Origin of the sequence: Candidimonas humi (assembly GCF_019166065.1) — a bacterium.
In the GTDB taxonomy this organism is placed as follows: Bacteria; Pseudomonadota; Gammaproteobacteria; order Burkholderiales; family Burkholderiaceae_B; genus Candidimonas; species Candidimonas humi.
The window spans coordinates 564,081-677,529 of sequence record NZ_JAHTBN010000003.1; the positions used below are offsets into that span (position 1 = coordinate 564,081).

The window sequence follows — 113,449 nt, forward strand, 5'->3', positions numbered from 1 at the left end:
CGCGCCGAACCACAGCGGGAAATGGCTCAGCACCTCGAAGGTAGTGTGCGATGAGGCCACCAGTGCTGCATATACCGGGAAGATGAGCACCACGATCCCGGCCATCAGGACCAGATGGCGGCGTATCGGGGCGGTGCCGGTTTTTTCTATCATTGGTAGTTCACCCGCCTTTCGATATAGCGGAACTGGATGATGGTCAGGATGATGACCAGGCCCATGAGTATGACCGACTGCGCGGCGGAATTGCCCAGGTTCAGCCCGACGAAGCCGGTGCGGTAGACCTGGTAGACGAGGATGTTCGTGGAGTTGCCGGGCCCGCCCTGGGTGATGGCGTCGATCAGCCCGAAGGTGTCGAACAGGCTGTACACAATGTCGATGACCAGCAGGAAGAAGGTCGTGGGTGCGAGCAGCGGGAAGATCACCGTCCAGAAGCGCCGCACCGGCCCGGCCCCGTCTATGGCCGCCGCCTCGAGCAGCGAAGCCGGAATGGCGTGCAGGCCGGCCAGGAAGAACAGGAAGTTATAGGCGATCTGGCGCCATACCGCGGCGATGATCATGAGCGTCATGGCCTGGGGGCCGTGGACGTTGAAGTTCCAGTTGACGCCGAGGGCTTCCAGCCAGTTCGAGACCAGGCCGACATTGGGGTTGAAGATGAACACCCAGAGAATGCCGGCGGCCGCGGGCGCCACGGCATAGGGCCAGGTGAGTATGGCCTGGTACAGGCGCGAGCCGCGCAATACCTTGTGCGCCTTGATGGCCAGGTACAGCGACACCGCCAGTGTGAGGAAGGTCGTGGCGATCGTGAATACCGCCGTGACCTTGAAGGAGTTGAGGTAGGTGTCGCTGCCCAGCAGCGACTTGAAGTTGGCAAGGCCCACGAAGCGCTGGGCGCCGGTAAAGGCGTCCTGTACGAAGAACGACGAGGACAGCGCCTCGTAGGCAGGCCAGATGAAGAACACGAGAGTGACCGCCAGTTGCGGCGCCAGCAGCAGATAGGGCAGCCACTTGTTGCGGAAGTAAACGCGTTTTTCCATCCGGCGCTTGCCTTGGTCGAGGTTTCAACAGGGTTTCAGATCGAGTGGCCGAAGTTCATTGCCCGATGGTCACTTGGCATGCGCCGCGGCGAACATCTGCAGTTGCTCGTCGCCGCGCTTGACCGCGTCATCGAGCGCCTGCTGGGCGGTCTTGCTGCCCGACCAGACGTTTTCCAGCTCCTGGTTGATGATGTCGCGGAACTGCACGTAGTTGCCCATGCGAATGCCCTTGGAATTCTTGGTGGGCGGATTCAGGGACAGTTCCTTGATCGGGGTGGTGGCGCCCGGGTACTTCTGGTAGTAGCCCTCTTTCTGGTTGAGTTCGTAGGCGGCCTTGGTCACCGGGATATAACCGGTGGCCTGGCTCCATTGCGCTTGTTGCTTGGGCTCGGCCAGGAAGGCCAGGAACTTGGCAATGCCTTCATAGTGGTTCTTGGGGTTGCCGCTCAGTACCCACAGCGTGGCGCCGCCCAGGATGGAGTTCTGGGGATGTTTCACGAGGTCGGAGTTGTAGGGCATCATGGTGACGCCGACCTTGAACTTCGCGCCCTTGACGATGGGGACCAGAGCGCCCGAGGACTGCGTCATCATGGCGCAGACGCCGCCTACGAATTGCGGCATGGGCTTGTCGGCGCGGCCGCCGTAGGTGAACAGGCCTTTCTTGGCCATTTCGCCCAGGCGCGCGATGTGTTCCACGAACGGCTTGGTGTTGAACAGCAGCTTGGTATTGATGCCGCCGAACCCGTTGTCATTGCTGGCAAACGGTATGTTGTGCCAGGCCCCGTAGTTTTCGATGTTGATCCAGGACTGCCATGCGGTGGTGTAGCCGCACTTGGCGCCGCTGTCCTTGAGTTTCTGGGCGTCGGCTTCGAGTTCTTGCCAGGTCTTGGGCGGTTCTTTGATCCCGGCCTTCGCGAACATGTCTTTGTTGTAGTAGAGCACCGGCGAAGAGGTGTTGAAAGGCATGGAAAGCAGACGCCCCTGGCTGTCGCTGTAGTAGGCGCTGACTGCCGGGACGAACTGGTCGGCGGAGAATTTCACGCCCACTTGTTCCATGAGCTTGTACACCGGGACGACGGCGGCCTTGGCCGCGAGCATGGTACCGGTCCCGACTTCGTAGACCTGCAGGATGTCGGGCTGGCGATGCGTACGGAAGGCGGCGATGGCCTCGGTCATGGATTGGTCGTACTGGCCCTTGTAGACCGGCTTGACCTGGTACTTGGACTGCGATGCATTGAATTCGTTGGCGAGCTTGTTGACCTCTTCGCCGAGAGGGCCGCCCATGGAATGCCACCACGTGAGCTGGATGGGGCCGGAGTCGGCCGCATGAGCGCTCGGCGCCATGGCCAGCGCCAGCGCGGAAACGATTGGAATTATTGGTAGTGCCAGCTTGTCGATCGTGCGCATCCGATACTCCTTGTCGATTTGAATATTGTGGGCTGTCTACGGTTTGTTCGATGTGATGCCGTGGCTTGTCTTCCCCTGGTCGGGCTTTCCGTTGCCGTATCGATGGAACGAAAAGGGCAAGACTTTCATATTGCGCAGCGCCGTGGCGGCTGTCAATCAGGCTCAACCCGAAATCGGCCCTGCATGACACATAGCTCGGAACACCGCGCGGCCGCACGTGGCCAGTAGCGCGCAAGCGTCGCGGGGGCCAGTCGCGCCGCGGCCATGTGTTGGCGGTGCGGCCGTGCCGCCGAATTCAGCGACGCGTCAGCGGCCATGGCAGCTTCCGCCTGTTCCTGTTCAGGACTATGCTTGTACGTCGATAACGTCGATACATTATTTATCTTTCCCGCTGCACTGGTTTTTCCATTGCCGGGTTTTTTCCATCGAGGTTGCCATGTCCCGTACCGTTGCCGAGCGGCGCGCCGCTTTCAGGGCCTTGCATGCGCAAGGCTGTTTCGTCCTGCCCAACCCCTGGGACGTGGGCAGCGCCCGCATGCTGCAGCATCTGGGTTTTGCGGCGCTGGCCTCGACCAGTTCCGGCTATGCCTGGAGCACCGGGCGCCCAGACTACGCGGTGACGCGCGACGATGTGCTGCGGCACCTGGGCGATTTGTGCGCGTCCGTGGATCTGCCGATCAATGCCGATTTCGAATCGGGCTTTGCCGAGTCGCCCGAAGCGGTGGCGGCCAATGTCGGCCTGGCGGTGCAAACCGGAGTGGCCGGCTTGTCCATCGAAGACAGGGACGCCGATACCGAAGCCGGCCTGTACGCAAAGCCCTTGGCCGTGGAACGCATCCGGGCCGCGCGCGCGGCGATCGACGCCACGGGTTCCGATGTCCTGCTGGTGGCTCGCACCGAAGGCCTGCTGACGGACCCCGAGGCCATCGGCACGGCCATCGACAAGCTGGCCGCTTTCGCGGAGGCGGGCGCCGATTGCCTGTATGCGCCGGGCGTGCGTAAGAAAGAGGATATCGCGGCCATGGTGCGCGCCGTGGCGCCCAAGCCCGTCAATGTGCTGATCATGGGGCCCGGCATGAACGCGGCCGAGCTGGCGGACTTGGGCGTGCGGCGCGTCAGTGTCGGGGGCGCCCTGGCCCGGGTGGCCTGGGGCGCCTTGCTGCCAGTGATGCAACAGATGAAAACCGGCTCGTTCGACGGCCTGTCCGGCGCCATGCCGGGCGGCGAACTCAACCATGTTTTCGGCGCCGGACACTGAGGCCCGCCGTCTTTTCTTTATTTCTTATACATATTTACTTACTACCACCAGTAGTAATATAAATCGGATATGGAATGGCCCGGTCGGCAGGCCGGACCCGACATGCGGGCCACGTGCCGCCGGCGATTAGCCTTGCAGGCTTACATTTATCGTATGTTTTTCCAAATTTCGGTACGTTTTGTATCGATTATTATGTTAGTATTGTGCGGTCTGTACGACAAACGCGTATGACGCGTATCTGTCCGGCGCAGAATCCGGAACAGGCGGCTTTGCCATCGAGACCGGAGACAAGCGCATGGAGCATCGGCACCGCACGCAGCAGGAATCCCTCGAAGTCAAGACCACCACATGCTATATGTGCGCGTGCCGTTGCGGCATACGGGTGCATTTGCGTGATGGTGAGGTGCGCTATATCGACGGCAATCCGAACCATCCCCTGAACCAGGGGGTGATCTGCGCCAAGGGTTCGTCGGGCATCATGAAGCAATACTCGCCGGCGCGCCTGACCCGGCCGCTGATGCGCAAGCCCGGCACCGAACGCGGCGCCGCCCAGTTCGAGCCGGTGTCCTGGGAACACGCCATGTCGGTGCTGTCCGAGCGCCTGGCGCACTTGCGTGCGACCGATCCGCGCCAGTTCGCGCTGTTCACCGGGCGCGACCAGATGCAGGCGCTTACAGGGCTCTTCGCCAAGCAGTACGGCACGCCGAACTATGCGGCGCACGGCGGCTTCTGTTCGGCCAATATGGCCGCCGGCATGATCTACACCATGGGCGGCTCGTTCTGGGAATTCGGCGGCCCCGATCTCGACCAGGCCCGGCTGTTCCTGATGATAGGCACCGCCGAAGACCACCACTCGAATCCCCTGAAGATTGCGCTTTCGAAATTCAAGCGGGCCGGCGGCCGCTTCATCGCCATCAACCCGGTGCGCACTGGCTATGCGGCGATCGCCGACGAATGGATAGCTATCCGCCCGGGCACCGACGGGGCGCTGTTCATGGCCTTGATCCGCGAGCTGATCGAGCAGGACGCCTACGACCACGAATTCGTGGCGCGCTACACCAATGCCGGCGAACTGATCGACCAGCGCGCCGACGGCGACACCTATGGCTTGTTCGTGCAGGATGCGGCCAGTCCCGAGCAGAACGCCCTGTTTCCGCAGAACCGCCGCTGGTGGGACAAACATACCGGCCGCGCGGTGCTGCATCACGCGCCCGGCGCCGAGCCGGCGCTCGACGGCCGCTACACCCTGGAAGACGGCACGCCCGTGACGCCTGCATTCGCGCTGCTGCGCGAGCGGGTGGCGCCCTGTACGCCGGAATGGGCGGCGCAGATCACGGGCATCGGGGCCGACACCATACGCCGCCTGGCGGGCGAACTGGTCGCCGCCGTGCGCGAGCAGCAGGTCGAGCTGCCGATCCGCTGGACGGATTGCTGGGGCGTGGAACATGACAAGGTGCGCGGCGCGCCCATCGCCTTTCATGCCATGCGCGGCCTGGCGGCGCATTCCAACGGCTTTCACACGATACGCGCGCTATCCATATTGATGACGCTGCTGGGCACCATCGACACTCCGGGCGGCTTCCGGCACAAGTCGCCGTATCCGCGCGCGGTGCCACCCTCGGCCAAGCCGCCCAACGACCCCGCAGCCATCAAGCCCGACACGCCGCTATCGGTCGGCCCGCTGGGCTGGCCGGCTGCCCCCGAAGACCTGTTCGTCGACGAGCAGGGACGGCCGGGGCGCATAGACAAGGCCTTTTCCTGGGAATTCCCGCTGGCGGTGCACGGCATTATGCACAGCGTCATCACCAATGCCTGGCGCGGCGACCCGTACCCCATCGACACGCTGATGATCTTCATGGCCAATATGGCCTGGAACTCGTCCATGAATACGGTCGAGGTGCGCAAGATGCTGGCCGACAAGCGCGAGGATGGCGAGTACCGCATTCCGTTCCTGGTGGTATGCGATGCCTTCGAGTCGGAGACAACGGCCTTTGCCGACCTGATCCTGCCCGATACCACCTACCTCGAACGCCACGACGCCATGTCCATGCTGGACCGGCCGATTTCCGAATTCGACGGGCCGGTGGATTCGGTGCGTATCCCGGTAGTGCCCCCCACGGGCGAGTGCCGGCCGTTCCAGGACGTGCTGATCGAGCTGGGCGCGCGCATAGGCCTGCCGGCCTTCACCGCCCCGGACGGCACCCCGCGCTACAGCGGCTATACGGATTTCGTCGTCAATTTCCAGACGGCGCCCGATTCGGGCACGGGTTTCCTGATCGGCTGGCGCGGCAAGGACGGCGACAAGGCGCTGGTCGGCGAACCCAATCCGCGGCAGTGGGAAGAATACGCCAAGCACGATTGCTACTACCACCACGTGCTGCCCGAATCGTGGCAATACATGCGCAACTGCAACGGCCCGTACCTGAAATGGGCCAAGGAAAACGGCTTGCGCAAGTTCGACACGCCTATCGTGATCCAGTTGTATTCCGACGTCATGCAGAAGTTCCGTCTCGCCGCCCAGGGCCGCAGGGCGGGGCGGCAGCCGCCCGAGCACCTGCGTGCGCGTGTCGAGCATTATTTCGATCCGCTGCCGTTCTGGCACGAGCCCGTGGAACACCAGGCCATAGATGCGCAGCGCTTTCCGCTGGCGGCGGTCACGCAGCGGCCCATGGCCATGTATCACTCCTGGGATTCCCAAAACGCCTGGCTGCGCCAGATTCACGGCGAAAACTACCTGTTCGTCAATCCCAAGGTGGCGGCCGAGCAGGGCATCGCCGACGGCGGCTGGATGTATATAGAGTCGCAATGGGGCAAGGTGCGCTGCATGGCGCGCTACAGCGAGGCGGTGGAGCCCGGCACGGTCTGGACCTGGAACGCCATCGGCAAGGCCGCCGGGGCCTGGAACCTGGGGCCGCAGGCCAACGAGTCGCAGCGTGGCTTTTTGCTGAACCACCTGATCACCGACGAACTGCCTGCCGCGGACGGCAGCGCTCCGCTGTCGAATTCCGACCCCATCACCGGACAGGCCGGCTGGTATGACCTGAGAGTGCGCATTTATCCGGCGCAGGCCGAAGAGCAGACCACGCTGCCGCAGTTCGTTCCCATGCAGCCCATGCCGGGCTCGGCGAGCGTCGTAACGCGGCTGGCCCAGGCCTATTTCGCCGGACGAGGCGAGTTCGCCGCCAGGCTGCGCAGGGCGGCAGGGCGGGGCAAATGAGTGCCGTGCAGCGATATTGGCATGCTGCCGCTATGCGCCTCGTCGTAGGGTTGGCGGTGGCATTGCAGCGGGCCGGCGTGGTGGCAATACCCGGGGCGGCGCCGCGGCCGGCGGGAGCGGCAGCTTCAGGCAGGTATCCGGGGCGTGGCCGGGCGGATGGCAGGGGCCGGGGTGCAAAAGGACACATCATGCAGGGGCATGCAATATGACTCAGATGGCGCTGGTGATAGATTTGAACGTCTGCGTAGGCTGCCATGCCTGCGTGACGAGCTGCAAAGAATGGAATACCTCGGGCGAGGCGGGCAGCCTGGCCGATATGCAGGCCTACGACGCCGACCCTTGCGGCACCTTCTTCAACCGGGTGCAGACCTACGAGGCCGGCGAATTTCCCTTCAGCGAGACGGTGCACTTCCCGAAGTCGTGCCTGCATTGCGAGGATCCCCCGTGCGTGCCGGTGTGCCCCACGGGGGCCAGCTACAAGCGCGAATCCGATGGCCTGGTGCTGGTCGACTACGATCGCTGCATAGGCTGCAACTATTGCACTTGGGCCTGTCCGTACGGGGCGCGCGAGCTGGACCCGCAGCGCAAGGAAATGACCAAGTGCACCTTGTGCGCGGACCGCATCGACAACCAGGCCCTGCCCGAGCGCGACCGCAAGCCCGCCTGTGTGCTGGCCTGTCCGACCTCGGCGCGGCTGTTCGGCGATATCCACGACCCGGATTCCGAGGTGTCCAGGGCGATCCGCGAGCGCGGCGGCTACCAGTTGATGCCGGAATGGGGCACGAATCCCGCCAATCATTACCTGCCGCGCCAAAAGACGCAGGCCTCGGGCTGTTCGTCGCAGTCCTGCGGCTGCGGGTCGGAGAGCGCGGCGGCTGGCGGCGCGGCCTTGCACGCCGCTGGCCTTCAAGGGCAGCTCGACAGCGGCCGCATCGACCTGGCCGCCGTGGCTGCCAGGGCTTAGCGCCGGGCGTGCAGCCAAGTGCGCAGGTGATTTATCACGGCCAAGTACACAGGTAATTTATTCATGATATCGGCAAGGTTGCGGCGGCGCGCGAGTGCGCCGCGCACCGAGCGGCAAGGAGGATAGCCCCATGCGGCCCGCGTTTTCGGTCGTGTTCCTGACTACATTGTGCGGCGCAGCCCAGGGGCTGCTGCTGGCCCTGGTGGCTGTGCAATGCCTGGCTGCTGCCGACAGCGTACCGGCGCCCGCGGCGGCGTTCTATACAGCCGGTAGCGCGGCATCCGTGGTGCTCGGCGCCCTGGGGCTGCTCGCCTCGTTCTTTCACTTGGGGCATCCCGAACGCGCCTGGCGGGCGGTGGCCATGTGGCGCACATCCTGGCTGTCGCGCGAATGCCTGGCGCTGCCGGCTTTCCTGGCACTGACTTTCTTCTATGGCTGCGCCCACATGCTGGCATGGCCGCCCGCCGCGGCCCTGGCGCTCGGCCTGCTGGCCGTATTGGCCGCTGCGGCGTTGTTCGTCTGTACGTCCATGATCTACGCCTGCCTGCGCTTCCTGCAGGAATGGGCCAGCCCGCTGACCATGGTGAATTTCGTGCTGCTGGGCTGCGCCTCGGGTTTCACGCTGGCCACCCTGGCCGCGGCGTGCTTCGCCCCCGGCCTGGTCGGCTTGCTGGCCGCCTGCGCCTGCGTGCTGACCGCGGCCGGGCTGCTGTCGCGCCTGGCTTCGCTGGGGCGCAATGCCCGGCTGCACCCCAAATCCACGCTGCAAAGCGCCACCGGCATACGTTCGGACAATATCCGGCAGGTATCGCGCGGTTTCACCGCCAGCGCGTTCAATACCCGCGAATTCTTCCATGGCCAGACTCCGGCCGCCCTGAAAACCGCCAAGTACGGCTTTCTGTTGGCCGCGTTCGTAGTGCCCTTCGTGCTGCTGGCCCTGGGCTGGTCCTGGTCGCAGGCACACGCCGCCGGGGCAATGCCCGGGCTCGTCGGCCTGCTGGTCGTGGCATTCCTGATCCAGTATGCCGGCCTGGTGGCCGAGCGCTGGTTCTTCTTCACCGAGGCGCGCCACCCCCAGAACCTGTATTACCAGCGTGCCGCCTGACACCGGCGCCGCCTGAGTCGCTCTCGGCCGTCAACGGCGAAATGCCCGATCCGTCGCATCATCTAGGCCTGTACGCGGCTTGGAGCGCCATGGGCTGGGCGAGGCGCGCTAATATTTAATATGTCTGGAATCTTCCAGATATCGGGGGCGCCTGAGGCGCCCCGGGTATTTGGGGGCTTTGAGGCCTGCAAGGCCTATGAAGGCTCAGAAGGCTCAGAAGGCTCAGAAGGCTCAGAGGCGCGCTGCCGCCGTGCGGAATGCGTTTGTCTCGCCCGGAATGAAGCGCCGCGCACAGGCCGAGCGCTTCGCTCCGTGAGGCCGGGGTAGCGGCAGAGGCTCTCTGCATCGCTCTGGCCACCCCAGGGTCGCGATTGCGGTAAGATGGGCCCGGCCTTGCCGGGATGGCGTCCGGCCGGGCCAGGCTCGAAAGGGCATGGTTTTAGCCCTGAAAGGCAGGGAAAGCCTCGTTGGAGAGCTCTCCGGGCCGCTCGAAGAAGGCTGTTTTCCAGCCCAAAAAGCCGCAGTAAAAACAGGTATTTATTCGCATAAGCTCGAATTTTTCTGAATATTTTTCGAGGCCTGGACGGTAATGCGAAGTGTGGCGCGGACGCCACACAAAAACCAGGGTAAACCCTGCCGTTTTCGGGGTAAAAAAAGAGCTTTGTTGTGTCCAGCCAACAATTCTCAGGAAAAGTTAAGCTTTTGTCCGCTGGACAATAGCCAGGGGCCGCGAATTTTGATGCAATAGCACCAACTTCCCATCGCGGAGTTAGAAAGACCGGCAGGACGTAAAGGTTGATCGCCGTTCTCAGTTACTCAAATCTACGGAGATTTCTTACATGAAAAAGACTCTGCTCGCTGCTGCTCTAGTTGCCGGCTTCGCTGGCGCTGCTCAAGCAGAAACGTCGGTGACCCTGTACGGGATCATCGATACTGGTATCGGCTATCAACAGCTCAAAGGTAGCGATGGCTACAAGGCTACCCGCTTCGGCGTCATCAACGGCGTGCAATCCGGCAGCCGTTGGGGCATGAAGGGTTCCGAAGATCTGGGCAATGGCCTGCACGCTGTGTTCCAGTTGGAAAGCGGCTTCGACAGCTCCACTGGTAACTCGGCTCAAGGCGGCCGTCTCTTCGGTCGTCAAGCCACCGTTGGTCTGGCCGGCGACAGCTGGGGTGAATTGGATCTGGGTCGTCAAACCAACATCGCCTCCAAGTACTTGGGCGGTGTGATTGACCCGTTCGGCAACGGTTTTGCTCAAGCCAACTTGGGTGAGTCGTTCACGTCGGCCAACACGCTGCGTTACGACAACATGATCCTGTACCAAACCCCGAACTTCTCGGGCTTCCAGTTTGGTTTGGGCTATGCTTTCAACGCCAGCGGCAACCAGGCTTGGAAGATCAGCGGCCAAAACGACAAGAACAATCGTGCGATCACGACTGGTCTGCGTTACGCCAACGGCCCGATCTCGGCTGCTTTGACGTATGACCGCTTCGACAACGATTCGATCGACGGCGGTGCTGTCAACGAATGGAACATCGGCGCGGCCTACGACTTCGAAGTCGTGAAGGTCTCCCTGGGCTTCGGTCAAACCCGCAACGGTCTGTTCCAAACCCAAGGCGCTGGCTTCAACAACGCCGACAGCGGCAGCGCTGACTACGGTGTTGGCAGCGACGCCATGGTCAAGCTGGACGGCCTGAAGGTCAACAGCTACCTGGTCGGTCTGTCGGCCCCCATCGGCAACGGCAAGATCCTGGCTTCCTGGCAAATGGCCGATCCCGGCAGCAGCTACACCGGCGATCTGAAGAAGCAACAAGCCTACAGCCTGGGCTACACCTACAACCTGTCCAAGCGCACCAACCTGTACGCTATCGGTTCGTATGCTACGCACCAGTACTTCTCGGACAACCTGAAGTCGACCGCGATCGGCGTCGGTGTTCGCCACATGTTCTAATCGGTACGCATGGCTTGTCCATGCGCCGAGCCGGCCCGAGTTTCGGGGTCGGACACAGAACAGGCCCGAGCTTCGGCTCGGGTATGAAAGCCGCTCTTCGGAGCGGCTTTTTTCTTGGGTGTCCGCTTTATGCGTGTGGCATCGCGCGCGCCGGTATTGCATACGACGGCATTGCATACGCCGACAATGCGGCCATTATCTGCCGGGCTATGAACGGGAACGGTCTTGTGCCATCTGGCTGTGACGCCGGACCAAGCCTGGCGCAAATGTAGGCTGAATTGTCGCGGTGCTTGCCAGGCGCAGCGTCCCGAAGGCTGTAAATATCCGGGCTGGAAGCGCCATGCTTCGGCTTGATGCCGACATGAGGCGGCGTATCCGCAAAGCATGGCCGCTATTCAGCCGGATGACACACTCGAAATGCTACAATCTATAAGTTTAGATAGACCCATCCGGATGCACTGCATGAATCTGCAAGAGTACTTTCCCGTACTGCTTTTCATCATCGTTGCGACGCTCATCGGTGCGGCGTTGCTGTCGGTAGGACGGCTGATCGGGCCTCATCGGCCCGACGAACAAAAGCTCTCGCCCTACGAGTGCGGTTTCGAGGCCTTCGGCGACTCGCGCATGAAGTACGACGTGCGCTACTACCTGGTGGCCATTCTCTTCATACTGTTCGACCTCGAAATCGCCTTCCTGTTTCCCTGGGCGATAGCCAGCGGCCCGCTGGGGCTGGTCGGTTTCTGGACAGTCATTGTCTTTCTTGCGGTGCTCACCGTGGGCTTCATCTACGAATGGAAGAAGGGCGCGCTCGATTGGGAGTGACCCCGCTTCCGGCCGGATTGCGCCTGGCGGCGCCGCAGCCTCAGGGCGGGCGCATGGCAGGGCTGTGGCACAAGGGCTGTGGCAAAGAATATATGGCGGCGGCTCGACTTTCGACAGGCTGGGCCCGCCAGTGTGGGGCGGCAGGATACGCCGGCGATAGTCGCCGGCAGAATGTGGCAGCAACGGCATGCCGGCACGGCATGGCGGCAACGCAGATCGCTAAGATCGGTAATTAGAGGTTAGGTGGCAAATCATGGCTATCGACGGCATACTCAAAGAAGGTTTCATTACTACCAGTGCGGACAAGTTCCTGAACTGGGCCAAGACGGGCTCGCTGTGGCCCATGACCTTCGGCCTGGCCTGTTGCGCGGTCGAAATGATGCACGCCGGCGCGGCGCGCTACGACCTGGATCAATTCGGCATCATCTTCCGGCCCAGCCCGCGCCAGTCCGACCTGATGATCGTGGCCGGCACGCTGTGCAACAAGATGGCCCCGGCGTTGCGCAAGGTCTACGACCAGATGCCCGAGCCGCGCTGGGTCGTGTCCATGGGTTCCTGTGCCAACGGCGGCGGCTACTACCATTATTCGTATTCGGTGGTGCGTGGCTGCGACCGTATCGTGCCGGTGGACGTCTACGTTCCGGGCTGTCCGCCCACGGCCGAGGCGCTGGTCTACGGCCTGCTGCAAATGCAGAACAAGATCCGCCTCACCAACACGATCGCCCGCTAGCGGGCGCGCTGCGGCCGGGCTTCCGGCCGCATCTGTCCGATCGCTGTCATCTACGAACAAGTGCACCATGACCCGGCTTGAAACGCTCAAAACGCAACTACTGAAACAGTTCGGCGAAGACGCCGCGCTGACCCTGGCCCTGGACGAACTGACGCTGGAAATCCCGGCCGAGCAATGGGTCGATGCCTGCAAGACGCTGCGCGATACGCCGGAACTGGGCTTCGAGGAATGCCTCGACCTGTGCGGCGTGGATTATTCCGCCTGGCGCGCGCCCACGTTCACCGACGCGGCGCAGCGCTATCCGCAGCGCTTCGCCGTGGTGGCGCAACTGTTGTCGATCAAGCACAACTGGCGGCTGCGGGTGCGCACCTGGGCCCAGGACGAAGAATTCCCGATCGTGGACACCTTGTGCGAGGTCTGGCCCAGCGTCAACTGGTACGAGCGCGAGGCCTTCGACCTGTTCGGCATCGTGTTCGAAGGCCACCCGGATTTGCGCCGCATCCTGACCGACTACGGTTTCATCGGGCATCCGTTCCGCAAGGACTTCCCGCTGTCGGGCAATGTCGAAATGCGCTACGACCCCGAGCAGCAGCGCGTGGTTTACCAACCCGTCACCATCGAGCCGCGGCAGATCAACCCGCGCGTGGTGCGTGAAGACGGCTACGGAATAGGGCGTTAAGGCGTACTGGAAGAACATGGCTGAAATCAAGAACTACACCCTGAATTTCGGACCGCAGCATCCGGCCGCGCACGGCGTGCTGCGCCTGGTGCTGGAGCTGGACGGCGAAGTGATACAACGCGCCGACCCGCACATCGGGCTGCTGCACCGGGCCACCGAAAAGCTGGCCGAGCACAAGACTTTCCTGCAGGCGCTGCCCTACATGGACCGCCTGGACTACGTGTCCATGATGTGCAACGAACACGCCTACGTCATGGCCATCGAGAAGCTCATGGGCATCAAGGTGCCGCTGCGCGCGCAGTACATACGCGTCATGTTCGACGAGATCACGCGCCTGCTCAACCACTTGATGTCGTTGGGTTCGCACGCGCTGGACGTGGGCGCCATGGCGGTGTTCCTGTATGCCTTCCGCGAGCGCGAAGACCTGATGGACTGCTACGAGGCGGTGTCGGGCGCGCGCATGCACGCGGCCTACTACCGTCCGGGCGGCGTATACCGCGACCTGCCCGATTCCATGCCCATGTACGGGGCCTCCAGCAAGTACCGCGGCGAGAAAGAGCTGCGCGCCATGAACGAAGCGCGCTCCGGCTCGCTGCTGGATTTCATCGAAGACTTCACCAATCGCTTTCCGACTTGCGTCGACGAATACGAAACCCTGCTCACCGACAACCGCATCTGGAAGCAGCGCCTGGTGGGCATAGGTGTGGTCAGCCCCGAGCGCGCCAAGGCCCTGGGCTTCACCGGCCCGATGCTGCGCGGTTCGGGCGTGGAATGGGACCTGCGCCGCATGCAGCCCTACGAGGTCTATGACAGGCTCGATTTCGACATCCCCGTGGGCGTGAACGGCGATTGCTACGACCGCTACCTGGTGCGCATTGCCGAAATGCGCGAAAGCAACCGCATCATCCGCCAGTGCGTGGAATGGCTGCGCAACAATCCGGGCCCGGTCATCGTCGACGACCACAAGGTCGCCCCGCCCAGGCGCGAGCGCATGAAGACGGGCATGGAAGACCTGATCCACCACTTCAAGCTCTTCACCGAAGGCTTCCACGTGCCGGAGGGCGAAACCTATACCGCCGTCGAGCACCCGAAAGGGGAGTTCGGCATCTACCTGATCTCCGACGGGGCGAACAAGCCCTATCGCCTGAAGATACGCGCGCCGGGTTTTGCGCACCTGGAATCCATGGATGAAATGTCGCGCGGCCACATGATCGCCGATGCGGTCACCATCATCGGGACCCAGGACATCGTGTTCGGCGAGATCGATCGCTAGGCACCGCGCCCGCAAGCCAAGGAATAAACCGGATTCGAACCATGCTGCTTTCCGAACAAGCCTACAGGAAAATCGACAAGGAACTGACCAAGTTCCCGAGCGACCAGAAACAATCGGCCATCATGGCGGCGTTGACCATCGCCCAGGACGAAAAGGCCTGGGTCTCGACCGAAGTGATCGAGGACGTGGCCGCCTACCTGGGCGTGCCGCCCATCGCGGTCCAGGAAGTCGCCACTTTCTACAATATGTTCAACACCAAGCCCGCCGGCCGCTACAAGCTGACGATCTGCACCAATTTGCCCTGTGCGTTGCGCGACAGCGTCAAGGTGGCCGATCACATCAAGCAGAAGCTGGGCATCGATTTCCAGGACACCACGGAAGACGGCATGTTCACGCTGGTCGAAGGCGAGTGCATGGGCGCTTGCGGCGACTCGCCCGTAATGCTGGTGAACGACAAGCACATGTGCGTGCGCATGTCGGAGGACAAGCTCGACGGCCTGATCCAGGAACTCAGACAGCAGGGGGAATCGGCATGAGCGCGGCCGACGTATTGCAACGCTATTCGGACGCCCTGACGGCCGATCCGGGCAATGATCTTGCGCGCAGCATGCTGTTCCACGGCCGCCACCTCAGCCCGCAGATCGTGGCGGGGCTGGACGGCAGCAACTGGCGCCTGGCCGACTACGTCAAGCGCGGCGGCTACGAAGGCCTGCGCAAGATCCTCACCACCGGCATGAAGCCCGAGGACGTCATCGCCGAGGTCAAGGCCTCGGGGCTGCGCGGGCGCGGCGGCGCGGGCTTCCCCACCGGCCTGAAATGGAGCTTCATGCCGCGCGCCTTTCCCGGCCAGAAGTACCTGGTGTGCAATTCCGACGAAGGCGAGCCCGGCACATTCAAGGACCGCGACATCCTGCGCTTCAACCCGCACATCGTGATCGAAGGCATGGCGATCGCCGCCTATGCCATGGGCATCAGCGTGGGCTACAACTACATCCACGGCGAGATCTTCGAGGTCTATGAACGCTTCGAAGAAGCGCTCGAAGAAGCGCGCGCCGCGGGCTTCCTGGGCGACAAGATCCTGGGCTCGGAATTCAACTTCCAGTTGCATGCCTTCCATGGCTTCGGCGCGTATATCTGCGGCGAAGAAACCGCCTTGCTCGAGTCGCTCGAAGGCAAGAAGGGCCAGCCGCGCTTCAAGCCGCCGTTCCCGGCGAGTTTCGGCCTGTACGGCAAGCCCACCACCATCAACAACACCGAGACCTTCGCCGCGGTGCCCTGGATCTTCCGCAACAGCGGCAAGGAATACCTCGAGATCGGCAAGCCCAACAACGGCGGCACCAAGCTGTTCTCGATATCGGGCGACGTGGAACGGCCCGGCAATTACGAAATCCCCCTGGGCACGCCTTTTTCCAAGCTGCTCGAACTGGCCGGCGGGGTGCGCGCGGGCCGCACGCTCAAGGCCGTGATCCCAGGCGGATCCAGCGCCCCGGTGCTGCCGGCCTCCATCATGATGGACACCACCATGGACTACGACTCGATCGCCAAGGCGGGTTCCATGCTGGGATCGGGGGCGGTGATCGTCATGGACGACAGCCGCTGCATGGTCAAGTCTCTGATGCGCCTGTCCTATTTCTATTTCGAAGAAAGCTGCGGCCAGTGCACGCCGTGCCGCGAAGGCACGGGCTGGCTGTTCCGCATGGTCGATCGCATCGAGCATGGCAAGGGCCGTCCCGAAGACATGGACGTGCTCGATTCCGTAGCCGCCAACATCATGGGGCGCACCATTTGCGCCCTGGGCGACGCGGCGGCCATGCCGGTACGCAGCTTCATCAAGCATTTCCGCGACGAGTTCGCACACCACATAGAGCACAAGAGCTGTGTGGTGCCCAAATATCTGTAGGGTCAGGACGCAATGGTTGAACTCACCATCGACGGCAACAAGGTAGAAGTTCCCGAGGGCAGCATGGTCATGCATGCTGCGCACAAGCTCGGGCTGTACGTGCCGCATTTCTGCTATCACAAGAAGCTCTCGATCGCGGCCAATTGCCGCATGTGCCTGGTCGAAGTCGAGAAGGCGCCCAAGGCGCTGCCGGCCTGTGCCACGCCGGTCACCAACGGCATGATCGTGCACACCGCGTCGGCCAAGGCGGTGGCGGCGCAGAAAAGCGTCATGGAATTCCTGCTCATCAACCACCCGCTGGACTGCCCGGTGTGCGACCAGGGCGGTGAATGCCAGTTGCAGGACCTGGCAGTGGGCTACGGCGCCTCGGCCTCGCGCTACAAAGAAGAAAAGCGCGTGGTGGTGCACAAGGAAATGGGCCCGCTCGTCTCGGCCGAGGAAATGCAGCGCTGCATCCATTGCACCCGCTGCATCCGCTTCGGCCAGGAAATCGGCGGCCTGATGGAACTGGGCATGGTCAACCGCGGCGAGCATTCCGAAATCACCTCTTTCGTGGGGCGCGCTGTCGAGTCCGAGCTGTCGGGCAATATGATAGATATCTGCCCGGTCGGCGCCCTGACGTCCAAGCCGTTCCGCTATACCGCCCGCACCTGGGAACTGGCGCGGCGCCGTTCGGTCAGCCCGCACGACAGCCTGGGCGCCAACGTGATCCTGCAGGTCAAGTCCGACCGCGTCATGCGCGTGGTGCCCTTCGAGAACGAAGACGTCAACGAATGCTGGATCAGCGACCGCGATCGCTGGGCCTACGAAGGCCTGTACACCGAAGACCGCGTGCGCCATCCTCTGATCAAGACCGCCGATGGCCAATGGCGCGAAGCGTCCTGGAGCGACGCCTTGCAGACCGTCGTCAGGGGCCTGGGCCAAGTGCGCGAGCAGCATGGCGCGGGCCAGATCGGCGCGCTGGGCAGCCAGCATGCCACCACTGAAGAACTGGCGCTGCTGGCGCGGCTGGCGCGCGCCCTGGGCACCGAGAACATCGATTTCCGGCTGCGCAACATCGATCCGGACCTGGATCACGCGCTGACGGGCGTGCCCTGGCTGGGCATGCCCGTGGCCGAGCTCGGCGAGCTCGATCGCGTGCTGGTGGTGGGCTCGTTCCTGCGCAAGGATCATCCCTTGATGGCGCAGCGTCTGCGCCAGGCCGTCAAGCGCGGCACCCAGGTCAGCTTCATCGACGGTGCGGCCGACGATCCGCTGTTCCCCGTGACCGCGCGCATGACGGTAGCGCCGAGCCAGATGGCCAATGCCCTGGCCGAAGTGCTGGCGGCGCTGGCGCAGGCGGGCGGCCAGCCGGCGCCGGCGGAATTTGCCTCGCTGCAGCCCGGCGAAGACGCGCGCCGCATTGCCGCGAGCCTGGCGTCGGGAGAAAAGGTCGCCGTGTTCCTGGGCAATATGGCCGTGGCTTCCGATCGCGCCTCGTTGATCGCCGCCAATGCCGCGGCGCTGGCGCGCGCGGCCAAGGGCCGCTTCGGCTTCCTGATCCCGGGCGGCAATACGGTGGGCGGCTACCTGGCCGGCGCTACGCCCGGCCCCGGCGGCATGAATGCCACGCAGATGCTGAGCCGCGGCCTGAAGGGCTACCTGGTGGTGCACGCGGAACCGGCGCTGGACGCCGACAATGGCGCGCGCGCCCTGGAAGTCTTGAAGGCGGCCGATTTCGCCGTGGCGCTGACGCCGTATCTCAGCGGCGCGCAAGACTGGGCCGACGTGATCCTGCCCATCTCGCCCTACACCGAGACGTCCGGCAGCTTCGTCAACGCCGAGGGCAGGGTGCAGAGCTTCAAGGGCGCCACGGCGCCTTACGGCGACACCCGTCCGGGCTGGAAGGTGCTGCGTGTGCTGGGCAATCTGTTTCAGTTGCAGGGCTTCGACGACGAAACTTCGGAATCGGTGCGCGATACCGTCATGGTCGGCGGCGTGGACAGCCGCCTGGGCAACGAAGTGCGCGGCGAGCCGGCGCTGGCGCCCAAGGCGCAAGGGCTGGAACGCCTGGCCGAGATCCCCATCTACCGCAGCGATGCCATGGTGCGCCGTTCCGAACCCTTGCAGGCTGCGGCCGCCTCGCGCGCGCCCACGGCGCGCATGAATGCGGCCACCCTGGCCGGGTTGGGGCTGGAAGACGGCACACCGGTGCGGGTGCGCTCGGCGCAAGGCGAGGCCCTGCTGGCTGCCGAGCTCGACGACACGGTCGCCGACGGCGCTGTGAGAGTGGCGGCGGCTTATGCCGAGACGGTGGCGCTGGGCAGCGCCTTTGGCCAACTTTCGGTGGAGCGCGCATAAATGGAATGGCTCAAGATCGTTGAAGGCTACGGCACCGACCTGCTCGGGCCGCAGTGGTGGCTGCTAATCTGGTCGCTGATCAAGATCGTAGTGATCGCGGTGCCCATCATCCTGTGCGTGGCCTACCTGACTTACTGGGAACGCAAGCTGATCGGCGCCATGCACGTGCGCCTGGGGCCCACCCGCGTGGGCTACCGCGGCCTGCTGCAGCCTTTTGCCGATGTGTTCAAGCTGCTGACCAAGGAACTGATCGTCCCCAGCAAGGCGAACAAGGTGCTGTACATCCTGGCGCCGGTGGTGACGCTGATGCCGGCGCTGGCCGCCTGGGCCGTGGTGCCGTTCCAGCCCGGGGTAGTGCTGGCCAACGTCAATGCCGGCCTGCTGTACGTGATGGCGATCACGTCCGTGGGTGTCTACGGGGTGATCGTGGCCGGCTGGGCCTCGAACTCGAAGTACGCGCTGATCTCGGCGCTGCGGGCTTCGGCGCAGATGGTGTCCTACGAACTGGCCATAGGTTTCGTCATGATCACGGTGCTGCTGGTCTCGGGCACGCTGAACATGAGCGGCATCGTGGTGGGGCAGACCCACGGGTTTTTTGCCTCCAAGGGCCTGAACTTCCTGTCGTGGAACTGGCTGCCTCTGCTGCCGCTGTTCGTGATCTACGTGATTTCGTCGGTGGCGGAAACCAACCGCCACCCCTTCGATGTGGTCGAAGGCGAATCGGAAATCGTGGCCGGGCACATGGTGGAATATTCCGGCATGGGCTTCGCCCTGTTCTTCCTCGGCGAATACGCCAACATGATCCTGCTGTCATGCATGGCCTCGATCATGTTCCTGGGCGGCTGGGCGCCGCCGCTGGAAATTGCGCCCTTTACCTGGGTGCCGGGCTGGCTGTGGCTGGGCATCAAGGCTTTCTTCGTGGTTTCGTGTTTCATATGGTTCCGCGCCACGTTCCCGCGCTACCGCTATGACCAGATCATGCGCCTGGGCTGGAAGGTCTTCATTCCTTTCACGGGCGTATGGCTGCTGGTCGTCATGATATGGATGCAAACGCCGTGGAATATATGGCACTGACACGGCCGGAGGCGAGATAGAAATGGAAGCAATCAAGGATTTCTTCGGCAGTTTGATGCTGTCCGAAATGTTCAAGGGCATGGTCCTGACGGGCAAGTACCTGTTCAAGCGCAAGATCACTCTGCGCTACCCCGCGGAAAAGACGCCGTCCTCGCCGCGCTTCCGCGGCCTGCACGCGCTGCGCCGCTACCCCAACGGGGAAGAGCGCTGCATCGCCTGCAAGCTGTGCGAGGCGGTGTGCCCGGCGCTGGCCATCACCATCGAGTCGGCGGTGCGCGACGACGGCACCCGGCGCACCACGCGCTACGACATCGATCTCACCAAGTGCATATTCTGCGGCTTCTGTGAAGAAAGCTGTCCGGTGGATTCCATCGTCGAGACCCATATCCTCGAATATCACGGCGAGAAGCGGGGCGACCTGTATTTCACCAAGGATATGCTGCTGGCGGTCGGTGACCGTTACGAACCCGAAATCGCGCGTCGTCGGGCCGAAGACGCTCCTTATCGCTGAACGCCGGAACCTGCTCAACAATGTTTACTACTGTCCTGTTCTATGTGCTGTCGCTGATTCTGGTGGTTGCGGCGTTTCGCGTCATCCTCGCCACCAGCCCCGTCACCGCGGTGCTGCACCTGATCCTGGTGTTCTTCACCGCCGCCATGCTGTGGATGCTGCTGCAGGCCGAGTTCCTGGCCCTGCTGCTGGTGCTGGTCTATGTGGGCGCGGTCATGGTGCTGTTCCTGTTCGTGGTGATGATGCTGGATATCCGCATGGATACCTTGCGCCACGGCGTCAAGACCTACCTGCCGGTGGGCCTGGTCATAGGCCTGATCATGGTCCTGGAAATGGCCTTCGTGCTGGGCCGCACCTGGTTCGGCGCAGGCCCTGCCGCGGCGCTGCCGGCCAACTACAACAATACGCATGCGCTGGGCATGGCCATGTACAACCAGTACATATACGCGGTGGAAGTCGGGGCCGTGATCCTGCTGGTGGGCATGATCGCCGCCATCGCGCTGACGCTGCGCCATCGCCGTGACGTCAAGTACCAAAAGCCGGGCGACCAGGTGCGCGTGCGCGCCCGGGACCGCGTGCGCCTGGTGAGCATCGCTTCGCAGACCGAGGCGCCGCAGCCGCAGGCCGCCGAGGCTCAAGGGGAAACGAAATGACCATCACACTCGCCCACTACCTTATCGTCGGAGCGATCCTGTTCGCCATCGGCATCTTCGGTTTCTTCCTGAATCGCCGCAATCTGATCATCCTGCTGATGTCGATCGAGCTGATACTGCTGGCGGCCAACGTGAATTTCGTCGCATTTTCCACCTGGTCGGGCGATATCGCCGGGCAGGTCTTCGTCTTTTTCATCCTTACCGTGGCCGCCGCGGAGGCGGCCATCGGCCTGGCGATTCTGGTGCTGCTGTTCCGCAACCTGAATACGATCAACGTTGAAGAACTCGATCGCCTGAAGGGTTGAGGCAAACATGCAGAACACGAATTCAATATCGCTTTATCTCGTCATTGCCTTCGCACCGCTGGTCACTGCCATCATGGCGGGCTTCTGGGGCACGGGCTTCCTGGGCCGCTCGGTCAATCGCCGCGCCTCCCACTACCTGACCATAGCCGGCGTGTTCATCTCATTCGTCTGCTCGGTGGCGGTGCTGTTCCAGGTGCTGGGCGGCCAGGGCTATGACGGCACGGTCTATACCTGGACCCTGATCGGCCATACCCCGCTGGAAATCGGCTTCCTGATCGACCCGCTGTCGGCGCTGATGATGGTGGTGGTGACTTCGGTATCGCTGATGGTGCACATCTACACCATCGGCTACATGGCCGACGATCCAGGCTACCAGCGCTTCTTCTCGTATATATCGCTGTTCACCTTCTCGATGCTGATGCTGGTCATGTCCAATAACATGCTCCAGTTGTTCTTCGGATGGGAAGCCGTGGGCCTGGTGTCCTACCTGCTGATCGGTTTCTGGTATACCCGGCCGACCGCGATCTTCGCCAATCTCAAGGCTTTCCTGATCAACCGCGTGGGCGACTTCGGCTTCGTGCTGGGCATAGGCCTGCTGTTCGCCTACACCGGCAGCATGCACTATGGCGAAGTATTCCAGGGCGCGCAGAAGCTGGCCGGCGCGAACTTTCCGGGCACCGACTGGCACTTGCTGACGGTGGCGGCCATTTCGCTGTTCGTCGGCGCCATGGGCAAGTCGGCCCAGGTGCCGCTGCATGCCTGGCTGCCCGATTCCATGGAAGGCCCGACGCCGATTTCCGCCCTGATCCACGCGGCCACCATGGTCACCGCGGGCATCTTCATGGTGGCGCGTTTCTCGCCGGTGTTCGAACATTCCGACACCGCCTTGTCCTTCGTCATCGTGATCGGCGCCATCGGCGCGCTGTTCCTGGGCATACTGGGCATCATCCAGAACGACATCAAGCGGGTGATTGCCTATTCCACCCTGTCGCAGCTCGGCTACATGACCGTGGCCCTGGGCGCCTCGGCCTACTCGGCGGCCATCTTCCACCTGATGACGCACGCCTTCTTCAAGGCGCTGCTGTTCCTGGGCGCGGGTTCGGTCATCATCGGCATGCACCACGACCAGGACATTCGCAACATGGGCGGCTTGCGCAAGTACATGCCTATCACCTGGATCACCTTCCTGGTCGGCACGCTGGCGCTGGTGGGCACGCCGTTCTTCGCAGGCTTCTATTCCAAGGAACACATCATCGAAGCGGCGGCCGCGGCCGATGTGTGGGGCGCAGGCTTTGCGCACTATGCCACGCTGATCGGTGTGTTCGTGACTTCGCTGTATTCCTTCCGCGTGTACTTCCTGGTGTTCCACGGCAAAGAACGCTTCGACACTTCGGGCCACGGCCATGACGCGCATGGCGCGCATGCGGGACATGACGATCATGCTGCGCACGACGCACACGATGCGCAAGGCGGCCACGACGACCATCATCACGGCGGCGTGCCGCACGAGTCGCCCTGGGTGGTGACCTTGCCGCTGATACTGCTGGCGATTCCGTCCGTGGTGGCTGGGGCGCTGTTCATCGATCCGCTGCTGTTCGGCGGCTACTTCAAGAAGTCCATCATGGTGCTGGCCGAGCATCCGGCCATGGCCGAAATCGCCGGCGAATGGCACGGCTGGCTGGCCTACGCGCTGCATGCCTTCATCACGCTGCCGTTCTGGCTGACGGTGGCGGGCCTGGCCGTCGCCTGGTATTGCTACCTGGTCAATCCCAGCGCCGCGACCGCGATCCGCAAGCGCCTGTCTTGCGTGTACACGGTGCTCGAGAACAAATACTACGACGACTGGTTCAACGAGCAAGTGCTGGCGCGCGGTGCGCGCTGGCTGGGCCGCGGGCTGTGGCAGGGCGGTGATCGCGGCATCATCGACGGCCTGATCAACGGCAGCGCCCGCCTGGTGGGCTGGTTCTCCGGCGTCACCAGGTATATCCAGTCCGGGTTTATCTATCATTACGCCTTTGCGATGATCATCGGCATCATGGCTTTTCTAACCTTTTTCGTGCTGACGGTTCACTGATGGCTAGCGATATGGCGTCTTCTACAATTCCCTGGTTAACGCTTGCGATCTTCGTGCCCATCGTGGCCGGCCTGGTGGTGTTGTTGCTGGGCAGCGACGAGCGGGCGGAATTCACGCGCAAGCTGGCGCTGGCCGGCTCCGTGCTGGGCTTTCTGGTGACGATCCCGATCTACACGGGCTTCAATCCGGCCACGGCCAATATGCAGTTCGTGGAAAAGGCTTCCTGGATCAAGACCTACGCGGTCAACTACCACTTGGGCGTGGACGGCATCTCGCTGTGGTTCGTGCTGTTGACTTCGTTCATCACCGTCATCGTGGTGCTGGCCGGCTGGCAGGTGATCACCAAGCGCGTATCGCAATACATGGCCGCCTTCCTGATCCTGTCGGGGCTGATGATAGGCGTGTTCGTGGCCCTGGACGGCATGCTGTTCTATGTGTTCTTCGAGGCCACGCTGATCCCGATGTACCTGATCATCGGCGTCTGGGGCGGTCCGAACCGCGTCTACGCAGCGTTCAAGTTCTTCCTCTACACCTTGGCGGGCTCGCTGCTGACGCTGGTCGCTTTCCTGTACCTGTGGCACGTGGCGGGCGGCTCGTTCGACATCCAGACCTGGCAGCAGATGAAGCTGGGCTACACGCCGCAGGTGCTGGTGTTCGTGGCGCTGCTGGCGGCCTTCGCGGTGAAGGTGCCGATGTGGCCGGTGCACACATGGTTGCCGGATGCGCACGTCGAAGCCCCGACCGGCGGTTCGGTGGTGCTGGCGGCCATCATGCTGAAGCTGGGCGCCTATGGTTTCCTGCGCTTCTCGCTGCCGATCACGCCCGACGCCTCGCACAGCCTGGCCGGGCTGATGATTGCCTTGTCGCTGATCGCGGTCATCTATATCGGCCTGGTGGCGATCGTGCAGGACGACATGAAGAAACTGGTGGCGTATTCGTCCGTGGCGCACATGGGCTTCGTCACCCTGGGCTTCTTCATCTTCAACACGGCCGGGATCGAGGGCGCGATCGTGCAGATGATCTCGCACGGTTTTGTCTCGGGCGCCATGTTCCTGTGCATAGGCGTACTGTACGATCGCCTGCACACCCGCCGCATCGCCGACTACGGCGGCGTAATCAACGTCATGCCGCGTTTCGTGACGCTGTTCGTGCTGTTCTCGATGGCCAACAGCGGCCTGCCGGCCACCAGCGGCTTCGTGGGTGAATTCACGGTGATCATGGGCGCGGTCCAGTACAACTTCTGGATCGGCCTGCTGGCGGCCACGGCGCTGATCTGGGGCGCGGCCTATTCCCTGTGGATGGTCAAGCGGGTCGCCTACGGCGACATCGGCAACGACCACGTACGCGAGATGAACGATCTGGACAAACGGGAGTTCTTCATACTCGGCCTGATGGCGATCCTGGTGCTGTACATGGGCATCTATCCCAAGCCTTTCACCGATGTCATGCATGTGTCGGTACAGGCCTTGCTGCAGCACGTCTCCGTCTCGAAACTGTAAGATCATTATGCAAACTCCATTTCATTTTGCCCTGGCCGCGCCCGAGATCCTGCTGCTTGTCCTGACGGTGGTGGTGCTGATCGCCGACGGCAGCAACAAGTCGGAAAACCGCAACGGCACTTTCGTTCTGAGCCTGTTCAGCGTGCTGGTCCTGATCGCGGTTTCGCTGTGGCAGTGGCAGGACGGTATTTCCGGTACGGCTTTCAATGGCCTGTACGTGGCCGATCCGCTGTCGCACTTCCTGAAAGTGGTGTCATATATCGCGGTGGCCGCTACGTTCATATACGGCCGCGCCTACGCCGAGCATTGCGAGATGCTCACCTATGGCGGCGAGTTGTACACCCTGACGCTGCTGGCGCTGCTGGGCCAGATGGTGATGATTTCGGCCGGCAGCCTGCTGACGGTGTACCTGGGCGTGGAGCTGATGTCGTTCGCGCTGTATGCGCTGATCGCATTGCGCCGCGACCATGTGCGCTCGATCGAGGCGGCGATGAAGTACTTCGTGCTGGGCGCGCTGGCCTCGGGCGTGCTGCTCTATGGCCTGTCGATGATCTACGGCGCCACAGGCACCCTGGACCTGGCCCGCGTCGCGCAGGCGATCGCCAGCGGCAAGGTCGCGATGCTGCCGCTGGTGTTCGGGCTGGTGTTCATTGTTTCGGGCCTGGCCTTCAAGCTGGGAGCGGTGCCGTTTCATATGTGGGTGCCCGACGTCTACCAGGGCGCGCCTACCGCGATCACCCTGACGCTGGGCGCGGCGCCCAAGCTGGCCGCCTTCGCAATCGTGCTGCGCCTGCTCGTGACCGGCCTGCACGGTTTGGCGCTGGACTGGCAGCCGATGCTGCTGGTGATGGCGGTGCTGTCGCTGGCCATCGGCAATATCACGGCTATCGTGCAGACGAATTTCAAGCGCATGCTGGCGTATTCGACCATCTCGCACATGGGCTTCGTGTTCCTGGGCCTGCTGTCGGGCGTGGTGGCCGGGCGTCCGGACGCGACCGGCATGGCGTACGGCTCGGCGCTGTTCTATATCGTGATCTACGTGCTGACTACGCTGAGCACTTTCGGCCTGATCATGCTGCTCAGCCGCAAGGGTTTCGAGTGCGAAGAAATCGCCGACCTGAAGGGGCTGAACCGCCGTAATCCCGTGCTGGCCGGCGTGCTGCTGGTGGCGATGTTCTCGCTGACCGGCATTCCCCCCATGGCTGGCTTCTATGCCAAGCTGGCGGTGCTCGAAGCCCTGATCAGCGCGGGCCACGTGGCGCTGGCGGTGGTTGCCGTGATGTTCTCCCTGGTGGGCGCCTATTACTACCTGCGAGTGGTGAAGGTGGCCTACTTCGACGAACCCGAAGGCGAAGCTGCGAAAACGAGCGGCGCATGCGGCGTGATTCCCGGCGGCCTGATGTCGATCAACGGCGCGCTGGTGCTGCTGTTGGGCGTGCTGCCCGGCGGCCTGATGGCCCTGTGCGTGAAAGTCATAGAAACTTCATTGCATTTTTGAGGCAGCCCGCCGCGCACGGTTGGCGACACACGGCTAGTGATGTACGGCCGCCAGCGTGCGACGGCATAACCCGGCCGCGGGCATGGTGAAGCCGGCTGGCCGGGCGCCTCGGGCGCATAATCCGACACGCCCGCCGCGCCGGGCCCAGGATCGAATCGCAAGGAAATGCATGGACCAGTCTTCGGCTGTTTGGATATTGATAGTGCTCGCTCTGGTGACGGCTAATCTGCCGTTCCTGGTCGAGCGGCCGCTGCTGGTGCTGCCTTGGGCGCTGCCCGGGGAACAGGAACGCCCGCAGTGGCTGCGCTGGATCGAGTCGCTGGCGTTTTTCGTGCTGCTGGTGGCGCTGGCTTATGCGGTGCTGGTGCTGATAGGGCAATCGTTTTTTGCGGGTGCGTCGGCGGCCGCAGTAGGCTTGTTCGTGCTGAAGGTGGTGGTGGCGCTGGCCGTGGCGGCTGGGATCCTGGCATATGCGGGCTGGCGCAACCGGGGCCGCGAAGTGCACAAGTCGTTTTTCGTGCGCTTGCTGGAGGTGCTGGTCTTCTACGGCCTGGTGGGTACGTTGGGTTTCGCGTTCGAGGCAAACATCGGCAATGTGTTTCACCAGACCTGGGAGTTCTATGCCGTGACGCTCAGCTTGTTCCTGGTGCTGGGGTATCCGGGGTTTGTGTACCGGTATCTGTTGCAGCGGCGTAAGCCCAGGGGGGGGTGAGGGCGGGCGTTGTCCGGTGGGAGTGCGTCGCCGGGCTGAGTTCTTCAGGCGCGGCCTAGAACGGGGTACCTCCCTCCGGTGCGATACCCCACGCACCTCCGGGAGGCACCCCGTTCTCTCCGCTTGCTTCGTAGACGGGTGCAGGTTTCGGTTTTGCTGCGTCGTCGAGCGGTGTTCTTTAGGCGCGGCCTAGAATGGGGTGCCTCCCTCCGGTGCGATACCCCACGCACCTCCGGAAGGCACCCCATTCTCTCCGCTAGTTTCGTAGACGCCTCGGCTGAGTTTCTTGCCCTGCGCCGCGTCCGCGTGCGCGGCGCTCAGCCCCGGAACCAGTTCAGCACTGCGTCCAGGCCGCTGTAGTTCAGGGCGTAGCGGGTTTGCTCGCGTACCACAGGCTTGGCACGGTAGGCGACGGAGTAGTGCGCCAGGGACAGCATCTTGAGGTCGTTGGCGCCGTCGCCCATGGCGATGATTTGCTCGGGGGTGGCGCCGGTTTCCGCGGCCAGGGTTTGCAGATGAGTGGCCTTGGCCTGGCCGTCGACGATGTCGCCCAGCACGCGGCCGGTGAGTTTGCCTTGGTCGATTTCGAGCACGTTGGCGTGGGCCGCGTCCAGGCCCAGGCGCTGCTTGAGCCTTTCGGTGAAGAAAGTGAAGCCGCCAGAGACCAGCATGATCTTCAGGCCGGCGGCCTTGGCCGAGACGATCAGGCGTTCGGCGCCCGGGTTGGTACGCAGGCGTTCCTGGTAGACGCGTTCCAGCGCTTCTTGCGGCACGCCGCGCAGCAGCGCGACGCGGCGCCGCAGGCTCTCGGAGAAATCCTTGATCTCGCCGCGCATGGCGGCTTCTGTGATGGCCGCGACTTCGGCCTTGCGGCCCGCCATGTCGGCGATTTCGTCTATGCACTCGATATTGATGAGCGTGGAGTCCATGTCGGTGGCCAGTATTTTGCATTCGGCCAGGCGCGCCACGCGTTCCAGGTAGGCGTAGTCCACGCGCAGTTCGGCGCAGAGGCGCTCGACTTCGGGCCTCGATGACGGGTCGACGTCGAGCAGGCGGGTGGCGGTGTTGCTCAGGCTCTGCAGGCCGTTGGCCCCGGCGACGGCAGCGATTTGTTCGGCCTTGGCGGCATCGAGGTCGGGGGCTTGCAGTATCAGGTGGGTCATGGAATCGGGGTCAGTGGTGGGAGGAGCTCGGGTCGGCGTCGAAGGCGCCGCTTACATCGATGGCGCCTTGCGATGCGTGGACATCGAAAGCGCCGGATGATCGGGGGCGGTAGTCAGCGGCGGCCTCATGCCAATGCCCGCAGCACGCCGCGTATGGCGTCGATGCGGGCGCTGAGCTGCGCGCCCTGGGCGATTTCGACGCGCAGGCGATCCTGGCCCGCCAATTTTACATGCCGCTGCTTTTGCACCAGTTCGATGATGCGCAGTGGGTCGACATTGGGCTTGGGCGAAAACTGCATCACGGCCTGGGTATCGCCGGCATCGATCTTGACTATGCCCAGGGGTTCGGCGGCCAGGCGCAGTCTATGGGTGGCGAGCAGGGTCTGGGCGGCTTCGGGCAGCTTGCCGTAGCGGTCTATCAGTTCTTCCTGGATGGCGATGAGCGCATCGCCGTCGCGCGCATGCGAAAGCTTCTTGTACAGGCCCAGGCGCGCATGCACGTCGGCGCAGTAATCGGCCGGCAGCAGGGCGGGGGCGTGCAGATTGACTTCGCAGGCCAGGGCGAAGGGGGAGTCGAGGTCGGGTTCTTCGCCCGCCTTGAGGGCGCGCACCGCGGTCTCGAGCATGTCCGAATACATGGAAAAGCCGATCTCGTGGATATTGCCGGACTGGGCCTCGCCCAGCACTTCGCCGGTGCCGCGTATTTCCAGGTCGTGCATGGCCAGGTAGAAGCCCGAGCCGAGTTCTTCCATGGCCTGTATGGCTTCCAGGCGTTTCTTGGCGTTGGACGTGATGGCGTCTTCGCCGGGCGTCAGCAGGTAGGCATAGGCCTGGTGGTGCGAGCGCCCTACGCGGCCGCGCAACTGGTGCAACTGGGCCAGCCCGAGGCGGTCGGCGCGATGGATGACGATGGTGTTGGCGCTGGGCACGTCGATGCCGGTTTCGATGATGGTGGTGCACAGCAGGACGTTGTAGCGCTGCTGGTAGAAGCCTTTCATCACGTCTTCCAGTTCGCGTTCGGGCATCTGGCCGTGCGCCACAGCGATGCGCGCCTCGGGCACCAGCTCTTCCAGCCGTGCCTTGCGGTTGTGGATGGTTTCGACTTCGTTGTGCAGGAAGTAGGCCTGGCCGCCGCGCTTGAGCTCGCGCAACAGCGCTTCGCGGATCGTGCTGCCGTCTTCGCGGCGCACGAAGGTCTTGATCGCCAGGCGCTTTTGCGGAGCGGTGGCGATCACGGAAAAATCGCGTATGCCTTCCAGCGACATGCCCAAGGTCCGTGGTATGGGCGTGGCGGTCAGCGTTAGCACGTCGACTTCGGCGCGCAGGGACTTGAGCGCCTCTTTGTGGCGCACGCCGAAGCGGTGTTCTTCGTCGATGATGACCAGGCCGAGGCGCTTGAATTTGACGTCGCGCGACAGCAGCTTGTGGGTGCCGATGATGATGTCGACCTGGCCGTTGGCCAGGCCTTCGATGGCCGCGCTGACTTCCTTGGCGGAACGGAAGCGCGAGAGCTCGACGATTTTTACCGGCCAGTCGGCAAAGCGGTCGGCGAAGGTCTGGGCGTGCTGTTCGGCCAGCAAGGTAGTGGGACACAGCAGCGCGACCTGCTTGTTATTGAGCACCGAGAGAAAGGCGGCGCGCAGGGCGACTTCGGTCTTGCCGAAGCCGACGTCGCCGCAGACCAGCCTGTCCATGGGGCGTCCGGAGGTCATGTCGGAAATGACAGCCTCGATGGCAGCAGCCTGGTCGGGGGTTTCTTCGAAACCGAAGCCTTCGACGAAAGCCTGGTAGTCGCTGGCCGGCATCTTGAAGGCATAGCCTTCGCGAGCGGCGCGTTGCGCGTACAGGGCGAGCAGTTCGGCGGCGGCATCGCGCACCTGTTTGGCGGCCTTGCGCCGCGCACGGTCCCACTGGCCGGAGCCGAGCTGGTGCAGCGGGGCGTGCTCGGGATCGGCGCCGCTGTAGCGCGAGATCAGGTGCAGTTGCGAGACGGGCACGTATAGCGTGCCGCCGTTGGAGTATTGCAGGTGCAGGAACTCCATTTCGCCTTCGCCCAGGTCCATGCTGGCCAGGCCCATGTAGCGGCCTATGCCGTGCTGCGCATGCACCACCGGACCGCCTTCGCGCAGCTCGGAGAGGTCGCGCACCATGGCTTCGACATTGCTGCTGCGTTCCTGGGCGCGGCGGCTGCGCCGTGCGCCGCCGCGTGCCTGGCTGGGGTAGAGGTCGTTTTCGGTCAGCAGCGTGACGGGTTTTTCCGCCAGGCCGAAGCCCGCGGCCAGCGGCGCGACGACCAGCGCGTAGCGGCTGTCGGATTCGAGGAAGGCGCGCAGCGATTCGGGGCGCGTGTCGGGCACCAGATCGAAGTCGGCCAGCATCTGCAGCAGGGTCTCGCGCCGGCCGGCGGAGTCGGCGCACAGGACGACGCGGCCTTCCGTGCGGCCGAGCAGCGAGCGCAGGCGCGACAGCGGGTCTTCGGCGCGCCGCAGCACCGCCACATCGGGTGCGGGCACGAAATCGGGGTGCGGGCCGTTCTTGAGCAGGGCCAGGCGGGCAAAGGCCTTGAGCCTCGAGTACAGGGCTTCGCCGTCCAGGAACAGCGCTTCGGGCGGCAATATGGGGCGCTCGCGGTCGCTTTTCAGGAACTGGTAGCGGCTGCGTGTGTCGTCGTGGAACTGGCGCATGGCTTCGTCGGCGTCGCCGACGGTGACGGCCAGCGTGCCGGGCGCCAGGTAGTCGAACAAGGTGGCGGTCTGCTCGAAAAACAGCGGCAGATAGTATTCGACGCCGGCAAAGGCGATGCCGTTGCCGATATCCTTGTAGGGCATGGCGCGCGAAGGGTCGCCTTCGAAAGTTTCGCGAAAGCGCGCACGGAAATTGTTGCGTGCTGTCTCGTCCATGGGAAATTCGCGCCCCGGCAGCAGGCGGATTTCCTTGACGGGATAGACGCTGCGCTGCGTGTCGATGTCGAAGCTGCGCATGGATTCGATCTCGCGATCGAACAGGTCGAGCCGGTAGGGCAGCGCCGAACCCATGGGGAACAGATCGATGAGGCCGCCGCGGATACAGAACTCCCCCGGCGCGGTGACCTGGGTGACGTGCTGGTAGTTGGCCAGCGTGAGCTGGCGGCGCAACGCTTCTTCGTCCAGTTCGTCGCCCTGGCGAAACGAGAAGGTGTAGGCGGCCAGGAACTCGGGCGGCGGCAGCCGGTACAGGGCGGTGGTGACGGGCACCGTCAGCACGTCCACCTCTTGCAGCATCAGCGCGTGCAGCGTTTGCAGGCGTTCGGAAATCAGGTCCTGGTGCGGCGAGAAGCTGTCGTAGGGCAGGGTTTCCCAGTCGGGAAACTGGCGCAATCGCAGCTCCGGGGCGAACAGCAGCATTTCCTCGGCCAGGCGCTGGGCGGCGAGCGGGTCGGCGCACAATATCACCAGCGGCTGGCGCGCGTTGCGCGCCAGTTCGGCCAGCAGCCAGGCGTCGCCGGACCCGGGAGGCAGGGGCTGTGCATAGCGCTGGCCCGGCTTCAGGGCCGCAAGCAGTGCGGAAACGGAGGGAAGCGGGGAAGACAGGAGTGGGGTGTGTGTGGCCATCAGGGCTTCGATTATAAAATCTCTTGCATGTCGGAAAAAATAATTGCCATAGTTCCCGCCGCCGGAATCGGTGCAAGGGCTCGTGCGGAGCACGCCGCCGGGCCCGGCTTGGCCGGGAAGACCTCCCAGGCGCCGTCGCCAGGGCAAGACACGCCCATGGGCGGCATGTCGCAGCCTGGCCGGTTCCAGGGCTTTCGGGACGATCCCGCTGCGCCCTTGCCCAAGCAGTACCGCTTGCTCAAGGGTGAGCCCATGCTGCGCTGGGCCGCCAAGGCGCTGCTGGCCGACCCTCGTATTTCCCAGGTGCGAGTCGCGGTGGCGGCGCACGATCCCTGGGCGGAAACGGCTTTGGCCGGCTTGGCGCGCACAGTATGGCGCGGCTGCGGCGGCCCGAGCCGGGCGGCCACTGTAATGGCGGCGCTGCAGGATGTGGCCTTGGCCCCGGACGACTGGGTGCTGGTGCATGACGCCGCGCGCCCGGGCCTGCCGGCGCGGGCGCTGGCCAGCCTGATAGACAATTGCCTGGCGCGGGGCTCTGGCGCCCTGCTGGCGCTGCCCGTAGGCGATACGGTCAAGCGCGGTACGGTGTCAGGTTACGCCGCGGATTGTGTGCTTACCGGCGCCGATGGCGCGGCGCCTGCTGCGGCCGCCTCGACGGCGGTGGTAGAGGCAACGGTGCCGCGCGAGACGCTATGGCTGGCCCAGACTCCGCAGATGTTCAGGGCCGGGCAGTTGCTGGACGCCTTGCTCGCCGCGCAGGCGGCCGGCGCCGTGGTCACCGACGAGGCTTCGGCGCTCGAGCGCCTGGGCAAGCGGCCCGGCCTGGTGCCGGGTTCGGCGCGCAATTTCAAGGTAACCTGGCCTGAAGATTTCGAGCTGATGGAGAAGTGGCTGTGATGCCGCGGGCGATTCCCGAGGCACGCACGACATCGGCAAGGCCGCAAAATACGCTGGAGCACCGTCATTCATGAACACACCGTCCAAGCCGCAGCCCCGGCCCGCGCTGCCATTTCGCATAGGCCAGGGCTATGACGTCCATGCCTTGGTAACCGGCCGCCCGCTGGTGATAGGCGGCGTGACCATCGCGCACACTCACGGCCTGCAAGGTCATTCGGACGCCGACGTGTTGTTGCACGCCGTGACCGATGCGTTGTTGGGCGGGGCAGGGCTGGGGGATATCGGGCGCCATTTCCCGGACACCGATCCGGCCTACGCGGGGGCCGACAGCCGTGTGTTGCTGCGCCGGGCCTACGCCAAGGTGCTCGAGGCCGGCTGGGTCGTGGGCAATATAGATGCCACGGTGCATGCGCAAGCGCCGAAGATCGGGCCGCACGCGCCCGCCATGGTGGCCAATATCGCGGCCGATCTCGGCGTCGAGGCCGCCGCGATCAACATCAAGGCCAAGACCAACGAGGGCCTGGGCTACCTGGGTCGCCGCGAGGGCATTGCGGCGACCGTGGTGGCGCTGTTGATGCGCAAGTTCAGTGCAGGCGCTGGATCCAGCAACTGAGCTTCATGGGCACGCGCTGCTCGTCCCAGTGGCGCGGCAATACATAGAACTGTTCGACGAAGCACGTGGCCGATAGCGTATAGCTGGAGGCAGGCAGCCAGGTATTCAGCAGTTCGTCGTAGATGTCCGGCATTTCTCCCATCAGGAATTCGCCCTGGACGCTGGCCACGCGGCCCGCGGGCAGCGTGATTTCGAACGCCCCGGCCGGCCTCTGGCTGGGATTGCCCGACGTCCGCATGCCGCAGTAATAGCGCATGAGCGTCGTGGGCATGAACATCGGCGTGTCGTAGGTCAATCCAAAGTACGGACCCTTGCAGATCTCGGGCGGCGAGTCGTTGCATACTCTGCCGAAATCGTTCCAGCAGGCGTGCCGCTCGAATGACATGCCCTCGTAGCGTACGGCCCAGAAACTGACCGGCCCCAGTTGCTCGATGATCGGGGCGATGGCGGGGCGCGCAGGAGCGCCGTCGGCGGGCCGCTTGGCATATTTGGCGGTGTACCGGCAATGGGCATCGCGGAATTTGTGGGGGGAGATGCCCCAATAGTGAGTGAACGCCCGCGTGAAGGCCTGCTGGCTGGAGAAGCCCGTGTCGATGGCAATCGAGAAAATAGGCTGGCTGGTATGCGCGATCATCATTGCGCACCGCCCCATGAGGCTTCTGTGTATGTAGTCGCGGGGCGAAAGCTGCAGGTACTTTTGAAACAGACGCGCCAAGTGGAAGCGGGTCAGGCCGATCTCGCTTGCCAATTCCTGTATGAGCGCGTCGTGCGTATTGTGCTCGGTGGATTCGTGCAGAATTTTATGTTCTATCTGAGTGACGCAATACTGAATGCGTGGGTCCATGTAAATCTCCTGCTTTGTTTTGTTTTTTAGCGAGCCCTAAGAAGCTGGAGCAAAAATATTGTGCTCCAAATTAAAAGCGGAAGAAGATTTCCCGCTTAATATTTTTTTTAAATCACAAAATGTCAATTTTGCAAATAAAAGAAAACATAGAATGGCTTCACGTTCGGTTCGTTGTGTTTAACAAACCGGATGGGCGTGGAGGACTGAGAGCAGGTGTTTTCAGATGTGCCGCGTCAGGAATATCTGAAAGAAGCCGGGCGTAACAGCCGCGCCGAATCGCTGTTGAGGTGCCGTGTGCGGAAGAGCCGATGGCTTAGCGATCTGGAGAAATACATGCAGATTGTACATTGAGTTTCAATGAGCAACAAGAATTTAAAGCTGCTCAGAAATTAAACCCCTCTAAAACCTGATATTGGAAGCTGCGCGCTTCCGTGGGATTCTGTTGCCGGTTTATTTATGAAAGTAAATAAATGGGCAAATCGGAAGGGGGATTGTTTTGCTTGAAATATGAAGTTGAACTGAATACAGGAATTCGCCGGTCCCGTTATTTGGGATTATTGATTATCGGGGCAGGTGAATATGCGGGACCGACTCGAGACGGCTTCTCGAACACAAGGAGACTTTATCATGAAGAAGGTAATACTTGCAGCGGTACTGGCGGTTGGATCCATTGGACTGGCACAGGCGTCGAGCTTCTCGGCTGGCGGCTTTGTGGGTTCGGGCGGGGCTGGATCCAGCACCACGGGGGGCTCGATGGCGTCCAGCGGCAGCGCGTCGATGGGCAATGGCTTTGCGATCCAAGGCACGCAGGCCACCAGTTCCACCAATGCAGGGTCCACGGTCACCATGGGACCCTCGGGCGTCACCAACTCTTCCTATGGCAATGCGACCAATACCTCGGTGGGTGGCGGCGTCACGGGAGGATTTGCGATCGGAGGCACCAGCGGCTCGGCGGGCAGCGACTACAGCAGCGGCGCGGGCGGCCATGTCACTACCGGTGGTTTCGGAAGTTTCTCCCACTGGTAAGAGATGTGCGGCGACCCTGGTTCGCATGACCGCCGGGGCCGGTGCGGAGGGGCAACCCTCCGCCGGAGACCTATCATGAAACGCCATCTAATCTGTGCAGCACTGATGTTATGGGCGGGCAGTGTCGCGGCGCAGACGACGATTTCGGCCGATTCGAATGCAGGTTCGACGGCCTCGAGCAATACGAATTCCAGTTCGGGTTCCAGTGCGCAATCGGGAATGATGAGCTCGAACATCACGTTCGAAGGCGCTCAGGCGACCGATCACACGCGCGTGGATACCACGCCCAATATATATATAGCACCCAGCATGTTCGGCGGCGCCAATAATTGCGGCCAGAGCAGTTCGGTGGGAGTAGGAGTCACGGGTTTTGGCATAGGCGGTTCGCTGGCCAGCGAGAGCAAGTCGTGCAATGCGCGCGAAGACACGGCCACGGCCTACCGGCTGGGCTACAAGGAAGTGGCCGATTTGCGGTTCTTCTGCTTCGGCGAAAAAGAGAATCGCCAGGCCTGGGAAGCCGCCGGACATACGTGTCCCGGCGATACCGCGGCAAGCGGGGCGACGACTTCCAAGGTAAGCCAGGCGGACGAACGGCCCAAGGTGGCCGCGCAGCAGGCGCAGGCTCCGGCCCCGCGCCAGGTGGCAGCAGCTCATGCTTTCCCGTCATATATCGGATATTGAGGGTCGTGGAGCCCAGGTTCCTTCCGGGAACCAGGGGGCGCCGACGGCCGACGCAGAACACCCCGGCGAGACCGCAACGGGGCGGGGCAGAGACTCGAGTGTGCGGGCAGGGAGGTTGGCGACAAGGAGGCTGGCGATGAACGGCAAGCTGGAAGAAGAAATCAGGCGCTGGACTGTCAGACGCAAAAGCGTACTGGTAATGGACATCATCCAGGGCAAGACCACGGTCATGGAGGCAAGTTGCGCCTTTGACCTGCCAGTGTCGGCCATCGAGCAGTGGGTGGAAGATGGGAAGCGGGGCCTCGAGAATGCCTTGCGCGCCAATCCCCTGGATGTCAGGGAACAATATGAGCGCCAGATCAAAGATCTGCAGCAGGCTTACGGAGAGGCCATGCTGGAATTGCGCATACGCAAGAAAAGCGCGCCGAGCGGCGACATAGAAGAAGAGAAATAAACGGGCGGCGCGGGGCCGCCTTGGTTTGCCCGGCCGCGGACGACGCGCCGGGAATATGGCCGCAAGGCCCCGGGGGGATGAATCCAGGATAAAACGGTATGCCCACCCGCTATCGAGCGGAGGGGATGCCGTATTCGTACATCCAAAGGATAAATTACAAAGGCGCAGGCGCGATCGCCATGAACCTGGATGATTGGTATTGCGGCCGGCTTGTTACATTATCCGATATTGTAAATACCGTAGTTATTTTCATAAGTCCCGGCGCTGTATAAGAAGTAGCCTTGCATTTGAGTAAAAAGCAATAAGCCGCACCAGCTAAAAAATAAGAAAGTAACCATCGTAATATCACAAAATGTATAAATGCTTCAATTTGTGAATACTAAAATTTAGTCAAGGCTCGCGGCCGGATAAATGTTGCAGGGTAGTCGGTTCATCTGATATTTGCTGTGCGCTGATTGATTATTTTTGTTTTTAATTTGGCGATATCGGGTATGTATTTGCGGCACAGGTTTTAAATGGATAGCTATCTCGATTTCGTGGGATTTTCTGCATCGAGTTTTGTTTTGGGGTCTATTTATTTTGCTGCAGAGCCTGTTTGGGCTTGGCCGATCGGGCGATTATAGCTGTCCGCGGGATAATCCGGCATGCCGGATCAATGCGGCAGCTCGCAGCACTGGCTGGGAATGTCCCAGAGGAGAATAATCATGAAACGCCATCTAATCTGTGCGGCATTGATGTTGTGGGCGGGCAGTGTCGCGGCGCAGACGACGATCTCTGCCGGCTCGAACGCCGGTTCGACGGCCTCGAGCAACACGAATTCCAGCTCGGGTTCTACCGCGCAATCGGGGATGATGAGCACGAACATCACGTTCGAGGGCTCCCAGACGAACGATCACCAGCGCGTGGACACCACGCCCAATATATACATAGCACCCAGCATGTTCGGCGGCGCCAATAACTGCGGGCAGAGCAGCTCGGTGGGTGTCGGGGTCACCGGCTTTGGCATAGGCGGCTCGCTGGCCAGCGAAAGCAAGTCGTGCAATGCACGCGAAGATACGGCCACGGCCTACCGGCTGGGCTACAAAGAAGTGGCCGACCTGCGGTTCTTCTGCTTCGGCGAAAAAGAGAATCGCAAGGCCTGGGAGGCCGCCGGGCACTCGTGCCCCGGCGATACCGCGGCCAGCGGGGCGACGACCTCCAAGGTAAGCCTGGCGGACGAACGGCCCAAGGTGGCTGCAGAGCAAGCGCAGGCCCCCGCTCCGCGCCAGATCGCGGCGGCGCATACCTTCCCGGTATACGTCGAGCACTGATTCCGGCGCGGCCCGCGAGGGCCGGGCGAGGCTTACTTGCCCTCGGCGGCCAGCGCCAGGGCGGCGGCGTTCACCGTGGCGGCGATGCGGCCCACGTCGCGCAGTTGCTCCGAAGTGAGCCCGGCCTTCTTCAGGTTTTCGTAGTGGGACTGCACGCAGAAGTGGCATTTCCCGATAATCGACGCCGCCAGGGAAAAAAGCTCGAAGCGTTTTTGCTCGACGCCGCCATGGCTGGCATAGGCATTCATGCGCAGTTGCGCCGGCATGGTCTTGAGCTGGGCGTCCGCGCTCATCTCCACGAACGGATAGTAGACATTGTTCATGCCCATGAGAGCCGCCGCCGTCAGCGCGCCATTGGCATCGGCTTCGGACAGCCCGCTCTTGAAGGCCTCGACCAAGGTCCGGCTGCGGGCGGCGTAAGCGGCGGCCAGCGCGGCACCGACGGCATCTTCGGGGCTGAGCGTGGAGCGGGCAATGGTGCCGTCCAGGTTCAGGCGCACGTCTTTGGCCCAGTCGGGAATCATGTCCTTGATTGTGGATAGAAATTCCATAGTTTTTTCCTATTAAATGGGTCCGATAAAGCCCGGTCGGGCCGGGCTGGTGATGCGCAAGCCCACTGGCTCGGCGCGGGCGCCGGCCAGAGGCATGGTACTTACAGTGTGTTGCCGCCCACCGAGCGGTTGCACGGGCACAGTTCGTCGGTTTGCAGACCGTCGAGGATGCGCAGCACTTCCTCGGGGTTGCGGCCCACGTTCAGGTTGTTGACCGAAACGTGCTGGATGACATTGTCGGGGTCGACAATGAACGTGGCACGCAGTGCAACGCCTTCGGCCTTGTCGCGGATGCCGAGCTGGTCGACCAGTTCGCCCCTGACGTCGCCGAACTGGTAGTGGCCCAGCTTGTTGAGGTCAGGGTGTTCGCGGCGCCATGCCAGCTTGACGAACTCGTTGTCGACCGAACCGCCCATCAGCACGGCGTCGCGGTCTTCAAAGTCTTTGGCCAGCTTGTTGAAGCCGACGATTTCGGTGGGGCAGACGAAGGTGAAGTCCTTCGGGTAGAAGTAGATGACCTTCCACTTGCCGGGGAAGGAGCTTTCGCTGATTTCCTCGAACGCCGAAACGCCATTTTCTTCGTGTTGATTGAAGCCGGGCTTTACGCCAGCGACCTTGAAGGGTTCCAATTTATCGCCTACAGTTTTCATCTGAGCTCCTGTTAGATTAGTTGATGACAGGCCTAGGGCCGATGAATGTAATTCTACACTATTAACTTTGGCTGTCTAATTGGAAATTCCTAATACGAAATTTGGGTAATTCTATGCGGGCGACCAGGCCGCCGCCCGGGCGAGGCAGGAGTTTGAGCTGCCCTCCCACCTGGCCGAGCAGGCGCTCGACGATAGCCAGGCCCAGTCCGGCGCCGCTTACGCCGGTGCGCGCCGATTCGCCGCGTGAGAAGGGACGCAGCAGCCGCTGTATGTCGGCTTCGGCTATGCCCGCCCCCTGGTCGGAAACCTCTATGGCCAGGATATTGCCTTCTTCTTGCACGGACAGGCGGATATAGGAGCGATCTTCGGCGGGCGTGCGTCCGTAGCGCCGGGCGTTTTCGATCAGGTTGCTGACGATGCGCTTGAGGTCGTTGGCGTTGATGCGGGCGTACAGGCCGGGCTCGATGGATGCGGTCAGGAATCCGCCCAGCGATTCGGTATGGCTGCGCTCGCGCTCGTAGAGGTCGCCGAGCACCGTGGAGACGTCGATGCCCTGTTCGGGGACGGCGCCGGCCGGGCGGGCATATTCCATGAGCTGGCCTATGCTGTGGTCGATCTGGGCCAGGTCTTCGTCGATGGCCTGGCGCGCCTCTTCGCCGACGCTGCTCATTTCGATTTCGAGGCGCATGCGCGCCAGGGGCGTGCGCAAGTCGTGCGAAATCCCGGCCAGCATGATCTCGCGGTCAGCCTCGGTCTGGCGCAGGTCTCGTGCCATGCGATTGAAGGCGATGTTCATGTCGCGGATTTCCAGCGGGCCTTTTTCGGGCAGCGGCGAAGGCGTTTCGCCGCGCGCCACCTGCTGGGCGACCTTGGCCAGTTGCGCCAGCGGCCGGTTGACGAAGCGCACGCTGATGGCCGCGCCGATGAGCGCGAGCAACAGGGCGGTAGCGCCCCAGCCGAACCACTCGACGCCCGCCGTCAGGCCGAGCTGCTCGCGGTCGAACACCAGCCAGTACTGGTCTTTATTGATGTCGAAACTTACCCATATGCCCGGCATGTGATTGACCGACCACATGACTTTGGTGGCATTGCCGAGCCGGTCGCGTATTTCGGTGGCGACGTGATGCCAGTAATTGGATTCGGGCAGGGGCTCGAGCACGTCGGCGGTATCGCGCGGCTGTACCCGCAGGCTTTCCTTGGTTGCAAGATCGAGCAACAGGGCGGGGCGCACGCTGGTCGGCGCGTAGATCAGGGCCGAACGCGTAATGCTGACCGCCGTGGTCACGCGTTGCGCCATCTGGGTGGCGCGCGGGCCTTCTTCCATGCTGAAGAACACCTGCAGCCAGGCGCCCAGGCTCACCAGCATGAGTGCGGCCAGCAGCAGGAATGAACGGCTGAACAGACCCAGCCTGAGGCGGGACGTCAGCCGTTTGAGTTGCCTTGTAGCGGGCGCCATTGAAGCTTCCTGGCTACCGCCCGATCAGTGATTCAGGAGGCGTAGTTGCGACGCGGCCATCAATGGCCACCGTCGGGCACGAAGACGTAGCCGAGCCCCCAGACCGTCTGGATGAATACCGGCTTGGAGGGATTGGGTTCGACCAGTTTGCGCAGGCGCGAGATTTGCACGTCGAGACTGCGGTCGAAGGCCTCGTATTCGCGGCCGCGGGCCAGTTCCATGAGCTTGTCGCGCGACAGGGGGATTTTGGGGTGGCGTGCGAACACCTTGAGCACCGAGAATTCGCCGGTCGTGATGGGCACGGGCTCGTTGTTGCGGGTCAGGGTGCGGGTGGACAGGTTGAGCACATAGGGCCCGAATTCGATGGATTCGTTTTCCTGGCTGGGCGCGCCGGGGTGTTCTTCGGTGCCGCGCCGGCGCAGGATGGCATTGACGCGGGCCAGCAGTTCGCGCGGGTTGAAGGGCTTGGACAGATAGTCGTCGGCGCCCATTTCCAGGCCCACGATGCGGTCGATTTCTTCGGCCTTGGCCGTAAGCATGATGATAGGGGTGTTGTCGTGCCCGCCGCGCAGCCTGCGGCAGATGGACAGGCCATCCTCGCCGGGCAGCATCAGGTCGAGCACCAGCAGGTCGAAGTGCTCGCGCTGCCAGAGCTTGCCCATTTCTTTGGCGTCTTCGGCGACGAATACGTTGAACCCCTGTTCCGACAGGTAGCGGCGCAGAAGATCTCTGAGGCGCGGGTCGTCGTCGACCACGAGGATTTTGCGGGATAAGGATTGGTTTTGAGTATTCATGGCTGAAAATGTAACAGGGCGCTGGAACCCCGCATAGGGGTTGGTAGCAAGATATTACACATTAAGTATTTCGTAGAAAATCTTTATCATTAAGGACTTAGCAATACTTTGCAGTCTCTGTTGCAGGGCTGTCACGCCGTATTTCAGGGTAGTCTTGGCGCGCCGCTGCAGCTTTTTTTGATGGTTCTTCTCCGCCTTGCCAGTATAGCCAATAGTCCGGAAAATGTATCAAAATCTTTAACAATTTTCGATTATGTTGCACGGCCGGGCCGATGCCCGCCAGCCTGTTGCGGCGGGGCAGAACCCGGCCGCCGCCGTGCACACATGTCGGCCGGCGGGGCGAGGGCCGGTAATAAATTAAAATACGGCCATGGGTTCCCATATTCTTGCGCTCGAGACTTCATCCAGCCGCTGCGGTGTGGCGCTTCTGTGTGCCGGCGAGTCCGGCGAGCGGCTGTTTACGGCCGCGCACGACACGACGGGCGAGCATGCGGAGCGCTTGCTGCCGATGGTGGACGAACTGCTGCGCCAGGCCGGTATCGGGCGCGAGCAATTATCCGCGGTGGGCTTCGGCCAGGGGCCGGGAGGGTTCACCGGCCTGCGCGTGGCCTGCGCGGTGGCGCAGGGTGTCGCGTATGCCCTGGGTATCCCGGTGCTGCCTATAGAGGCGCCTTTGGCGCTTGCCTTGCAGGATGCCCAGTCGTGCGCTTCGGGCGACGACATCGCGGCGTTGCGGGTGATTGTCCAGGATGCGCGCATGGGCGAAGTCTATCTGTCGGTCTATAGGCCGCTGGCCGCGGCCAGCGGGCTCGAATGGCAACAGCTGCAGTCGCCGCTGTTGCTGGACGCCGGCGATGTGGCGGGCTGGCTCGCCGGGCACGCCGGCTCGTGGGAAGGCGCCGCGAGTGGCGGCTTGCTGCGGGTAGCCGGAGACGGGCTGTCGCCCGAACTGGAAGCCGTGTTGCCGGCCTGCGTAGGCAATTGGGATGTGGTGGCGGGCGCCGTGTTGCGCCCTAGCGCCGCGGCGGTGGCGCAGCTTGCGCTGGCGGCCTGGCGACGCGGCGCGGGCCTGGCGCCCGAGCAGGCGGCTCCGGTCTATGTGCGCGACAAGGTAGCCTATACGACACGCGAGCGTGAGCAGGGCCTGGGCGGAAATCCCCGGGCCGGTGCGCTGCAGGCTGCCCCCGATGTGCGGGCGGGCTTGTTCATCCGGCCGATGACTGCGGCGCATCTGGACGAGGTGGTGCAGATCGAGTGCGCCGTGCAGTCTTTTCCCTGGACCCGCGGCAATTTCCAGGATGCCCTGCAGGCGGGCTATGGCGCGTGGGTGGCACAGGCGGGCGACCGGGTAGTGGGTTTCTGCATTGTGATGTATGCGCCGGATGTGGCGCATCTGCTGCTGATCGCGGTGGCGCCCGAGGCCCAGCGCAAGGGCGTGGGCGCGCGTTTGCTGCGCCATTGCGAGCGTGAGGCGCGGGCGCGCGAATTGCCGAGCCTGATTCTCGAGGTGCGGCCGTCGAATCGCAATGCCCTGGATTTTTATATGCGCCGCGGTTTCGGCCGCCTCAGTGTGCGCAAGGATTATTACCCCGTAGGCCGGGGCGAGCGCGAGGATGCGTGGGTGCTGAGCAAGGCGTTGTTGACGGAGGCGCTGGATGCTTGAGCCGGCGGGGCCGCAGGCGCCGAGCCTGAATCGTGTGCAGTTGGCCTGGCTGCAAGAGCTGGGGCTGGACCGGGCCTTGCTGAAGGCGTACGTGCGGCGGCCTGCGCCGCCGGCGGCCGGGCTGGACGCCGCCGCGGTTCCGGCTGCGGATGGTGTTGCGGCCGGCGCCATTGTTGGCCGCGGCGTGCCTGCGGGGCCGGCTGGCGCGGCGGGCATGGCTGGCGCTTCCGCGCCTAGTGCTTCTGCTTCTGCGGCTGGCGCCGCACTTGTTTCTACCCCCGGTTCTGGTCGAGCCCCTCTCGTCAAGGATTCCGCCGTTGCCGGCGCCGCGGCAGTTGGGGGGCGGGCGGAGCAGCGGGGCGAGGCTGCGCGGCCGGCGGGTGCGGCGGCGCCGGTGGTGGTAGCGCGGGAATGGGGCGCGCTGCAGGCGCAGGTCGAGACCTGCGAGGCTTGCGGCCTGTGCGAGAAGCGGCGCCAGGCGGTGTTTGGCGCGGGGGCGGTGCAGGCGCCGCGCTGGCTGGTGGTGGGCGAGGCGCCGGGCGAGCAGGACGACCGCCACGGCGAGCCGTTCCAGGGGCGGGCCGGAACGCTGCTGCAGGCGATGCTGCGCGCGGCGGGGGTGGTGCCGGATCAGCCGGTGTATTACACCAATATCGTGAAGTGCCGGCCTGTGGGCAATCGTACGCCGAAGCCGGATGAGATCCAGGCTTGTCTGCCTTATCTGCGGCGGCAGATTTCGCTGCTGGCGCCGGCGGGTATTGTGGCGCTGGGGCGCCTGGCGGCGCAGGCGCTGCTGGATACCGAGGCGGATTTCGAGTCGCTACGCGGCGAGGTGCATCGCTTGCGCAAGGAGGACGGGGGTGAGGTGCCGCTGGTGGTGACGTATCACCCGGCTTTGTTGTTGTCGCGGCCGCAGCATAAGGGCGGGGCGTGGCAGGATTTGAATCTGTTGCGGGCTGTATTGGCGTAGAGGGTGGTGGTGCGTCGGCGGTCGGGGTTCTTCAGGCGCGGCCTAGAACGGGGTACCTCCCTCCGGTGCGATACCCCACGCACCTCCGGGAGGCACCCCGTTCTCTCCGCTTGTGTTGTAGACGGTTGGGGGCTGCCGCGGGAGACGATGTCTTGGTCCGGCGGCGGCCGGCGCCGCTGTCAATGCAGGGCCTGGCCGTGGCCGTATTGTCCGATCTTGTTGTACAGGGTGGGATCGGCGCGGTGGTTGTGTACGTTCCAGCGCATGAATACCAGCATCAGTGCGGCGACGAGCAGGCCGAAGATGACGATGATCAGGTTGATGGGCATGTTCATCCACAGCATCAGGCTGTAGATGGCGAGCATGAGCAGGATGTTGAGTTGCTCGTTGAAGTTCTGGACCGCGATGGAGTGGCCGGCCGACAGCAGTACGTGGCCGCGGTGCTGCAGCAGGGCGTTCATGGGCACGACGAAGAAGCCCGAGAGGCCGCCTATGAGCAGCAGCAGGCAATATACGGCCCAGGTTGCCTTGACCAGCGGCATGAACAGCACTACCAGGCCCATGGCGATGCCTACCGGCAGTACGGACAGGGCGCGCCGCAGCGGCACGCGGCCGGCGACGATCGAGCCGATGACGGTGCCGACGGCCGCCACGCCCATCAGGACGGAGGCCTGGTCGAGCCGGTAGCCGAGGTGGCGCGCGCCCCATTCGATGACGATGAATTGCAGGGTGGCGCCGGCCCCCCAGAACAGGGTGGTGACGGCCAGGGAGATCTGGCCCAGTTTGTCGTGCCAGAGTATGCGCACGTAGCCGCGGAAGGTCTGGATCAGGCGCCAGGGGTGGGTTTCCTGTTTCGGGTAACTGACCATGGTGCGCGGGATCAGCAGGGTGCAGATGGCCGCCAGCAGGTAGATCACGCCTATGGGCAGGATGGCGGCTTCGGCGCGGGTCTGGACGAGGTGGTGGATGTGGGGGTGCGCCAGCAGTGAATCGGAGACTTGGGGGTTGACCAGCACGCCGCCCAGTACGGTGCCGACGATGATGGACAGCACGGTCAGGCCTTCTATCCAGCTATTGCCCTTGACGAGCATGTCGGGGGGCAGCATTTCGGTGACGATGCCGTATTTGGCGGGCGAGTAGGCGGCGGCGCCTATGCCGACCAGGGTGTAGGCGCAGAACACCAGCACCAGTTCGCCGGAGGTGTGCAGGCCGAATTCGCGATAGCTGAACATGAGCAGGCAGCCCAGTATCTTGATCGCGTTGGTGAAGAACATGACCTTGCCCTTGGGGTAGGAATCGGCGAAGGCGCCGACGAAGGCGGCCAGGGCGACGTAGGACAAGGCGAACCACCATTTCATCATGGGGGCCATCCAGTCGGGGCCTTGCAGATCGCCTATGAGTGCTATGGCGGCGATGAGCAGGGCGTTGTCGGCTACGGACGACAGCGCCTGGGCGACCATGACCAGGTAGAAGCCTTTTTTCAATCGAACGTCTCGATGCGGATAGGGTAAGGGCCGGGCGGGCGCGGCCGCGTCCGCCGTGGAATGAGTAATTATTGGGTATTTATGCGCGGGTGTAGGCCGGATTTTAGAAAAAATGAAATCAAAGGACAAAAATTGTTAGCGAGTATAGTCCCAGGCGCGGTGGCAGGGGATTTTATCTGTTTTCGGGGGCCGGGATGTGGGGACGGCCGGCAGGTGTGCGTTATCATACGCAGCAGTAGCCAGCCTCGATTTTTCCGGCCCGTTTTCCGGGCCGTTTTCATAACCGCGGGACAGCGGCGCGCCGTGGCTCGAGCTTTCGGGCTTTTTGCGGCCGTGCGGCGCTCTTCTTGCATGCAGCACTTTTTTCAGCGTGAACAGGCCTAGTCTATCGTGCGTTTGACCCAGATAAAACTCGCCGGTTTCAAGTCCTTCGTCGAGCCGACGGTGATACCCACGCCCAGCCAGATGGTGGGCGTGGTCGGGCCCAATGGCTGCGGCAAGTCCAATATTATCGATGCGGTGCGCTGGGTGTTGGGCGAGTCCAAGGCTTCCGAGCTGCGCGGCGAGTCGATGCAGGATGTGATTTTCAACGGCTCGGGCAACCGCAAGCCGGCGGCCCGGGCTTCGGTCGAACTGGTTTTCGACAATTCGGAAGGGCGCGCCGCGGGGCAATGGAGCACTTATGCCGAGATTGCCGTGCGCCGGGTGCTCACGCGCGACGGCACCAGCAGCTATTTCGTCAATGGCCAGCAGGTGCGGCGCCGCGACATCAACGATATTTTCCTGGGCACGGGCCTGGGCGCGCGCGGCTATGCCATCATCGGCCAGGGGATGATCACCCGGCTGATCGAGGCGCGGCCCGAGGAATTGCGCGTCTTTCTCGAAGAGGCGGCCGGGGTGTCGCGCTATAAAGAACGGCGCCGCGAGACCGAGAACCGCCTGGGCGACACGCGCGAGAACCTGACCCGGGTCGAGGATATATTGCGCGAACTCGGTTCGCAGCTCGAAAAGCTGGAATCGCAGGCCGAGGTGGCGCGGCAATATCGCGAACTGCAGGAAGACGGCGAGCGCAAGCAGCATGTCTTGTGGATGCTGCGCGAGGAAAACGCGGCGCAGGACCAGGCCCGCAAGGCGCAGGCCATCGGCCAGGCGCAGGCCGAGCTGGATGCGGCGCTGGCGGGGCTGCGCGCGGGCGAGTCCGCGCTCGAGTCGCGGCGCCAGGCGCATTATGCGGCCAGCGATGCGGTGCACGCGGCGCAGGGCCGGCTGTTCGAGGCGGGCGCCCAGGTCAGCCGCCTGGAAGCCGAGATCCGCCATGTGGTGGATTCGCGCAACCGGCTGCAGGCGCGGCGCGACCAGTTGCAGCAGCAAATCCAGGAATGGAACGAGCAGCAGGCCCATTGCTCCGAGCAGGTGGCCCAGGCCGAGGCCGAGCTCGAGACGGGTGCGGCGGCCAGCGCCGAGGCGCGGGCGCGGGCCGAAGAGGCCGAGGCGCAACTGCCCGCGATCGAGGCGCGTGTGCGCAGCGCCTCGGCTTCGCGCGACGAGATGCGCGCCGGCCTGGCGCGGGTAGAACAGAATCTGGCGCTTGTCGCGCAGACCCAGCGCGACGCCGACCAGCAGTTGCAGGCGCTGGAATTGCGCCACGAGCGCCTGAGCCAGGAGCTGCGCGAACTGGACACGCCCGACCCGGCGCGCCTGCAGCAACTGGCCGGCGAGCACAGCATGCTGGACGAGCAGGCCCAGGAATCGCAGGCGCAGTTGCTCGAACTGGAAGAGCGGCTGCCCGAACTGGACGAGCAGCGCAGCGCGGCGCACGCCCGCTCGCGCGAAGAGTCGCAGGGCTTGGCGCGCCTGGAAGCGCGCCTGGCGGCGCTGTCCAAGCTGCAGGAAGACGTGCAGCGCCAGGGGGCGCTACAGCCCTGGCTGGACAAGCACGAACTGGCCGGGCTGGGGCGGCTGTGGCAGAAGCTGCAGGTCGAGGCAGGCTGGGAAACGGCGCTCGAGGCGGTGCTGCGCGAGCGCATGGCGGCGCTCGAGGTGCGCCAGTTGGAGCACGCCCGCGCCTTTGTCGAGGATGCGCCGCCGGCGCGGCTGGCATTTTTCCAATTGCCGGTGGCGGCAGCCGCGGCGCCGGCGCCGGCCGGCCTCACGCCGATGCTGTCGCTGCTGCGCATCAGCGACGCGGATCTGCGCACGCTGCTGGGCGACTGGCTGCGCGACGTCTATGTGGCGACCGACCTGTCCGGCGCGCTGGCGCAGCGCGCCGAACTGCCCGGCGGCGGCATGTACGTGGTCAAGGAAGGCCATGTAGTGGATCGCCATAGCGTGCGCTTCTATGCGCCCGATTCCGAGCAGGCCGGCCTGCTGGCGCGACAGCGCGAGATCGACAATCTGCAGCGCGAGATCAAGGCGCGGCAACTGATCGCCGACCAGGCGGTGGGCGACGTGGCACGCGCCGAAACCGCATGGCAGCAGGTGTCGCAGGCCATGGCGCCGGCGCGCCTGCGGGTGGGCGAAATTACCCGCCGCCTGCACGATGTGCAGCTTGAGCATTCGCGCCTGCAGCAGCAGGCGCAGCAGTCCGGCGAGCGCGCCGGGCGCCTGCGCGAAGACCTGGCCGAAATCACCATGCAGCGCGAAGAACTGGAGGCGCGCAAGGCCGAAGCCGAGGAACGTTTCGAGGCGCTGGATATCGAGCTGGGCGAACATCAATCGACGTTCGCCGATGCCGAAATATCGGGCGAAGACCTGGCCCGCGAAGCCGAACAGGCACGCCAGCATGTGCGCGAACTCGAGCGCGGCGTGCAGGAATCGGAATTTGCCGAACGCTCGCTGCACACGCGCATCGACGAACTCAAGCGCAATATGCAGTTGGCGGCCGAGCAGGCGCGCCGCGCCAGCGGCGAACTCGATGGCTTGCAGGGCGAATTGTTCGAGCTGGACGCCTCGGCTTCGCAAGCCGGCCTGCAAGAGGCGCTCGAACAGCGCGCGCAGTGCGAAGAAGAGCTGAACCTGGCGCGCATCGAAATGGACAACCTAGCCTCGCAACTGCGTTCGGCCGACGAGGAAAAAGTGGGCCTGGAACGCTCGCTCGAGCCGCTGCGCGCGCGCATCACGGAATTGCAGTTGCAAGAACAGGCCTCGCGGCTGGCGGTAGAGCAGTTCGCCGAGCAGCTCGATGCGCAGGAAGTCGACCGCGAGACCCTGCGCGCGGCACTCGCCGGGCAGCCCGAGGAATGGCGCAAGCCGTCCTGGCTGCAGTCCGAAGTACAGCGTATTTCGCGCCAGATCGAAGGCCTGGGCTCGGTCAACCTGGCGGCGCTCGACGAACTGAACACGGCGCGCGAGCGCAAGGGGTTTCTCGACGCCCAGCATCAGGATCTGCAGACCGCCATCGACACCCTCGAAGACGCCATCCGCAAGATCGACCGCGAGACCCGCGAGTTGCTGCAGGACACTTTCGATACGGTCAACCAGCATTTCGGCGAGCTGTTCCCCAGCCTGTTCGGCGGCGGCGAGGCGCGCTTGTCGGTCACCGGCGAGGAAATCCTGGATGCCGGCGTGCAGATCATGGCGCAGCCGCCGGGCAAGCGCAACAGCACCATACATTTGCTGTCGGGCGGCGAAAAGGCGCTGACGGCCACGGCTTTGGTGTTTGCGCTGTTCAAGCTGAATCCGGCGCCGTTCTGCCTGCTCGACGAAGTCGACGCGCCGCTGGACGATGCCAATACCGAACGCTATGCCAATCTGGTCAATAGCATGAGCGAGCAAACGCAGTTTCTTTTCATTTCTCACAATAAAATTGCCATGCAGATGGCGCGGCAACTGGTAGGCGTGACCATGCAGGAGCAGGGCGTGTCGCGTATCGTGGCCGTGGACATCGAGTCGGCCATGCAGATGGCGGAAGCGTGAGCGCAGGCGATGTGCCTGGTTCTTGAGTGAGGCGTCGGGGTGGAAAATGAGTAACTTGCAAATCGGTCTGGTCGCTGTAGGGGTAGTGCTGATCCTGATCGTCGTGCTGTTCAACTGGTGGCAGGACCGGCGCGTACGCAGGAAGATGCAAGAACATTTTCCCGAGGCCGTCGAGGATCCGCTGATGGGCGGCGTGCCCCAGCCGGGTGTGCGCCGCGAGCCTGGCCTGGGGGCTTTTGCGCCGGCGGCCGACGGCGACGCCGACCCCGCCGCCGACGACGAGGCCGAGGTCGATCCGGCCTGCGAGGTGGTGATGGACATCAGCTTCCACCAGCCTGTGCCCAGCGACCAACTGTACGCGGCGCTGCATGGGGTGCAGAAGGTCGGCAACAAGCCGGTGCGCATGTTCGCCGAACGCGAAGGGGGCGGACACCGTGCACGCCTGCGGGCGGGCGAATCCTATGTGTCCATGCAGCTTGCCGTGCTGCTGGCCAATCGCAGCGGCCCGCTTACCGATATCGAATGGTCCCACCTGTGGGGCATCGCCCAGAGCCTGGCGGAGCGTTTCGACGGGTCTGTTGAAGGGCCCGAGCAGGGGCCGGTGCTGAATCGCGCGCGGCAACTGGACGAGCTCTGCGCCGGGCTGGACGCGCAGGTCGGACTGGCCTTGCGCCTGGGCGGCACGCGACCGGTGCACGAGGTGACGCGAGTGGCCAAGGATGTAGGTTTCCTGGCCTACGGCAGCCAACTGGCTTGGATGGCCGAATCGGGCATCCCGCGTTTCATGCTGTTGCTGGACGGCGCGCACGTGGGCGAGGTGCAGTCGGCCGGCGCCGACCGTGTCGATCTGTTGCTGGATCTGCCCAACAGCCCGCCCGACGAGCAGGCATTCAGCCGCATGGTGAGCGTAGGCCGCGACCTCGCGGCACGCCTGCATGCGGAACTGGTCGATGACCAGGGCAAGCCGGTGTCGGAAGGCGCCGATCGCGCGGTAGACCAGCGCCTGTACGAACTGTACGGAAAAATGGAGCAGGCGGGCTTCCCCGCCGGCTCGGAGAGGGCGCTGAGGGTGTTTTCGTGAGCGCTGGCGGCTCTGCGCAGGATGTGCAAGACGAACTGCAGGCGCTGCGCCGCGAGATCGAAGGCCACAATCACCGTTATTACGTGTTGGACGATCCCCTGGTGTCCGACGCCGAATATGACCGCCTGATGGCGCGCCTGCTGGAAATCGAGCAGGCGCATCCCGAATTGATAGTGCCGGAATCGCCCTCGCAGCGTGTGGGCGGGGCGCCGCTTGCGGCGTTTGACTCGGTGAGGCACGCGGTGCCGATGCTGTCGCTGGGCAATGCCTTCGAAGCCGAGGATGTGCGCGCATTCGACAAGCGGGTATCGGATACCTTGCGCGAGGCAGGGCTGCTCGGGCCTGCCGAGCCGGTGCGCTATGTCGCGGAATTCAAGTTCGACGGCCTGGCCATCAGCCTGCGCTATGAACAGGGGCGGCTGGTGCAGGCCGCCACACGCGGCGACGGCCGCAGCGGCGAGGACGTCACCGCCAATATCCGCACATTGCGCTCGGTGCCTCTGGTGCTGTCTGGCGACAGCCCCGAGGTGCTGGAGGTGCGCGGCGAGGTGTTGATCAACCGCGCCGATTTCGAGCGTCTCAACGAATCGCAGCGGGCTCGCGGGGAAAAGGTATTCGTGAACCCGCGCAATGCCGCCGCCGGCAGCCTGCGCCAGCTCGATCCGCGCGTCACCGCGACGCGGCCATTGCGATTTTTTGCCTATGGCTGGGGCGAGATACAGGGGCTGCACGGCACGCAGGGCGGCCTGTTCGAAGGCGAATCCAGGCGGCCGTCGCTGCCGCGCGATACGCATTGGGGCATGCTCGATTGGTTTCAGTCGCTGGGCTTGCCGGTGAATTCCGGACGCAAGATGGTGCGCGGCGCCGAGGGGCTGCTGGATTTCTACGCCGAGGTGGGCGCGCGCCGTCCGCAGTTGCCGTTCGATATCGATGGGGTGGTGTACAAGGTCGATGCGCTCGAGGCCCAGGAAGTGCTGGGTTATGTGGCGCGCGCGCCGCGCTTCGCGGTGGCCCATAAGTTTCCCGCGCAGGAAGAAACTACGCAATTGCTGGGCATCGAGGTGCAGGTAGGCCGCACCGGGGCGATCACGCCGGTGGCGCGGCTCAAGCCGGTATTCGTGGGCGGGGTGACGGTCACGAATGCGACGCTGCACAATGAAGACGAAGTGCGGCGCAAGGATGTGCGGGTGGGCGACACGGTGATCGTGCGCCGCGCCGGCGACGTGATTCCCGAAGTCGTGGGCCCGGTACTGGAACTGCGACCGGCGGATGCGGCGCCTTTCGTGATGCCGACTGCATGCCCGGTGTGCGGCTCGGCGATCGAGCGGCCCGAAGACGAAGCGATCGCGCGCTGCACGGGCGGCTTGTTCTGCGCCGCCCAGCGCAAGCAGACGCTATTGCATGCGGCGGGGCGCAAGGCGCTGGATATCGAAGGGCTGGGCGAAAAGCTGGTGGACCAGCTGGTGGATAGCGGGCGCATCAAGACGCTGGCGGACTTGTTTTCGCTGACGGCCGAGGAATTGTCGCAGTACGATCGCATGGGGGCGAAGTCGGCGCAGAACCTGGTGCAGGCGCTGGAGCAAGCGCGCCGGCCGGCGCTGGGGCGGCTGCTGTATGCGCTGGGCATACGGCACGTGGGCGAGACCACGGCGCGCGACGTAGCCCTGCACTTCGGTTCGATGGAAGCGATCATGGCCGCCAACGAAGACGAACTGCTAGCGGTCAATGACGTAGGCCCGGTGGTGGCGCATTCGATCCTGCGCTTCTTCGCCGAACCGCACAACCGGGACGTGGTGCATGCGCTGGCCGCGGCCGGCGTGCAGCCGCAGGCCCCGCAGCGGCAAGCCGGCGGCCTCGTGCTGAGCGGCAAGACGCTGGTGCTGACAGGCACGATGCCGAACTGGACACGCGACGAAGCCACTCGCCGGATACTCGCCGCGGGCGGCAAGGTCAGCGGCTCGGTGTCGAAGAAGACGGCATACGTCGTGGCCGGCGAAGAGGCCGGCAGCAAGCTCACCAAGGCCCAAGAGCTGGGGGTGGCGGTGCTGGACGAGGACGGCTTGCGCAAACTGCTGGGTGTACAGGGGGGCGGCTCGGAAGCCCGATGAGTCTCCCGGCGGGACATCCGGCGTGCCCGCCTTTCAGGCGGGCGACGTGGTTCCGAGTTCCTGCTTGCGGGGCGCCGAAAGCGCCCCGAATTTCTTTACCGCCGACCGCCAGTTTTCTGGGCTCGGAAGCTCTGATTGCGACGCAACCATGAGTTTCTCCATCATCGACCCGAGCGCTACCCGTTCTTGTTCGGTCAGGGCTTTGACGATTGCGCGTTCCAGTGCCAGGGCGATGGGCACAATTTCGGCGCGCGCCGCTTCCCCCTTGCTGTTGAGCGTCAAGGCCACTTTGCGGCGATCCGCTTTGTCTACCCGTCGCGTGATCAGGCCGAGCTTGGCCATTTGGTTTATTGCCCGGGATACGCTGACTTGATCCATTGCCGTGTATTGCGCCACTTCCTTGGCCGAGAGCGGCTGGTGGATTCCAAGCACAGCCATGATGCGCCAGCCCGGCACGGAGAGGCCATATTGCTGGCTATACATGTCGAACAGGCATGAGCTGACGCGATTTGCCAGTACGGAGAAACTATAGGGCAGCCACCCATCCAGGTCCCGTCCCGGTTCGCTTGCGAGCGCTCCCCGTGCTTGTGTTCCCGTGTTTGTCTTGCCTTGTGTGCTGTTCATGAATCGGGCCTTTCGGCTGGATGCGTTCCGCATATCTGCAAAGTGATAGCGCGTTCAGTTTATATTCGATTTGAAATATTTTCATATTGAAAGAATCCATGGCATTGAAAACTCTGATAATTAATTTGTATTTGAAATAATTTCAATATGAAATCAAAATGCGATGGACTGCAGTAGGCTTTTCAGAATGGCAACGCGGATGCCGCGGCCGGCGCTCCCCAGGCACAGCCAAGGCAATGTATCGAAACCGAATTGCGCACGTCGCTCAATTAAATGTCGCATGCAAGTATTTCCCCTTCGGCCTGCGAGCCTGGCCTGTCGACGTTGATCGATGCAGTGGGTAGCCGTCAATTCAATGGACGGTTGCTTGGTTTCTTGCATGGTCTGTGCGGCGCGGAACATTGCGTTGCTTTCAGGATGGGCGATGGTTTGCTCAGCCATGTGGCTTCGGCCAGTCTCGACGGCAGCGAATACGCCCATGAAAAAGTGCGTGTGTATATCGGCGACCAGTATTGGCGGCGCGACCCCGCCGTCAAGCAAGCCCTGGACGCCATTGGGCGTGACGAGCACTGTATAGTGCGCATGGATTTCGACCATTTCGTGGATGCCGGCCTGAAGGCCGTAATCTGGCCCGAGATCCGGGGCCGTGTCCTGATCTCGGGCAGTCGCCAGGATACGGGCGTGGCGCTCAGTGTCCTGCGCGGCGGGCATGCAATGGTTTTTTCCGATACGGAAGTTGGCCTGCTCGACCAAATATCCGGCGTCCTGCTTTCGGTAGTGGCCAAGCATTTGCAATCCGCCGAATCATATTTCGACGTGCAGGGCGCTATTCGCAACCTGCCCGGCATCGAGCGCCTCTTCATGCAGCAAACACACTTGACGCAGCGCGAGGCCCAGACCTGCGCGCGTGTCGTTCATGGAATGTATTCGGCCGGAATTGCCCTGGACCTCGGAGTCGGCGAAGAAAGCGTAAAAACTTATCGCAAGCGGGCTTATGAAAAACTCGGGGTAAGCAGCGAGAAGGAATTGTTGGTTCGCTATCTTTCATGGTGCAGCACGAATCACTAGTTTCACGCTATATCCGCGCCGGCGCCGCCATGATGGTTCCCCTGCATTCTCCAAAGCCGAGGCGGCGGCGCCCCTCTGCTTCGCACCATGCTTTCATGATGACGGTGTCGCCGTCTTCCAGGAACAGCCGGGTTTCCCCCGTGGGCAGCGTGATGGGGTGCTTGCCGCCCTGGGTCTGCTCCAGCAGGCAGGCCAAGGTATCCTGGGACGGCCCCGAAACCGTGCCGCTGCCCAGGAGGTCGCCGGGCTGCAGATTGCAGCCGTTCGATGTGTGATGGGCCATGATCTGCGCAACCGTCCAGTACGAATCGCGCAGCAGCGACGTCGATAAGGCCATGGGATCCATCCGTTGTTCGTGCATTTTCCGGCTTTGCAACGAGACCTGGAGCCGGACGTCGATTGCGCCTCGCTCGCCGAGCCAGGCGGCGGACAGGTGTTCCAGAAGCGGGGGATCTTGGCGTCCGCGTTGCCAGCCGGAGCGGAAGGGCTCCAGGGCGTCCAGGGTCACCACCCACGGAGACAGCGTGGACATGAAGCTTTTGGCAAGGAAAGGGCCCAAAGGCTGATATTCCCAGCTCTGGATGTCACGGGCCGACCAGTCGTTCAGTATGCATAGGCCGAATACATGCTTTTCGGCGTCGTCTATGCCGACGGCATGGCCCAGAGGGTTGCCCGACCCTACCAGGAAGCCGATCTCGGCTTCATAGTCCAGCCTTTCCGATGGCCCGAACTCGGGGCGCGCGGCACCGGCTTTCATTTTCTGGCCGTTGGGACGATATACCGGATGACCGCTAGGCCTGATGGACGAGGCGCGACCGTGGTAGGCCACCGGCAGCCACTTGAAATTGGGAAGCACGGGGTTGTCGGGCCGGAACTGCTTTCCTACATTGGTAGCGTGGTCCAGCGAGGCGTAGAAATCGGAAAAATCACCAATGCGGGCTGGAAGTGCCATCTGGGCCTCGGCTTGGGGAACCAGGCAGTCTCGAACCGCGGCTTGGTGTGCGGCGCCAGCCTCCAGAATCCCCGAAAGCTGTATCCGCAATGACCTTCCGGCTTCGGGGCCCAGGGCCATCAACGCATTCAGGCTGTCTTGCGCGACTGCCGCCCGCAGCTCCGCTGTCGTGCCCGTCAGCAGGTTCCGTTCCATCAGGGCGGCCAGGTCGAGGATTTGATCGCCGATGGCTATTCCGCAACGATACGATGCTGCATGTTGCTTGTTCTTGAATACGCCGAAAGGCAGATTCTGGATGGGAAAGTCCGTGTCGGGCAGATTGGCGGACGGAACCCAGCTTTGCAGCGCGGGGTCCAGTGTGCGGCCGAAAGCTGTAATGGGAGATGTAGTGTGGCGCGAAGTGGTGGATTTCATATATGTCCGGGAGAAGAATTCTGGATCGATCTGCTGCTGCGGTGCTCAAGCGTAGCGGCTGCGCCGGATGTCGCGGATCAACCCCTTCAGGGCCTGCGTCATGTCCTTGCCGCCGTCCTGCGCCTGTTTCTTGGTATCGCACCAGCGTTCGAGGTCTTCCAGTCCGCGGGAAGTGTGCCTGTTCCACAAAGGGTCTATTGGAGTGGTCAATTCGAGGCGGATCCCGTTCGGGTCGTGGAAGTAAATGCTTTCAATGATGCCTTTGTGGTCGACCGGCCCCAGAACGTCGACGCCGTTGTCTTCGAGCCAGGCTTTCCAGCGCAGCAAATCGGCGCTGTCATCGACCTGCAAGGCAATATGCTCGAAGACTTCATAGGCTGGATGGGACGCCTGGGCGCGTTCCGGCAGGCCGGGGCACTCGAAAAACGCGATGGTCGAGCCGTCCTTCATGCGGAAGAAAATATGGAAGTACGGAAAGCTGTCGCCCGTCGAGGGGACGTTTTCATCCAGGATGGTGCTGGCCAGCTCCATACCCAAAACGCGTATGTAGAAGTCCGCTGTGGCCCCGACGTCATGTGTGACCCAGGCCACATGGTTCAACATGGCGGGAGTGCCGCTGTGCAGGGCCGGCCTGGACGGTGAGATATTCGATTCTTGTACTGCCTGGTTCATGCTGGGACTCCGGATATCGAGGGCGCCGGCTGCGAAGCTTGTCGAGTCAGCGTGGTCAGGATGGAAATGAGTATGCGGATCAGGGCCTGTTCTCCGGAAGCATCCGATAAAGGTAGTTCGCGGCAGCGCCAGGCTACGTGTTGATCGGGTCTCACGAGCAGGGCTCCGTCGGCGCCGATGCCGCGCAATGTGGCCCAGGCATCGTCTTGGGGGATATATTCCGCGTCCGGGCCGACCGATACGATCTGCAACGGCACCCCGGCCGCCTGGGCGGCCTGCGCGCCAAGATCCGCCCATTTCTTGTTGTTGTTTGCGACGATCAGCACGAAGGCGTCGCCGACTATCAGGTCCTGGGTCGACAGGCGCTGGCCGTCTTTTCGTAGCCACGCATGCGGCAGCCGGCAGCCGGGCCGGCTTGACGGTACATGCTCGAAGCCGGCGGGATCGGGCTGCGGCACAGGAGAGCCATCAGGCACCACGGCGCCGTCGGTGTAGCAGTATCCTATTTCAAGGTCGTGAGCCTGGAACTCGGTCCGATGAATCTGCATGGCGGTCTCGAATCGATGCCGGCGCGCGCGGCCGTCTTCCGTATCGGACAGCAATGCGTCGAAGCTCTCCTTGGTACGCCGGGAGTCGCCGGGCACGATGCCGATCGCCGGACCAGTCATCAGGTGATTTGAAAAGGTGAACAGTGCCCAGTCGACGTTGCGTGCCCCGACCGGACGTCGTTCGCTTTCGTAAGTGTCCAGCAGCGCATCGCCTGCCTGGCCTTTCAGCACCATCGCAAGCTTCCAGGCCAGATTGTGGGCATCCTGGATGGCGGAATTCAGGCCCAGTCCGGTTGTCGGCGTATGGCGATGCGCCGAATCGCCGGCTATCAGGACGCGCCCGTAGCGATACCGATCGGCCAGGACGCCTTGCACGATCCAGGAGCCGATGCCGAGAATTTCGGGGCTCAGTGCCGGGATCTTCAATAGCGAGCGGATGCGCTCCACGAGTGTTTCCGGGTCGGTACTGTATTGTTGCCCGGGGGGAAAGCTGAAATGAAATATCCATTCCTCCGAGTGCCTGTCGAAATGGTTCGGGCCCAGTTTCCCCAGTACGCCGGTGCCCCATGACGATGGGTCGCCATCGGGATTGGCGAACCAGAAGGTCATGACGTGATCGTCGTCGATGTATTCCGACAAATCCGCCTTGAAGTAGACGGTCACCATGTCGATCAGCTCGGGTGTGCCTTCGAGGCGTGCGCCTACCATCGTGTTGATGATCTTGCCCCCGTCCGCGCCGATCACATATTCGGCGATGATGCGGCTCTTCTCGCCAGTGTCCCGATGACGCACGATGGCCTGGACTTCATGTTCGTCCTGCGTCAATTCGACCAGCTCGGTGTTGAATGCCAGTCGTCCGGGAGCGCGCTGTCCGGCCGCTTGCCGCAGCACGGGCTCCAGGCGTACTTGCGGGTAGATAGTGCTCATGCAGGGACTGTCCAGCGCATAGCGCTCTTTCAGCGAGCCTCCGCCAAAGGCGTCCATTTCGAACAGCTTGCGCCGGTCCAGTGGTCCGTCTCCGCCCAGGCTGGTGCACCAGCGCATCTTGGCCATGTAGTCGATGGGGAAGGCCCGGCCGTAAATTTCGTCCGCAAGGCCATGCTGGCGGAAGATCTCCATAGTGCGCTGATTCAGGTAGCGCGCCTTGGGCATGGGGGAGGGATGCTCATGCCTCTCGATCAACAGGGACTCGACGCCGTGGTCGGACAGGAAGATGGAACTGCTCAAGCCACAACCTCCGCCGCCCACGATGAGTACCGGTACACGGATATCCGTCGATGTGATGTCTGTTTCGCTCATTTTCTGCGCCTTCAAGCATGCCTGGTGCTGCTACTGCAGGGAAATATGATTGGCCCTGATGACATCCCCCCAGCGCTTGGTCTCGCTCTTTATGTATGCACCGAAGGCTTCTGGAGTAGACGTCTGGACTTCTATGCCGGCGTGCAGCAGCTTTTCGCGTACTGCCGGGTCCGACACGGCAAATTGGTACGCCGCGTTGATGCGGTCTATCGCTTGCTTCGATGTGCCCGCCCGGACTGTCAGGCCCTGCCAGGCATAGGCGCTGAAGCCCGGCAAGCCTGATTCGGCAAGTGTGGGCACCTTAGGGAACTGGGGCAGCCTGTGTTCGGATGCGGTGGCAATGGCCCGCAGCGTACCTGCTCTGACCTGCTGCTGTGCAGTCGCCAGGTCCAGGAACATCAGGGGGACTTGTCCTGCAATCACGTCTTGCATGGCAGGAGCTCCTCCCTTGTACACGACGGCGGTCAGCTTCAGGTGTAGCTGGTTCTTGAATGTTTCGGTGACCAGGTGATGGGGCGTGCCGATACCGGGCGAGGCGTAGTACAGGCCATCCGGATGCTTGTCTACTTCTGCTATCAGGCTCTTGACATCCGTCACCTGGGGAAGCAGTTTGGGGTTGACCACCAGCAGGTAGGCGAATCTGGCTGTCATGCCGACCGGTGCCAGATCCTTTTGCACGTTATAGGCCAGATTCTTATAGAGGCTGGGGTTCAAGGCATAAGTGCCGGTGTCGCCCAGGAGCACGGTGTTTCCATCGGCCGGCATGTTGTGGGCGACTGCCGTGGCGGCAATCATCCCCGAGGCGCCGGGCTTGTTTTCGACCACCACGGTCTGCTTGAGGGCGATGCCCATGCGTGGCGCGACGGTGCGCGCAAAGAAGTCGGTGCCGCCGCCTGCCGGGTAGGGAACCACCAGGTTCAGCACGTTGCCGCGCTGCGCTTGGGCGGGTAGCGCGACAATTGCGGCCGTCGCGCAGCAAAGAGCGCCCAAGGCGCCGAAAAAAATACGTCGTTTCATGATGTCTCCGTGCGTGTCTGCGAGTTTTGTCAGTGCCCGGCCAGAGCGGGGATGCGGGCTTGCGCATGTTTTCGTCTGGCCGTGTACGGAGTACTGTACGGAACTTGACCGCATTCGTCGGTCACCCGCGAGGGGGACATCAGGGGCTTGCTCGGCACGACGCGGGCAGGGGCGCCATGCAAAAAAAACCGCCCGGCCGCAAGTTGCGGTCGGGCGGTTCAGGTTCCCGGGCTGTGGCCCCGGTGGGGATGGCCTTCGGGCGGCGGGCTGGCCCGCCAACTGCTGTTTACTGGATCTTCGCCGACTTCAGCAGGTCTTGCTGGTAGGCGGCCAGGGCTTGCTGGCGCAGCATTTGTTCGATTTGCGGCTTGACGTCCTTGAGGTCGGGGAACTTCATCGGACGGGTGTCCTCGACCTGGATGATGTGCCAGCCGAACTGGGTCTGCACCGGCTTGTCGGTCATCTGGCCTTTCTTCAGGCCTTCCACGGCTTGCGCGAATTGCGGGACGTAGTTGGTGGCGGGGCCCCAGCCGAGTTCGCCGCCTTTTTTGCCGCTGCCCGGGTCGATGGAGTTCTTCTTGGCGGCTGCCTCGAAGCTGATCTTCTTGGCCTTGATCTTGGCGGTGAGATCGACGGCCGTCTTTTCATCCTTGACCAGGATGTGGCGCAACTTGTATTCCTCGCGGCCGGCCTGCTGCTTCTTGATCTGGTCGTATTCGGCCTGGACCTTGGCGTCGGTGATGGGGTTCTTCTTGAGGTAATCGTCCATCAGGGCGCGCACCAGGATGCCCTGGCGGGACAGCGCGATTTCCTGCTGGACCTGGGGCTGCTTGTCGATGCCGGCTTTTTCGGCAGCCTGCACCGCGACCGTGCGGTTGATCATTTCCTGCTTGACCTGGTCGCGCAGCTGCGGGGAATCCTGGGCGCCCTGTTTGACCAGCAGGGATACGAACTGGTCCATGCTGGCCTGGGTGATGGGCTGGCCGTTGACCGTGGCGACGTTCTGGGCATAGACCGGTGCGGCGAGGACGCAGGCGGCGATAAACAAGGAGATGCGTTTCATGTAAATCCTTTTTAAGCTGCGCTGGCAACGATTGCCAGGGCGTGAATGGGACGGGGCATCAAATCCTGGACGCGATCATACACGAGCCGGTGGCGCGCCACAGGGGCGAGCCCGGCGAATTGCGCCGAGGAAATGATGACGCGGAAATGGCGCGCCCCGCCTTGGCTGCCGGCGTGGCCGGCATGCAGGTGGGACTCGTCGATAATTTCGAGCCGGCGCGGCTCGAGAGCGGCGAGGCGTTCGCGCAAGGTGTCCATGAGTTCAGTAGACATCAGCGCGACTCTTTCGGTTCCGCAGCCGCAGAGGAGGGCGAGGGTGCCGAGCCGGGTACGGGCTGCGCCTGGGCGATTTCTTCCTTCATGTAGCGGCTCAGCCAGATGGACTGGATGACGACGAACACCAGCAGCAGCGCCATGAGGCCGAAGACCTTGAAGTTCACCCATTGGGCCTCGGTGTAGTGGCCCGAGAAGGCCACATACAGGTTCAGGGCGCCGGAAACCACGAAGAAACCGGCCCAGCTCAGGTTGAGGCGGTCCCAGACTTCGGGCGGCATTTCGATCTGGGTGCCCAGTACGTGGCGGATCAGGTTGCGCCGGAAGATCAGCCTGCCGCCCAGCAGTATGGCGCCGAAGACCCAGTACAGCACGGTGGGCTTCCATTTGATGAAGGCATCGTTGTGGAAGAACAGCGTGGCGCCGCCGAACAGCAATATGACGGTCAGGTTGATCCAGTGGGTGGCTTCTATGGCCTTGCCCCTGATCTTGAGCCAGGCGAACTGCGCGATGCCGGCGATGATGGCCACGGAGGTGGCCACATAGATATCGGCGAATTTATACGCCAGGAAAAACAGGATCAGCGGAAACAGGTCGAACAGGAATTTCTTCATTCGGCGGGTTCGAACTTCAGCGACAGGGAGTTGATGCAATAGCGCAGGCCGGTGGGCGGCGGGCCGTCGGGGAACACGTGGCCGAGGTGCGTGCCGCAGACGTTGCACATGACTTCGGTGCGCACCATGCCGTGGCTGGTGTCGCGTTCTTCGCGCACATTGGCGGGGTCTATGGGCTCGAAGTAGCTGGGCCAGCCGCAGCCGGCGTCGAATTTGGTGTCCGACTCGAACAGCGGCGTGCCGCAGCCGACGCAGCGATAGATGCCGTGCGTGGTGGTGTCCCAATAGCGGCCGGTGAAAGGGCGCTCGGTGCCTTTCAAGCGTGCCACCTGGTATTCCTCGGGACTGAGCTGGGCGCGCCATTCGGCGTCAGTCTTGTGCACTTTGTTCACGTGTTGCTCCAGGAAGGGCGCATGCCGCGCCCTGCAATCTCCCATCTTAACTGAATCGCCTGGCAGGTGCGCAAGGCGCGCCCATGGATTTGCCCGCCGCAGCGGCGGATCAGGGATTTTCCGGAGGAGACGCCGGGCAGCGTGCCGGTCCATAATCCGGAAATTTACTTAACTTATCAACTAGATTTTCCGTGGGCGTGCCGCCAGTTCGGCATGGTTGCGAGCCGGCTTGCTGTCGGGGCGATCCTGGCAGGGAATCCCCTAAAAGACTTTGTATCTGGATTTGTTGATAATTCAAAGCTGAATCGGCACGATACTATAAACTTAAACTATTTCCCAGGTATGCAGAATGCTGCTTTTGCGGCTTTGATGTGATACGCTATTTCGCCGCAAGCAAGTGATTCTGTATAACGTTCTGTAGCATATCTCGTTCAATTCCCGACTCAAAGAATGTGCCGTACCGGCACCGGGTCTACCCTTGGAGACAAAGATGAATATCCGTCAGTCGCTTCGACTTTCCGCGCTGGCCGGTGCCGTGGCGCTTGCCTTGCCGCTGCTGGCCTCGGCCCAGGTCAAGGTCGGTATCACGGTGTCGAGCACCGGTCCGGCGGCCTCGCTGGGCATACCCGAACGCAATACCGTGGCGCTGCTGCCCACCGAAGTAGCGGGCCAGAAGGTCGAATACATCGTGCTGGACGACGGCACCGACACGACGAATGCCGTCAAGAACATGCGCAAGCTCATCACCGACGACAAGGTCGACGTGGTGATCGGCTCGTCCGTGACGCCCAGTTCGATGGCCATGGTGGACGTGGCCGGCGAAACCAAGACCCCGATGATCAGCGTGGCCGCCAGCGCCAAGCTGGTCGAGCCGGTCGATGGTCCGCGCAAATGGGTGTTCAAGACGCCGCAGAACGATCAGTTGATGGCCGATGCGCTGGCCGATGCCATGGCCAAGCAGCACATCAAGACGCTCGGGTTCATCGGCTTTTCCGACGCCTATGGCGATAGCTGGCTGGCGGTCATGAAGGCCGCGGCCCAGGCCAAGGGCATCAAGATCGTCGATGCCGAAAAATACGGCCGCAGCGACACCAGCGTGACCGGCCAGGCGCTGAAGCTGATCGCCGCCAAGCCCGACGGCATACTGATCGCCGGCGCCGGCACGCCGTCGGCCCTGCCGGTGCGCGAACTCAAGAGCCGCGGCTACAAGGGCATCATCTACCAGACCCACGGTGCGGCCAACAACGACGTACTGCGCGTCTGCGGCAAAGATTGCAACGGCATGTACCTGCCCGCCGGCCCGCTGCTGGTGGCCGACCAGTTGCCCGACAGCAATCCGGTGAAGAAAAGCGCAGTCGCGTACGAAAAAGCGTACGACGCGAAGTACGGCGCTGGCACCATGAACACCTTCGGCGGCCATATGTGGGATGCCGGCCACCTGATCGCGGCGGCCATTCCCGTAGCGCTCAAGACCGGCGCCAAGCCGGGCACGCCGGAATTCCGCGCGGCGCTGCGCGACGCGCTCGAGCAGATCAAGAACCTGCCCGAGTCGCAAGGCGTGTTCAACATGAGCCCGACCGATCACGCGGGCTTCGACAAGCGTGCGCGTGTGATGGTCAAGGTGGTGGACGGCAAGTGGGTGTATCAGCCCGACCTGTGATCGCGCGCGGCCCGGCTTGCGCCGGGCCCCTATCATGCGACACGGCCTTGCTGTCAGGGCCTGTAGTTAAGTAGCAATAGCACCGGCCCGCGGGCCGGTGTTTGGTATGAGCGGTATCCGTAAGGCCGGCGCCGCCGGCCTGCCGCGATGCGAGCGGGGCAGTCTCTCCGCGGTTCGGCAATCCCCGGTAATGGTGTGCAGATGGGTGTGGTGTACAGATGGACTCGACTATCATTCTGATCCTGCTCCAGGATGGCGTGGTCAACGGCGCGATCTACGCGTTGCTGGGCCTGGCGCTGGTGCTGGTGTTCGTGGTCACGCGCGTGATCTTCATCCCGCAGGGCGAGTTCGTCGCCTTCGGCGCGCTGACTCTGGCGTTTCTGGTCAACGGCAAGGTGCCGGGCACGGTCCATCTGTTGCTGATCATCGGCATACTCACTTGCCTGGCCGAACTGTATTCGGCGCTGCGCAGCCGCAACTGGAGCGGCGTGCCCAAGACCCTGCTGTGGGCGCTGGTGCTGCCGCTGGCGCTGTATCTGGTGGCGCCTTTCGTGGCCAACACCAAGACGCCGCTGTGGATCAGCGTGATCTATTCACTGGCGCTGGTCGCGCCGCTGGGGCCCATGCTGTACAGGCTGGTGTACCAGCCGGTGGCCGAGGCCAGCGTGCTGGTGCTGCTGATCATCTCGGTGGCGGTGCACTTTGCGCTGACGGGGCTGGCGCTGGTGTTCTTCGGCGCCGAAGGTTGGCGCACGCCGGCTTTCGTCAGCGGCGACGTGCAGATGGGGCCGGTGAGCTGGACGGCCCAGACTTTCTTCGTGCTCGGTACTTGCGTGGTGCTGATTTTCGCCTTGTGGCTGTTCTTCGAGCGCACGCTGCACGGCAAGGCGCTGCGCGCCACGGCCGTGAATCGGCGCGGCGCGCGCCTGGTGGGCATCAGCACCAATATGTCGGGCGGCCTGACTTTCTCGCTGGCGGCGGTCATCGGCGCGCTCTCGGGCATGCTGATCGCGCCGGTCACGACCATCTACTACGACACGGGCTTCCTGATCGGCTTGAAAGGCTTCGTGGCGGCGATCTTCGGCGGCCTGATCAGCTATCCGCTGGCGGCCGGCGGCGCGCTGTTCGTCGGCATACTCGAGGCCTTTTCTTCGTTCTGGGCCAGTGCGTACAAAGAGGTGTTCGTGTTTACGCTGATTATTCCGGTACTGATGTGGCGCTCGTTCGTCGCGCACCACGTGGACGAGGAGGAATAAGGCCATGCGCAACCGACTCGTACTCTATGTGGCGCTGGTGGTGCTGGCGATACTGCCGGCCTTGCCGGCGACGCCTGAATTCTGGATCACGCAGCTCAATTACATAGGCCTGGCCAGCCTGGTGGTGCTGGGGCTGGTGCTGCTGACGGGCGTGGGCGGCCTGACTTCGTTCGGGCAGGCGGCGTTCGTGGGCATAGGTGCCTACACCACGGCGTGGATGACCACGGCGCTGGGCACGTCGCCGTGGCTGGCGCTGGTGGTCGGCCTGGTCCTGACTTTCGTGGTGGCCTATGTGCTGGGGGCGGTGACACTGCGCCTGTCGGGGCATTACCTGCCGCTGTGCACGCTGGCCTGGTGCCTGGCGCTGTACTACTTGTTCGGCAACCTGGAATTCCTCGGCCAGTACGACGGCATATCTGGCATCGCGCCGATTCATCTCTTCGGTTTTTCGCTGGAACGCGGCCGCCATTTGTACTACCTGATCTGGGTCATCCTGCTGCTGTCGATGTGGGCTACGCACAATCTGCTCGATTCGCGCCCGGGGCGCGCCATCCGCGCACTGCGCAGCGGCGGCGGCATGGCCGAATCTTTCGGGGTGCACATGGCGGCGTACAAGGTGGTGATCTTCGTGTATGCGGCGCTGCTGGCTTGCGTGTCGGGCTGGCTGTATGCGCACATGCAGCGCGCGGTCAGCCCCAGCCCCTTCGGCCTGAACTACGGCATCGAGTATTTGTTCATGGCGGTGGTGGGCGGCGCGGGCAGCATCTGGGGGGCGATCGCGGGCTCGGGCCTGATCCTGATCCTGAAGGACCAGATCCAGAATGTGTTGCCGCGGATCCTGCATACCAACGCGAATTTCGAGCTGATCGCGTTCGGGGTGCTGATGATTTGGGTGCTGCAGTACGCTCGCAACGGCATATGGCCTATCGTCGTGTCCTGGTGGACCTCCATCGTGGGCGGCCGCGGACGCCGCAGCGCGCCGCCGCCCGAGGCGCCGCTGCTGCCGCAGCGCCCGCGTCCCGAGAAGGGCTCGCTGGTGCTCGAAGTGGACGGCATACGCAAGGTATTCGGCGGGCTGGTGGCGGTGAACGACATCAGTTTCACGCTGCGCGCCGGCGAGATCATGGGCTTGATCGGGCCCAATGGCGCGGGCAAGAGCACCACTTTCAACCTGATCACGGGGGTGTTGCCGCTGACCTCCGGCAAGGTGAGCTTCCTGGGGCAGCGGCTCGACCAGTTGCGTTCGCGCGAGATCGCGCGGCGCGGGGTGGGGCGCACTTTCCAGCATGTGCAGTTGCTGCCGACGATGACGGTGCTTGAGAACGTGGCGCTGGGTGCGCATCTGCGCAGCAACATCGGGGTGATGTCGGCCGCGCTGCATCTGGAGCGCAAGGGCGAGGCCGAGCTGCTGCACGAGGCGGCCCGGCAGTTGCAGCGAGTCGGCCTGGGCGATTATCTGTACGAGCAGGCGGGCAACCTGGCGCTGGGCCAGCAGCGCATACTGGAAATTGCCCGCGCGCTGGCTGCCGATCCGCTGCTGTTGCTGCTGGACGAGCCCGCGGCGGGCCTGCGCTACAAGGAAAAACAGGAACTGGCCCAGGTGCTGGATCAGTTGCGCGCCGAGGGCATGAGCATACTGTTGGTGGAACACGATATGGATTTCGTTATGAGCCTGACGGACCATCTGGTGGTGATGGATTTCGGCACCAAGCTGGCCGAGGGGCTGCCCGCGGATGTGCAGCGCAATCCGGCGGTGCTGGAGGCGTATCTGGGCGGCATAGACGACGACCTGGAGTTCGACGACGAGCCCGGGCCGGCTGCGGCGGGAGCGGCGGCATGAGCGCGCGGGGCCTGGCGGGTCTGGCACTGTTGTCGGCGATGCGGCGGCCGGCAGGCAAGTCGGCCGACGCGCTTGCGCACATGGGCGGCGGGAGGATATTTCGATGAATACGGCACAGGACGCAGTCCTGCGGGTGGCAGGGCTGTCGGCGCAGTACGGCAAGGTGACGGCGCTGGCCGCGGCGAATATAGAAGTGGCGCGCGGCAGCATCGTGACGGTGATCGGCGGCAATGGCGCGGGCAAGTCGACGCTGCTGAATTCGATCATGGGCTCGCTGCCGGTCACCGGGCACAGCACGGGTTCGGTGGCATATCTGGGACGCGAGGTGGCAGCCTGGCAGGTAGAACGCCGGGTGGCCGACGGGATGTCGCTGGTGCCGGAACGCCGCGAGCTGTTCGGCAGCATGTCGGTGGAAGACAATTTGCTGCTGGGCGGGTTCAGGCTTTACCGCGCGGGCCGCGCAGGCTGGCGGGCGAAGCTGGGCGAGGTCTATGAATTGTTTCCGCGGCTGGGCGAACGCAAGCGGCAGGAAGCCGGGACGCTGTCCGGCGGCGAGCGCCAGATGCTGGCGGTGGGGCGGGCGCTGATGGCGCAGCCGCAATTGCTGATGCTCGACGAGCCCAGCCTGGGGCTGGCGCCGCGCATTGTGCGCGAGATCTTCCACATCATCGCGCGGCTGCGCAGCACCGGGGTGTCGATCCTGCTGGTCGAGCAGAACGCCCGGGCGGCGCTGCAAGTGGCCGACTACGGCTATGTGCTGGAGACCGGCGAGATCGTGCTGGAAGGCCCGGCGCGGGAGCTGGCGGGCAACCCGCGAGTGATCGAGAGCTATCTGGGGCTGGGCAATACCAAGAAGGAAGCGGCTTAGCCTGCGTGTGGACAGCCGCCGCGGCTACTGCGGGCCGCGGCCTGCCGTGTGCACCGCACTTCTACAATCTGTGCGCCAGCCGCCAGCCGCCAGCCGCCAGCCGCCAGCCACCGTGTCTCGCGGCCATGGCCCTGATGGCCTGTCCCCATAGCCGCGAGATTCAATCGATGACTCGCCCGGTCTTGTCCGGCGCCAGCCACACGGACACCAGGCTCAACACGCCGGCAAGGATGAAGTACAGGGCGACCGACTTCGGGTCGCCAGTCCATTCGACCAGCAGGGTGGCGAATAGCGGCGCAAAGCCGCCGAATACCGTCACTGAAATGTTGTAGCTCGCGCCCACTGCAGTGGAGCGCGTGCGGGTCGGAAAGAGCTCGGCCAGCATGGCCGAGGCCGGCCCGCTGTATATCACCATCAGCACACCCAGAAAGAACTGCTGCGCGATCAAGACCCAGGGAGTGCGGAAGTGGTCCAGTATCCAGAAGGATGGATATACCGTCAGGATCATCAGGGCGGCCGAGCCGCACATCAAGATTTTGCGTCCCACCCGGTCGGCGAGCTTGCCCACCCATGGCGCCCCAAGCAGGGCGATCCCGACCGCCAGCAGGCCCAGGTAGGGCGAGTCTATCGACATATGCAATTCCTTGACCGCATAAGCCGGCATGAAGCTGCTGGTGATCTTGCTGCATGCCGTCCAGAGCGCCACTATGCCTATGCCGCAAAGCAGTTCCGGCAGATTATGCGTGAATGCTTCGGACAGGGGCGAGTGCGGAGTCGTACCGCCGGCCAACTGCTGTTCGAACAGCGGCGTCTCGTCGAGCTGCCTGCGGACGTAGTAGCCCAGCGGCGCGATCAGCAGGCCGAACGCGAACGGAATGCGCCACGCGCCGCTGGTGATGAGGTGTTCTCCGAGCAGCGCGGTCAGCGCCCATACGGTGCCGCCCGCCAGGATGAAGGACCCGGTCTGGCTCAGTTGCTGGAAAGAGGCATAGTAGCCGCGCTTCTCGGCAGGGGCCGTCTCGACCAGGAACGACAGGGCTCCTCCGATCTCGCCCCCGGTGGACAAGCCTTGTATGATGCGGGCCGCCATGATGATCAGCGGCGAGGCGATGCCAATGGACGCATAGGACGGCGTGACGACCATGATCAACATGCCGACCGCCATCATCAGCATGCTGAGCGACAGCGCTTTCTTCCGGCCCTGCCTGTCCGCATAGCGTCCTATCAACAGGGCGCCCAGCGGGCGCACCACGAAGCCCAGCGCGTATGTCGAAAAGACGATGATGAGCGACACCGTGGAATTGCCGGCGGGAAAGAATGTCTTGCCGATGTAAAGCGCGAACAGGCCGTACAGGCCGAAGTCGAACCATTCCAGGGCTCCGCCTATGGTGCAGGCGAAGATGACTTTCGCGCGCAGTTTTTCCAGGTCTGCGGGCGCGGCGGGTGCAGGCTGCTTTTGCGCCAGGCTGTTGTCCATTGTTCTTGTCTCCTTTTGTAGTGTGAATTGCGGATGCCCGCGGCATCGCCTCATTCGCGCATGAGCCAGGCCCGGGCGATGTGGGCGAAGGCGCTTGCGGCTACCGGCAGCACCGCGTCGCAGAAGTCGTAGCTGCTGCTGTGCAGATCGGCATGCTCTTCGCCCATGCCTACGAAGTACAGGCAGCCGGGAATACGCTGCAGGTAATAAGAAAAATCTTCGCCGCCGATCGTGGGCAGGGAAGACAACTGCAGCACGGGCCCTACGCCGTCGGCCTCGCGCAGGGCGTCGGCGACAAGGCCGGCCATGGCCGCGTCGTTGACTACGGCGGGCACCGACGACAAGATGCGTATTTCGGCTCGCGCCCCGTGCATCTCGCAGATGCCCGTGGCCAGGCGCTGCGCCTGCGTCAATAGCACTTCGCGGGTTTGCGGGGAATCTGAACGGATATTGACGAGCATTTCGCAGCGCTCGGGTATCGATCCCGCATTGGCCTGCGAGCCAGCATGCATGCTGGTCACCGAAATCACGCCGGAAGAGAGCGCGGACAGGCTGCGCGAGACCAGGCCATGCCAGGCCTGGATCACGAGTGTCGCGACATAGATGGGATCCACCGCCAGGTGGGGCCGCGACGCATGGCCGGCCTTGCCGTGTATGACGACCTGCACGCGGTCGCCGCCGCCGCAAGTGGGGCCGGCCTTGACGGCGATCTGGCCGCGGCGCAGGCCGGGGCGGTTGTGATAGCCGAAGATGGCGTCCACGCCTTCGAGCGCGCCGTCGGCGATCATTTGCTTCGCGCCCTTGCCGCTTTCCTCGGCCGGCTGGAACAGCAGCCGCACACGGCCGTCGAGGCCCGGCATGATGCGGGCGATGGCGCGCGCGGCCAGCAGCAGGCTCGCGGTATGGCCGTCGTGGCCGCAGGCGTGCATCTTGCCGGGTGTCCGGGATGCATGCTCCAGCCCGGTGCATTCGACGATCGGCAGCGCATCCATGTCGGCGCGCAGGGCGACGGTCTTGCTGCCTGGGCGGCCCTGCATGTCGGCCAGCACTCCGGTGCAGGCCACGCCGGTCCGGACCGCGAACCCCAGTTCCGCCAGCTCCCGGGCGACCAGCCCTGCCGTGGAATGCTCCTCGAACTGGAGTTCAGGGTTGCGGTGCAACTGGCGCCGGATGTCGACGGCGCGGGCTATGTCCTGGTCGGAGAAAACGATGGCGGCGGGCATTGTTCGATTCGGCTCATGGCTGCTTTCCGTGTAGTATCCCAATCGTCGCTCTGCGCCCAAAGCTATATATATTTATGCCGGACATAAATGAAAGTTATCTGCGTCGGGTCAACCTGAATCTGCTCGTCATCTTCCTGGTGTTGATGCGCGAAGGCAGCGTGACCCGGGCGGCGGAAAAACTGTGCGTCACGCAGGCGGCGGTCAGTGCGGCGCTGTCCCGGCTGCGCGAGTTGCTGGCCGATCCGCTGTTCGTCAGGACGCCAGCGGGAATGGAACCCACTGCGCATGCGCGCAAGGTGGCGGCCTTGCTCGGCGGCCCGATTGCGGCCATTCAGGAAGTTTTGTCGCAAGGCATGTCGTTCGACCCGGAGCAAGACCAGCGCACGTTCGTGCTGGGCCTGAGCGACGATCTCGAAGTCACGCTGGTGCCGCGGCTATTGAAGGCGCTACAGGCGAAATATCCTCTGATCAGGCTGAACACCGTCCAGTTGTCGCGCGCCAACGTGGTCGACATGCTGGAGGACGATGCCACCGATTTGGCACTGAGCTCGCCGCCTCGCGAGCCCGAGCCGTCCCTGCACATAGAGAAATGTCTGTGCGCGGACTATGTCTGCATGTATGATCCCGCGCGCATCGGCGCAAGCGGCGACATCGATCTGGACCAATACATCGCCTTGCCGCATATCATTGTGACCAGCCAGAAGAAGTCGCGCGGGGTGGTGGACGCCGCCCTGGAGGAGGCCGGCCTGCATCGGAAGGTGTTGACCTCGACCAGCCATTACGCGGGCCTGATTGCGCTGCTCAAGAGCACCGACGCGGTCAGCACCGTACCGCGGCACGTGGCGGTTTCTTTCGGCCAACTGGCGGGGCTGGCTTTTTGCGCAGTCCCTATTGATCTGCCGGAATATACCGTGTCGCTGATCTGGCATTCGAGGAACGATGCCATGAAGGACAATGCGTGGCTGCGGGATCTGATTCGCCTGGAAGTGGCGCGTCTCGGCGGCCCGGCCTGAATCATCTATCGCGGCCGCCTGCCGTGGATGGCTGGGCGGTCGCGGGCGCGCACGACAAGTTCAGGATGCCTTTTTCGGGCGGAAGTGGTGGACGATCTCGCCCACGATGCCGCGGCGGAAGGCCATGACGCAGACGATGAAGATCAGGCCGATGACGATGGTGACCGATTCTCCCAGGGACTGGAACCAGTTCAGGCCGCTCAACTGTGCCAGGAAGCGGCCGAAGTCGCCGACCTTGTTTTCGAGCAGTACCACGATGAAGGCGCCGACGACGGGGCCGGTGAAGGTGCCCATGCCGCCGATCAGGGTCATGAGGATGACCAGGCCCGACATCTGCCAGGTGGCATCGGACAGGGTCGCCGAGACGAATACCAAGGCCTTGGTGGCGCCGGCCAGGCCGGCCAGCGCGGCCGACAGGACGAAGGCCAGCAGCTTGTAGCCGTTGGCGTTATAGCCCAGGGAGATGGCGCGCGGCTCGTTTTCGCGGACGGCCTTGAGCACCTGGCCGAAGGGCGAGTTGATGGTGCGCCAGATGAGGGCATAGCTGAGCACGAAGATGGCCATGACCACGTAATACAGGTGCAGGTCGCTCTTGAGGTCGAGACCGAATATGCTGCCGCGCGGTATGCCTTGCAGGCCGTCTTCGCCGCCGGTGAAGGGCGCCTGCAGAAAGAAGAAGAAGGCCATTTGCGCCATGGCTAGGGTGATCATGGCGAAATAGATGCCGCTGCGGCGGATCGCCAGTATGCCCATGATCAGCCCCATGACCGCGGCCACGGCGGTGCCGAAAATCAGGCCGACCAAGGTGGGCAGGCCCCAGGCTGTCAGTGCCTGGCCGGTGGCGTATGCGGCGCCGCCCAGGAAGGCTGCATGGCCGAAGGAAAGCAGGCCGGTGTAGCCCAGCAGCAGGTTGAAGGCGCAGGCGAAGAGGGCATAGCACATCACCTTCATGACGAAGATGGGGTAGGCGCCCAGCATTGGCAGCAGGGCGATGACGATGATGGCCAGTGCGTAGGCGAGCAGTTGACGATTCATTTCTCTTTCCCGAACAGTCCGGCCGGGCGCAGCAGCAGCACGATGACCATGATGATGAAGACGACGGTGTTGGACGCCTGGGGCCAGAACACCTTGGTCAGGCCTTCGATGACGCCCAGTCCCAGGCCGGTGACGATGGAACCGAGGATGGAGCCCATGCCGCCGATGACCACGACCGCGAAGACCACGATGATGAGGTTGGAGCCCATCAGCGGCGACACCTGCAGGACGGGGGCGGCCAGCACGCCGGCGAAGCCCGCCAGGCCTACGCCGAAACCATAGGTGATGGTGACGACCAGGGGAACGTTGACGCCGAAGGCTTCGACCAGCTTGGGGTTTTCGGTGCCGGCTCGCAGCAGGGCGCCGAGACGCGTTTTTTCGATGACGAACCAGGTGGCGAAGCAGACGATGAGCGATGCCACGATGACCCAGCCGCGATAGACGGGCAGGAACATGAAGCCCAGGTTCAGCGCGCCTTGCAATTCGGGCGGCGTGTTGTAGGGCTGGCCCGAGACGCCGTAGAGGCTGCGGAACAGGCCTTCGATGAGCATGGCCAGGCCGAAGGTGAGCAGCAGGCCATAGAGGTGGTCGAGCTTGTACAGGTGCTTGAGCAGCAGGCGTTCCATGACGATGCCGAACAGTCCCACGATGATGGGGGCGAGGATCAGCATGAACCAGTAGTTGATTCCCAGATACTGCAGGCCCATCCAGGTGATGAAGGCGCCCGTCATGTACATGGCGCCGTGGGCGAAATTGATGATGTTGAGCAGACCGAATATGACGGCGAGGCCCAGTGAAAGCACCGCGTAGAACGAGCCATTGACCAGGCCCAGCAGCAGCTGGCCCAGGAAGGCTTGTATAGGTATGCCGAATATCTCAGTCATATCGAGGGGTAATCCATGGCAAGACGGAATTGCGCCGATGATGGGCACAGGCACGCCTTCCGCAGCAGCGGAAGGCGTGCCTGTCGGGGCGTGCGATTATTTCTTGACGAACTTGCAGGTCGACTCGCTGAGCGGGCCATAGACCTTTTCGGCGGGCAGGGTTTGCAGGATGTTGTAGTAATCCCAGGGCTTCTTGGATTCGGAGGGTTTCTTGACCTGGGCCAGGAACATGTCGTGCATCATCAGGCCGTCCGGACGCACATAGCCATTGGCGGTGAACATGTCGTGGATCTTGTTGGACTTCATCCACTTCATGTTGGTTTGGCCATCGTCCGAGTTGGTGGCTTTCATGGCCTTCAGGAAGAAGGACGCGGCGGAATAGTCGCCGGCCTGCACGAAGGACGGCATGCGCTTCATCTTTTCATAGAAGCGCTGCGCCCACTTGCGCGATTCGTCGTTCTGGTTCCAGTACCAGGCGGTGGTCAGGTACAGGCCCTGCGTGGCGTCCAGGCCCAGCGAGTTCACGTCGTTGATGAACACCAGCAGGCCGGCCAGCTTCATGGTCTTGGTCAGGCCGAATTCCTTGGCGGCCTTGACGGAGTTGATGAAGTCGCCGCCGGCGTCGGCCAGGCCCAGCACCTGGGCCTTGGAGCCCTGTGCCTGCAGCAGGTACGAGGAAAAGTCGGAAGTGCCCAGCGGGAAGCGCACCTGGCCCAGCACCTTGCCGCCTTCGGCCTTGACGACCTTGGCGCTGTCGGCCTCGAGCGAGTGGCCGAAGGCATAGTCCACTGTCAGGAAGTACCAGGTCTTGCCGCCATTCTTGATGATGGCCGAACCCGTGCCGCGGGCCAGCGCGACGGTGTTGTAGGCGTAGTGGATGGTGTAGGGCGAGCAATGCTCGTTGGTCAGGGCCGAAGAACCGGGGCCCACGGCGATGAAGGGCACATGCTTGGCTTCGGCCACGCCCGCCATGGCGAGGTTGGTGCCGGAATTGGTGCCGCCGATGAGCAGGTCGATGTGCTGCTGGTCGATCCATTCGCGCGCCTTGGACGAGGCGACGTCGGCCTTGTTCTGGTGGTCGGCCACCAGCAGCTCTATTTTCTTGCCGTCGATCTGGCCGCCCGCATCGGCGATCGCCATGCGGATGGCTTCGGCGCCCCCCTTGCCGTCGATGTCCGAGTAGACGCCGGACATATCGGTGATGAAACCGATCTTGATGGTGCTCTTGGAAATACCCGCCGCCTGGCTCGGCCCGGTAAGGCAGAGCCCGGCTAGGGCGAATGCTGCGGATAGTGTACGCAGTTTCATAAGATCTCCTTGCTGTTGTTATACCGGACGACCCGGTCGTTACCTAGTGTCCTGCGCCGCCGGGCTAGACGCCCAGCAGCGTATTGAGCACATCCTGCTTGGCAGGAAGTTCGGCCGCGTCGAATTGCTCGACGATCTGGCCGTGTTCCATGACATAGAAGCGGTCGGCCAGCGGGGCCGCGAAACGGAAATTCTGTTCGACCATGATGATGGTATAGCCTTTGCTCTTCAGGGCCTTGATCATGCGTGCCAGGGCCTGCACGATGACGGGCGCCAGGCCTTCGGAAATTTCGTCCAGCAGCAGCAGGTTGGCGCCGGTGCGCAGGATGCGGGCCACGGCCAGCATCTGCTGCTCGCCGCCCGACAGCCGGGTGCCCGGAGAATGGCGGCGTTCCTGCAGGTTGGGGAACATTTCGTAGATTTCGGCCAGCGACATGCCGCCGCCCAGCGTGTCGCCCACCACGGGCGGCAGCAGCAGGTTTTCTTCGCAGGACAGGCCGGCGAAGATGCCGCGTTCTTCGGGGCAATAGCCGACGCCCAGATGGGCGACCTTGTAGGTGGGCAGCTCGATGGATTCGGTGCCGCGGATGCGGATCGAGCCTTTGCGCGTGCCGGTCAGGCCCAGGATGGCGCGCAGCGTGGTGGTGCGCCCCGAGCCGTTGCGCCCGAGCAGCGTGACGACCTCGCCCTGGGCCACTTCGAGATTGACGCCGTGCAGGACATGCGATTCGCCGTACCAGGCCTGCAGGTCGGAGATTTCCAGTGCTTGGGCGGACATTAATGGGCTCCTTCGAGTTCGCCTTCGGTGGTGCCCATGTAGGCTTCCATCACCGCCGGATTGCGCGAGACTTCCTGGTAGCTGCCTTCGGCCAGCACCGAGCCGCGCGCCAGCACGGTGATGCGGTCGGCGATCGAGGCGATGACGTTCATGTTGTGCTCGACCATGAGGATGGTGCGTCCGGCGCTGACCTTCTCGATGAGGCGGGTCACGCGGTCGACGTCTTCGTGCCCCATGCCCTGGGTGGGTTCGTCCAGCAGCATGAGTTCGGGTTCCATGGCGAGCGTAGTGGCGATCTCGAGCGCGCGCTTGCGGCCATAGGGCAGGTTGGCGGTGTTTTCGTGCGCGAAATCGGCCAGGTCGACTTCGGCCAATAGTTCCATGGCGCGGTCGTTCAGCCGGTTCAGGCACTTGTCGCTGCGCCAGAAGTGGTAGGACAGGCCGGTGGGGCGCTGCAGGCCGATGCGCACGTTCTCGAGCACCGAGAGCTGCGGGAACACGGCCGAGATCTGGAACGAACGGATGATGCCGCGGCGCGCGATATACGCCGGCGCCTCGGAGGTAATGTCGGTGCCGGCGAACAGGATGCTGCCCGAAGTTGGAGTGAGGAACTTGGTGAGCAGGTTGAAGCAGGTGGTCTTGCCTGCGCCATTGGGCCCGATCAGGGCGTGGATATGGCCGCGAGTGACTTGCAGGTTGACGTCGTTGACGGCAACGAAGCCTCGGAATTCCTTGACGAGGTGCCTGGTTTCTAGAATGAAATCGCTCATGCCCGCGGGTGTCGTTAGCCGGTTCAAAGGGACAAATCAAACAGGCATGAGTATGCAATTGCCCCCTGTAAATTGACATGGGGGTTTTACATAGGTTTATGGAAAACCCTTAACCGGTCGGGGCTGTTCAGGCCGGCGTCTTGTGCCGGTATTCGCAAAGATCGGCGATGCCGCACTGCGGGCACTTGGGCTTGCGGGCGATACATATGTATCGACCATGCAGGATCAGCCAATGGTGGGCATTGAGCCGGTATTCGGGCGGGACGAATTTTTCGAGCTTGCGCTCGACCTCGAGCACGGTCTTGCCGGGGGCGAGCCCGGTGCGGTTGGCGACCCTGAAAATGTGGGTATCGACGGCGATGGTGGGTTCGCCGAAGGCGGTGTTGAGCACCACATTGGCGGTCTTGCGGCCGACGCCGGGCAGCGCCTCGAGCGCCGCGCGGTCGTGCGGCACCTCGCCGTGGTATTGCTCGACCAGGATCTGGCAGGTGCGGATGACGTTGCGCGCCTTGGTGCGGTACAGGCCTATGGTCTTGATGAAGTCGGTCAGGCGTTCCAGCCCGAGGTCGAGCAGTCCTTGCGCGGTGCCATGCTGCGGAAAGAAATGCCGGGTGGCCAGGTTGACCGATTTGTCGGTAGCCTGGGCCGAGAGCATGACGGCGATGAGCAACTGGAAGGTGCTGCCGTAGTGCAGCTCGGTGGTGGGCGAAGGGTCGGCCGCCTGCAGTCGGGCGAAGATTTCCTTGCGTTTGGCGGCGTTCATGCGGGCCTCGTGTGGCGGCGCGCCCTGGCCCGGGCCAGGGCGTCGGCGATGATCCGGCGCTTGGCGTCCGCATCGTTGTGGGCGGCGCGCGCTACCGCAGCCTTGTTGGCCAGCGTCCGGGCGGCCAGCGTCGAATCTTCGTGGTGCTGCGCGGCCAGGCGGTCCTGGCGCCGTTCGTAGTCCTGGCGCGCGCGCTCGGCATGGGCGGCGGTCCAGTCGTGGCCGGCGGGCACCATGGCGATGCAGTCGACCGGGCAGGGTGGCACGCACAGGTCGCAGCCGGTACAGGCGTCGGCCAGCACGGTATGCATGAATTTGGCGGCGCCGACGATGGCATCGACCGGACAGGCCTGGATGCACAGGGTGCAGCCTATGCAATGGGCCTCGTCGATGACGGCGACCTGCAGCGGCCTATGTACGCCGCATTCGGGGTCCAGCGGCCGGGCCGGGCGGCCGAGCAGGGCGGCGAGCGCGTCTATGCCGGCCGCGCCGCCCGGCGGGCAGCGATTGATATCGGCCTCGCCCCGCGCCAGGGCTTCGGCATAAGGCCTGCAGCCGTCATAACCGCATTTGGTGCATTGGGTCTGGGGCAGGATGGCGTCGATGCGCTCGACCAGCGACGATGGATGCATGGCAATGAAATACGGCAGCCCGGGGCTGCCGCAGTGTGGCGCTATGGCAATGTTGCCGGGCCGCGCTTTGGCGGCGCCGGGCGCGTGTTGCGCCGCAAGGGCGCCGCGCGCGGCTTTTATGCCGACAGTTTTATGAACTCGGCTATTTTAGGGCAAATCGTTTCGCGCCAGCGCCGGCCCGAGAATATGCCGTAGTGGCCGCAGCGCGGCGCGGTGTAGCGCTGCTTGCGGTCTTTGGGGATATGGCTGCACATATCGAGGGCGGCATGGGTCTGGCCCAGGCCGGAGATGTCGTCGAGTTCGCCTTCGATGGTCAGCAGGGCCACGCTGCGGATGGCGCCCGGGTCGACATGCTGGCCATCGATTTCCCAGGTACCCAGAGGCAATTGATGTTCCTGGAAGACGGTCTTGATGGTGTCGAGGTAGAACTCGGCAGGCATGTCGAGCACGGCGTTGTATTCGTCGTAGAAGCGCCGATGGGCCTCGGCGTCGTCGTTGCTGCCGCGCACCAGGTGCAGGTAGAAGTCATAGTGCGAGCGCAAGTGGCGGTCGGGGTTCATGGCCATGAACCCGGCGTGCTGCAGGAAGCCCGGATAGACGCGGCGCCCGGCGCCGGGATAGCGGGTGGGCACGCGGTGGATCAGGTTGTCTTCGAACCAGGAGTACGCATGGGTGGTGGCCAGGCGGTTGACCTGGGTGGGCGACTGGCGCGTGTCTATGGGCCCGCCCATCATGACCATGCTGCGCGGCAGACAGGTTTCGCCCCGGGCGGCCATGAGGGATATGGCGGCCAGCACCGGCACGGTGGGCTGGCAGACCGAGATGACGTGCAGGTCGGGGCCCAGCAGGCGGATGAACTCTTCTATGTAGTGGACATAGTCGTCCAGGTGGAAGGGGCCCGCCGACTGCGGCACCATGCGCGCATCGACCCAGTCGGTGATGTAGACCTCGTGTTCCGGCAGCAGGCTGCGCACGGTGTCGCGCAGCAGGGTGGCGTGGTGGCCCGATAGCGGGGCCACCAACAGCACCGCCGGCGCCTGGCCGGCCGAGGCCGGGCGTTCGCATTCGAAATGCACCAGCTTGCAGAAGGGCTTGTCCAGGGCAATGCGGGGCTGTACCGCGGCCGCATGTCCGGCGATTTCGACGCTGTCTATGCCCCACTGGGGTTTTTCGTAGTCTTTGCCCAGGCGATGCACCAGTTCGTAGGCGGCGGCGATCTGCCGTGACACCGGCGTGTAGGCCAGCGGGCTGCAGGGGTGGGAAAACAGCTGGGAGCCGGTGTCGGTGAATGCTGCCAACGGGCTCAGGAAAGAACGCTGGAGATCGTAAAACTGGTACAGCATGGACATATGGGCCCCTCGTGGGAGTGGTTTTTTTTTGTGCCGGCTGCACATGTGGGCCGGGTCTCGGCCTCATGGGCGCATCGCGCGCCGCCCTGGGTGTCTTATGGCATTCGGGACGGTTCGATAGGCCAGGAGGTTCTATGCTAATTGCTAAGGTTAATACAAATACAAAATTTACAAGTACCAAATTAGCCGAATTAACAATCGTTTTCTACCGCAAGATCCCTGACGTTCCCGTAGTATCCGGCCGCAAGACCCTGTCCGGATTGCGGTTTTCGGGCGTCGGCGGGCATGGCGGGATTGCCGTAAAGCACGGCTGCCGGGCTGGCCGGATCCAGGCCGGTCGACGGCGGGTTTTTGCGGTTCGCCAGAGGCGATCGATGCGGCGAGACGCGCCTGGGGCGCGCCCGGCAAGGCCAGGCGGGGGAGCAGAAGAATATCGGCGGGCGGCCTGTAACGGTGCCAGCGGCAAGCGGGGCGGGCGCCGGGCGGCTCGCCTGCGTGGCGATCCCGGGAGACGTGCACGGCGTGCGCGCCGGGCGTCGCAGCGAGGCGTTTGTAACGGCTCGAAATGTTGCTGTGCCGCAACACAAAGTGGCCCGGTCCGGGCCGCATGCGGGCGTGCCGCCTAGCGTTCGAGGTATTTCAGTTTCCCTTCAACGCCGTTCCATTCGTCGGCATCTTCGGGGGCTTTCTTGGAGCGGTTGATGGTAGGCAGGCCGGGAGCCATTTCGGCATTCAGGGCGATGAACGGCACTTGGTCCTGGGGTACGTCTTCTTCGGCGAAAATGGCGTTGGCGGGGCACTCAGGCACACAGACGGCGCAGTCTATGCACTCGTCGGGATCGATCATCAGGTAGTTGGGACCCTCGCGGAAGCAGTCCACGGGACACACGTCGACGCAGTCGGTATATTTGCACTTGATACAATTTTCGGTCACGACGTGAGTCATGTAGAGCTCCAGCGGCAATCAGGGTAGCGCGATTCGCGCACGTATGAATTTTACCTAATAAGCATGGAGCGTCCGGCATAGACCTTCCGTGCCTGCCGGTCTTTGCGCTTGGCGTATCCGGGCGGCATGCGGGCCGCGGGGAGCATCCCGCCGCGGGCGCGGCGTGGCGCGCCATCACTGGCTTGGACAATATGCTATGGTAGCCAAAACGACCTGCGTGTTCCGATGATTATCACTTCGCTGCTCGATACCGATCTCTATAAATTCTCGATGATGCAGGTGGTATTGCATCATTTTCCGGCGGCGCAGGTCGAGTATCGCTACAAGTGCCGCAATCCCGGCATCAATCTCAGCATCTACCTCGATGAAATCCGCGCCGAAATCAAGGCGCTGTGCAAGCTGCGGTTTACCGACGCCGAGCTGGCATACCTGCGCGGGCTGCGCTTCATCAAGAGCGATTTCGTGGATTTCCTGGGGCTGTTCCACCTGCCCGAGAAGTGCATCACGGTGACGCCCAGCAGTGTTCCGGGGGAAATCGACATCACGGTGAAGGGGCCGTGGCTGCACACGATCCTGTTCGAGATCCCGGTGCTGGCGATCGTCAACGAGGTCTATTTCCGCAACGAGTGCCGCGATCCGGACTGGCGGGAAGGGCGCAAGCGCCTGCAATCGAAGATGCACCTGGTGACGGACGATCCGGCAATGGCGGAATTCCGGGTGGCGGAATACGGTACGCGCCGGCGTTTCTCGAAGAAGTGGCACGAAGAGGTCGTGACCACGATGATGGCGCAGATGGGGGCGAATTTCGCCGGCACCAGCAATGTGCTGCTGGCGATGAAGCACAATGTGACGCCGCTGGGCACGATGGGCCATGAGTATCTGCAGGCCTGCCAGGCGCTCGGGCCGCGGCTGCGCGATTCGCAGGTGTTCGCGCTGGAGGTCTGGGCCAAGGAATACCGTGGCGACCTGGGGATTGCGCTGTCGGATGTCTATGGAATGGATGCTTTCCTGCGCGACTTCGATATGTATTTCTGCAAGTTGTTCGACGGGGCGCGGCACGATTCTGGCGATCCGTTCCTGTGGGGCGAACGGCTGCTGGCGCATTATCAGGCCAATCGCACCGATCCGCGTACCAAGACGCTGGTGTTTTCCGACAGCCTGACGATCCCGCGCGCGATCGAGCTGGCGCAGCGTTTCGCGGGCCGCTGCAAGTTGTCGTTCGGCATCGGGACGAATCTGACGAATGATCTAGGGCATGAGCCTTTGCAGATCGTGATGAAGATGGTCCGCTGCAATGACCAGCCGGTGGCGAAGGTGTCGGATGCGCCGGAGAAGACGATGTGCGACGATCCGGCGTACTTGGCGTATTTGCGCCAGGTGTTCAAGCTGCCTCCGGTTTAAGGCCCGGTGGGCCGGGCTTGTCCATGGCGGGCTAGGCTCGTGAAGCGAAGGCACCGTGTTGCGCGGTGTTTTTTTATTCGGGTCGATGTGGGGCGCGGCGCGTAACATTATTGCGATCGGCGGGTGCTGGGCGTTGGCGCTGCGGCTCGCGGAAATGGAATAAGATCGCGGGCTTTGTTTTCTTTTTCTCTTTTTTCTCTTAGGTATTTTCTCTTTGGTAACTGGTTGCGGAGAGCACGATGAGTGAGATCAAGCGTTTCAATGTGGGCAAGCGCATGTCGGATATGACGGTATGCAATGGGGTGGCGTATCTGGCGGGCCAGGTGGCTGATGATGCGAGCCTGGACATGCAGGGGCAGGCCAAGCAGGTGCTGGCGACGATCGATCGGCTGCTGGCCGAGGCGGGGACGGACAAGACGCGGATTCTGCGTGCGCAGATTTTTGTGGCGAATATTGCGGAGTTTTCGGAGATGAACAAGGCGTGGGATGCGTGGGTGCCGGCGGGGCATGCGCCGGCGCGGGCGACTGTGGAGGCGCGGTTGGCCAGTCCCGGCTATAAGGTCGAGATTGTGGTGACGGCGGCGGTGTAGTTTTTTTTGTCGCTTTGTTGGGGGCCGCGTTGCGGCCCTTTGTTGTTTTGATCGCCGTGAATGTATGTACGTCGTGGGGCTGGTTTTTGAGACGCGGCCTAGAACGGGGCACCTCCCTCCGGTGCGATACCCCACGCACCTCCGGGAGATGCCCCGTTCTCTCCGCTCGTGGTGTAGGCGGGTGGAGGTTGCGGGCTTTGGTACGTCGCGGGTCTGCGTTCTTGGCCCGCGGCCTGGAACGGGGCACCTCCCTCCGGTGCGGTACCCCACGCACCTGCGGGCGGTGCCCCGTTCTCTCCGCTTGTGTCGTGGACGGGCATGGGTTTTGGTTTTGGTGCGTCGTGGAGTGGGTTCTTTGGGCGCGGCCTAGAACGGGGTACCTCCCTCCGGTGCGGTACCCCACGCACCTGCGGGAGGCACCCCGTTCTCTCCGCTCGTTTTGTAGACGGTTGGGCGGGGTTTGTTCTTGCGGGGTATTGCTGCGGGCTGGCGGATAGAAGCCCACCATGCGTCGTTGCGAACTCGTTGCGTGGGGTAGCCACGCGGCCTCGCCCGCGTCTAGCCTGGCGGGCTTCTGTCCGCCAGTGCGGCACCCCTTTTAGTGTGAACAGGCCCTAGAGCAGCAGGGCGGCTAGTGTGCCGCCCAGGGTTTCGCAGCGGGCGCGGTCGGCGGCGGTGATGTGCTTGGGGGCGGCGATGCGTTCGGGGGTCTGGGCGTGGGTGCAGACGATGAGGGCGGGGGCGATGGGGGTGAGGCGCCAGCCGGTGCAGATGCGTTCGGCCTGGCGCACGGCCGAGGCGCCGTCGCTGCCGGCGGCGATCATCAGGGCGTAGGGTGTGCCGTTCTTGCGGTCGAGCACGGGGTAGTAGCAGCGGTCGAAGAATTCTTTCATGGCGCCGCTCAGGGCGGCGAGGTTTTCGGGGGCGCTCAGGAGGATGCCGTCGGCGGCCAGCAGGTCTTTGGGGGTGGCGCGTGCGGCAGGGCGGACCAGGATGCGCAGGCGCGGGCCGGCCTGGAGTTCGCGCGCCGCCGCCAGGGCGCCGCGGCGTGCGGCGCGCGCCATTTGCAGGGCGGCGCCGGTGCGGGAATGCCAGATGATGAGCAGGGTCTTGGTATCGGACGGGTTCATGGGGGCGATTCGCCATGGCGTGGCGGACTACGGTAGTATCGCCTATGTGCTGCCCTAGCGCAGTGTCGCGTCCGTATGAGCTGTATTTGCGCCCATGTCTCCGATAGTTTCTTCCGATGATGATTCCCCGCCCTTTGATGCGGACTGGCGGGCTCGCGCTTTTGCCGGGCTGGACGAGGCGGGGGCGGATCTGCTGTGGCGCGCGCTGCGGTGGGTGCGCGAGCCGCTGGCGGGGCTGCGGGCAAGCACGGGCGAGCCTTTGGCCGGGCATGGCGCGGCGGTGGTGGGCATTTTGGCGGAGCTGGGCACGGACGCGGTGACGCGGGCCAGTGCCTTGCTGACTTTGCTGCCGCCGCAAGCTTCGGGCCCGGAAGGGCGGGGGGGCGCGTCGGATCCGCTGCTGAAGGCTTTTGGGGCGGAGGTGATGTCTCTGGTGCAGGGCACACGCGCTTTGCTGCGCCTGGGGAATCTGGCGGGGCAGTCCAGCGATAGCGCAGCGGCGGGCGGGGACCAGAAAGAAAAGCAGCGCAAGATGCTGCTGGCGATGGCGGCGGATCTGCGCATTGTGCTGATGCGGCTGGGGTCGCGCCTGCAGTCGCTGCGCTGGTATGCGGGCTCGCGCACGCCGTGCCCGCCGGAGTTCGCGCGCGAGACGATGGAGCTGTACACGCCACTGGCCAATCGGCTGGGCATTTGGCAGTTGAAATGGGAAATGGAGGATCTGGCGTTCCGCTTCCTGGAGCCGGAGACTTACAAGGATATCGCCCGCCGGCTCGAGGAAAAGCGCAAGGAGCGCGAAGCATTCATCGAGGATACGGTGGGGCAGTTGCAGGCGGCGCTGCGCGATGCGCACATCGCGGCCGAGGTTTCGGGGCGGCCCAAGCATATCTACAGTATCTGGAACAAGATGCGCATCAAGCATCTGGACTTCGATCGGCTGTTCGATCTGCGGGCGCTGCGGGTGATCGTGGACGATGAGCGCGCCTGTTATGCGGCGCTGGCGATTGTGCATGCGCTCTGGACGCCGGTGTCCGACGAGTTCGACGACTATATCGCGCGGCCCAAGCCCAATGGCTATCGCTCGCTGCATACGGTGGTGTCAGACGCGCAGGGGCGTTCTTTCGAGGTGCAGATCCGCACGCACGAGATGCACCAGTTCGCCGAGTACGGGATGGCGGCGCACTGGCGCTACAAAGAGGCGGGTGCGCGCGGCGGGCAGCAGGTGGCGGCGGGCGGCTACGACCGGAAGATTGCCTGGATGCGCCAGTTGCTGGCCTGGGACCGGGATGAGGGCGCGGCAGGGGCATCGGCCTCGGTTCCCGCCGTCGAGGGCGAGGCCGACGCGGGGACGCCCCCGGTGCGGCGCAGCGCTGCGGGGCCGGCCTCGCCGTCTGCCGGCGACGAGCATATCTATGTGATGACGCCGCAGGCGCGGGTGATCGAGCTGCCGGCGGGCTCCACGCCGGTGGACTTCGCCTATTACCTGCACACCGACCTGGGGCATCGCTGCCGCGGGGCGCGGGTGGACGGCCAGATGGTGCCGCTGCTGACGCGGCTGGCCACCGGGCAGACGGTGGAGATCATCGCTGCCAAGTCGGGCGGGCCGTCGCGCGACTGGCTCAATCCGCAACTGGGTTTCCTGGCCAGCCCTCGCTCGCGCGCCAAGGTGCGGGCCTGGTTCAATGCGGTCGAGCTGCAGCAGCGTATTTCGCAGGGCCAGGCGCTGGTGGAAAAAGAGCTGCAGCGGCTGGGCAAGACGGCGATCAATCTCGAGCAATTGGCGCAGCAACTGGGCTTTGCCCGTGCCGACGATCTATATGTGGCGGCCGCCAAGGAAGAGTTCAGCCTGCGGCAGATCGACCATGCGCTGAACCAGCCAGCGCAGGCGGCGGCCGAGCCGGCCGCGCGCCCGGCCTATCCGAATGTGCAGGCGCGCGAGGTGCCGGCGGGCAAGAGCGGGGTGCTGGTGGTGGGCGTGGATTCGCTCATGACGCAGCTTGCGCGCTGCTGCCGTCCGGCGCCGCCGGACGAGATCGTCGGTTTCGTGACGCGCGGGCGCGGGGTCTCGATCCACCGCCGCGACTGCCCCTCGTATGCGGCCCTGGTCGAGCGCCAGCGGGAACGGGCGATTGCGGTGGATTGGGGCGACACCGGCGATACGGTATATCCGGTGGACATCAGCATACGGGCCAACGACAGCGCCAGCCTGCTGCGCGATATTTCCGAGGTGTTCGCGCGCCTGCGGCTGAGCGTGGTGGGGGTCAATACCCAGAGCCGCCGCTCCCTGGCGCATATGATCTTCACGGTAGAAGTGAAGAACGGCGAGCAGATAGGGCGGGCCCTGGCCGCGCTGAACGAGCTGCCGGGGGTGAGCGCCAGCCGCCAGTAGCGGGTTCTCCGGGCCGCCGGGGCCGCAGCTATAGTCGCAGCCCCAGTCACAGCCCCAGTCACAGCCACAGCTACAGCTACAGCTACAGCCACGGGCACGAGCACAGCCGCAGCCGCAGCCGGGGCTTCTGGCCGGGCAGTCGGGAGGCGCTCGCCGAAGCGCAGCCCTTTCCTGCCGGCCGCACACTGCTAAAATGGCCGATTGGCTCGGCCCGCCGACGGGTCTCGCAAGCCTGGGCGCCGCGCCCGGCCGGGCGGGGCATCGAGGCGTGCCGCAAGACCGGCCGGCGCTCGTACCGCTGCGTCGGACGCCCAGCCTCCTATGCAAACCAGGGGATGTTTCCTTGAAACCTTACAGCTTGCCCGACAGCCAGGGGCATTTCGGCCCATATGGCGGTTCGTTCGTTGCCGAGACGCTGGCGTATGCGCTCGATGAACTGCGCGAGGCCTACGATGCCTGCCGCGCAGATCCGCAGTTCCGTGCCGAATTCGAGTACGAGCTGAAGCATTTCGTGGGCCGGCCCAGTCCGGTCTACCACGCCAAGCGCTGGTCCGAACGGCTGGGCGGGGCGCAGATCTGGTTCAAGCGCGAAGACCTGAACCATACCGGCGCGCACAAGGTAAATAACTGCATCGGGCAGATCCTGCTCGCGCGGCGCATGGGCAAGCCGCGCATCATCGCCGAAACCGGCGCCGGGCAGCACGGCGTGGCGACCGCCACGGTGGCGGCCCGCTATGGGCTGGAATGCGTGGTGTACATGGGCAGCGAGGATGTGCGCCGCCAGGCCTCGAACGTCTATCGCATGAAGTTGCTGGGGGCGACGGTGGTGCCGGTGGAATCGGGCACGCGCACGCTCAAGGACGCGTTGAACGAGGCGCTGCGCGACTGGGTGACGAACGTCGAAAATACTTTCTACCTGATAGGCACGGTGGCCGGCCCCCATCCCTATCCGATGATGGTGCGCGATTTCCAGTCGGTGATCGGCGAGGAATGCCTGCAGCAGATGCCCGAGAGCGCCGGGCGCCAGCCCGACTACGTAGTGGCGTCGGTGGGCGGCGGCTCCAATGCCATGGGCATCTTCTATCCCTATATCGAGCACGAGGCGGTGCGCCTGGTGGGGGTCGAGGCGGCCGGCGAAGGCCTGGCCACGGGCCGCCATGCGGCTTCGCTGAATGCCGGCGTGGTGGGCGTGCTGCATGGCAACCGCACCTACCTGCTGCAAGACGAGAATGGCCAGATCATGGGCACGCATTCGATCTCGGCCGGGCTGGATTATCCCGGCGTGGGGCCGGAACACGCGTGGCTCAAGGACAGCGGACGGGCACAGTACGACTCGGTGACCGATGCCGAGGCGCTGGCGGCTTTTCACGATTGCTGCCGCACGGAAGGCATCATGCCGGCGCTGGAATCCTCCCATGCCATCGCCTATGCGGTGCGCCTGGCGCCCACGCTGGACAAGGACAAGATCATCCTGGTGAATTTGTCGGGGCGCGGCGACAAGGACATGCACACCGTGGCCGAATTCAGCGGCATCACCCTGTAGCGCCGGCCGGGAAAGAACGGGCAAAGCAGACCAGAACAGAATACAAGGACGCACATCCATGACATCCAAGACCGATCGCTTCCAGGCCGCGTTCGCCAGGCGCGCCGGCGGCACGGCCCTGATCCCCTACATCACTTCGGGAGATCCTTCGGTGCAGGTCACGCCGGCGCTCATGCATGCGCTGGTCGAGGCCGGCGCCGACATCATCGAGCTGGGCGTGCCGTTTTCCGATCCCATGGCCGACGGGCCCGTGATACAGCGTGCCGGAGAACGAGCGATCGCCCGCGGCGTGGGCCTGCGGCAGGTGCTGGACATGGTGGCGGAATTCCGGCGCGGCGACGCGGATACGCCGGTGGTGCTGATGGGCTATGCCAATCCCATAGAGAGCATGGGGCAGGACGCATTCATAGACGCGGCCCAGGCGGCCGGGGTGGACGGGGTGCTGGTGGTGGATTACCCGCCCGAGGAATTCGGCGATTTCGGCGAACGCCTGGCGCAGGCGGGCATGGCGCCCATCTTCCTGCTGGCTCCTACGTCCACCGAAGAACGCATACGCCGCGTCGGACAGATCGCGCGCGGCTATGTGTACTATGTGTCCCTGAAAGGCATCACCGGAGCCGGCAACCTGGACACGGACGACGTGGCCGCGCATCTGGCCGCCATACGCCGGCATGTGTCGGTGCCGGTGGGCGTGGGCTTCGGCATACGCGATGCGCAAAGCGCGGCGCGGCTGGCGCCGGTGGCCGATGCGGTGGTGATAGGCACCAAACTGATCGAGACGATCGAGGCCGCGGCGGCTGCGGGCGGCGCCGCCGGCGATCGGGCGGCGATCGAGGCGGCCAGGGATTGGCTGGGCGGCATACGCAGTGCGCTGGACCAGGCATGAGTATCGCGCCGTGGGCGCCGCGAGGCGTGTCGCCCGCGGCTGCAAGAGCGGGGGCGGGCGCATGCTTGCCGTCCCGAGAGCGGCAAGACTGCAATAAATGATCAAGGGGCGGATGCGTTCGCGCATCCGGCTATACAGAGGAATTCAGAAGAATGAGCTGGCTTGAAAAAATTCTGCCTCCGCGTATCAACCGCAGCACCGATCCGGGTGCGCGCCGCGTGCCCGAGGGTCTGTGGGTGAAATGCCCGTCGTGCGAGTCGGTGCTGTACAACGAGGATCTGGCTGCCACCTTGCATGTCTGCCCCAAGTGCGGCCATCACATGCGCATCGGCTCGCGCTCGCGCATCGCCGCGCTGCTGGATCCCGAAGGCCAGGTCGAGATCGGCGCCGACATACGCCCCGTCGACCCGCTCAAGTTCAAGGACACCCGCAAGTACCCCGAGCGCCTGGCCGAAGCCGCCAAGCAGACCGACGAAACCGATGCGATCGTGGTGATGAGTGGCAGCATCCTGGCGATGCCGGTGGTGCTGGCGTGTTTCGAGTTCGATTTCATGGGCGGCTCCATGGGCTCGGTGGTGGGCGAGCGCTTCGCCCGCGGGGTGCAGGCGGCGCTGAAGAACCGCACGCCCTTCATCTGCGTGGCGGCTTCGGGCGGCGCGCGCATGCAGGAAAGCCTGTTTTCGCTGATGCAGATGGCCAAGACCAATGCGATGCTCACGCGCCTGTCGGCCGCGGGCCTGCCGTTCATCAGCATCCTTACCGACCCGACCATGGGCGGGGTGTCGGCCAGTTTCGCCTTCATGGGCGACATCGTCATGGCCGAGCCCAAGGCGCTGATCGGTTTCGCCGGGCCGCGCGTGATCGAACAGACCGTGCGGGAAAAGCTGCCCGAAGGCTTCCAGCGTTCCGAGTTCTTGCTCGAGAAGGGCGCCATAGACATGGTGGTCGACCGCCGCCAGATGCGCAACGAACTGGCGCACCTGCTGGCGCTGCTGACCCGTCAGCCCGCCGACGCGGTGGCCAAGGCCTCCTGATACGAAGGCCGCGGGCCTTGCCTCATGGTCGCGCCAAGCGTCGTTGCGGGCTTGTTGTGTGGAGCGGCCACGCGGCCTCGCCCGCGCCTAGCCTGGCGCCCATTTACCCGCTAGTGCAGCGCCCCTTTTAGCGTCAACGGGCCCTAGAGCATGCGTATAGCGTTTCCCTACGATTACGTGCGGGTCGAGGCCGAGGTCATGGCCCATGTGCCCGCCTGGCGCGGCATGGGCTTTGCCGCAGTGGTGGCGATCGCGCGGGGCGGGCTGATGCCGGGCGGCATGATTGCCAGCGCCTTGTCGCTGCCGCTGTATGCACTGAGCTATGGGCGCGCCGGCCGTAAAGTGGGCTGGTTCACCGCCGAACGGCCCGAGCCCGGCGCCAAACTGCTGCTGGTGGAAGACGTGGCCGGACGCGGCACCACGCTGCTGGACTGCCGCGACTATCTGCTGGCGCAAGGCCACGAGTTGCGGATATTCGCGCTGGCCTATGACGAACAGTCGCGCATCGTGCCCGATTTCGGCATGCTAGTGCCGCCGGGATACGGCGCCCATTTTCCCTGGGAACGCGAGTCGGTGACACAGGCTTTTGCCGCCACCGGCAATCTGCCTGCGCGGCCCGAATACGAATACGGCTCCTGGGCCGTGGACCTGGACGGGATACTGGTGCCCGACCTGCCTGCACGCCTGTACGAGCAGGACCTGGCCCTGGCACTGTCCTTGCGCGATCTGCTGGAGCCCAGTCCGCTATTGCCGCCGCTGGACCTGGCTCGTGCCACGGTCATTACTGGCAGGCCCTGCCAGGACCGGCAGCGCACTCGCGCCTGGCTGGACCGCCATGGCTTCGGCGGCGCGCTGCTGATGCGCGACCCGGCCCGTCATGCTGCGGCGGATACCGCGCGTTTCAAGGCCGAATCCATACTCGAGCACTGCCATACCCATTTCATCGAAAGCGACGCCGCACAGGCCGCGCAGATCGCGGCGCTTGCGCCGGTGACGCGTGTCTTCTGGTGGGATGGTGCGCGCGCGCTGGCCTTGCAGGCGCGGCAGGCCGACCCGCTGGCGCGGGCCTGATCCATCCTTGCCCGCGCCGCGTAGCGGCTATGGCGCGGGCTGGCCGCGCCTGCCGGGCCCTTGCAGGCCCGGGGTCGATCAAGAACCCGTGTGGTGGGTCTCGACCTGTTCCAGCGGCTCGGCAGCAGCCACGGTTGCCGGCTTGCGGGCGCGGCCCAGCTTGACGGCAGGTGCGGGAGCGGGCGCGGCGGGCAGGCTCTGGCGCGTTTCGATCCATTCCATGCCGGCGGCCTCGATGACTTCACGCAGAGGGCTGCGCGACTCGGGGGTCGCCGTGGATTCGGATCGGGTCGCGTCAGACCGGGTCACGTCAGACCGGGTCACGTCAGACCGGGTCGCGTCAGATTGGGCCGTCGAGACGGGTTGCGCCTCGATAGCCGCGGCTGCGGCCTGGTAGGGCTGCGCCTGAGGTACGACTTGCTCCGGTGCCGCATCCTGTGTCGGGGCGGCCTGCGATGCGACGGCTTGTGCCGGGGCGGCGGCAGCTTGGGCTTCCGCCTCGGGCTGTGCCTCGGCATGTTCCGGCGTTTCGGCCGCCGGGGCCGTCGCGACGTGCGTCGCTACCTGCTCTTCCTGCACCGCTGCGCTGTCCGCGGCAGCTTCGGCGGCTACGCCGACAACAGCCTCGGGTTCGGCATGCGCCTGGGCGCCATGCTCTGCCGCGGCCGGCAGGGCGTCCGACGAGGCGGCTTGCGCTTCGGTGCGAGCGACTGGCGCTGCAGCGTGTGCGGCCTGCTGGACGGGCTCGCCTTCGGCGACCGCGAGCGGTGCTGCCACGTGGGCAGGCTCGGGGAAGGCGCCCATGGTTTCGGCGGCGGCCGGCAGAGTGGCCGGGTCGAACACCGGGGTTTCATGGGGAACGAAGGCGGCGGCTGGCGTATCGGCTTCGGCGGACTCGGCGCCCGTGGCATCGGCGCCACGACGGCCGCCACGACGGCTGCGGCGGCGACGGCGGCGGCGTTCGGGATCGAGCTGTTCGCCTTCGGCCTCGGGCGCGTTGTCGGCGGTGGCCGCAACGGCTTCGGTGTCGAGATCGCTCGTGGGCTCGTCGGCCGGAGCAAGCGGCGCGGGGACGGCGGATTTGGCTGCGAGTTCCGTCACGGCAAGCGTCGCGGCAGCCGCGGCGTTGTCGCCAGCTTGCGATTCCAGCCCTTGGGTTTCCACGGCCTGGGTTTCGGGGGCGGCGTCATCGCGGCGGCGACTGCGGCCGCGGCGATTACGGGTGCCGCGGCCCGCCTGGGCGGCGTCGCTGCGTTCTTCGCTTTCGGCGGCGGCGCCGGGTGCTTGCCGTTCGGCCGTTGCGGAGGCGTTTGCGGCCTCGGCGTCGTTGCGCCGGTTGCCACGGCCTTGCGGGCGGCGTATTTCTTCCATGCCTTCGGGCGCGTCGGCGCGCCGGCTGCCGGCGCCGCGGCGCTGGCGATTGCGCTCGCCATCGCCGCGCTCGCCGCGTTCGCCACGTTCGCGCCTGTCGCCCTGGCGTCCATTGCGGCCGCGCGTTTGCGAGGAGGCGGGCCGTTCCGTGCGGGCCGGCTCAGTAGCCGGTTTTTCGGCAGTGGCCGATTGCTCGGGGGCTGCGCCGGTGACCCAGTTCATGAAACGGCGGAACAGCCCGCCGCCGGCGCCGGCCGCCGCCGCGCTGGCGGGCGCAGCTTGCGCGACAGGTGGCTGCTGGGGCGTGGGCGCGGGTTGCGCCGGGGTGATGCCCTTGACCAGCGCCTCGGGGCGCGGCTTGGTTTCGTGTTCCTTGGGAGCCCAGACCACTTCGGTATCGGGGCTTTGTGCCAGCTCGAAGCTGGTCTTGATTTCTTCCAGGCGCGGGTCGTCGTGACGCAGGCGCTCGATATGGTGGTGCGGGGTTTCCAGGTGCTTGTTGGGGATCAGCACCAGGTTGACCTTGAGGCGCGACTCGATCTTGGTGATGTCGGCGCGCTTTTCGTTGAGCAGGAAGGTCGCCACGTCCACCGGCACCTGGGCATGCAGGGCGGCGGTGTTTTCTTTCATGGCCTCTTCTTGCAGCAGGCGCAGCACGTGCAGGGCGCTGGACTCGGCATCGCGGATCACGCCGGTGCCGTTGCAGCGCGGGCAGGTGATGTGCGAGCCTTCGTTCAGGGCCGGGCGCAGGCGCTGACGCGACAATTCCATGAGGCCGAAGCGGGAAATCTTGCCCATTTGCACGCGGGCGCGGTCGAAGTGCAGGGCGTCGCGCAGCCGTGTTTCGACGGCGCGCTGGTTCTTGCCTTCTTCCATGTCGATGAAGTCGATGACGATCAGGCCGCCCAGGTCGCGCAGGCGCAACTGGCGGGCCACTTCGTCGGCGGCCTCGAGATTGGTGCGTAGCGCGGTTTCTTCGATGTCGGCGCCGCGCGTGGAGCGCGCCGAGTTCACGTCCACCGCCACCAGCGCTTCGGTGTGGTCGATCACCACCGCGCCGCCCGAGGGCAGTTCCACGGTACGGGAATAGGCGGTCTCGATCTGGTGTTCGATCTGGAAGCGCGAGAACAGCGGCACGTCGTCGCGGTAGACCTTGACGCGTTGCACGTTGTCGGGCATCACCACGCTCATGAAGGCCTTGGCCTGCTCGGCGATGTCGTCGGTATCGATGAGGATCTCGCCGATTTCGGGCGAGTAGTAGTCGCGTATGGCGCGGATGACCAGGCTGGATTCCAGGTAGATCAGGATCGGCGCGGCGTTGTCGCGCGCGGCGCTGTCGATGGCGTTCCAGAGCTGCATCAGATAGGACAAGTCCCATTGCAGCTCTTCGACGCTGCGGCCGATGCCGGCGGTGCGCGCAATGATGCTCATGCCGCCGGGGACTTCCAGGCGCTCCATGGTTTCGCGCAGTTCCTGGCGGTCTTCGCCTTCGACACGGCGCGAGACGCCGCCGCCGCGCGGGTTGTTGGGCATCAGCACCAGGTAGCGGCCGGCCAGCGAAATGAAGGTTGTGAGCGCCGCGCCCTTGTTGCCGCGTTCTTCTTTTTCGACCTGGATGATGAGTTCCTGGCCTTCGGCCAGGGCGTCCTGGATGCGCGCGGTGCGCACGTCCACGCCTTCCTTGAAGTAGCTGCGGGCGATTTCCTTGAAGGGCAGGAAGCCGTGGCGGTCTTCGCCGTAGTTGACGAAGCAGGCCTCGAGGCCCGGTTCGATGCGAGTGATGATCCCTTTGTAGATATTGCCTTTGCGTTGTTCACGCCCGGCGGATTCTATGTCGAGGTCTATGAGCTTCTGGCCATCGACGATTGCGACGCGTAATTCTTCTTGGTGCGTCGCATTGAACAGCATCCGTTTCATGAGTGGTTTTCTCCGTAGTCATGACGCGTCGTTCATCGACGCGCGACCTCGGGTCACTCGGTGTGTAACGCTGCAAGCGAGCAGAACAGGGAAGGCAGGCTGATTATGTCAGCGTGGCCCACCCGGGAGTCAGGTAGGCACGGCGTACCGAAGGGCACGCAGTTCAATCAGCAGGAAGGTCAGGTTCACAATATGTCTGTGGTTGACAAGATGAGTGCTGGAACGACAGGCGCGAAGGATTTGCCGCGACTGGTGCATAAAACGAGACTGGACTTGCGTAGCTTTCAGCGCCGCACGCGGGTTGACGATATTGCCATGACGGGCGCGGCGCTATGCCGCTCCACCGTCGGGCAGGACTGAATTACCCCGGCGACCTAGTGACCCAGAAGCTGAAACGCAAGCAGTACAATAGCCCTTCTTTGCCCGACGGAGACGCATCCGTTGCATCTCTACGCCCGGCATTTTTCAGCTTCTATAGGCTGATGTGATTATATTTCCGCTTTCGTCCATGCGCAAACCCGATATGCAAGCAGCTGTTTTGCCCGCCGTGCGCGTCCTGCGCATCGACGCCGAGCAGGCGGGCCAGCGCATCGACAATTTCCTGATGCGCGTGTGCAAAGGCGTGCCCAAAAGCCATGTCTACAAGGCGGTGCGCAATGGCGAGGTACGCGTCAATAAGGGACGCATCGGCGCCGACTATCGGTTGCAAGAAGGCGATAGCGTACGTGTGCCGCCGATGCGCCTGCCCGCCCCGGGGGATGCCAGGCCGGTGCCGCCGGCGGTCTTTCCCGTGGTCTATGAAGACGACAGCCTGCTGGTGATCGACAAGCCGGCCGGCGTGGCCGTGCATGGCGGCAGCGGGGTGTCTTTCGGGGTCATAGAGCAATTGCGCGCCGCACGCCCCGGCGCCACCCTGGAACTGGCTCACCGGCTCGACCGCGAGACCTCCGGGCTGCTGATGATCGCCAAGCGGCGCAAGGCGCTGGTGGCGCTGCATGCCATGCTGCGCGAAGGGCTGGGCCGCAAGCAGTACCTGGCGCTGATATGCGGCGACTGGGTCAACGACAAGCAGCATCTGCGCCAGCCCCTGCTGAAGTGGCTGACCGCCTCCGGCGAGCGGCGCGTGCGGGTCGACCCCGAGGGCCGGCCGGCCCACACCATCGTCACGCTGCGGCGGCGTTACGGGGCCTACAGCCTGGTCCAGGCCGAATTGCGCAGCGGACGCACGCATCAGATCCGGGTGCACCTGGCCCATGCGGGCCATCCTATCGTAGGCGACGAAAAATACGGGACGGACGAGGTGCGGGCCGAATTCGCCCGCCTCGGGCTGCGGCGCATGTTCCTGCATGCCTGGCGCCTGGAAATCCCGCATCCGATCACCGGTGTCTCGCTGGAACTGGTGGCGGACCTGCCGCCGGCCTGCGTACAGGCGCTGGATTACCTGGAGCAGCATTCGTGAAGCCATATCGTGTCGTGGTGTTCGACTGGGACGGCACCGTCATGGATTCCACCCACAGCATCGTGGCCTCCATCCAGGGGGCTTGCGCCGACCTGGAACTGCCCGTGCCCCCCGCGTCCGAGGCGCGCTGGGTGATCGGCCTGTCCCTGGAAAGCGCCTTGCGCCGCGCCGTGCCGCAACTCACCGCCGCGCAATATCCGATGTTCCTGCAGCGCTACCGGGCCCATTTCCTGAGGCAGGATCCGGACCTGGCCCTGTTCGAGGGCATCGCGGCGCTGCTCGACGAACTGCAAGGCCGCGGCATACGCCTGGCAGTGGCCACCGGCAAGAGCCGGGTGGGGCTGGACCGGGTGCTGGCCAAGCTGGGCCTGCGCGAGGCTTTCGCTGCGACCCGCTGTGCCGACGAATCCCAGGGCAAGCCGCATCCCGCCATGCTGCTGGAGCTGATGCAGGAATTGGACGTCGAGCCCGCGGAGATGGTGATGGTGGGCGACACCTCGCACGACATCGAAATGGCCCACGCGGCGCAGGTCGATGGCGTGGCCGTCGAATACGGCGCCCACGACCGCGAAACGCTGCTTTTGTCCAGGCCGCTGGCAATGCTGCCCAGCGTGGCGGAATTGCGGGCCTGGCTGGCGCAGCGGGCCTGAAGGTCCGGCCCGCGGCCTGCAAGGGCGCCTCTCAGGGCAGCGCTTGCAGTATGCCCAGGGTCTCGGCGTCCGGCTCGCCGCTGTAGTTGCCGGGGCGATAGTGCATCTGGAATGCGGCAATGACACGGCGTGTCGCCGGGTCGAGCTGTCCGCTGTCGGGCACTTCGTAGCCGACGCGGCGCAGTTGCCGCTGGACCCAGGCGATGGGCGGCAAGCCCTCTTGTTCGAAGCGCAGGCGGTACTGGCGCGCCTTGTCGGCGTCATACCAGCGGCCTATGCCGGCGCGGGCCAGTTGCGCCCAGGGAAAGGCGGGGCCGGGGTCGGTCTTGCGTTGCGGGGCGATATCGCTATGCCCCACGATGTTGAAGGGCTTGATCTGGTGGCGCCGGATGATGCCGCGCAGCAGGGTGGTAAGTGTGGCGATCTGCGCGCGGCTATAGGGCGCCCAGCGGCCATCGCCGAGCGGTCCGCGGTTGACGATTTCTATGCCTATGGAACTGGCGTTCAAGTCGCTGCGGCCATACCAGGAACTCTCGCCGGCGTGCCAGGCGCGGCGGTTCTCGTCGACCAGTTGGTAGACATGTGGCGTGGGCGCATCGGTGATCAGATAGTGGCTGCTGACGTTGCCGCGCGACAGGATATCCAGCGCGGCGATATTGTTGGCCACGGTGTAGTGCAGGACGACGATGCTGACGCGGCTGTCCTGGCTCTTGGCCTGGATGCTGTGGTCTATGTGCAGGGTTGCCGGCCCTCGGGCGGCGCAGGCGGCCAGCAGCACCGCCAGGGCGGCCGTCGCCAGGCAGCGCAAGGCGCGTGCGGGGGCGGGCGGGCGCGCCCGCCCCTCGCCGCGAGACATTCTCGTCGAGGGGGGAATCGCGCAGCCTGCGGGCGCCCGGGCGCGTTCGCCGCCGCGCGGCATCGCTAGCGGGAAAAGGGCCGCGCGTCTTCCGTCGGATGGCCCTGCGCGCATGCTGTGTTCCATGGACGAGCCTCGCCTCAGCGCGCCGCCAGGAACAGGAACAGGGTGGGCAGCTTGCCCAGTTCCGGGGCGGCCCGGCCGTTCCAGTCGGACACGGCGCGAGTCTGGATCCATTCGTCGCGCGTGGTCAGGGCGCGCGCCACGCACAGCCGGGTGCTGCCCTTCAGGCTGCGGCACAAGGCCTCGAACAGGGCGGCATTGCGATAGGGGGTTTCTATCATGATCTGAGTCTGTTCCTGCTTGCGCGAGATGTCTTCCCAGGCTCGCAGGCGCTGCGTGCGTTCGGCGGCGTCGACGGGCGCGTAGCCGTGGAAGGCGAAACGCTGGCCGTCCAGGCCGCTGGCCATCAGCCCGAGCAGGATGGACGAGGGGCCGACCCAGGGGCGTACGCGCAAACCCATGCCATGCGCCAGCGCGACCACGCGCGCGCCGGGGTCGGCCACGGCCGGGCAGCCGGCCTCGGACACCAGGCCGATGTCGCCGCCGGCGAGCAGGGGCTGCAGCCAGGCGCGCATCTGCGCGGCGTCGGTCTTGCGGTCCAGGGTGTGGATGACGATGTCCTGCAGGGGCGCGTGGGTGCCGATGAGCTTGAGAAAGGCCCGGGCGGTCCGGGCGTTTTCGGCAATATAGGTGGTAAGGCCCGCGGCGAGCTCGCGCGCGGCCTGCGGCAGCCAGAGTTCGGGCGCGGCCTCGCCCAGTCCGACGGGAATCAGGTGCAGTATGCCGCCGCGCCTGTCGTCTTTCGGGGCGAGCGGGGCTTGTGGCGCTTGTTGTGGCGCCGGCCTGCTCATTTGGCCTCCCGCAAGGGGTCGAAGCCGAACGAGCGCAGCATGCCGGTCAGGGCGATGAGCGGCAGGCCGACGATGGCGGTGGGGTCGTCGGAGCGTATTTCTTCCATGAGCACGATGCCCAGGCTTTCGGCCTTGGCGCTGCCGGCCGTGTCGTAGGGCTCTTCCAGGCGCAGGTAGGCGTCGATCGCGGCGTCGTCCAGCTCGCGGAAGCGGCACCAGGTGACCACGTCGGCGATTTCGCGGCGGCGGCCGTCGGTGACGCACAGCGCGCTGTGGAATTCGACGGTGCGTCCGCTGAGCCTGCGCAGTTGGGCGCGGGCGCGTTCGGGATTGCCGGGTTTGCCTATCGGGTCGCCATCGACCGTGGCGACTTGGTCGGAACCTATCAGCAGGGCGCCGGGGTGCCGCGCGGCGACCGCGTCGGCCTTGGCGGCGGAAAGCCGCAGCGCCAGCTCGGCCGGGTGTTCGCCGGGGCGCGGGGTTTCGTCGACGTCGGGCGAGATGGCTTCGAAGGGCACGCGCAGGCGTGCCAGCATGGCTGTGCGATAACGGGAACTGGAGGCCAGGATGAGACGCATGCGGGATATGTCTGGTTTGGTTTGACTAGAAAAGGCTGAAGGCGCTATTATCTAATGTTTTTGCCGGTTTTTGGAAAGCCTCTAGGCAAGGAAGTTTAATGAGAGGCGGCCAGGGCCAGTGTAGGTGAAGGGGCCAGTGGGCCTGGATCCAAGTGTAGGCTTGGCTAGGCCTGTAGGTTTGGGCCCCGGGGGTTTTTAGGGGCCTATAGTGGGCCTGCAGGGGACCCAAAAGGGGCCCATAGGCCCGGCACACTGGTAATTGGTAGGGCAGGGGAAGGGTACGGCCATGGGTGTTTCCGCCCCTTATATCGACACATATGAACTGACGCGCCTGGGGCAGCGGCTCGAAGGCCACACCCCGTTGCGGCAGTTTGCGCGCCTGGTCGAAGGTTTGCCCGACCAGGGCGATGCGCAGGCCGATTGGTCCTTGCGCGGCGAACAGGATGCATTGGGGCGCCGCTTTCTGCACTTGCAGGTGGCGGCGGGGCTCGTGCTGGAATGCCAGCGCTGCCTGGCGCCCTTCGTGTTGCGGCTGGATGCGTCCAGCCGGCTGGAAGTGGTGTCCAAGGCGGCCGATCTCGACGACGAGAGCGGCGACGAAGGCGAAGAGCCTGTCGAGCGCATCCTGGCTTCGCGGCGCCTGGACGTATTGGCGCTCGTCGAGGACGAATTGATCCTCGGCGTGCCGTATGTGCCCAAGCACGATGTGTGCCCCGATGCGCCGCGGCCGCCCGATGATGTCGCGGGCGGCGCCGAAGCCGAAAGCGGCCCGGGCAAGCCTTCGCCGTTCGCGGTGTTGGGCGGGCTGAAAAAGAATTGAGTTTTTTCGATTAACTTGCAGGTACAATTGCGACCTGTTTTCCAGGAGTCATCATGGCTGTTCAACAAAACAAGAAGAGTCCGTCCAAACGCGGCATGCACCGCTCGCACGACTTTTTGTCCGGTCCGGCAACGGCGGTCGAGCCCACCTCGGGCGAACTGCACCTGCGCCATCACATCAGCCCCAACGGCATCTATCGCGGCCGCAAGGTCGTCAAGACCAAGAACGACGAATAATCACGCTGCGAGCGCGGCCGTAGTGCCTTGTCCACGACGCTAGGCGGCCCGCGCTTCCGATGGCTACAACCGTGATTCGAATCGCTATCGATTGCATGGGCGGGGACATCGGCTTGCCGGTCACGATTCCGGCTGCGCGCCAGTTCGCGCAGAAGAACCCGGATACGCGTTTCCTGCTGGTCGGTGACGAGGCCGCCATACGCGCCATGTTGGACCAGCAGGGCCGCGACGCCAGCGACTGGTGCCAGATCCTGCCCGCTTCCGAGGTCGTCTCCATGGACGACTCGGTCGAGGTGGCATTGCGCCGCAAGAAAGACTCGTCCATGCGGGTCGCCGCTCAGGCCGTCAAGGACGGCCTGGCCGATGCCTGCATATCCGCGGGCAATACCGGCGCCTGGATGGCCATCACCCGCTACGTGCTCAAGACGCTCGACGGCATCGACCGTCCCGCCATCGCCACTTTCATCCCGAACCAGACGGGCGGGGCGACCACCATGCTCGACCTGGGCGCCAATGTCGACTGCACCGCAGAACACCTGCTGCAGTTCGCCATCATGGGCGCGGCTCTGGCCAAGACGGTGGACCACCGCGAGCAGCCCACCATAGGGCTGCTCAATATCGGCGAGGAAGTCATCAAGGGCAATGAGGTGGTCAAGCAGGCCGCCGAGCTGCTGCGCGCCAGCGGGCTGAATTTCTACGGCAACGTGGAAGGCGACGACATCTGCAAAGGCACCGTCGACGTGATCGTCTGCGACGGCTTCGTCGGCAATGTGGTGCTGAAATCGCTCGAAGGGCTGGCCCGCATGGTCGCCAACATGATGCGCCAGGAATTCAAGCGCGATCCGCTTTCGCTGCTGGCCGGCGCGCTGGCGACGCCGGTGCTCAATCGCTTCCGCGACAAGGTGGACAACCGGCGCTACAACGGCGCGGCGCTCCTGGGCCTGCGCGGCATCGTCTTCAAGAGCCACGGTTCGGCCGACATCTATGCCTTCGGCTGCGCATTGCGGCGCGCCCACGAAGCGGTGCAGAACGGCCTGCTTTCGGGCACGACCAGTGCCATCGACCATCTGCGCCAGAACCTGCAGGCCGCCGCGGAGCAGTCCGCCGCGCTCGCGCAGTCTCCCGTGCCCCAGGCGGGCACCTGACATGAAACTATCCCTGCGCTCGCTATCCGCCCGCGGCTCGTATGCCGCTGCGCCTGGGCAGCCGAGCGCCTGACGACATGAGACAGCACATGCCCTATGCCAAGATAACGGGGTCGGGAGGATGCCTGCCGCCCCGTATCGTATCCAATGACGAACTGGCCGCGGAACTGGCCGGCCGGGGCATAGAGACCTCGGACGAATGGATCGTCGAGCGCACCGGCATCCGCCAGCGCCATATCGCCGCGCCCGGCGTCAAGACCAGCGAACTGGCCACCGAGGCCGCGCGCCTGGCCATGCAGGATGCCGGCGTGCAGGCCGGCGACGTGGACTTGATCGTGCTGGCCACTTCGACCCCCGATTATGTGTTTCCCAGCACGGCCTGCCTGGTGCAAGCCAATCTGGGCATCAAGGGCGGCGCGGCCTTCGACGTGCAGGCGGTGTGCAGCGGTTTCGTCTATGCGCTGGCCACGGCCGAGGCCATGATCCGCGTCGGCCGGGCGCGCACGGCGCTGGTGATCGGCGCCGAGGTGTTCTCCAGCATCCTGGACTGGAGCGACCGCAGCACTTGCGTGCTGTTCGGCGATGGCGCCGGCGCGGTGGTCCTGCAGGCCAGCGACGAGCCCGGCATACTGGCCGCCCAGCTCAATGCCGATGGCAGCCAGATGAAGATATTGTGCGCGGCAGGCAATGTGTCGCACGGCAAGGTCGAAGGCGACCCCTTCCTGCGCATGGACGGGCAGGCCGTATTCAAGCTGGCGGTCACTTCCCTGGCCCGATCGGCCCGCGACGTCTGCGCGCAAGGGGGCGTGGAATTGTCCGACCTGGACTGGATGATCCCGCACCAGGCCAATGTGCGCATCCTCAATTTCCTGAGCCGCAAGCTGGGCGTGCCCGACGAAAAGGTCGTGGTCACGCTGGACAAGCACGCCAATACTTCGGCGGCCAGCGTGCCGCTGGCGCTGGACGCGGCACGCCGCGACGGCCGCGTGCGCAGCGGCGACCTGGTGCTGATGCAGGGCGTGGGCGGCGGCTTCACCTGGGGTTCCGTGCTGGCCCGAATGTAGAATGGAGAGCTAGCCGCGGCGCCGGGGCAGCCGCGCGGGCGCAGCGGATCTTCGCATCCGAAGCCGGACACAGCTATATATAAAACACGCCCCCAACGGAACGTTACGCTATGAAAATCGCCTTCGTATTCCCCGGGCAGGGATCGCAGTCGGTCGGCATGCTCGATGCCTGGACCGGCAACGAGGCCGTCGCCGGGGTACTGGCGCGCGCTTCGGCGGCGCTCGGGCAGGACCTCGGCGTCCTGATCGCCCAGGGGCCGGCCGAGCAGCTCAATCTCACCACCAACACGCAGCCGGCAATGCTGGCCAGCGCCGTGGCCGTCTACGAGGCCTGGATCGCGGCCGGCGGCCCCGTCCCCGAGATCGTGGCGGGCCACAGCCTGGGCGAGTACTCGGCCCTGACCGCGGCGGGTTCGCTGCGCCTGGAAGACGCCGTGCCGCTGGTGCGCGTGCGCGCCGATGCCATGCAGGCCGCGGTGCCCGTGGGCGCCGGCGGCATGGCCGCCGTGCTGGGGCTGGACGATGCCGCCGTGCTGGCGGCCTGCGCCGAGGCGGCCCAGGGCGAAGTGGTCGAGGCAGTCAATTTCAACGCGCCCGCGCAAGTGGTCATCGCCGGCCACAAGGCGGCGGTCGAGCGCGCCTGCGAACTGTGCCGCGCGGCCGGCGCCAAGCGCGCCCTGGTGCTGCCGGTGTCCGCGCCGTTCCATTCCCGGCTGCTGGAGCCCGCCGCCGCCGTATTGCAGCGCGCGCTGCAGGACATCGAGGTCGCCGCGCCGCGCATTCCCCTGATCAACAACGTCGACGTGGCCAGCCCGGCCGAACCCGCGGCCATCAAAGACGCGCTGGTGCGCCAGGCCTGGCACCCGGTGCGCTGGGTCGAAGTCGTGCAGGCCATGAAGGCGCGCGGCGTCACGCACGTCGTCGAATGCGGCCCGGGCAAGGTGCTCAATGGCCTGACCAAGCGCATAGACCGCGATCTGGTCGGCCTGGCGATCGCCGACCCGGCTTCCCTGCAGGCGGCTTTGGAAACTCTACGAGGATAGGCCATGCACGACGAACAACTCGAGGGCAAGCTGGCCCTGGTCACCGGAGCCACCCGCGGCATCGGCAAGGGCATTGCGCTGGAACTCGCCGCCCGGGGCGCGCGAGTGGTGGGCACCGCTACGTCGGCCGAAGGCGCTGCATCGATATCCGAGATGCTGGCCGCCTCGGGCGGGCGCGGCGTGGTGCTCAATGTCAACGATGCGGCCGCCTGCGACAAGCTGGTGGCCGAACTGGCGCAAGAAGGCGCCGGCCCGCAGATCCTGGTCAACAATGCCGGCATCACGCGCGACAACCTGGCCATGCGTCTGAAGGACGACGACTGGGACGCGGTGATCGAGACCAACCTGACGGCGGTCTTCCGCCTCTCGCGCGCGGTCATGAAGCCCATGATGAAGGCGCGCTGGGGCCGCATCATCTGCATCACCTCGGTGATCGGTTCCAGCGGCAATCCCGGCCAGGCCAATTATGCGGCGGCCAAGGCCGGCGTGGCCGGCATGGCGCGGGCGCTGGCGCGCGAGCTGGGCAGCCGCAACATCACGGTCAATTGCGTGGCCCCGGGCTTTATCGAAACCGACATGACGCGCGCCTTGAACGAGACGCAGACGGCGTCGATCCTGGCGCAGATCCCTCTGGGGCGCCTGGGTTCGGCGGCCGATGTGGCGCAGGCGGTGGCCTTTCTGGCCGGCCCGCAGGCGGCCTATATCACGGGCACTACAGTGCACGTCAACGGCGGGATGTATATGTAAGACTTGCGGCGCGCCGGTGCCCGAGGCATGGGCGCCGGCGCGCCGCGGTGGCGGCTGGTGCGCGGCAAGGGCTGGGCATGGGCCGGACGGGGTAAAATCCGTCCCATTGGAGGGTGTTCCGGGTTGACGGCGGGCGTCATGGGCGCAGGCAGCGGGCAAACCTGGAAATGCCGTTTTTTTATCTAGGCCAACAACTATAAATTTTTGCGTTTGGCTATAATTCGCGGGAATTTTCCCCATTTGGAGAACTGCATGGAAAGCATCGAACAGCGCGTCAAGAAGATCGTCGCTGAACAACTTGGCGTGAACGAAGCCGAGATCAAAAACGAATCTTCCTTCCTTGACGACCTCGGTGCCGATTCGCTCGATATGGTCGAGCTCGTGATGGCGCTCGAAGACGAATTCGAAACCGAGATTCCCGATGAAGAGGCCGAAAAGATCACGACGGTGCAGCAAGCTGTGGACTACATTTCGTCGCATAGCAAGCAGTAGTCCAACACTTTCGTGGCGCGGGTCCGGCGGTCGACCGGGCCTCACCGGGGCGGTTTCCGGAGAACATGCCTGTCGCTGCACCGCGCCTTGCGCGGGCGGCCGCATGTTCGCTGCGAACCGCCATTGTCATTTTTGAGGAGTCATACGTGAAGCGACGCGTCGTCATTACCGGCCTGGGCATCGTGTCCCCGGTCGGAAACGATATCGATAGCGCCTGGGACAATATCGTCAATGGCCGCTCGGGCATCCGGCGCATTTCGCGTTTCGATCCTACGGCATTCAATTCCCACATCGCGGGCGAAGTCCAGGATTTCGACGTCACGCAGGTCATTTCCGCCAAAGAAGCCAAGCAAATGGATACCTTCATCCATTACGGCCTGGCGGCCGGCACCCAGGCCTGGCGCGACTCCGGCCTGGAAGTCACGGAAGCCAATGCCCACCGCATGGGCGTCATCGTCGGCTCGGGCATAGGCGGCCTGCCGCGTATCGAAGAAACCGAGGCCGACTATCTCGAACGCGGCCCGCGCCGTATTTCGCCGTTTTTCGTCCCCGGTTCGCTGATCAACCTGGCGTCGGGCCAGTTGTCCATCCAGTTGGGCCTGAAAGGCCCCAGCTACGCCGTGGTCTCGGCCTGCACCACCGGCCTGCATTCCATCGGCGACGCGGCGCGCCTGATCGAATACGGCGATGCCGATGTCATGCTCGCGGGGGGCACCGAATCCACAGTGTCGCCGCTGGGCATAGGCGGCTTTGCCGCCATGCGCGCGCTGTCCACGCGCAACGACGACCCGGCCACTGCCTCGCGGCCCTGGGACCGCGACCGCGACGGCTTCGTGCTGGGCGAGGGCGCCGGGGTGCTGGTGCTGGAAGAATACGAGCATGCGCGCAAGCGCGGCGCCCGCATCTACGGCGAATTCGCCGGCTACGGCATGAGTTCCGACGCCCACCACATCACCGCGCCCGACCGCGAGGGGCCGCGCCGCGGCATTCTCAACGCGCTGCACAACGGCGGCGTCAATGCCGACGAGATCAGCTACGTGAATGCGCACGGCACGTCCACGCCGCTGGGCGACAAGAACGAAAGCGAGGCGCTCAAGCTCGCCTTCGGCGACCATGCCTACAAGCTGGTGGTCAATTCCACCAAGTCCATGACGGGCCACCTGCTGGGCGCCGCCGGCGGCATCGAAGCAGTCTTCACCACCCTGGCAATCCATCACCAGGTTTCGCCTCCGACCATCAACATCTTCAACCAGGATCCCGAATGTGACCTGGATTACTGCGCCAACCAGGCGCGCGACCTGAAGATCGACGTGGCCCTGTCGAATTCCTTCGGCTTTGGCGGAACCAACGGGTCGATGGTGGTCCGGCGGCTCTGAGGCCGGGCCGCGCCGTGATCCCTACGCAACGATGGCCGCTGCGCCTCCCTCTTTGGGCGGCGTTGGCGGCCTCGGGCCTGGGCGTGGCGGCCTTCCTGTCCTTGTGGCTGGCCTGCGGGCCCTATGCCGCCGTCGGCTTGTCGGCGGCCGTCGCCTGGCTTTGCGCGCGCCGGCCCGGGCGCGGCGCATACCGCCGCGCCTGTCTCGAGCTGGATCCTGTACACGGCTGGATGTTGCAGTGCGGCACCGAGCGGCGCCGGCTGCGCTTATTGCGCGTCTGGCCGGCCTGCGGCTGGGTGAGCCTGCGCTTCGCGGCTTCCTCGCCGTCGGGGTCGGGCGGGCCCGCCATCGACAGAGAACAGGGCGCAAAGCCGCCGGCATGGCAGGGCGCGGCAGCGTTCTTGCGCTTCGGCCGTGCCCCCGTTTCAAAGGAAAACATGCTTGAATTGACCGTCTGGAAATCCGCCGTGCCGGCCGAAGGCTGGCGCCGTTTGCGGGTTGCGATCGCCGGCCTGCCGGCGCGGCCGGCCGTCCTGGCCAGGAGCGCCGCCCCATGAGCGAACGCGATGTGGATGCCGAGCTGGTCCAGCGCGTGCAGCGCGGCGACAAGCGCGCCTTCGATCTGCTGGTCCTGAAGTACCAGCGCAAGATCATGCGCCTGCTGTCGCGCATGATACGCGAGCCCGGCGAGGTCGAGGACGTCGCCCAGGAGGCCTTCATCAAGGCCTACCGGGCCTTGCCGCAATTCCGTGGCGACAGCGCTTTTTACACCTGGCTGTACCGCATCGCCATCAATACGGCGCGCAACTGGCAGGCCGCCAATGGCCGCCGGCCCAGCGCGCCCAGCGTAATTGAAACCGAAGATGGTGAAACTTTTAGTCAAATCGACAACCTAACCGATATCAGTACGCCGGAATCCATGATGGCAAGCCGCCAGATCGTCGACACGGTCAATGCGGCCATCGATGCTTTACCGGAGGAATTGCGTACGGCTATCGTGTTACGTGAAATAGAAGGTATGAGCTACGAAGATATCGCCCAGAGCATGGACTGTCCCATCGGGACAGTGCGTTCGCGCATTTTCCGTGCCCGCGAAGCCATCGCAGCCCAATTGCGCCCCGTTCTGGGCAACGATGCCGAGCGCCGCTGGTAAGGAGATCAACATGCAAGTCGTGGCTAAAACCCTGCGGGACGAAGAGCAGCTTTCCTGGGAATCCTCCGTTTCGGTATGGATGGACGGCGAAAACGGCGATATCCGCCCCGAAGACCTGGATTCTCCTTATGGGCGCCAGGTGTGGGATACCTATCATCTCATCGGCGATGTGCTGCGCAGCGAAGAGCTGGCGGTCAAGCCGTCCGATCTGTTCTATGCGCGCCTGTCCAAGGCGCTCGATGCCGAGCCTTCCATCGTGGCGCCGCAGCGCCGCCGTTACACTTCGGTGCGGCTGGGGCTGTCGGGGCTCGCTGTAGCCGCCGCGGTGGCTTCCGTGGCCTGGGTGGCGCTGCCGTATTTCAGCGGAGGCGGGGCTGCGCAGCAGGCGGCCTCGACCCAGGTGGTGGCCAGCGCCGGCGACGATGCCAGCCTGCGCGACTATCTCGCGGCCCATAGCCAGATAGCCGGGGTCGGCCCGGTGCGCCAGGTCTCCTTCGATGCGGGAGACGCGCGCTGATGAGGGATGCCGTTCATCTTCCCCAAGGCGCCTGGCGAGGCGCGCACCGGGCCACGGCCCGGCGCCATTGCCTGCCGCTGCTGGTGGCGCTGGCCGGGGCTCTGGCCGGCACTTGCGCCCGGGCCGAAGCGCCGGCCGACGCCGCAGATTCCATAGTCGCCGTGCTGCAAAAGGTGCAGGACGCGGCACGAACCAATGACTATGCCGGCGTATTCACCTACCAGGAAGGCGCGCTGCTGCAGTCCACGCGGGTGGTGCACATGGTCGACGGCACCGGCGAGCGCGAGTTGCTCGATACGCTGGACGGCCCGCCGCGCGAGTTCATCCGGCACAATGAACAGGTGCAGTACCTGATCCCGGAAAAAAAGCTCATCGTCATCCTGCCGCGCCGCGGCGACCGGTTTCCCGGCGTGCTGCTGGGCGATGGCAAGTCGATTCCGGCGCATTACACTCTGACCCGGGACGGGCATGAGTCGCGCGTGGCCGGACGCGAATGCAATATGCTGGAACTGCGCCCGCGCGATGCGGCGCGCTACGGCTACAGGTTGTGCACCGATACGGCCACCAGTCTGCTGCTCAAGGCCCAGACGCTGGACCCTCACCACGGGGTGATCGACCAGGTGTCGTTCACGTCGCTGCACGTCGGCCCCGGCATCTCCGCCGACGAATTGAATTCACACTGGAAGACCCAGGGATGGCGGGTGCATCAGGCATCGGTCGAGCCCGTGGATCTGTCCAAGCAAGGCTGGCGCATTCCCGCGCCGCCGGGGTTTCAGGCCGTGACGCAAGTCACACGCTCCATGCGGGCGGGCCGGCAGGTCAGCCAGTTGGTGCTGTCCGACGGGCTGGCGGCCATTTCGGTGTTCATCGAGCCCATGGGCCCCGCGCACGACGCGGTTCCGCCCAAAGGGGCCGTGCACAAGGGAGCAATGAATATTTTTGGCACGAGAATCGGCGACCACTGGCTCACCGCCATAGGCGAGGTGCCGGTGGATACGTTGCGCGACATCGCGCAGCGCACCGAATACGTGCCGTTGATTGCTCCTCAACCTCGATAGACAAGGAGTCTTATGATGCTTTCCACATTAGCAGCCGACCGTAGAATCAGACGAATAATGGCATCGGCATCGCTTTCCGCGCTGCTGGCATTTTCCGCCGCGGGTCCGGCGCAGGCCCAGCCGACGGCACCGACGCTGGCGCTGCCCGATTTCACTTCCGTGGTGGCCAAGACCGAAAAATCGGTGGTCAATATACGCACGACCGAGGCCGTGCCGGTTCGTCCCCAGGGCATGGGCCCCGACAGCAACGACCCCTATGACATGTTCCGCTGGTTCTTCGGGCCCGACTTCCAGATGCCCGGCATGCCGCCGCCGCGCCAGCACAAAATGCCCAACTCCAGCTCCAAGCAGAAAGAACGCACCGTCCCGCGCGGCGTTGGTTCGGGCTTCTTCATTTCTTCCGACGGCTATATCCTGACCAATAACCACGTGGTGGCCGATTCCAACGGCATTTTCGTGACGCTCACCAACGGCAAGGAATACAAGGCCAAGGTGATAGGCACCGATCCGCGCACCGACATCGCGCTGATCAAGATCGACGCCAAGGACATGCCGCCGCTGCAGATCGGCGATTCGGACCAGCTCAAGAAAGGGCAGTGGGTGCTGGCCATCGGCTCGCCTTTCGGCCTGGATTCCACCGTCACGGCCGGCATCGTCAGCGCCATCAACCGCGACACCGGCGATTACCTGCCCTTCATTCAGACCGACGTGGCGGTCAATCCCGGCAATTCCGGCGGCCCGCTGATCAACCTGGCTGGCCAGGTGGTCGGGATCAACTCGCAAATCATCTCGCAAAGCGGGGGCTTCATGGGGATTTCCCTGGCCATTCCGATCGATGAGGTCATGCGCGTGGTCGAGCAATTGAAGGCCCACGGCAAAGTGACGCGCGGACGCATAGGCGTGCAGATCGGCCAGGTCAGCGACGACGTCGCCAAGGCCATAGGCCTGAGCAAGGCCGAAGGCGCCATGGTCAGCAATGTGGAACGCAGCAGCCCCGCCGCCGACGCCGGCGTCCAGCCTGGCGATGTCATCACCCGCTTCGGCGGCAAGAACATTGCGCACTGGACGGATCTGCCTCGCATGGTCGGCTCGACTCAGCCCGGCACCCGCGTGGCCATGGATGTCTGGCGCAAGGGCAAGACCGTCACCCTGAACGTCAAGGTAGGCGAAATGCCCGCCACGCCGAGCAAGGCCAAGTCCAGCCAGGAAGAGCCCAAGGCCGTGCCTAGCGATTCCCTGGGCCTGAAGGTCAAGGCGGTGCCGGCCGACGTGCGCAGCAAAGACCAGCTCAAGGGCGGCGTGCAGGTTACCGCGGTCGAAGAGCCCGCGGCCACGGCAGGCCTGAACGTGGGCGACATCATCCTGACCGTCAACAACGAGGACGTCACCGGCCCCGAGCAGTTCGCCAAGCTGGTGTCGCACCTGAAGAGTGGCCAGACGGCGGCGCTGCTGGTTTTGCGCGGCGACCAGACCCAATGGGTCACCATAGTGCCCGGAAAATGAGCGTAGTTGCCGGAAACGGCTAAAATGGCGGGATCGCCGAGGAGCGCAACTCTATGCGCTCCTTTTTTTGCTTCGTCACAATCTTTGCCCGCTGCCCGCGAGTTTTCCCGGTTTATGGATCATATCCGCAACTTTTCGATAATCGCCCACATAGATCACGGCAAATCCACCCTGGCCGACCGCCTGATCCAACGTTGCGGAGGGCTGGCCGACCGCGAAATGTCCTCGCAAGTGCTCGATTCCATGGATATCGAGCGCGAGCGGGGCATTACCATCAAGGCCCAGACGGCGGCGCTGCAATACAAGGCTCATGACGGCCGCGTCTACGCGCTGAACCTCATCGACACCCCGGGGCACGTCGACTTCTCCTATGAAGTCAGCCGTTCGCTGTCGGCCTGCGAAGGCGCCTTGCTGGTGGTCGACGCCTCGCAGGGGGTGGAAGCGCAGACCGTGGCCAATTGCTACACCGCCATCGAACTGGGCGTGGAAGTCATCCCGGTGCTGAACAAGATGGACCTGCCCTCGGCCGACCCGGACGCCGCGCGCCAGGAAGTCGAGGACGTGATCGGCATCGACGCCTCCGACGCGGTGCTGGCCAGCGCCAAGACCGGCATGGGCATCGACGAGATCCTCGAGCAGATCGTCGCGCGGGTGCCGGCGCCGCGGGGCGACGCCGCCGCGCCGCTGCAGGCGCTGATCATCGATTCCTGGTTCGACAACTACGTGGGCGTGGTGATGCTGGTGCGCCTGGTCAACGGCACCCTGCGTCCCAAGGACAAGCTGCTGCTGATGGCCACCGGGGCCACCCACTTGTGCGAGCAGATCGGGGTGTTCACGCCCAAGTCCGAGGCGCGCAAGGAAATGAGCGCCGGCGAGGTGGGCTTCGTGATCGCCGGCATCAAGGAACTCGAGCATGCCAAGGTCGGCGACACCTTGACCTTGGCGGCGCGGCCGGCCTCGCAGGCGCTGCCCGGCTTCAAGGAAGTCAAGCCGCAGGTTTTCGCCGGCCTGTATCCGGTCGAGAGCAGCGAATACGACCAGTTGCGCGATTCCCTGGAAAAACTGAAGCTCAACGATTCCTCGCTGATGTTCGAGCCCGAGGTGTCGCAGGCCCTGGGCTTCGGCTTTCGCTGCGGCTTTCTCGGCCTGCTGCACATGGAGATCGTGCAAGAGCGCCTGGAGCGCGAGTTCGACATGGACATCATCACCACCGCGCCCTCGGTGGTGTACGAGGTGGTGCAGCGCGACGGCACGGAACTGATGATCGAAAGCCCCTCGCGCATGCCCGAGGTCGGGCAGATCGCCGAGATCCGCGAGCCTATCGTCAGCGTCACCTTGTTCATGCCGCAGGAATATGTCGGCCCGGTAATGTCTCTGTGCACCAACAAGCGCGGCGTGCAGATCAACATGGCCTATCACGGCCGGCAAGTGCACCTCACCTACGAGATCCCGCTAGCCGAGATCGTGCTCGATTTCTTCGACAAACTGAAGTCGGTGTCGCGCGGCTACGCCTCGATGGACTACGAGTTCAAGGAATACCGTGCCGCCGATGTGGTGCGGGTCGATTTGCTCATCAACGGCGACCGGGTGGACGCGCTTTCCATGATCGTGCATCGCGCCAATGCCCGCTATCGCGGGCGCGAGGTAGTCTCGAAGATGCGCGGGCTGATTCCGCGGCAGATGTTCGACGTCGCCATCCAGGCGGCCATAGGCGCCGAAGTCATCGCCCGCGAGAACGTCAAGGCGCTGCGCAAGAACGTGCTGGCCAAGTGCTATGGCGGCGACATCACCCGCAAGAAGAAGCTGCTGGAAAAGCAGAAGGCGGGCAAGAAGCGCATGAAGCAGGTCGGCAGCGTCGAAATCCCCCAGGAGGCGTTCCTGGCGATCCTGCAGGTCGAAGACAAATAATGCGGATGCGCGACCATGGAGAAGGCCGGCGCGTTGCCGCGTCCCGCGGCGCCGGCCGTGCTGTACGCGGCCGGGCGCCAGGCTGGCTTCATGAGTACGAAACCGTATAAGAAATCAACGAGGACGATATGTTTGGTATGAGCTGGGATTTTGCGCTGATTCTTTTCGTGCTGCTGGTCATCACCGGCCTGGTCTGGTGCCTGGACATATTCGTGCTGCGCGCGCGGCGCCGCGCTGCCGCCGAGCAGGCCGTGGCCAACGTCCAGTATGCCGCCGACGGCATGGACGCGCAGGCTGCCGAGCGCCTGCGCCAGGAGGCGCGCGACAAGGCCTTGCGGCCTTCCTGGTGGGTGGAGTATTCGGTCAGCTTTTTCCCGGTGATACTGTTCGTATTCGTGCTGCGCTCTTTCGTGGTGGAGCCCTTTCGCATTCCCTCGGGATCGATGCTGCCCACGCTGGAAGACGGCGACCTGATCCTGGTCAACAAGTTCCAGTACGGCATACGCCTGCCCGTCATCGACAAGAAGGTCATCGACATCGGCTCGCCCAAGCGCGGCGATGTCATGGTGTTCCGCTATCCTGTAGACCCCAGCGTGGACTACATCAAGCGCGTGGTAGGCCTGCCTGGAGACGTGGTGTTCTACCAGAACAAAGTGCTGTCGATCAACGGCAAGGTGGTGGCACATGTGCGCGACGGCGACTACTTCGAGCCGGACCGCTCCGCCTATGTCGGGCGCTACACTGAACAATTGGGGACGGTCAGCCACAGCATATTGCTGAACAAGGAAGCCCCCCAAGACTTTATGCCGATTTCGGATTATCCTTACCGTAACAATTGCCAATACTTGGTCAACGGGGTGCGCTGTACGGTGCCCCCGGGCCATTACTTCATGATGGGCGACAACCGCGACAATAGCCTGGACAGCCGCTATTGGGGCTTCGTCCCCGACCGCAACATCGTCGGGCGCGCGTTTTTCATCTGGATGAATTTCGGCAAGCCCAGCCGCATAGGCTTTTTTCACTAGTTTTCAGATGACCAGCAGTCTAGCCTCTCTCGAATCGGCCCTGGATTACACCTTCCAGGACATTTCGCTGCTCGAGCAGGCCGTGACTCACCGCAGCCACAGCGCACGCCACAACGAGCGCCTGGAATTCCTCGGCGACTCGGTGTTGAATTTCACCGTCGCGGCCTTGCTGTTCAAGCGCTTTGCGCGCATCGACGAAGGCGACTTGTCGCGCCTGCGCGCCAACTTGGTCAAGCAGGCCTCGCTGGCCGATATCGCCCAGAAGCTCTCGTTGTCGCAATACCTGCGGCTGGGCGAGGGCGAACTCAAGAGCGGCGGCTTTCGCCGGCCTTCGATCCTGGCCGACGCGCTCGAGGCGGTTTTCGGCGCGGTGTTCCTCGACTCCGGTTTTGATGCGGCGCACAAAGTGATCGCACGGCAGTACGCGCCGATCCTGGTCCACGTAGATCCCAAGACCCTGGGCAAAGACCCCAAGACTTTGCTGCAGGAATTGCTGCAGGGCCGCCGGATCGCGCTGCCGGTATATACCGTGGTCGCCACGCATGGTGCGGCGCACAATCAGACCTTCGAGGTCGAGTGCGCCATTCCCAAGCTCGAAGTCAAGGTGCTTGCCGGCGGCACCAGCCGCCGCGCCGCCGAGCAGTCCGCCGCCACCTTGGCGATCGCTGCGATCGAGGCCCAGGGCCCGGGCAAGGGCACGCGCCGCCGCCCGCGCAAGTCGGCGCAGCTCTCGCTGCCCGTGGCCGTGTCGCAGGAAAGCAGCACATGAAAAAAGACGACGTACACGCGCCCGCGCACGGGACGGATCCCGCGCAGCGGGAAGACGGACCGTCCTCCGCGCCCGCAGAGGCAGCGTTCCGTTGCGGCTTCGTGGCGATCGTGGGCCGGCCCAATGTGGGCAAGTCCACGCTGGCCAATGCGCTGATAGGCAGCAAGATATCGATCGTCTCGCGCAAGGCCCAGACCACGCGCCACCGCATCCACGGGGTGCTGACGCGCGATCACGAACAGTTCATTTTCGTCGATACCCCCGGCTTCCAGACGCGCCACGGCGGCGCCATGAACCGCATGATGAACCGCGTGGTGACCCAGGCGCTGGCCGAGGTGGACGTGGTGGTGCATGTGGTCGAGGCCGGCAAGTGGTCGGCGGGCGATGCCCAGCTCGTGCCGCTGCTGCCCAAGGGCCGCCGTGCCATCCTGGCGGTCAACAAGGTGGACGCCCTGCGCGACAAGAACGAGATGTTCGCCTACGTGGGCAAGATCATGGCCCAATACCCCTACGACGCCGTGGTGCCGGTCAGCGCGCTGCGCGGGGTGCAACTGGATAATCTGCTGGACGAGATCGCCGCCCGCCTGCCGGAAGGCGAGGCCATGTTCGAGGCCGACACGCTCACCGACCGGCCGCTGCGCTTCATCGCCGCCGAGCTGCTGCGCGAGAAAATATTCCGCCTGGTCGGCGACGAGCTGCCTTATGGCTGCACCGTCGTCATCGAGCAGTGGGAAGAAACCGACAAGGGCGCCCGGGTCGCGGCCTGCGTGGTGGTCGAACGGGACAGCCACAAGCCCATATTGCTGGGCGCGGGCGGCGCGCACATGAAGCGCATCGCCAGCGAGGCGCGCCAGGACATCGAGCGCCTGCTCGAGAAGCCGGTGCACCTCGAGGTCTACATCAAGGTGCGCAAGGGCTGGTCCGACCGCGAAGGGGCGCTGCGCGAACTGGGCTATGAGTAGCGGTACCCGCGGCGCGCGGGTGCAAGAGGCCGCGGGCTATCTCTTGCACACGGCGCCCTGGCGCGAGACTTCTTTGATTCTGCAGGCATTCACCTGCGACCACGGCTGCGTGGCGCTGGTGGCCAAGGGCGCCAAGCGGCCGTATTCGGTGCTGCGCCCGGTGCTGTCCATGTTCCAGCCGCTGGACCTGTCCTGGAGCGGAGCCGGCGAGGTCAAGACCCTGACGCGCGCCGAATGCGCGGGCGTGCGGCCGCTGTCGGGGCGCGCCCACATGTCGGCCTGGTACATGAACGAACTGCTGCTGCGCCTGTTGCCCCGCGAAGATCCGCATCCGGTCCTGTTCGGCGCTTACGACGCCGCCCTCGATCTGCTGGCTCAGGGCTCGCCCGCAGCCGGCGCGCTGCGCCGCTTCGAGTGGATCTTGCTGCAGGAAACGGGCTACGGCATCGACGCACCCGAGCCCGATTTCGAGGACGCGCGCAGCGAGCCCCGCCTGCGTGCCATGCTGCGCGAGCGGCTCGACGAGCAACTGGCCGGCCGGCCCTTGCAGACCCGCAAGGTGCTGATGGAGTTGCAGCGCTATTGATGCCGGCGATGCCCTGGTCCCCAGTCTCCGATATGCCATCCGACGATCATGCGCGGCAGGCCGCGTCCGTGCCGGCCCCGGGCGAGCCGGCCGCCCCGGCGGTGTCGGCAACGGCAGCAGCAGCCTCCGGCGGCGCCGGGCCGGTGCCTGCCGTGGTGGTGCTGGACACCTGCGTGCTGATTTCCAGCGTGCTGCGCCGGCTGCTGCTGCACCTGGCCGGCGAGGGGCGCCTGCAGCCGGCCTGGAGCCGGGTGATCGGCGA

The 113,449-nt window shown here is 64.3% G+C and carries 101 protein-coding genes and 2 pseudogenes (2 of these 103 only partly in view); 67 read left to right on the forward strand and 36 right to left on the reverse strand.

Translation table 11 applies throughout. The features are described 5' to 3' along the window. The 3 genes from ugpE to ugpB all read right to left on the reverse strand — a co-directional run. A protein-coding gene (ugpE, locus tag KVP10_RS09645; protein ID WP_217964331.1) for a sn-glycerol-3-phosphate ABC transporter permease UgpE crosses the window boundary here: on the reverse strand, positions 1–153 show its beginning. The gene continues 690 nt to the left of window position 1, outside the view; only the first 153 of its 843 coding nucleotides appear in the window; the start codon lies at positions 151–153; the stop codon falls past the left edge of the window. Then, positions 150–1,034, reverse strand: a complete 885-nt coding sequence (ugpA, locus tag KVP10_RS09650; RefSeq protein WP_217964332.1) for a sn-glycerol-3-phosphate ABC transporter permease UgpA — start codon at positions 1,032–1,034, stop codon at positions 150–152. The genes ugpE and ugpA overlap by 4 nt, the downstream gene beginning before the upstream one ends. Positions 1,035–1,103: 69 nt before the next feature. After that, positions 1,104–2,441, reverse strand: a complete 1,338-nt coding sequence (gene ugpB / locus KVP10_RS09655) for a sn-glycerol-3-phosphate ABC transporter substrate-binding protein UgpB (RefSeq protein WP_217964333.1) — start codon at positions 2,439–2,441, stop codon at positions 1,104–1,106. Positions 2,442–2,877: 436 nt separating this feature from the next. Here ugpB and KVP10_RS09660 point away from each other — a divergent pair, with 436 nt between their 5' ends. From KVP10_RS09660 to KVP10_RS21520, 21 genes and pseudogenes are all read left to right on the forward strand, one after another. Beyond that, positions 2,878–3,699, forward strand: a complete 822-nt coding sequence (locus KVP10_RS09660; RefSeq protein WP_217964334.1) for an isocitrate lyase/PEP mutase family protein — start codon at positions 2,878–2,880, stop codon at positions 3,697–3,699. A gap of 295 nt (positions 3,700–3,994) precedes the next feature. Then, positions 3,995–6,916 (forward strand): molybdopterin oxidoreductase family protein, encoded by a 2,922-nt coding sequence (locus KVP10_RS09665; RefSeq protein WP_217964335.1) that lies wholly within the window; start codon positions 3,995–3,997, stop codon positions 6,914–6,916. A gap of 205 nt (positions 6,917–7,121) precedes the next feature. Further along, the gene (locus KVP10_RS09670) at positions 7,122–7,880 is read left to right on the forward strand and encodes a 4Fe-4S dicluster domain-containing protein (RefSeq protein WP_217964336.1); all 759 of its coding nucleotides are present in this window, start codon (positions 7,122–7,124) and stop codon (positions 7,878–7,880) included. Between the two features lie 130 nt (positions 7,881–8,010). After that, positions 8,011–8,985 (forward strand): dimethyl sulfoxide reductase anchor subunit family protein, encoded by a 975-nt coding sequence (locus KVP10_RS09675; protein ID WP_217964337.1) that lies wholly within the window; start codon positions 8,011–8,013, stop codon positions 8,983–8,985. An 839-nt stretch (positions 8,986–9,824) separates the two neighbouring features. Continuing rightward, positions 9,825–10,937, forward strand: coding sequence for a porin (locus KVP10_RS09680; protein ID WP_217964338.1), 1,113 nt, complete (start codon positions 9,825–9,827; stop codon positions 10,935–10,937). Between the two features lie 462 nt (positions 10,938–11,399). Next, positions 11,400–11,759, forward strand: coding sequence for an NADH-quinone oxidoreductase subunit A (locus KVP10_RS09685; protein ID WP_217964339.1), 360 nt, complete (start codon positions 11,400–11,402; stop codon positions 11,757–11,759). A gap of 253 nt (positions 11,760–12,012) precedes the next feature. Beyond that, on the forward strand, positions 12,013–12,489 hold the full coding sequence (locus tag KVP10_RS09690; RefSeq protein WP_017524972.1) for a NuoB/complex I 20 kDa subunit family protein: 477 nt from the start codon (positions 12,013–12,015) through the stop codon (positions 12,487–12,489). Between the two features lie 67 nt (positions 12,490–12,556). Beyond that, the gene (locus KVP10_RS09695) at positions 12,557–13,168 is read left to right on the forward strand and encodes an NADH-quinone oxidoreductase subunit C (protein ID WP_217964340.1); all 612 of its coding nucleotides are present in this window, start codon (positions 12,557–12,559) and stop codon (positions 13,166–13,168) included. A gap of 16 nt (positions 13,169–13,184) precedes the next feature. After that, positions 13,185–14,441: an NADH-quinone oxidoreductase subunit D gene (locus KVP10_RS09700; protein ID WP_217964341.1), complete on the forward strand. Its 1,257-nt coding sequence runs from the start codon at positions 13,185–13,187 to the stop codon at positions 14,439–14,441. A 41-nt stretch (positions 14,442–14,482) separates the two neighbouring features. Then, positions 14,483–14,977, forward strand: a complete 495-nt coding sequence (nuoE, locus tag KVP10_RS09705) for an NADH-quinone oxidoreductase subunit NuoE (RefSeq protein ID WP_217964342.1) — start codon at positions 14,483–14,485, stop codon at positions 14,975–14,977. Beyond that, positions 14,974–16,341: an NADH-quinone oxidoreductase subunit NuoF gene (nuoF, locus tag KVP10_RS09710; RefSeq protein WP_217964343.1), complete on the forward strand. Its 1,368-nt coding sequence runs from the start codon at positions 14,974–14,976 to the stop codon at positions 16,339–16,341. Before nuoE ends, nuoF begins: the two co-directional genes overlap by 4 nt. Positions 16,342–16,353: 12 nt before the next feature. After that, positions 16,354–18,681 (forward strand): NADH-quinone oxidoreductase subunit NuoG, encoded by a 2,328-nt coding sequence (gene nuoG, locus KVP10_RS09715; protein WP_217964344.1) that lies wholly within the window; start codon positions 16,354–16,356, stop codon positions 18,679–18,681. Beyond that, entirely contained in the window at positions 18,682–19,755 is a 1,074-nt protein-coding gene (gene nuoH, locus KVP10_RS09720; RefSeq protein ID WP_217964345.1) for an NADH-quinone oxidoreductase subunit NuoH, read from the forward strand. Positions 19,756–19,777: 22 nt separating this feature from the next. Next, positions 19,778–20,266 (forward strand): NADH-quinone oxidoreductase subunit NuoI, encoded by a 489-nt coding sequence (nuoI, locus tag KVP10_RS09725; RefSeq protein WP_217964346.1) that lies wholly within the window; start codon positions 19,778–19,780, stop codon positions 20,264–20,266. A 20-nt stretch (positions 20,267–20,286) separates the two neighbouring features. Next, on the forward strand, positions 20,287–20,919 hold the full coding sequence (locus KVP10_RS09730) for an NADH-quinone oxidoreductase subunit J (protein ID WP_217964347.1): 633 nt from the start codon (positions 20,287–20,289) through the stop codon (positions 20,917–20,919). After that, positions 20,916–21,224, forward strand: coding sequence for an NADH-quinone oxidoreductase subunit NuoK (nuoK, locus tag KVP10_RS09735; RefSeq protein ID WP_217964348.1), 309 nt, complete (start codon positions 20,916–20,918; stop codon positions 21,222–21,224). Before KVP10_RS09730 ends, nuoK begins: the two co-directional genes overlap by 4 nt. A 7-nt stretch (positions 21,225–21,231) precedes the next feature. Beyond that, a complete protein-coding gene (gene nuoL, locus KVP10_RS09740) occupies positions 21,232–23,298 on the forward strand; it encodes an NADH-quinone oxidoreductase subunit L (RefSeq protein WP_217964349.1) in 2,067 nt (688 codons plus the stop codon). Positions 23,299–23,309: 11 nt separating this feature from the next. After that, positions 23,310–24,797, forward strand: coding sequence for an NADH-quinone oxidoreductase subunit M (locus tag KVP10_RS09745; protein ID WP_217964350.1), 1,488 nt, complete (start codon positions 23,310–23,312; stop codon positions 24,795–24,797). 7 nt (positions 24,798–24,804) lie between these two features. Beyond that, a complete protein-coding gene (gene nuoN / locus KVP10_RS09750) occupies positions 24,805–26,295 on the forward strand; it encodes an NADH-quinone oxidoreductase subunit NuoN (protein ID WP_246600510.1) in 1,491 nt (496 codons plus the stop codon). 169 nt (positions 26,296–26,464) lie between these two features. Next, a pseudogene (locus tag KVP10_RS21515) lies at positions 26,465–26,560 on the forward strand (DUF2818 family protein); the annotation flags it as partial. 240 nt (positions 26,561–26,800) lie between these two features. Then, a pseudogene (locus tag KVP10_RS21520) lies at positions 26,801–27,007 on the forward strand (DUF2818 family protein); the annotation flags it as partial. Positions 27,008–27,324: 317 nt separating this feature from the next. On the opposite strand, the gene serB reads toward KVP10_RS21520, so the two are convergent. Together serB and mfd are read right to left on the reverse strand one after the other, a co-directional pair. After that, positions 27,325–28,170, reverse strand: a complete 846-nt coding sequence (serB, locus tag KVP10_RS09760) for a phosphoserine phosphatase SerB (protein ID WP_217964352.1) — start codon at positions 28,168–28,170, stop codon at positions 27,325–27,327. Positions 28,171–28,295: 125 nt separating this feature from the next. Next, entirely contained in the window at positions 28,296–31,760 is a 3,465-nt protein-coding gene (gene mfd, locus KVP10_RS09765) for a transcription-repair coupling factor (RefSeq protein ID WP_217964353.1), read from the reverse strand. Positions 31,761–31,787: 27 nt separating this feature from the next. Here mfd and KVP10_RS09770 point away from each other — a divergent pair, with 27 nt between their 5' ends. Next, positions 31,788–32,657 carry an IspD/TarI family cytidylyltransferase gene (locus KVP10_RS09770; protein ID WP_217964354.1) on the forward strand — a complete coding sequence of 290 codons (870 nt, stop codon included), beginning with the start codon at positions 31,788–31,790 and terminating at the stop codon, positions 32,655–32,657. A gap of 70 nt (positions 32,658–32,727) precedes the next feature. Continuing rightward, positions 32,728–33,270 (forward strand): 2-C-methyl-D-erythritol 2,4-cyclodiphosphate synthase, encoded by a 543-nt coding sequence (gene ispF / locus KVP10_RS09775; protein ID WP_217964355.1) that lies wholly within the window; start codon positions 32,728–32,730, stop codon positions 33,268–33,270. Here the strand turns inward: ispF and KVP10_RS09780 are convergent. Next, positions 33,242–34,114, reverse strand: coding sequence for a helix-turn-helix domain-containing protein (locus tag KVP10_RS09780; RefSeq protein WP_217964356.1), 873 nt, complete (start codon positions 34,112–34,114; stop codon positions 33,242–33,244). The genes ispF and KVP10_RS09780 overlap by 29 nt on opposite strands. A gap of 627 nt (positions 34,115–34,741) precedes the next feature. On the opposite strand from KVP10_RS09780, the gene KVP10_RS09785 reads away from it, so the two are divergent. The 4 genes from KVP10_RS09785 (at position 34,742) to KVP10_RS09800 (ending at position 37,585) form a co-directional block, all read left to right on the forward strand. Then, on the forward strand, positions 34,742–35,140 hold the full coding sequence (locus KVP10_RS09785) for a hypothetical protein (protein ID WP_217964357.1): 399 nt from the start codon (positions 34,742–34,744) through the stop codon (positions 35,138–35,140). A 75-nt stretch (positions 35,141–35,215) separates the two neighbouring features. Then, positions 35,216–35,821 (forward strand): hypothetical protein, encoded by a 606-nt coding sequence (locus KVP10_RS09790; protein WP_217964358.1) that lies wholly within the window; start codon positions 35,216–35,218, stop codon positions 35,819–35,821. Between the two features lie 136 nt (positions 35,822–35,957). Next, complete coding sequence (locus KVP10_RS09795; protein ID WP_217964359.1) at positions 35,958–36,275, forward strand: transposase; 318 nt, start codon at positions 35,958–35,960, stop codon at positions 36,273–36,275. Between the two features lie 704 nt (positions 36,276–36,979). Next, the gene (locus KVP10_RS09800) at positions 36,980–37,585 is read left to right on the forward strand and encodes a hypothetical protein (protein WP_217964360.1); all 606 of its coding nucleotides are present in this window, start codon (positions 36,980–36,982) and stop codon (positions 37,583–37,585) included. A 32-nt stretch (positions 37,586–37,617) separates the two neighbouring features. Here the strand turns inward: KVP10_RS09800 and KVP10_RS09805 are convergent, their stop codons facing one another. The 4 genes from KVP10_RS09805 to ompR form a co-directional block, all read right to left on the reverse strand. After that, positions 37,618–38,136 carry a carboxymuconolactone decarboxylase family protein gene (locus KVP10_RS09805; protein ID WP_217964361.1) on the reverse strand — a complete coding sequence of 173 codons (519 nt, stop codon included), beginning with the start codon at positions 38,134–38,136 and terminating at the stop codon, positions 37,618–37,620. 101 nt (positions 38,137–38,237) lie between these two features. After that, positions 38,238–38,786, reverse strand: a complete 549-nt coding sequence (locus tag KVP10_RS09810) for a peroxiredoxin (protein WP_217964362.1) — start codon at positions 38,784–38,786, stop codon at positions 38,238–38,240. 61 nt (positions 38,787–38,847) lie between these two features. Beyond that, positions 38,848–40,242 carry a sensor histidine kinase gene (locus tag KVP10_RS09815; protein ID WP_217964363.1) on the reverse strand — a complete coding sequence of 465 codons (1,395 nt, stop codon included), beginning with the start codon at positions 40,240–40,242 and terminating at the stop codon, positions 38,848–38,850. 59 nt (positions 40,243–40,301) lie between these two features. Further along, positions 40,302–41,036, reverse strand: coding sequence for an osmolarity response regulator transcription factor OmpR (gene ompR / locus KVP10_RS09820; protein WP_088604703.1), 735 nt, complete (start codon positions 41,034–41,036; stop codon positions 40,302–40,304). 370 nt (positions 41,037–41,406) lie between these two features. Between ompR and tsaB the strand changes: the two genes are divergently transcribed. Together tsaB and KVP10_RS09830 are read left to right on the forward strand one after the other, a co-directional pair. Beyond that, positions 41,407–42,699, forward strand: a complete 1,293-nt coding sequence (tsaB, locus tag KVP10_RS09825) for a tRNA (adenosine(37)-N6)-threonylcarbamoyltransferase complex dimerization subunit type 1 TsaB (RefSeq protein WP_217964364.1) — start codon at positions 41,407–41,409, stop codon at positions 42,697–42,699. Next, the gene (locus tag KVP10_RS09830; protein WP_217964365.1) at positions 42,692–43,669 is read left to right on the forward strand and encodes a uracil-DNA glycosylase; all 978 of its coding nucleotides are present in this window, start codon (positions 42,692–42,694) and stop codon (positions 43,667–43,669) included. Before tsaB ends, KVP10_RS09830 begins: the two co-directional genes overlap by 8 nt. Positions 43,670–43,848: 179 nt before the next feature. Here the strand turns inward: KVP10_RS09830 and lplT are convergent, their stop codons facing one another. Beyond that, the gene (lplT, locus tag KVP10_RS09835) at positions 43,849–45,153 is read right to left on the reverse strand and encodes a lysophospholipid transporter LplT (RefSeq protein ID WP_217964366.1); all 1,305 of its coding nucleotides are present in this window, start codon (positions 45,151–45,153) and stop codon (positions 43,849–43,851) included. Between the two features lie 390 nt (positions 45,154–45,543). On the opposite strand from lplT, the gene smc reads away from it, so the two are divergent. Genes smc through ligA form a run of 3 tightly spaced genes read left to right on the forward strand, consistent with a single transcriptional unit; the run spans position 45,544 to position 52,257 of the window. Then, entirely contained in the window at positions 45,544–49,068 is a 3,525-nt protein-coding gene (gene smc, locus KVP10_RS09840) for a chromosome segregation protein SMC (protein WP_217964367.1), read from the forward strand. A gap of 46 nt (positions 49,069–49,114) precedes the next feature. Beyond that, the gene (locus tag KVP10_RS09845; RefSeq protein WP_217964368.1) at positions 49,115–50,149 is read left to right on the forward strand and encodes a cell division protein ZipA C-terminal FtsZ-binding domain-containing protein; all 1,035 of its coding nucleotides are present in this window, start codon (positions 49,115–49,117) and stop codon (positions 50,147–50,149) included. Continuing rightward, the gene (gene ligA, locus KVP10_RS09850; RefSeq protein ID WP_343218716.1) at positions 50,146–52,257 is read left to right on the forward strand and encodes an NAD-dependent DNA ligase LigA; all 2,112 of its coding nucleotides are present in this window, start codon (positions 50,146–50,148) and stop codon (positions 52,255–52,257) included. The genes KVP10_RS09845 and ligA overlap by 4 nt, the downstream gene beginning before the upstream one ends. Before the next feature lie 33 nt (positions 52,258–52,290). Here ligA and KVP10_RS09855 read toward each other — a convergent pair whose 3' ends face one another. Further along, positions 52,291–52,881 (reverse strand): MarR family winged helix-turn-helix transcriptional regulator, encoded by a 591-nt coding sequence (locus KVP10_RS09855; RefSeq protein ID WP_217964369.1) that lies wholly within the window; start codon positions 52,879–52,881, stop codon positions 52,291–52,293. A gap of 324 nt (positions 52,882–53,205) precedes the next feature. Here KVP10_RS09855 and KVP10_RS09860 point away from each other — a divergent pair, with 324 nt between their 5' ends. Continuing rightward, a complete protein-coding gene (locus tag KVP10_RS09860; protein WP_217964370.1) occupies positions 53,206–53,949 on the forward strand; it encodes a helix-turn-helix transcriptional regulator in 744 nt (247 codons plus the stop codon). A gap of 7 nt (positions 53,950–53,956) precedes the next feature. Here the strand turns inward: KVP10_RS09860 and fahA are convergent, their stop codons facing one another. From fahA to msrB, 8 genes are all read right to left on the reverse strand, one after another. Next, positions 53,957–55,315: a fumarylacetoacetase gene (gene fahA / locus KVP10_RS09865; RefSeq protein WP_217964371.1), complete on the reverse strand. Its 1,359-nt coding sequence runs from the start codon at positions 55,313–55,315 to the stop codon at positions 53,957–53,959. Between the two features lie 45 nt (positions 55,316–55,360). Beyond that, a complete protein-coding gene (locus KVP10_RS09870; protein ID WP_246600511.1) occupies positions 55,361–55,987 on the reverse strand; it encodes a VOC family protein in 627 nt (208 codons plus the stop codon). After that, positions 55,984–57,834: an FAD-dependent monooxygenase gene (locus KVP10_RS09875; RefSeq protein WP_217964372.1), complete on the reverse strand. Its 1,851-nt coding sequence runs from the start codon at positions 57,832–57,834 to the stop codon at positions 55,984–55,986. Before KVP10_RS09875 ends, KVP10_RS09870 begins: the two co-directional genes overlap by 4 nt. Positions 57,835–57,864: 30 nt before the next feature. Then, complete coding sequence (locus tag KVP10_RS09880; protein ID WP_217964373.1) at positions 57,865–58,851, reverse strand: Bug family tripartite tricarboxylate transporter substrate binding protein; 987 nt, start codon at positions 58,849–58,851, stop codon at positions 57,865–57,867. A 286-nt stretch (positions 58,852–59,137) separates the two neighbouring features. Continuing rightward, positions 59,138–59,914, reverse strand: a complete 777-nt coding sequence (locus tag KVP10_RS21420; RefSeq protein ID WP_217964374.1) for a peptidylprolyl isomerase — start codon at positions 59,912–59,914, stop codon at positions 59,138–59,140. Between the two features lie 11 nt (positions 59,915–59,925). Then, complete coding sequence (locus tag KVP10_RS09890; protein WP_217964375.1) at positions 59,926–60,186, reverse strand: BolA family protein; 261 nt, start codon at positions 60,184–60,186, stop codon at positions 59,926–59,928. Continuing rightward, positions 60,186–60,800 carry a septation protein A gene (locus KVP10_RS09895; protein ID WP_217964376.1) on the reverse strand — a complete coding sequence of 205 codons (615 nt, stop codon included), beginning with the start codon at positions 60,798–60,800 and terminating at the stop codon, positions 60,186–60,188. Before KVP10_RS09895 ends, KVP10_RS09890 begins: the two co-directional genes overlap by 1 nt. Beyond that, positions 60,797–61,192 (reverse strand): peptide-methionine (R)-S-oxide reductase MsrB, encoded by a 396-nt coding sequence (gene msrB / locus KVP10_RS09900; RefSeq protein ID WP_217964377.1) that lies wholly within the window; start codon positions 61,190–61,192, stop codon positions 60,797–60,799. Before msrB ends, KVP10_RS09895 begins: the two co-directional genes overlap by 4 nt. A 141-nt stretch (positions 61,193–61,333) precedes the next feature. Between msrB and KVP10_RS09905 the strand changes: the two genes are divergently transcribed. The 5 genes from KVP10_RS09905 to KVP10_RS09925 all read left to right on the forward strand — a co-directional run bounded on the left by KVP10_RS09905 (position 61,334) and on the right by KVP10_RS09925 (position 66,816). Beyond that, a complete protein-coding gene (locus KVP10_RS09905) occupies positions 61,334–61,567 on the forward strand; it encodes a hypothetical protein (protein WP_217964378.1) in 234 nt (77 codons plus the stop codon). 115 nt (positions 61,568–61,682) lie between these two features. After that, a complete protein-coding gene (locus KVP10_RS09910) occupies positions 61,683–62,852 on the forward strand; it encodes an ABC transporter substrate-binding protein (protein WP_246600513.1) in 1,170 nt (389 codons plus the stop codon). A 218-nt stretch (positions 62,853–63,070) separates the two neighbouring features. Next, positions 63,071–64,108, forward strand: a complete 1,038-nt coding sequence (locus KVP10_RS09915) for a branched-chain amino acid ABC transporter permease (RefSeq protein WP_217964379.1) — start codon at positions 63,071–63,073, stop codon at positions 64,106–64,108. Positions 64,109–64,112: 4 nt separating this feature from the next. Further along, positions 64,113–65,948, forward strand: coding sequence for a branched-chain amino acid ABC transporter ATP-binding protein/permease (locus KVP10_RS09920; RefSeq protein ID WP_217964380.1), 1,836 nt, complete (start codon positions 64,113–64,115; stop codon positions 65,946–65,948). Positions 65,949–66,051: 103 nt separating this feature from the next. Beyond that, a complete protein-coding gene (locus KVP10_RS09925) occupies positions 66,052–66,816 on the forward strand; it encodes an ABC transporter ATP-binding protein (RefSeq protein WP_217964381.1) in 765 nt (254 codons plus the stop codon). 160 nt (positions 66,817–66,976) lie between these two features. On the opposite strand, the gene KVP10_RS09930 is transcribed toward KVP10_RS09925, so the two are convergent. Beyond that, the gene (locus tag KVP10_RS09930) at positions 66,977–68,293 is read right to left on the reverse strand and encodes an MFS transporter (RefSeq protein ID WP_217964382.1); all 1,317 of its coding nucleotides are present in this window, start codon (positions 68,291–68,293) and stop codon (positions 66,977–66,979) included. A 50-nt stretch (positions 68,294–68,343) separates the two neighbouring features. Then, a complete protein-coding gene (locus KVP10_RS09935) occupies positions 68,344–69,516 on the reverse strand; it encodes a M20 metallopeptidase family protein (protein WP_217964383.1) in 1,173 nt (390 codons plus the stop codon). A 74-nt stretch (positions 69,517–69,590) separates the two neighbouring features. Here KVP10_RS09935 and KVP10_RS09940 point away from each other — a divergent pair, with 74 nt between their 5' ends. Next, the gene (locus KVP10_RS09940) at positions 69,591–70,529 is read left to right on the forward strand and encodes a LysR family transcriptional regulator (protein WP_217964384.1); all 939 of its coding nucleotides are present in this window, start codon (positions 69,591–69,593) and stop codon (positions 70,527–70,529) included. 60 nt (positions 70,530–70,589) lie between these two features. On the opposite strand, the gene KVP10_RS09945 is transcribed toward KVP10_RS09940, so the two are convergent. From KVP10_RS09945 to fdxA, 9 genes are all read right to left on the reverse strand, one after another. Then, positions 70,590–71,564 carry a branched-chain amino acid ABC transporter permease gene (locus tag KVP10_RS09945; RefSeq protein ID WP_217964385.1) on the reverse strand — a complete coding sequence of 325 codons (975 nt, stop codon included), beginning with the start codon at positions 71,562–71,564 and terminating at the stop codon, positions 70,590–70,592. Then, positions 71,561–72,448: a branched-chain amino acid ABC transporter permease gene (locus tag KVP10_RS09950; protein ID WP_217964386.1), complete on the reverse strand. Its 888-nt coding sequence runs from the start codon at positions 72,446–72,448 to the stop codon at positions 71,561–71,563. Before KVP10_RS09950 ends, KVP10_RS09945 begins: the two co-directional genes overlap by 4 nt. Positions 72,449–72,544: 96 nt before the next feature. Continuing rightward, positions 72,545–73,756, reverse strand: coding sequence for an ABC transporter substrate-binding protein (locus tag KVP10_RS09955; protein ID WP_217964387.1), 1,212 nt, complete (start codon positions 73,754–73,756; stop codon positions 72,545–72,547). A 64-nt stretch (positions 73,757–73,820) separates the two neighbouring features. After that, positions 73,821–74,534: an ABC transporter ATP-binding protein gene (locus KVP10_RS09960; RefSeq protein ID WP_217964388.1), complete on the reverse strand. Its 714-nt coding sequence runs from the start codon at positions 74,532–74,534 to the stop codon at positions 73,821–73,823. Further along, the gene (locus tag KVP10_RS09965; RefSeq protein WP_217964389.1) at positions 74,534–75,304 is read right to left on the reverse strand and encodes an ABC transporter ATP-binding protein; all 771 of its coding nucleotides are present in this window, start codon (positions 75,302–75,304) and stop codon (positions 74,534–74,536) included. Before KVP10_RS09965 ends, KVP10_RS09960 begins: the two co-directional genes overlap by 1 nt. Positions 75,305–75,431: 127 nt before the next feature. Then, positions 75,432–76,067, reverse strand: a complete 636-nt coding sequence (nth, locus tag KVP10_RS09970; protein ID WP_217964390.1) for an endonuclease III — start codon at positions 76,065–76,067, stop codon at positions 75,432–75,434. Next, positions 76,064–76,699, reverse strand: coding sequence for an electron transport complex subunit RsxB (gene rsxB, locus KVP10_RS09975; RefSeq protein WP_217964391.1), 636 nt, complete (start codon positions 76,697–76,699; stop codon positions 76,064–76,066). Before rsxB ends, nth begins: the two co-directional genes overlap by 4 nt. A gap of 116 nt (positions 76,700–76,815) precedes the next feature. Continuing rightward, on the reverse strand, positions 76,816–78,042 hold the full coding sequence (locus tag KVP10_RS09980) for a polyhydroxyalkanoate depolymerase (protein ID WP_217964546.1): 1,227 nt from the start codon (positions 78,040–78,042) through the stop codon (positions 76,816–76,818). A 628-nt stretch (positions 78,043–78,670) separates the two neighbouring features. Continuing rightward, positions 78,671–78,994, reverse strand: coding sequence for a ferredoxin FdxA (gene fdxA / locus KVP10_RS09985; RefSeq protein WP_217964392.1), 324 nt, complete (start codon positions 78,992–78,994; stop codon positions 78,671–78,673). Between the two features lie 225 nt (positions 78,995–79,219). On the opposite strand from fdxA, the gene pncB reads away from it, so the two are divergent. Together pncB and KVP10_RS09995 are read left to right on the forward strand one after the other, a co-directional pair. Beyond that, entirely contained in the window at positions 79,220–80,395 is a 1,176-nt protein-coding gene (gene pncB, locus KVP10_RS09990; RefSeq protein WP_217964393.1) for a nicotinate phosphoribosyltransferase, read from the forward strand. 239 nt (positions 80,396–80,634) lie between these two features. Continuing rightward, positions 80,635–80,985 carry a RidA family protein gene (locus tag KVP10_RS09995; protein WP_217964394.1) on the forward strand — a complete coding sequence of 117 codons (351 nt, stop codon included), beginning with the start codon at positions 80,635–80,637 and terminating at the stop codon, positions 80,983–80,985. A gap of 614 nt (positions 80,986–81,599) precedes the next feature. Here KVP10_RS09995 and KVP10_RS10000 read toward each other — a convergent pair. Then, positions 81,600–82,115, reverse strand: a complete 516-nt coding sequence (locus tag KVP10_RS10000) for a flavodoxin family protein (RefSeq protein ID WP_217964395.1) — start codon at positions 82,113–82,115, stop codon at positions 81,600–81,602. Between the two features lie 94 nt (positions 82,116–82,209). Here KVP10_RS10000 and KVP10_RS10005 point away from each other — a divergent pair, with 94 nt between their 5' ends. The 5 genes from KVP10_RS10005 to KVP10_RS10025 all read left to right on the forward strand — a co-directional run bounded on the left by KVP10_RS10005 (position 82,210) and on the right by KVP10_RS10025 (position 89,038). After that, positions 82,210–84,504: a RelA/SpoT family protein gene (locus tag KVP10_RS10005; protein ID WP_217964396.1), complete on the forward strand. Its 2,295-nt coding sequence runs from the start codon at positions 82,210–82,212 to the stop codon at positions 84,502–84,504. A 343-nt stretch (positions 84,505–84,847) separates the two neighbouring features. Beyond that, the gene (gene trpB / locus KVP10_RS10010; RefSeq protein ID WP_217964397.1) at positions 84,848–86,047 is read left to right on the forward strand and encodes a tryptophan synthase subunit beta; all 1,200 of its coding nucleotides are present in this window, start codon (positions 84,848–84,850) and stop codon (positions 86,045–86,047) included. A 58-nt stretch (positions 86,048–86,105) separates the two neighbouring features. Next, positions 86,106–86,933, forward strand: a complete 828-nt coding sequence (gene trpA / locus KVP10_RS10015; RefSeq protein WP_217964398.1) for a tryptophan synthase subunit alpha — start codon at positions 86,106–86,108, stop codon at positions 86,931–86,933. Between the two features lie 152 nt (positions 86,934–87,085). After that, the gene (accD, locus tag KVP10_RS10020) at positions 87,086–87,967 is read left to right on the forward strand and encodes an acetyl-CoA carboxylase, carboxyltransferase subunit beta (RefSeq protein WP_217964399.1); all 882 of its coding nucleotides are present in this window, start codon (positions 87,086–87,088) and stop codon (positions 87,965–87,967) included. Between the two features lie 150 nt (positions 87,968–88,117). After that, complete coding sequence (locus KVP10_RS10025) at positions 88,118–89,038, forward strand: phosphoribosyltransferase (protein ID WP_217964400.1); 921 nt, start codon at positions 88,118–88,120, stop codon at positions 89,036–89,038. 78 nt (positions 89,039–89,116) lie between these two features. Here KVP10_RS10025 and KVP10_RS10030 read toward each other — a convergent pair whose 3' ends face one another. After that, complete coding sequence (locus KVP10_RS10030; protein WP_217964401.1) at positions 89,117–92,326, reverse strand: Rne/Rng family ribonuclease; 3,210 nt, start codon at positions 92,324–92,326, stop codon at positions 89,117–89,119. Positions 92,327–92,834: 508 nt separating this feature from the next. Here KVP10_RS10030 and KVP10_RS10035 point away from each other — a divergent pair. Then, positions 92,835–93,785 (forward strand): RluA family pseudouridine synthase, encoded by a 951-nt coding sequence (locus KVP10_RS10035; RefSeq protein ID WP_217964402.1) that lies wholly within the window; start codon positions 92,835–92,837, stop codon positions 93,783–93,785. Then, complete coding sequence (locus KVP10_RS10040) at positions 93,782–94,435, forward strand: HAD-IIIA family hydrolase (RefSeq protein ID WP_217964403.1); 654 nt, start codon at positions 93,782–93,784, stop codon at positions 94,433–94,435. The genes KVP10_RS10035 and KVP10_RS10040 overlap by 4 nt, the downstream gene beginning before the upstream one ends. A 31-nt stretch (positions 94,436–94,466) precedes the next feature. Here KVP10_RS10040 and KVP10_RS10045 read toward each other — a convergent pair whose 3' ends face one another. From KVP10_RS10045 to KVP10_RS10055, 3 genes are all read right to left on the reverse strand, one after another. Further along, positions 94,467–95,291: an N-acetylmuramoyl-L-alanine amidase gene (locus tag KVP10_RS10045; protein WP_217964404.1), complete on the reverse strand. Its 825-nt coding sequence runs from the start codon at positions 95,289–95,291 to the stop codon at positions 94,467–94,469. A 140-nt stretch (positions 95,292–95,431) separates the two neighbouring features. Further along, positions 95,432–96,205 carry an SAM-dependent methyltransferase gene (locus KVP10_RS10050; RefSeq protein ID WP_246600516.1) on the reverse strand — a complete coding sequence of 258 codons (774 nt, stop codon included), beginning with the start codon at positions 96,203–96,205 and terminating at the stop codon, positions 95,432–95,434. Further along, complete coding sequence (locus tag KVP10_RS10055; protein ID WP_217964405.1) at positions 96,202–96,783, reverse strand: Maf family nucleotide pyrophosphatase; 582 nt, start codon at positions 96,781–96,783, stop codon at positions 96,202–96,204. The genes KVP10_RS10050 and KVP10_RS10055 overlap by 4 nt, the downstream gene beginning before the upstream one ends. 286 nt (positions 96,784–97,069) lie before the next feature. Between KVP10_RS10055 and KVP10_RS10060 the strand changes: the two genes are divergently transcribed. The 19 genes from KVP10_RS10060 to KVP10_RS10150 all read left to right on the forward strand — a co-directional run. Continuing rightward, entirely contained in the window at positions 97,070–97,603 is a 534-nt protein-coding gene (locus KVP10_RS10060) for a YceD family protein (RefSeq protein ID WP_217964406.1), read from the forward strand. A gap of 53 nt (positions 97,604–97,656) precedes the next feature. Then, positions 97,657–97,839, forward strand: a complete 183-nt coding sequence (rpmF, locus tag KVP10_RS10065; protein ID WP_217964407.1) for a 50S ribosomal protein L32 — start codon at positions 97,657–97,659, stop codon at positions 97,837–97,839. 71 nt (positions 97,840–97,910) lie between these two features. Next, on the forward strand, positions 97,911–98,984 hold the full coding sequence (gene plsX, locus KVP10_RS10070; RefSeq protein WP_217964408.1) for a phosphate acyltransferase PlsX: 1,074 nt from the start codon (positions 97,911–97,913) through the stop codon (positions 98,982–98,984). 77 nt (positions 98,985–99,061) lie between these two features. Next, complete coding sequence (locus tag KVP10_RS10075) at positions 99,062–100,048, forward strand: beta-ketoacyl-ACP synthase III (protein ID WP_217964409.1); 987 nt, start codon at positions 99,062–99,064, stop codon at positions 100,046–100,048. A gap of 110 nt (positions 100,049–100,158) precedes the next feature. Continuing rightward, positions 100,159–101,091 (forward strand): ACP S-malonyltransferase, encoded by a 933-nt coding sequence (gene fabD / locus KVP10_RS10080; RefSeq protein WP_217964410.1) that lies wholly within the window; start codon positions 100,159–100,161, stop codon positions 101,089–101,091. Between the two features lie 3 nt (positions 101,092–101,094). Next, entirely contained in the window at positions 101,095–101,838 is a 744-nt protein-coding gene (gene fabG, locus KVP10_RS10085) for a 3-oxoacyl-ACP reductase FabG (protein ID WP_217964411.1), read from the forward strand. A 252-nt stretch (positions 101,839–102,090) separates the two neighbouring features. Continuing rightward, a complete protein-coding gene (gene acpP, locus KVP10_RS10090; protein ID WP_013742768.1) occupies positions 102,091–102,330 on the forward strand; it encodes an acyl carrier protein in 240 nt (79 codons plus the stop codon). 146 nt (positions 102,331–102,476) lie between these two features. Then, the gene (gene fabF, locus KVP10_RS10095) at positions 102,477–103,706 is read left to right on the forward strand and encodes a beta-ketoacyl-ACP synthase II (RefSeq protein ID WP_217964412.1); all 1,230 of its coding nucleotides are present in this window, start codon (positions 102,477–102,479) and stop codon (positions 103,704–103,706) included. Between the two features lie 14 nt (positions 103,707–103,720). Next, positions 103,721–104,263, forward strand: coding sequence for a hypothetical protein (locus KVP10_RS10100; RefSeq protein WP_217964413.1), 543 nt, complete (start codon positions 103,721–103,723; stop codon positions 104,261–104,263). After that, on the forward strand, positions 104,260–104,859 hold the full coding sequence (gene rpoE / locus KVP10_RS10105) for an RNA polymerase sigma factor RpoE (RefSeq protein ID WP_217964414.1): 600 nt from the start codon (positions 104,260–104,262) through the stop codon (positions 104,857–104,859). The genes KVP10_RS10100 and rpoE overlap by 4 nt, the downstream gene beginning before the upstream one ends. A 10-nt stretch (positions 104,860–104,869) precedes the next feature. Then, a complete protein-coding gene (locus tag KVP10_RS10110) occupies positions 104,870–105,376 on the forward strand; it encodes a sigma-E factor negative regulatory protein (protein WP_217964415.1) in 507 nt (168 codons plus the stop codon). Beyond that, entirely contained in the window at positions 105,376–106,434 is a 1,059-nt protein-coding gene (locus KVP10_RS10115) for a MucB/RseB C-terminal domain-containing protein (RefSeq protein WP_217964416.1), read from the forward strand. The genes KVP10_RS10110 and KVP10_RS10115 overlap by 1 nt, the downstream gene beginning before the upstream one ends. Before the next feature lie 15 nt (positions 106,435–106,449). Further along, on the forward strand, positions 106,450–107,937 hold the full coding sequence (locus KVP10_RS10120) for a DegQ family serine endoprotease (protein ID WP_217964417.1): 1,488 nt from the start codon (positions 106,450–106,452) through the stop codon (positions 107,935–107,937). A gap of 114 nt (positions 107,938–108,051) precedes the next feature. After that, positions 108,052–109,845: a translation elongation factor 4 gene (gene lepA / locus KVP10_RS10125; RefSeq protein WP_217964418.1), complete on the forward strand. Its 1,794-nt coding sequence runs from the start codon at positions 108,052–108,054 to the stop codon at positions 109,843–109,845. A 137-nt stretch (positions 109,846–109,982) separates the two neighbouring features. Beyond that, entirely contained in the window at positions 109,983–110,870 is an 888-nt protein-coding gene (lepB, locus tag KVP10_RS10130; protein WP_217964419.1) for a signal peptidase I, read from the forward strand. Positions 110,871–110,877: 7 nt separating this feature from the next. Further along, positions 110,878–111,639, forward strand: coding sequence for a ribonuclease III (rnc, locus tag KVP10_RS10135; RefSeq protein ID WP_217964420.1), 762 nt, complete (start codon positions 110,878–110,880; stop codon positions 111,637–111,639). Further along, on the forward strand, positions 111,636–112,601 hold the full coding sequence (gene era / locus KVP10_RS10140) for a GTPase Era (RefSeq protein ID WP_217964421.1): 966 nt from the start codon (positions 111,636–111,638) through the stop codon (positions 112,599–112,601). The genes rnc and era overlap by 4 nt, the downstream gene beginning before the upstream one ends. Further along, positions 112,594–113,187, forward strand: a complete 594-nt coding sequence (gene recO, locus KVP10_RS10145; RefSeq protein WP_217964422.1) for a DNA repair protein RecO — start codon at positions 112,594–112,596, stop codon at positions 113,185–113,187. Before era ends, recO begins: the two co-directional genes overlap by 8 nt. Positions 113,188–113,219: 32 nt before the next feature. Then, positions 113,220–113,449 carry the 5' end (the start) of a PIN domain-containing protein gene (locus tag KVP10_RS10150; RefSeq protein ID WP_217964423.1) on the forward strand. 481 nt of this gene lie beyond the right edge of the window, so only the first 230 of its 711 coding nucleotides appear in the window; its start codon is at positions 113,220–113,222; its stop codon lies beyond the right edge, outside the window.

What these genes read in the sequence shown, in the direction of transcription:
- ugpA (WP_217964332.1), bottom strand. Translation starts at nt 1,034, where the DNA reads ATGGAAAAACGCGTTTACTTCCGCAACAAGTGGCTGCCCTATCTGCTG.
- ugpB (WP_217964333.1), bottom strand. Translation starts at nt 2,441, where the DNA reads ATGCGCACGATCGACAAGCTGGCACTACCAATAATTCCAATCGTTTCC.
- KVP10_RS09660 (WP_217964334.1), top strand. Translation starts at nt 2,878, where the DNA reads ATGTCCCGTACCGTTGCCGAGCGGCGCGCCGCTTTCAGGGCCTTGCAT.
- KVP10_RS09665 (WP_217964335.1), top strand. Translation starts at nt 3,995, where the DNA reads ATGGAGCATCGGCACCGCACGCAGCAGGAATCCCTCGAAGTCAAGACC.
- KVP10_RS09670 (WP_217964336.1), top strand. Translation starts at nt 7,122, where the DNA reads ATGACTCAGATGGCGCTGGTGATAGATTTGAACGTCTGCGTAGGCTGC.
- KVP10_RS09675 (WP_217964337.1), top strand. Translation starts at nt 8,011, where the DNA reads ATGCGGCCCGCGTTTTCGGTCGTGTTCCTGACTACATTGTGCGGCGCA.
- KVP10_RS09680 (WP_217964338.1), top strand. Translation starts at nt 9,825, where the DNA reads ATGAAAAAGACTCTGCTCGCTGCTGCTCTAGTTGCCGGCTTCGCTGGC.
- KVP10_RS09685 (WP_217964339.1), top strand. Translation starts at nt 11,400, where the DNA reads ATGAATCTGCAAGAGTACTTTCCCGTACTGCTTTTCATCATCGTTGCG.
- KVP10_RS09690 (WP_017524972.1), top strand. Translation starts at nt 12,013, where the DNA reads ATGGCTATCGACGGCATACTCAAAGAAGGTTTCATTACTACCAGTGCG.
- KVP10_RS09695 (WP_217964340.1), top strand. Translation starts at nt 12,557, where the DNA reads ATGACCCGGCTTGAAACGCTCAAAACGCAACTACTGAAACAGTTCGGC.
- KVP10_RS09700 (WP_217964341.1), top strand. Translation starts at nt 13,185, where the DNA reads ATGGCTGAAATCAAGAACTACACCCTGAATTTCGGACCGCAGCATCCG.
- nuoE (WP_217964342.1), top strand. Translation starts at nt 14,483, where the DNA reads ATGCTGCTTTCCGAACAAGCCTACAGGAAAATCGACAAGGAACTGACC.
- nuoF (WP_217964343.1), top strand. Translation starts at nt 14,974, where the DNA reads ATGAGCGCGGCCGACGTATTGCAACGCTATTCGGACGCCCTGACGGCC.
- nuoG (WP_217964344.1), top strand. Translation starts at nt 16,354, where the DNA reads ATGGTTGAACTCACCATCGACGGCAACAAGGTAGAAGTTCCCGAGGGC.
- nuoH (WP_217964345.1), top strand. Translation starts at nt 18,682, where the DNA reads ATGGAATGGCTCAAGATCGTTGAAGGCTACGGCACCGACCTGCTCGGG.
- nuoI (WP_217964346.1), top strand. Translation starts at nt 19,778, where the DNA reads ATGGAAGCAATCAAGGATTTCTTCGGCAGTTTGATGCTGTCCGAAATG.
- KVP10_RS09730 (WP_217964347.1), top strand. Translation starts at nt 20,287, where the DNA reads ATGTTTACTACTGTCCTGTTCTATGTGCTGTCGCTGATTCTGGTGGTT.
- nuoK (WP_217964348.1), top strand. Translation starts at nt 20,916, where the DNA reads ATGACCATCACACTCGCCCACTACCTTATCGTCGGAGCGATCCTGTTC.
- nuoL (WP_217964349.1), top strand. Translation starts at nt 21,232, where the DNA reads ATGCAGAACACGAATTCAATATCGCTTTATCTCGTCATTGCCTTCGCA.
- KVP10_RS09745 (WP_217964350.1), top strand. Translation starts at nt 23,310, where the DNA reads ATGGCGTCTTCTACAATTCCCTGGTTAACGCTTGCGATCTTCGTGCCC.
- nuoN (WP_246600510.1), top strand. Translation starts at nt 24,805, where the DNA reads ATGCAAACTCCATTTCATTTTGCCCTGGCCGCGCCCGAGATCCTGCTG.
- serB (WP_217964352.1), bottom strand. Translation starts at nt 28,170, where the DNA reads ATGACCCACCTGATACTGCAAGCCCCCGACCTCGATGCCGCCAAGGCC.
- mfd (WP_217964353.1), bottom strand. Translation starts at nt 31,760, where the DNA reads ATGGCCACACACACCCCACTCCTGTCTTCCCCGCTTCCCTCCGTTTCC.
- KVP10_RS09770 (WP_217964354.1), top strand. Translation starts at nt 31,788, where the DNA reads ATGTCGGAAAAAATAATTGCCATAGTTCCCGCCGCCGGAATCGGTGCA.
- ispF (WP_217964355.1), top strand. Translation starts at nt 32,728, where the DNA reads ATGAACACACCGTCCAAGCCGCAGCCCCGGCCCGCGCTGCCATTTCGC.
- KVP10_RS09780 (WP_217964356.1), bottom strand. Translation starts at nt 34,114, where the DNA reads ATGGACCCACGCATTCAGTATTGCGTCACTCAGATAGAACATAAAATT.
- KVP10_RS09785 (WP_217964357.1), top strand. Translation starts at nt 34,742, where the DNA reads ATGAAGAAGGTAATACTTGCAGCGGTACTGGCGGTTGGATCCATTGGA.
- KVP10_RS09790 (WP_217964358.1), top strand. Translation starts at nt 35,216, where the DNA reads ATGAAACGCCATCTAATCTGTGCAGCACTGATGTTATGGGCGGGCAGT.
- KVP10_RS09795 (WP_217964359.1), top strand. Translation starts at nt 35,958, where the DNA reads ATGAACGGCAAGCTGGAAGAAGAAATCAGGCGCTGGACTGTCAGACGC.
- KVP10_RS09800 (WP_217964360.1), top strand. Translation starts at nt 36,980, where the DNA reads ATGAAACGCCATCTAATCTGTGCGGCATTGATGTTGTGGGCGGGCAGT.
- KVP10_RS09805 (WP_217964361.1), bottom strand. Translation starts at nt 38,136, where the DNA reads ATGGAATTTCTATCCACAATCAAGGACATGATTCCCGACTGGGCCAAA.
- KVP10_RS09810 (WP_217964362.1), bottom strand. Translation starts at nt 38,786, where the DNA reads ATGAAAACTGTAGGCGATAAATTGGAACCCTTCAAGGTCGCTGGCGTA.
- KVP10_RS09815 (WP_217964363.1), bottom strand. Translation starts at nt 40,242, where the DNA reads ATGGCGCCCGCTACAAGGCAACTCAAACGGCTGACGTCCCGCCTCAGG.
- ompR (WP_088604703.1), bottom strand. Translation starts at nt 41,036, where the DNA reads ATGAATACTCAAAACCAATCCTTATCCCGCAAAATCCTCGTGGTCGAC.
- tsaB (WP_217964364.1), top strand. Translation starts at nt 41,407, where the DNA reads ATGGGTTCCCATATTCTTGCGCTCGAGACTTCATCCAGCCGCTGCGGT.
- KVP10_RS09830 (WP_217964365.1), top strand. Translation starts at nt 42,692, where the DNA reads ATGCTTGAGCCGGCGGGGCCGCAGGCGCCGAGCCTGAATCGTGTGCAG.
- KVP10_RS09845 (WP_217964368.1), top strand. Translation starts at nt 49,115, where the DNA reads ATGAGTAACTTGCAAATCGGTCTGGTCGCTGTAGGGGTAGTGCTGATC.
- KVP10_RS09855 (WP_217964369.1), bottom strand. Translation starts at nt 52,881, where the DNA reads ATGAACAGCACACAAGGCAAGACAAACACGGGAACACAAGCACGGGGA.
- fahA (WP_217964371.1), bottom strand. Translation starts at nt 55,315, where the DNA reads ATGAAATCCACCACTTCGCGCCACACTACATCTCCCATTACAGCTTTC.
- KVP10_RS09870 (WP_246600511.1), bottom strand. Translation starts at nt 55,987, where the DNA reads ATGAACCAGGCAGTACAAGAATCGAATATCTCACCGTCCAGGCCGGCC.
- KVP10_RS09875 (WP_217964372.1), bottom strand. Translation starts at nt 57,834, where the DNA reads ATGAGCGAAACAGACATCACATCGACGGATATCCGTGTACCGGTACTC.
- KVP10_RS09880 (WP_217964373.1), bottom strand. Translation starts at nt 58,851, where the DNA reads ATGAAACGACGTATTTTTTTCGGCGCCTTGGGCGCTCTTTGCTGCGCG.
- KVP10_RS21420 (WP_217964374.1), bottom strand. Translation starts at nt 59,914, where the DNA reads ATGAAACGCATCTCCTTGTTTATCGCCGCCTGCGTCCTCGCCGCACCG.
- KVP10_RS09890 (WP_217964375.1), bottom strand. Translation starts at nt 60,186, where the DNA reads ATGTCTACTGAACTCATGGACACCTTGCGCGAACGCCTCGCCGCTCTC.
- KVP10_RS09895 (WP_217964376.1), bottom strand. Translation starts at nt 60,800, where the DNA reads ATGAAGAAATTCCTGTTCGACCTGTTTCCGCTGATCCTGTTTTTCCTG.
- KVP10_RS09910 (WP_246600513.1), top strand. Translation starts at nt 61,683, where the DNA reads ATGAATATCCGTCAGTCGCTTCGACTTTCCGCGCTGGCCGGTGCCGTG.
- KVP10_RS09915 (WP_217964379.1), top strand. Translation starts at nt 63,071, where the DNA reads ATGGACTCGACTATCATTCTGATCCTGCTCCAGGATGGCGTGGTCAAC.
- KVP10_RS09920 (WP_217964380.1), top strand. Translation starts at nt 64,113, where the DNA reads ATGCGCAACCGACTCGTACTCTATGTGGCGCTGGTGGTGCTGGCGATA.
- KVP10_RS09925 (WP_217964381.1), top strand. Translation starts at nt 66,052, where the DNA reads ATGAATACGGCACAGGACGCAGTCCTGCGGGTGGCAGGGCTGTCGGCG.
- KVP10_RS09930 (WP_217964382.1), bottom strand. Translation starts at nt 68,293, where the DNA reads ATGGACAACAGCCTGGCGCAAAAGCAGCCTGCACCCGCCGCGCCCGCA.
- KVP10_RS09935 (WP_217964383.1), bottom strand. Translation starts at nt 69,516, where the DNA reads ATGCCCGCCGCCATCGTTTTCTCCGACCAGGACATAGCCCGCGCCGTC.
- KVP10_RS09940 (WP_217964384.1), top strand. Translation starts at nt 69,591, where the DNA reads ATGCCGGACATAAATGAAAGTTATCTGCGTCGGGTCAACCTGAATCTG.
- KVP10_RS09945 (WP_217964385.1), bottom strand. Translation starts at nt 71,564, where the DNA reads ATGAATCGTCAACTGCTCGCCTACGCACTGGCCATCATCGTCATCGCC.
- KVP10_RS09950 (WP_217964386.1), bottom strand. Translation starts at nt 72,448, where the DNA reads ATGACTGAGATATTCGGCATACCTATACAAGCCTTCCTGGGCCAGCTG.
- KVP10_RS09955 (WP_217964387.1), bottom strand. Translation starts at nt 73,756, where the DNA reads ATGAAACTGCGTACACTATCCGCAGCATTCGCCCTAGCCGGGCTCTGC.
- KVP10_RS09960 (WP_217964388.1), bottom strand. Translation starts at nt 74,534, where the DNA reads ATGTCCGCCCAAGCACTGGAAATCTCCGACCTGCAGGCCTGGTACGGC.
- KVP10_RS09965 (WP_217964389.1), bottom strand. Translation starts at nt 75,304, where the DNA reads ATGAGCGATTTCATTCTAGAAACCAGGCACCTCGTCAAGGAATTCCGA.
- nth (WP_217964390.1), bottom strand. Translation starts at nt 76,067, where the DNA reads ATGAACGCCGCCAAACGCAAGGAAATCTTCGCCCGACTGCAGGCGGCC.
- rsxB (WP_217964391.1), bottom strand. Translation starts at nt 76,699, where the DNA reads ATGCATCCATCGTCGCTGGTCGAGCGCATCGACGCCATCCTGCCCCAG.
- KVP10_RS09980 (WP_217964546.1), bottom strand. Translation starts at nt 78,042, where the DNA reads ATGCTGTACCAGTTTTACGATCTCCAGCGTTCTTTCCTGAGCCCGTTG.
- fdxA (WP_217964392.1), bottom strand. Translation starts at nt 78,994, where the DNA reads ATGACTCACGTCGTGACCGAAAATTGTATCAAGTGCAAATATACCGAC.
- pncB (WP_217964393.1), top strand. Translation starts at nt 79,220, where the DNA reads ATGATTATCACTTCGCTGCTCGATACCGATCTCTATAAATTCTCGATG.
- KVP10_RS09995 (WP_217964394.1), top strand. Translation starts at nt 80,635, where the DNA reads ATGAGTGAGATCAAGCGTTTCAATGTGGGCAAGCGCATGTCGGATATG.
- KVP10_RS10000 (WP_217964395.1), bottom strand. Translation starts at nt 82,115, where the DNA reads ATGAACCCGTCCGATACCAAGACCCTGCTCATCATCTGGCATTCCCGC.
- KVP10_RS10005 (WP_217964396.1), top strand. Translation starts at nt 82,210, where the DNA reads ATGTCTCCGATAGTTTCTTCCGATGATGATTCCCCGCCCTTTGATGCG.
- trpA (WP_217964398.1), top strand. Translation starts at nt 86,106, where the DNA reads ATGACATCCAAGACCGATCGCTTCCAGGCCGCGTTCGCCAGGCGCGCC.
- accD (WP_217964399.1), top strand. Translation starts at nt 87,086, where the DNA reads ATGAGCTGGCTTGAAAAAATTCTGCCTCCGCGTATCAACCGCAGCACC.
- KVP10_RS10025 (WP_217964400.1), top strand. Translation starts at nt 88,118, where the DNA reads ATGCGTATAGCGTTTCCCTACGATTACGTGCGGGTCGAGGCCGAGGTC.
- KVP10_RS10030 (WP_217964401.1), bottom strand. Translation starts at nt 92,326, where the DNA reads ATGAAACGGATGCTGTTCAATGCGACGCACCAAGAAGAATTACGCGTC.
- KVP10_RS10035 (WP_217964402.1), top strand. Translation starts at nt 92,835, where the DNA reads ATGCGCAAACCCGATATGCAAGCAGCTGTTTTGCCCGCCGTGCGCGTC.
- KVP10_RS10045 (WP_217964404.1), bottom strand. Translation starts at nt 95,291, where the DNA reads ATGTCTCGCGGCGAGGGGCGGGCGCGCCCGCCCGCCCCCGCACGCGCC.
- KVP10_RS10050 (WP_246600516.1), bottom strand. Translation starts at nt 96,205, where the DNA reads ATGAGCAGGCCGGCGCCACAACAAGCGCCACAAGCCCCGCTCGCCCCG.
- KVP10_RS10055 (WP_217964405.1), bottom strand. Translation starts at nt 96,783, where the DNA reads ATGCGTCTCATCCTGGCCTCCAGTTCCCGTTATCGCACAGCCATGCTG.
- KVP10_RS10060 (WP_217964406.1), top strand. Translation starts at nt 97,070, where the DNA reads ATGGGTGTTTCCGCCCCTTATATCGACACATATGAACTGACGCGCCTG.
- rpmF (WP_217964407.1), top strand. Translation starts at nt 97,657, where the DNA reads ATGGCTGTTCAACAAAACAAGAAGAGTCCGTCCAAACGCGGCATGCAC.
- KVP10_RS10075 (WP_217964409.1), top strand. Translation starts at nt 99,062, where the DNA reads ATGAGACAGCACATGCCCTATGCCAAGATAACGGGGTCGGGAGGATGC.
- fabD (WP_217964410.1), top strand. Translation starts at nt 100,159, where the DNA reads ATGAAAATCGCCTTCGTATTCCCCGGGCAGGGATCGCAGTCGGTCGGC.
- fabG (WP_217964411.1), top strand. Translation starts at nt 101,095, where the DNA reads ATGCACGACGAACAACTCGAGGGCAAGCTGGCCCTGGTCACCGGAGCC.
- acpP (WP_013742768.1), top strand. Translation starts at nt 102,091, where the DNA reads ATGGAAAGCATCGAACAGCGCGTCAAGAAGATCGTCGCTGAACAACTT.
- rpoE (WP_217964414.1), top strand. Translation starts at nt 104,260, where the DNA reads ATGAGCGAACGCGATGTGGATGCCGAGCTGGTCCAGCGCGTGCAGCGC.
- KVP10_RS10110 (WP_217964415.1), top strand. Translation starts at nt 104,870, where the DNA reads ATGCAAGTCGTGGCTAAAACCCTGCGGGACGAAGAGCAGCTTTCCTGG.
- KVP10_RS10115 (WP_217964416.1), top strand. Translation starts at nt 105,376, where the DNA reads ATGAGGGATGCCGTTCATCTTCCCCAAGGCGCCTGGCGAGGCGCGCAC.
- KVP10_RS10120 (WP_217964417.1), top strand. Translation starts at nt 106,450, where the DNA reads ATGCTTTCCACATTAGCAGCCGACCGTAGAATCAGACGAATAATGGCA.
- lepA (WP_217964418.1), top strand. Translation starts at nt 108,052, where the DNA reads ATGGATCATATCCGCAACTTTTCGATAATCGCCCACATAGATCACGGC.
- lepB (WP_217964419.1), top strand. Translation starts at nt 109,983, where the DNA reads ATGAGCTGGGATTTTGCGCTGATTCTTTTCGTGCTGCTGGTCATCACC.
- rnc (WP_217964420.1), top strand. Translation starts at nt 110,878, where the DNA reads ATGACCAGCAGTCTAGCCTCTCTCGAATCGGCCCTGGATTACACCTTC.
- era (WP_217964421.1), top strand. Translation starts at nt 111,636, where the DNA reads ATGAAAAAAGACGACGTACACGCGCCCGCGCACGGGACGGATCCCGCG.
- recO (WP_217964422.1), top strand. Translation starts at nt 112,594, where the DNA reads ATGAGTAGCGGTACCCGCGGCGCGCGGGTGCAAGAGGCCGCGGGCTAT.